The following is a 115,343-nucleotide window of genomic DNA, read 5'->3' as shown; positions in this document are numbered from 1 at the left end:
AGAAGAACAGCACGATGCTGTTCGCGATGATGTGGAACAGCCCGCCGGGATCGTGGGCGAACACCGCAGTCACCCACGTCCACACCTGCCACAGCGCGGTCGACTCGAGCATGAACAGCCGGTTGTGGAGCGCGCCGCCGCCGAGGGCGATAGCGACCCACTGGCCGATCATCGTGAGCCACATCGCCGCGAGGAGGACGTACGTCGCGTTTCCGCGGAAGTAGCCCGCAATGCCACCGGTGCTCGTTGCGCGGTTCACGCGGCGTCTCACGCGGTCCGCGACACCCCCGTCGGCGGCACGGTTTCCGCCCTCGACGATGTCGTCGAAGCCGCTGTCGAAGACCGCCTCCGGATCGTTCCACTCGGAGAGGCCGGGGCAGTCGTGGTTCTCCGGGAGGCGGTGCTCCCCGCAGAAAGTCTTCCCACAGCGTCGGCACTGGTACGGGAGGTTCTCGTACTCCCCACACTCGTCGCACGTCGCCATTACCCCGAGTTACGGCGGCGGTCCTAAAGCGGTTTGGCTCTCGGATCGCGGTCGACTCCCGCGGCGTCGCCGTCGCCGTCGGTGTCTACAGTTAAACACGTCCACCGCGGTCCCTGTCAGGGACGTACACACTCACTCGGGACCGCTACCGTCGCGGAGCCCGTCGACGAGCGTCCGGAGCGTCGCGAGGGGGAACTGTCCGGGCGCGGTCGCGTCCGCGGCGTCGACGGGGGCGTAGCCGATCCGCGAGCCGTACACGGGCGTGACGGCGCGGGTGTGTCGCCCCGGTTCGCCCATACACATCGTCGCGACGCGGTGGCCGGCGGCGGTCGCCTCGTGGGTCGCGCCGATCATCGCGAGCGCGTCGACCGGGGCGGTCGCCGTCGTCGCCAGCTTCGCCACGTCGCCCTCGGCGGCCGCGTCGGCGAGGAGGTCGACGAGCGCCCCCCGCTCCGGTGTCGATTCGAAGTCGTGGACGGACGCGATCACCGCGACACCCTCCTCACGGGCCGTCTCGCGTAGCGCCGTCGCGTGTGACCGCTCCCCGGTTGGCGCGTTGCCGCGGAGCGCGGCGAGTTCGATGTCGACAGCGACGACCGCGTCGTGGACGACCGACGACGATAGCGCGTCGTACCGCCCGATGTCGTCCGCCTCACCCCCCTCCCACGCGGCGCGGTTCGTGACGACGAGGGGGAGCGTCCCGTCGTACGCGTCGAGCTGCGCTAGCGGGTCGGCGGCGAGGTCCATCCGGAACTCCACCGCGTCCGCGTGCTCGCGAGCACGCGGTTCGGCTCTCAGGTCGCCGGTGCTCGCCGCCAGGACGAACTCCTCGAACATGGGCGGCGGTTCGCGGTCGGGGGACTTAGGTGTGGTCTCGGTCGGGCGGGGCGTCGTCGGCGGTGTTCGAGCCGTTCGGACTGTTCGGGCCGTTTGAACCGTCCGAACCACTAGCACCCGTCCCGCGCGTCCACAGCAGGACCCCCAGTCCGACTACCACGATACCTGCTGGAAGGAGAAGCGGTGAGCCCGTCCCCGACCCGAGCGAGCCGTCGACACCGAGTACGATCAACGACCCGCCGATGGCGACCTGTGCGACCGCACGGAGTCTGAGACGCGTGAGCCGTGTCCCACCGAGCTCGCGGCCGATCCCGACTCCCACCGCCGAGCACAGGTAAACGCTCCCGGCGACCAGACCGCCGAGAATGGCGACGCCGACGGCGACACCGTCCGAACCGACCGCATCGCCCGACGCGATCCACCCTGCTCCGCCGAACAGCAGGAGCCCCACGAACAGGTCCCGGAGATACATGTGGGTACGCGCGGGGGCCGTGGTGAAAAACGACGCGGCGAGTGGCGACGCAGCGAGTGTGCGATGTGGCGGGAGAGGTAGTCGAACGGGAAACGGACGACCAGCCGCCACGAGGGGGTGACTGCGCGGAGAACCGACTGCGTGAAGACCGACTACGCGACGAGGCCGTCCTCGGCCTCTAACAGCTCGTGGTACCGGTTCCGGATCGTGACCTCACTGATGTCGGCGACCTCCGAGACCGCGGCCTGAGTGGTCTTCTCGTTGGTGAGCAGGGCGGCGGCGTAGACGGCGGCCGCGGCGAGCCCCACCGGCGACTTCCCGCTGTGGACGCCCTTCTCCTTGGCGTTCTTCAGGAGGCCGCGGGCGCGCATCTCCGACTCCTCGCTGAGTTCGAGGTCGGAGGCGAACCGCGGAACGTACTGCTCGGGGTCGGCGGGCTTGACCTCCAGTTTGAGCTCGCGGACGACGTAGCGGTACGTCCGGGCGATCTCCGCCTTCTCGACGCGGGAGACATCGGCGATCTCGTCGAGGCTGCGCGGGACGCCGGCCATCCGCGCGGCGGCGTACACACAGGAAGTCGAGACGCCCTCGATCGAGCGGCCGGGCAGGAGGTCCTCGTCGAGCGCGCGGCGGTAGATGACCGACGCGGTCTCACGGACGTTGTCCGGGAGGCCGAGCGCGCTCGCCATGCGGTCGATCTCGCCGAGCGCCTGCTTGAGGTTGCGCTCCTTCGAGTCGCGGGTGCGGAAGCGCTCGTTCCACTTGCGGAGCCGCTGCATCTTCTGGCGCTGGCGCGCGCCGAGCGAGCGGCCGTAGGCGTCCTTGTCGCGCCAGTCGATGTTGGTCGAGAGCCCCTTGTCGTGCATCGTGTTGGTGGTGGGCGCACCCACACGGCTCTTCTCGTCCTTCTCGCGGGAGTCGAACGCGCGCCACTCCGGCCCGCGGTCGACCGAGTCCGCCTCGACGACGAGGCCACAGTCCGCACACACCGTCTCACCGTGTTCCTCGTCGGTGACGACTTGGCCGTCACACTCCGGACAGGACAGCCCCTCGTCCGTTCGTTCCGATGCCTCCTCAGTCTCTCCGCGGGTGCGACTCCCCCGGGTATGTAGTCGTTCGGTCATGGCTCTGCTGTCTCCCGGCATACAAAACGCCCGGAAGCAGTCTTACCCGAAAGACGGCGGACCGTGACTTAAAACGCCCGGAACGTGTCGCCGACGCGACGACGGATCGACACGATCTATCACGAGGATCCCGAGAGTCGTCGCCCGGACCGAACCCTTTCTGTCGCTCCGGTCGTACGAGCGTGTGATGACCGGACCACGGGTCGTTTCCCTCGCGCCGAGCGCGACCGCGACCGTCGCGGCGATGGGCGCGGCCGACACGCTCGTCGGCGTCACCCACCACTGTGACCCACCCGACGACGCCGGCGACGCGCACGACTGCGACCCCGCCCCCGTCGGCGGCTGGATCGACCCCGATCTCGATCGGGTGACCACCCTCGACCCCGACGTCGTCCTCACCAGCGACGCGCTACAGGCCGATGTCGTCGCGGCGTGTCGCGACCGGGGGTTCGATGTCCGCCATCGGGAGCCCGCTACCCTCGCGGACGTCCTCGACGGATTCGCTGCACGGGGACGGGCCGTCGACCGAGCGGCGGCAGGAGAGACGCTGGCCGCGGCGTGTCGCGATCGGCTCGACCGCGTCGCCGACGCCGTTCCCGGCGCGGACGAAAGCGGGGGCGTCGCGCCTGCTCGCCCCGTCGTCTACTGTGAGGAGTGGTCGGACCCGCCGATGGCCGCGGGCAACTGGGTCCCCGACGCGGTCCGTGCGGCCGGCGGACGCTACCCGTTCGTCGACCCGGGCGAGCGCTCCCGGGAAGTCGACCCGGCGGCCGTGTCGGCCGCCGACCTCGACCACGTCGTCGTCCACGTCTGCGGGCACGGTAATCGGGTCGACCCCGCCACGGTCGCCGAGCGCGACTGGATAGGGGACACGCCGGTGCACGTCCTCGACGACTCGCTTCTGAATCAGCCGAGCCCCGCGCTGATCGACGGGATCGAGCGGCTCGCGGGGCTGCTCCACCCGGATTCGTACACTCCCTGAACCCGGGACCCGCCCGATTCACCCACCCACCTTACCCAGGCTCGAGCCTGCTTCGAGAGCTATTCGTCCATCCGGCGTCGATGTCGGATATGGATATCGGCGTCGGCAGCGGGAACCCGGTGAAGCGGCAGGCGGTCGAGCGAGCGATCCGAACCGAGGGGTCGGGGGTCGCGGCCGACGCGACCGTCGAGTCGGTCCCCGTCGACTCCGGCGTGAGCGAACAGCCGATCGGTCACCCGGAGACCGTTCGTGGCGCGGAGAACCGCGCGTCCGCGGTCCTCGACGTCGGCACGTACGACCTCGGCGTCGGGATCGAGGGCGGAGTCGCCGGGATCGACGGTGTCGAGGGGCGCTTCCTGATCATGTGGGCCGTCGTCGACGACGGGACGCGCGTGGGCCGGGGGGCCGGCCCCAGCCTCCGGCTCCCGGACCGGATCGCCGCCCGGATCGGCGCGGGAGAGGAGCTCGGTCCGGTGATGGACGACGTCCTCGACACGACGGGCGTTGCGAAAGGGGGTGGTGCCGCCGGCGCGCTGACGGACGGGCGGGTGGACCGAACCGACGCCCTCGCGACCGCAGTCGCAGGCGCGCTCGGTCCGTTCGTCTCCAACCTGTACGAGTGACCGCCGAGCCGCGGGAGCTGACGACGATACCGGGTTCGGGGATCGTACCGGAACGACCACTCCGGGCCACCCGAGGGTCCGTCAGCGACCCACTTCGCGAGAGCTGGAGGTCGAAAACCGCACGACGTGACGGTGTTAACCCGGTCTACCAACCGGCTTTTGAGGGATCCACCGGTACAGGTGTGTATGAGCACAGCACAGACGGAGCTCGCGAGCGCCGAACCGACGGGCCTCTCGACGAAACAGGCGCGGATCCTCGAGTACCTGCGTGCGAACGCCGACGACCGGACCTACTTCAAATCGCGGCTGATCGCCGACGACTTGGATCTCTCGGCGAAGGAGGTCGGCGCGAACATGAGCGCCGTCGTCGACGCGGCCCACGAGCTCGACGTGGAGAAGTGGGGATACTCCTCGGGGACGACGTGGATGGTAACCGGAACGCCCGAGTAAACGAGGCCACAGCGGTCGACGGGGTCGATGCGGAGCGTGGACGGTTACGGGTCGTACCGTACGAGCGACGCCGCGTCGTCCGCGAACGCGACCGTCTCGGCGTCGAAGGAGTCCGCGTACCGGACGACGAGCGTGACGAGTCGCTCGGGCTCCGTCAGCGTGTAGCCGTCCGACCGGTCGAGCAACCCCGCCTCATCGAGGTCCGCGGCCGCGGCGCTCACCGTCGGTCTCGAGACCCCGAGCGACTCGGCGAGTGCTGCACCGGTCGCATTGGGGTCGCGCAACAGTGTCAGGATCATCCCGCGCGGGGTGTCTCGACGGAGGTAGCCGAGCGCCCGCTTGTCGAGGTCGTCGAAGCGACCCGCCGGGACGTAGCGCCGGTAGTCGGCGTCCTTCCACGACTCGATCTCGCCCGAAGCCTCCAGTTTCCGGAGGTGATGTTGCGCCTCGCCGGTACCCAGCCGGAGGTCGTCGCGGAGCTTCGAGAAGTGCGCGCCGGGGGTCGTCGGGACGTAGCCGCGGATCGCCTCGCGAGTCTCGTTCGCCTCCGCGTCGCCGTGCTCCCGGCTCTCGGCGCTGGCGGTCCCGACGAACGGTGCGGCCGCTCCGACGGCGGCGAACCGCCGTAGCGTCCGCCGCTTCCGTTCGTCGACGTGCTCCGTCACTGGACGTAGTAGTCGAGCAGCCAACAAAAACACTTCGTTCGGCCCAGTCGGGGACGATCCGGTCCGACGCGCCGTTTCGTCCCGGTCAGTCCTCGCGTTCCAGTTCGGCTTCGGGGACGTCCTCGTCCATTTCCTGGATGACTTCGTCGGCAGACTTGATGTCCGCGCCGGCACCGCCCGCCTTGACCGCTTCGGCCTCCTTCTCGAGCTCCTCGACGTCCATCTCGGCCGCCTCGTCGATCTGGCCGAGGATCTCGTCGATGTTGTCGAGTCCGAGCATCTTGCGGGTCTCGTCGTCGAACTCCAGCCCGTCCAGCCCCTCCATCTCCTGGACGTCGGAGCCGGAGAGCGCCTTGCCGTACCGGCCCACGAGGCTGGTGAGCTCCTGGGGGAGGACGAACGTGGTGGATTCGCCCTTGCCGATCTCTTCGAGGGTCTCCATGCCGCGTTCGATGATGGCGCGCTCGCCCATCGACTCCGCCGAGCGGGCCCGCAACACGGTGGAGATGGCGTCACCCTGCGCTTCGAGGATCTGCGACTGCTTTTCACCCTGTGCGCGGATGATGTTCGACTGCTTGTCACCCTCGGCCTGCTCGACCGCCGAGCGGCGTTCCCCCTGCGCTTCGAGGATCATCGCCCGACGACGACGCTCCGCCGACGTCTGCTGCTCCATCGCCTGCTGGACGTCCTTCGAGGGGTTGACCTCGCGAACCTCGACGCTCTCGACGCGGATCCCCCACTCGTCGGTCGGCTCGTCCAGCTCGCGGCGGATCTTCGCGTTGATCTCTTGGCGTTTGTTCAGCGTGTCGTCGAGTTCCATGTCGCCGAGGACGGCACGAAGGGTGGTCTGTGCGAGGTTCGAGACGGCCTTCTTGTAGTCGTCGACCTCCAAGAACGCCTTCTTCGCGTCCATCACCTTGATGTACACGACCGCGTCCGCCGTCACCGGCGAGTTGTCCCGCGTGATCGCCTCTTGTCGCGGCACGTCCAGCGTCTGTGTCCGCATATCGAACGCGTACGTCCGCGACACGAACGGCGGGATCAGGTTGATACCGGGTTCGAGCAGCTTCCGGTACTCGCCGAAGACGGTGAGCGTCTTCTTCTCGTAGGCGTCGACGATCACGAACGACTGCCAGAGCGTGATCACCACCAACATGAGGAACAACAGTCCAACGCTTACCAAGCCGAAACCGAACTGGAGGGGAAGTGGGTCCATACCCTCGATTGGGGAATCGGACGCTTAATTGTTCGCCCGGACGCCGGTCACGTCGACTGATCGAGCGCGCGATCGCCCGGGACCGCCAGTCCGGATCGTGGATCGCGAGCGTCGAGCCGTCGACGCCACAGGGACTGTTGACCGACGCTAGGGTCCGCCAACCGATGTCGGAGGGGCCACCGACCGACACTCAGTCACCTTCTAGGGTGAACCGTTCCGCGACGTTCTCCAGGGTCGCGCGCAGCTGACGCTCATTGAACCGACGGACGACGGGCTCACCGAGCGAAGTGAGGGCGTTCTCCGGCAGGTCGTACTCGGCCGCATAAGTGAGCGCGGTGCCGTCGCCGTCGGGTTCGAACTCCAGCGTGATCGTTCCCTCGAGTCGGCCGCGCATCTCGAAAGCCATCCGCTCGTTCGGCTCGTGGACCGTCTGTACGAGCTCGCCGTCGATCCCCATCCCGGCCATTCGGTAGGTAAACGACAGTCGCTTTCCGCCGTTTTCGAGAGGTTCAACGTCCCGGACGTCGGTGAGCCGCGGCGTCACTGCGGCGTGGTTGTGCGGGTCGTCCATGAACTCGAACACCGTTGCGACATCGGCATCGACGTGGATCGTATCGCGTGCGGAGAACATGGCGTCAGTGGGTGATGATGACTGGTGGTAGGTGCTTGCCGGTGGTGTTACGGGTCGACGTACGCCTCGACCAGTTTGCGCTCGGCCGCGCGGAGGTGCTGGTGGAACGTCTGTCGAGTGATTCCCATCCGGTCGGCGATCTCAGAGCCGTCCACCGGGCGGGGCCACTCGAAGTAGCCGTTCAGCTCGGCGGTTTTCAGTGCCGACCGCTGTCGCTCCGTGAGCCGGTCGTCGACCTCGGCCGCGAACTCGGTGAGGCTCCGGTCACGGCTCTCCCGCTCGACGCGCGAGCGGAGCTCGACCCCGTCGTACTCCGCCCGGAGCACGTCGAGCATCGAGCGGACGTCCTGTTCCGGCGGAGCCTCGATGGTCAGGTGGGCGCTCGTCGGCTCCGCGCTCGCGTCGGCGACGACGCCGCCGTGTTCCGCGAGGCGGGTGAACGGCGGCGATTCCGTGGCGGTGACAGAGAACGTCACGTCGTCGTTCGTCTCCGAGACCGCTCGAGAGGATCGGACGAACGGGAGCGTCTCGATCCCCTCGATGGTCTCCTCGTCGGCCCCACATTCGGTCTTGAGGTACAGCTCGCAGGCGTCGTCGTCCAGCCGCGTGGTCCCGAGGAGATCCACCGTTCCGCCGACGGCGTCGGCGATCCGCGAGAGCGTGAACGAGTCGTCGGTGACATCGACACAGAGCTCGACGACCCGATCCGTGGTGAGGATCCGGGTCGTCTCGACCGAGTGGAGCCCGTTGGCGATCATCTTCCCGACCGACTTGCACACCTTCCGCTCCCGGCGGTCGAGGGCGTTCTCCTCGCTGCTGTAGATACCCAACAGACCGTAGCGCCGATGGCCGTAGGTGACGGGGACGACGAGCAGCCGCCGGCCGCCGACCGTCTTCGGCGCGAGCGGACCGCCCGCACAGCTGCCGGCGGAACAGCCCTGCACCTCATCGGTGTCGATGGCACGTCTGACCTCCATCGGCGTCTCCTCCAGCGACAGCGAGAGGCCGTCATCGATCGGGAGCCCGCTCGACGACGTCAGCTCCAAGCGCCCGGTTCCCGACGACACCTCGGCGATCCATCCCCCCATGTAGCCGGGCTCGTCAGCGATCTCCTCACACACTTTCCGGGAGATGGTGTCCGCATCCGTTCCCTCAACCAGGATCCGGCTGATCTCGCTGAGGAGCCCGTTGACCCGTCCGAGGACCCGATCGAGTGCCTGTCGTTCGGCGGCGATCTTCTCCGCGCGCTCGTCGGCGAGCCGTTCGGCTGTTTTACGATCGGTGACGTCGTTCTGGAACCCCACGTAGTGGACCAGCTCGTCGTCGTCGAACACCGGTGCGACCGTGAGCTCGTTCCAGAACGGGGTGCCGTCGCGACGGTAGTTACGGATCTCGACGGTGACCGGTTCCTCGTTTTCGATCGCGCCGGCGAGCCGTCCGACCGTCTCGGGGTCCGTTTCGGGGCCCTGAAGGAACCGAGGGTTCCGACCGAGCACCTCCTCTTTCGGGTAGCCGGTGTGGTCTTCCCACGCATCGTTGACGTACACGAGCGGGCCGTCGTCGAGCTCCGGGTCGCAGATGCTGAGCCCGATCGGGGCCTCGTTGACGGCGCGCTCGATATCGGCCGTGGACGGCTCGTGGCCGTCGATATCCTGTTTGGTCTGGCTGATCACGCCGCCCGAGCTGACGGCGGCAACGTCGTCGACGAGCGACGACACCGACTCGTCCCCGTTCTTCCGGATAACGCGGTCGGCACCGTGCCGATACGCCGCCCGTGAGACCTCCTCCACGTCGGTGACGGCGTCCGTGAACAGGACCGCGGGGAGGTCGATTCCGGACTCCTCTAACGCTTTGAGCAGTGCGACCCCGTCGTCTCCGGGCAGGTCGTACTCGCTCACCAAGCAGTCGTACGTACCGGTGGTGGCTTTCGCCACGGCTGCCGTGGCAGTGTGGACCGGGGTTACATCGAACCCTTCGGTCTCGAGGGCGGACGCGATCCGGTCGATCCCGTCTCGCGGGTGGGCTAAGAGTGCCCGGGATCCCGACATACGTGACCGTTGGTGGCACGATGGATTAAGCGTTGGTGCTATGGCGCGAGCGCGAGTCAACCGACGTGACGCCCATCGACGCAGCGACCACCGACGTGGCAGCCACCGAGCCGGGAACTATTTAAAGAACGAAATAATCCGACTGAGCACACAACCCCGCGGATAACGTAGGTGCGTTCATGTCGACGTCAAGCGCGAGTTTCGCCCGCAGTCGCCTTTTCGACGAACCGGAACGGGCCGCGATCGACGTCTCCCGCGGCGCGTTGCTCGTCCTGACGGTCGGGTTCGCCGCCCTGTACGCGACGGGGACTGAACTGGCCTTACACACGCAGATGCTCGTCTACCTCGTCGGAATGGTCGCGTTGAACCTGCCACACGGCGGGTACGAGCACTTCTCGAACCTTCGGCGGCGTGGTCTCCCGTTCGGTGCGCGCTACGTCGTCCTGTACCTCGGCTTCGTGGCCGGGTTCATCGCGCTGTTCGTCCTCGCACCGCTGCCGGCGCTCGCGATCGCGTTCGGGACCGCGGTCGCGAAAGGCGGGCACGGCGACCTCCGGGTGATGGACGCGATCGTCGGGAGCGACCACCTCGTCTCCCGTCCACAGCGCGCGCTCGCCGCGTTCGTCCGCGGCGGTGCCGTGATGATCGTCCCCGCGGTGTTCTGGACCGAGACGTTCTACGCGTTCACAGGATACATGCTGAACGTCTTCGGCGGAACGCTCGTCGGTCCGGCCGCCTCGAACCCCGAAGGATTCGTCACGGTCCTCGGTGCGGTGTACGGAGTGGCCGTACTGGCACACCTCGGCGGCGGCCTCGCGACCGCCGGCGTCTCGACGTCGTGGCTCTACGACGTGCTCGAAACCTCGCTGCTCGTCGCGTTCTTCGCGTTCGTCCCCGTCGTCGTCGCCATCGGACTGTACTTCCCGCTGTGGTACTCCCTGCGCCAGTCGGGTCGGAGCATCGTCGTCGAGAAGGCCCGACCGAGCCGCACCGAGGGCGTCTCGGTGGTGATGGCGTGGGGCGTCCTCGTCGTCGGCGCGCTCGTGACCGCGCTGGTGGCGGCGTTGCTGTGGACCGTGGCCCCGAACCCGCTGGCCGGCGCGTCGCTGCTGCCGGGCGCGGTCGCCTTCTACACCATCTTCGTGTGTATCATTGCGCTCCCGCACGTCGTGGTCGGCGAGTGGCTCGACTTCGGTCGAGGTATCTGGCACGTCCCCTGATCCCAGACACGGAACGGGTCGACGGGCCGATCGATCGGGGCCAACGGCGTCCGTCGGATAATAAACCCTAAAACCCGGCTCGTCGACCGATCCGGTATGTATCTGCGGTTCGTCGATCGGCTCGGTCTCGCGGACGCGGTCACCGTGGCAAACGCTGCAGTCGGCTTCTTAGCCGTGATCGCCGCCACCGTCGACGTTACGCTCGCGGCTCGGCTGATCCTGTTGGCTGCCATCGCCGATGGCCTCGACGGCGTCGTCGCCAGACACCGCGGTTCGACGCCCGCGGGCCCGTATCTGGACTCGCTCGCTGACGTCGCCTCTTTCGGGGTCGCGCCCGCTGCCCTCGTCGCGGTCGTCGTCCTCGACGCCGCTTCGTTCGCCGCCGACCCACTGCTCGTCGGTGTCGGCCTCACCGCCGCCGCCACGTTCGTCGCGCTCGCGGTCGCTCGGCTGGGCCTGTACATCGCGTACGACAGCGACAGCCGCGAGACCGTCGGGGTGCCGACGACGCTCGCGGCGACGCTCCTGGCCGCCGTCGTCCTTGCCGGCTACACCGACCCGGTCCCGCTCGTCGCCGCGACCGCCGTGTTCGCGCTGCTTATGGGGTCGACGATCACCTACCCGGACCTCCACGCGCAGGACGCGATGGTGATGGGGCTCGTCCAGGCCGCGGTGATCCTCACGCCGCTCGGACGGATGGCGACGCCGATGCTCCCGCCGTGGATCGGCGAGGGGTTCGCGTTCGCGCTGTTGTTCCTCGCGTCCGCGTACCTGATCCTGGGCCCGGCGTTCTACTGGGGCGACGGGATCGGCGGTTCGGACGGCGAGCTCGGCAAGTGAGGAACCGCGGCCTCACCGCCCCCGAGAGAACGTGAACAGGACAGGATCGAACGGCCAAACGGCCGTCAGAGGAATTGGGTCGGTCCGGGACCGCTGGTGACCGCTTACAGCAGGTCGTCGAAGCTCTTGTAGCGGGTGATGTCGACGCCCTCGTCGGTGACGACGGCGACGTTGATCCCGTTGCCGGACGCGAGGTCGCGCTCGACGGCGGACTGGATCGCCTTCGCGGCGACCGTCTTCGCCTCGTCGACGGTGATGTCGTCGTGATACTCCTGTTCGAGCACACCGAGGGCGTACTGCGAGCCGGAGCCGGTGACGGTGTACTCCTCCTCGGTCGTGCCGCCGAGGGCGTCGATGGAGTAGATGTGTGCACCCTCGTCGTCGACGCCGCCGAGGATCGGCTGAACGATGAAGAACGCCCCCGTGCGAAGGAGGTTCCCGGTGAGCGTCGACAACGCTTCCATCGACATGTCCTTGCCGCGACGGGCCTCGTAGAGGTTCGTCTCGGCTTTGAGCGTCGAGATGAGGTTCTGGGCGGCCGAAACGGAGCCGGCGATGGTGAGCGCGCCGCGCGGGTGGACTTCCTCGACCTTCTGGACGTCCTTCGAGGAGACCATCCCGCCGAGGGAGGCGCGCATGTCCGTCGCCATCACAACGCCGTCGCCGGCGCGGATGCCGACCGTGGTGGTGCCGGTTTTCATCTCGCCCTCGCCGTCAGCCTGGGCGGCACGGCGTTCGCTGTGTTCGAACTCGCCGAGCTCCGGCCCGAAGACGGGCTGGTCGCGGCCGAGCTCGACGGACGGACCGTCCGAGAGATCGTCAGTCGGTGTTCGCATTACCGACTTGTTGTCCCCTCGCGCTGATAAAGGCAACCCTTCGGGGGGCCGCCGCCGGTTCCGACGGTCATATCCGCGAGCGGGCGAGGCGGTGCGTCGAGGCGATCGAGGGCGGGAGCGACCGCCGCCAAGAGATCGGCGAGCGGCCGCTGCAACGTCGGAGGAGGCGGTCGCTCCGCGACGGAAACGGGCGACGGAAAACGGACGGTCGAGTTACTCGTCGGCGCGCTCGTACGCCTCGCCGGTGGTCTCGACGAGCCGGTGGATCGGGAGGTTGATGCCGAGCTGCTCGCGGGCGAACACGGCCACGGGCAGCAGCGAGATCCCGATGGCGACGGTCGCCTGGTGGAGTCCGAAGAGGGCCGCCGTGCGGATGCGATCGAACATGGGTCTTCGATACCCTCCAACGGGAGGCCGTATATAACTCTTGTGTCGCGGAGATCCGGTTGACCCCGTCGGAGTCATGCGGTTTTCGGAAACGTTCCCGATCCGTGAAACCACCACGCGTCTCCGCCACGAGAGCCGTATCACAAGCCGGTCGAATCCGGTTCGTATTCATAACTTATGGAAATCCATCGCGGGGCATGCGCCTACCTGCGTCGCGGGATGAAACGGGACGGAACGGAACGCCGGTCGCCGGGCCGGGCGGCGCGTCGCCGTCGACCGAACGGGATATTACCGTTCGGTCGTGTACTCGGTCCCGTGCAGAACGTCACCGACCGGACGAGCAACCCGTTCGGTATGCAGCCCGACTGTCCGTCGTTCGTGCCGGGGTACGGCGACGCGAACGCCGACTTCCACGTGATCGGGGATCACCCGGGCGTCCACGGCGGCGTCGACGAGTCGGTCCCGTTCACCGGGGAGCCGTGGTCGGCCGACTTCCTCGGTGCGCTGGCCGAGGCGGGCCTGCTCGCCGAGGTCGACCCGGTCGCCACGGACCGGACGTTCCTCTCGTACCTCCACATGTGCGTCGCCGACGGGGAGCCAACCGAGGGGTCGTACGACGACATGGAGCGGTTCTTCGACGCGGAGTTGCGCGCGATCGCCGCGCACGTACTCCTCCCGGTCGGGGCCCGTGCGACCGAGCACGTCCTCCGCCAGTACACGGCGCGAGCGTGGAAAACCGAGATCGACATGCAGACACTCCACGCCGAGGAGCTGCTCGGGTCGGGGTGGCTCGTCCTCCCGATCAAGGACCCGGCGGACTGGACCAACGGAGATTCGGAGCAGCTCGTCGGGGCGCTCCGCCAGCTCCGATCGACGGATTTCCGTCGCGAAAGTGACCTCGGGCGGTTCATCGCCGGCAGCGATCCCTATCTCGTCCGGTGAGCCGGCTATCGTGTATGACAGCGTCGACCGCCGGAGGAGCCGGATCGGAACCCCGTCGGATTCCGCGGATCCGACGGGGAGATATCTTTACGATCGGTCCTGATATCGATCGATCATCCGACGTTTGTCCCAATAACAGGGGATCGGTGAGGTTATATTTGTCGCGACTTGGTGGATTTTATACCGTACCCATCGATCGGTAGGTAGACGCCCGGATCGAACGGGCGTCGGCCGCAGGACTGGTACTCCACCGCGGCAGCTTGGTCAGTACCGGCCCCGACGGGCCGGTTTTTCGGCGGCGACACGCACCGTGTCGAGCGCGGGCGACGCCGAGCGCGAGCGAGCTCGACTACTCGGCGAGCAGGGACTCGATATACTGTCCGACGTGGTCGTCCATCCGGCGTTTGAACCCGTTTTGCCGCGCCAGTCGGTCCAGCTCCCGTGAGACGTACGTCCCGTACTGGACCGCTTTCTTGTCCGCGCGCCACACCGACGCCGGGAGCCGGTCGGCCGCCGCTCGGCGGAGTGCGACCTTCCGCTCGTCCGGCGTCGCAAGGAGCTCGTCCGGGAGCTGGAGCGCGGCGGCGACGACCCGGTCGTCCAACAGCGGCGCGACGGGCTCGACGCCCGCGGCACGGAGCGCGAGGACGTCACGTTCGAGCTGGTCGGGAAGCGTGCCGACGGTCTCCCGCCGAGCGCCGCGGACCGTGTCGGCGTCGACCCGGTCGTCGTCCGCGGGCTCGACCACCTTGCTGTACCCGCCGAACAGCTCGTCCGCCCCCTGTCCGACGGCCAGCCGGTCGAACCCGTCGGTCGCGGCCGCCTCGGCGGTCAGGTATAGCGGGATGGCGATCCCGAGATCCATCGGGTTCCGACGCCCCGTCGCGGCCGCGACCTCGGGGATCGCCCGGCGGAGGTCGTCGTGGGTGATCTCGACCACGCGGAGCGGGCGGTCGAGCGCCGCCGCGGCCGCGCGGGCGGCGGCGACGTCGTGACACCCCTCGAAGCCGGCGACGTAGCACGGGGCATCGGGGACGGCCGAGGCGACGAGCGCGGAGTCGACGCCCCCGGAGAAGGCGACGGCGAGGTCGCCCGTTGGGTCCCGGAGGTCCCCGAGCGCCCCCTCGATCGCGTCGGCGACGGCCCCTGCCGCGACGGTCGGATCGGCGGGATCGGGGTCGGGGAGCGACCAGACGGCGTCGGTACCCGCCGCCGAAACGACGGCTCCGGGGGGGACCGAAACGGGGTCAACGAGGGCGTTTCGGTCGGCGTCCCACGCCGACGAGCGTGTCGGGTCGTCGGCGTCGCGGTCGACGAACAGCGGTTGTCGCCCGAGCACGTCGCGGACGAGGACTGGGCCGGGCCGGTCCGGCGGGGCGGCGAGGCGGCCCGCGAACCCGCAGGTGCCGGGGAGCGGATCGCGGTCACGGAGGGCGTTGCCGACGAGCGTCGGAGTCGCCCCGCGGATGTCGTCTCCGTTGTCCGTCCCACCGACGTCGTCCGCGCCGCCTGGGTCGCTCATGTCGTCCGCATCACCGCTGTCAGTCATCCCGATCGGGCCGGTCACGGGTCGGTCCCGCCCGTCGGAGTCGGTCGACGGCGCGGAACGCTCGGCGTTTCGCCCCGCCGGCAAACTGGCGGATCGAGACGCGCCACGGCGTCCGCTTCCCGACGACGCTGGTCCGGCCGTCGGCGATCGCGGAGAGGATCGCCTCGGCGGAGCGCTCGTCCGCGCCGACCTCAGTGACGGCCTGACCGACCATCTCGGAGATGTGCGCGTCGCTGCCGGCGGTCATCGGGAGGTTCCGGCGGATCGCGAACTTCTCCGCTTGCCGGTTCGAGCGCCCGGTGAACAGCCGGGAGTTGTACACCTCGATGGCGTCCGCGCTCGCGAGCTGCTCGTCGGAGATATGCGCGGCGACGCCGTGTCTCGACTTCTGGAACGGGTGGGGGACCACCGCAACCCCGTCCTGATCGTGGATCCGGTCGAGCGTCTCGTCGAAGGGGAGCCCGGGTTCGATCGCCTCGTCGATGCCGAACGCGAGCACGTGGCCGGCCGCACAGGTCACTTCCATGCCAACGATACCGACGAGTCCGTAGTCGGGGGCCAGCTCGGCCGCCTCGATACTGGCGTCGATCTCGTCGTGGTCCGTGACGGCGAGCGCGTCGAGCCCGACCGCGGCCGCCTGCTCCAAGAGGAGCTCGACCGGGTCGCGCCCGTCGTGGGACAGCGCGGAATGGGTATGCAGCTCGACCGATAGCACGACTTATCGTTGGCGGGTAGCGGTGAAAAGCGGCCCGGTACGACCCGCGAGAGCGAGCGCAACGGTACCGCGCGAGGACGGCCGAAGACTGATACGGTTCAACCCGAGACGCGTGAGTATGGTCTCTCGCGACACGAAGGTCCACCTCGGAACCGTCGGGATCACCTTCCTCGTCCTCCTCGGCGTCCAGTCCGCCGGGCTGCTACCGGAGTCCAGGTCCGCGATCAGCGTCGTCGCACTGGTTTCGTACGGCGCGATCTTCGGCGGGGCACACCTCTATCTCGCGATCCGCGACGACGACGGGATGGTGCCGGCGGCGGCGCGGTGGCGGTACGTCGCGACTCTCGCGGTCGTACTCTCGGCAGGGGTCGCCTACATCGTCGCCGGTGGCGTTGCGGTCGGGCCGGTCACCGTCGGGACGATCGCGCTCGGCGTCGCCGGCGTCGCGGCGGCCGTGTACCTCGTCGCCGAATCGATCGACGCGTACCGCGCGAGCAGTATATAAGACGGGATCGGTAGCACGCCGTGGGGGTCGGTCGGTTTCACGCCGCGAGCCACCCGGAGACGAGGACGTAGCCACCGACGAACACCAGAACGGTCGGGACGATCCACCGATCGATCCACGTCGGATGATCGGTGTCGCCGGCGAGGTGTGCTCCGCCAAGCGCGACGAGGAACAGGACGGCGGCGGCGAGCAGATAGACGGCCACGACGACGAGCCGCTCTATCGGTGCCAACCCGGCGAAGAACGGGACGTACACCGCCAGGTTCTCACCGTTCAAGCCGAGAGCCGTGACGGAGACGACGCCGATCCGTCCCCGGCGGCTCGGCTGTCTGCTAGTCCCGGCCGTCGAACTCGGTTCGCCCGGTTCGTCCGGTTCGTCCGGTTCGTCCAGTTCGTCCGGTTCGTCCGGTTCGTCCGGTTCGTCCGGTTCGTCCAGTTCGTCCGGTTCGTCCGGTTCGTCCGGTTCGTCCGGTTCGCCTGGGCCGACCGAGGCACCGAAGTCCCCTGGGGCGCTCGGGGCGCCCGTCTCCGGTCGTCGCCGAACCAGCCCCCAGATCCCGAGTCCGAGCGGGACGACCCCGAGCAGGAACGCCCCGCCCCGTAGCAGCTCGGCCGCGAGGGCTCCCCCGACGACGGCCGCGGCCAAGCCGACGACGACGCCGACGGTGTACCCGATCAGGATCTCGATGGTCGCGTACGCGTCGTCGAGACGGAACGCGATCGTCACGAGCAGGATGTCGAGGTTGGTCAGGACGAACAACCCGATCGCGACGGTGAGAAACGACTCCACGGCTGAACGCCGGGTGGCCGGAAGCAAAACAGTTCGCACCTTGGACGTGGGTCGGACGCGAGTGTTTCACGCGGCGTACGGACAAGAACACGCTTAAGAGGGGCGACGGCGAGGTGTTCGATGGGAACAGCACAGCTGCGGATCCGACGCGCCGGGGTCTGTTCGCCCACGGCTTGGGAACGTAGCAGTGCACCGTCGTCTCCGACGGCGCGACCACGCCGGCCCGCAACGCGCGGGCCGACAGGCCGGGAGCCGCTCGTCCGACGAGCGCCCCGAAGGTCGCGTCGCGCGGCGGCGCGGTCACGTCTCGCGGTTGTGCCGTTCCAATTTCACACAATGGCACGAATGCACACGCGCCGTCGCGGTTCGTCCGGTTCGGACAAGCCGGCGACGGACGAGAACCCGGAGTGGAGCGACGTCGACGCCGAGGACATCGAGTCCCGCGTCGTCGAACTGGCGGAACAGGGTCACGACCCCAGCGTCATCGGACTCAAACTCCGTGACGAGGGCGTCAAAGGCACCCCGATCCCGGACGTCAAGCTGGCGACCGGCAAGAAGGTCACCGAGATCCTCGAGGAGCACGACGCTCGCAAGGATCTCCCGGAGGACCTGCGTAACCTGCTCGCCCGCGCGGTTCGCCTGCGCGAGCACATGGCCGAGAACGGCCAGGACTACCAGAACAAGCGCGCGCTCCAGAACACGGAGTCGAAGATCCGCCGCCTGGTGAACTACTACCGCGGCGACGAGCTCGACGAGGAGTTCACGTACACCTACGAGAACGCCGTCGAGCTGTTAGAATAACGCGACCGAACGGAATCGAGGCCGAACCCCGACCGTGACCGAAACCGAAACCACGACCACCACGCCCACGCCCGACGCGCTCGCCAGCGTCCTCGCCGACGCGCCGTTCGTTCGGCTCGTCGCCGCGGACGACGGGGACAGCGTCGCGGCCGCCGGGACGCTCGCGGGAGCGCTCCGGGAGCGCGGCGTGCCGTTTCAGGTCCGGGTGTCACGCGATCCCGTCCCCGACACGGCGGACGACGAAGTCGCGGTGACGGTCGGGGGACGCGGCGGCGCGCAGGCTACGGAGGGTGCCCCGGCGACGCATGGGATCGATGGCACGAAGCGGCCGGCGAGCGCGACCGCCTTCGCGGTCGCTCGCGAGCTGGGCGGTGATCCGGACCCGGTCACTGTCTTGGCCGGGAGCGTCGCTGCCGGGTCGATCCCCGGGACCGACGGGACGAGTGACGCGCTCGACGCGGCGGAGCTGGCGGGCCGGGTGACGAGGCGACCAGGGGTCGCGATCCCGACCGCGGACCTCGCGGACGGGATCTCGGCGTCGACGTTGCTTCGCGCCCCGTACTCCGGCGACCCGGAGGCGACGCGAGCCGCGGTCGCCGCGCTCGACCTCCCGTCGGAACCCGATAACGAGGCACACCGGCGGCTCGCGTCGCTGGTCGCCGTGGACACCGCAGCCGCGGCGGGAGCGAGCACCCGGGCACCGGCGACGGTCGAGCGCGCGCTCCGACCGTACGCGATCGATGATAGCGGCACCCCCTTCGAGACCGTGGGTGGCTACGCCGACGTTCTCGACGCGCTCGCCCACGAAGCACCCGGGACCGGCGTGGCGCTGTCGCTGGCGACGGCCCCGAGCGACGGGCTCGTCACGGCCGCACGCGACGCGTGGCGGGAACACGGGCTGGCGGCACACCGCGCGCTCGACGACGCGACGACCGGCCGATACGACAGCTGCGTCGTCGCTCGCGTCGACGCGACGCCTGCAACCGTCCCCACGGTCGCCCGGCTCGTCCGGGACTTCCGGTCGCCCGAACCCGTCGCGATCGCCCTCGACGAGTCGTCGGGGCGGATCGCGGCGGCCGCGACGGAATCAGTCGGCCTCGGCGACGCCTGTCGGTCCGTCGCAGCCGAGCTCGGCGGTACCGGCTGGGGGACGCGAGCCCGTGGTGGTCTCGAACCGAACGCCGACCCGACGGAGGCCCTCGCGGCGCTCCGGGAGGCGCTATGAGCGACGGGGCGACGAACGGGCGGACCGGACACGAGGCCGACGGACCGGCCCGGACGGCCACGGTTCGGACGACCCACGCGGACGCCGCGGTCGTCGCGGCCGCGCTCGCCCCGGACGACACCGAGTCGATGTCGGTCGCCGTCGACGGCGACACGATCGAGGCGGCGATCGAGCGCCCGACCACGGGCGGACTCCGGTCGACCGTCGACGACTACGTGGTGAACCTCCGGGTCGCCGATCGAGTTATCGAGTCCGCGGGGCCGGCGGCAACCGGGTCGTCGACGACGGAGCCGGGTGCGGACGCGGACACCGACACCGACGCGGGGGCGAAGACGAGCCCGGACGCCAACGCGGACACCGGCACCAACGCGGACACCGACACCAACGGGGACACCGACACCAACGCGGACACCGACACCAACGCGGACACCGACACCAACGCAGACACCGACACCAACGCAGACATCAACACATGAGCGAACGATCAGTATCCAAGAGCAGAGGACAGAAACGCTGGTACGACGTACTGGCACCCGAACAGTTCGATCGCGCGGTGCTCGGCGAGACGCTCGCCGAGGAGCCCGACCAGGTGGTCGGCCGCACGATCACGACCACGCTGGGCGAGCTCACCGGTGACTCCAGCGCGAACAACACCAAACTCACGTTCAAGATCACCGACGTGGGCAGCGACACGGCGTACACCGAGTTCATCACGTACGAGCTGACGCGTGATTACCTGCGCTCGCTCGTCCGGCGCGGCGCGTCGAAGGTCGAGGCGTCGATCACGGTCGTGACGACCGACGATTACCGGATCCGTGTCCAGCCCGTCGCGTTGACGACCAAGAAGGCGGACCGCTCCCAAGAGAAGGCGATCCGTCGCGTCATGATCGACAAGGTCCACGCCGCCGCCGAGGAACGCACCTTCGAGGCGTTCGTGGACGCGATCATCGACGGTAACCTCTCGTCGGCGATCTACGGCGAGGCGAAGACGATCTACCCGCTGCGCCGCGTCGAGGTCCAGAAGCTGACCCTCGAGGCGCGCCCCGAGGAGATCGCCGCCGAGGAGGAGGCCGCCGTCGACGTCGACGCCGACGAAGTGGCCGTCGACAGCGAGTAGGTCGCCGTCGAGCGCGACACGACCGACCGGCTTTTCCGTTTATCACCCACGTAGCGACAGAAGCGGCGACACCGCCCTCACTCGATGGAGCGAACCAGCTGCTTGCGATACGGCTCGAAGCCGCATTTCTCGTAGAACGCGAGCGCGCGCTCGTTGTCGACATCGACGTCGAGCCGGAGCTGGCCACAGTCCTGTTCGCGGGCGTCGACGAGCGCGCGCTCCAGCAGGCGGTCGGCGAGTCCGGTGCCGCGGTACGGCTCCGCGACGTACAGCTCGCCGATCACGAGCCGGTCCGGGCGGTCGAACACGTCGGGACACGCGTCAACGCTCGTGAACAGGATCCCGACGAGATCGAGCCGGGGGTCGGTCAGCGGCGCGGTCGCGGGGTCGACGCCGGTGTCCTCGCTGCCATCGCGGTCGGCGGGGTCGTTATCGCGGTCGTCGGAGTCGTTATCGCGGTCGTCGGGGTCGCCATCGGCATCGGTCGCGGTGACGACGACCCAGCCGCGGAACCCGTCCTCGGCGAGTCTATCGCGGGTGAACGCGACGTTCCGTTCGATGAACCACTCGTCGGGTTCGTCCGCCAGCGCGTGTGCGTCGGCGGCGTCCGCGAGGTCTCGATGGTAGGGAAGCCATAGATCGGTCGCGAACCGCCGAAGCGCGTCGTCCATCGCGGGGAGTCGCCGGAACTTCATACCACAGCGAGCTCGGACGGCCAACAAGAACGCTTCGAGAACGGGTGGACGGGGGAGGACGCCTAACGGGGAGGACGGTAAACGAGGAGGCTGACGCGAATGCGGGCTATGCGTTCGGCGGCGTCACCAGCGGTTCGATCTCCTCGTGGTCGAAGCGGCCGAGGATCTCCCCGTCGATAGTTTTGAAGTAGCTCGGCAACGCGCCCTCTTCGGCAGCCGCCTCCGACATCCCCTGCCCCGTCGTCATGTCGTACGAACAGGGGACGACGATCGCCCGTTTCGCGTCCGGATCGATCAGTTCGAGAATGACGAACATCACGCCGTTGACGGAGGTCCCATACACGAGGAACTCGTCGAACCCGTCCGGGTCGAATGCCTCCGAGAACCGGTCGGCATAGTTGTTCGGCAACACGTGCATCAGCCCGAACCGATCGTGCTCGCCCATGTCCTTACTGACCGTGTCGGTGTGAGCGGACATGACGTACGTCACCGCCCAGTCGTCCTCCTCCCGTTCATCGACCAGCATTCGTGCCTCTTCGAGGGTCCGCTCCCACGTTTTCGTGTGCGCCTCGCCGAGGCTCTCACGGCGACGGACGAAGGGGTCCTGCTCCTCGTGTGACATCGTATCGAGTGGTCGCGGGGCGGGCGGCATAACTCTTTTCGAGCCGGGTCTTATGCGACCCCGAAGCCGACTTCCATCACGACGGACGCGAACAGGGTGAGAACGCCGCCGAGAAAGGTCTTGCCCGCGACCCGAACACGCTCGGTCGGCGGCGGAGTCCGGATCCAGCGAACCGGTGGCACCGACGCGACCGCCCGCTGGAAGCGAGTCCGTCGAGTGCCCGACAGCGATTCCCCTTCCTCTTCGCCTCGTTTGGGCCACAACCGGACCGTGGCGTAGCCGACGAGGACCCATCCCGAGAGGAACGTGAAGAACTTCCCACGGACGAACCCGCCGCCGGTCGCGATCCCGAGCACGACCGCGGCGGTCGTCACCACGGCGGTGAGGACGAGCGCGTAGCCGATCGCGTCGACCCACACGCGGAACGAGCGACGGACGCGGCTGTGTGACGGGAGTCGCATCCACCTAGTGCCGGTCGTCGAGAACGGGTGCAGGTTCGCGGAACCGGTCATCGTGGCGGTGACAGTAGCTCTCCCGACCGGCATCGCTGACGGTGTAGTACGCCGGTTCGATCGTCTCGTCGCCGCCGTCCGGATCGACGCCGTCACAGATGCTTCCGAACTCCGCGTCGAGGGCGTCGAGCGCGCGCTGTTCGTCGTGGTCCCCGGCGATCTCGGCGACACGCTGGAGAACGTCCTCGGCGTCCGGGGGCACGTCGAGGTGACCGAACAGCTCCTCGTACGTCTCGTCCATCGTCGCGAACCGGGTTTCCATGTCGAACCGTTCACGGAGCCGTTCCCGGATCGACCGGGTGGCACGCATCCGTTCACGGAGGATCTCCCGGAGTGCGTTGATCCCGTCCCAGATCTCGTCGTCTAGGTCCTCGTACTCCTTCGGGCGTATCCGCGCGGGACAGCGCGTACTGAACGGACACCCGTTCGGCGGGTATCGGGGGTTCGGCGGCGTCCCGTGCAACGTGATCCGGTCACGACGCTGTGTCGGGTCGGGTTTGGGGATCGCCGACAGCAACGCGTGCGTGTACGGGTTCGCGGGATCGGTGAACAGCTCCTCCGTCGGCCCGATCTCCATGATGTTCCCGAGGTACATCACCGCGACCCGGTCACAGATGTGCCGGACGACGGAGAGGTCGTGTGCGATGAACAGGTACGTGAGGTCGAGCTCGTCTTGGAGCTCCTCGAGGAGGTTGATGATCTCCGCCTGGACCGAGACGTCGAGCGCGCTCACCGGCTCGTCGAGCACGATGAACTCCGGATTGAGCGCGAGGGTGCGAGCGATCCCGATCCGCTGGCGCTGCCCGCCCGAGAACTGGTGTGGATACCGGAAGTAGTGTTCCGGTGAGAGGCCGACCTGATCGAGCAGCTGTTTCACACGGTTTCGTCGCTCGCGGGGCGTTTTCCAGCCGTGGACATCGAGCGGTTCACGGACGATCTCACCGACCGTCATCCGGTCGTTCAGGCTCGAGTCAGGGTCCTGGAACACCATCTGTGCGTTCCGCCGCCACTCGTAGAGGTCGTCCCCTCTGAGCTCGGTGATGTCGGTGCCGTCGAACAGCACCTCACCACCGGTCGCCTTCTCCAGCTGGATGAGGGTCCGTCCGAGCGTCGTCTTGCCACACCCCGACTCGCCGACGAGACCGAGCGTCTCGCCGCGGTAGATGTCGAAACTGACGCCGTCGACCGCTTTGACCGGGCGGTCGTTGAAGATCCCGCCGCTCTCGTAGTACGTCTGTAGGTCGCGGAGCTGAACCATCGTCTCCCGACCCGTACTGTCCGTGCCGTCGTCCCGTACCCCGTCCGGAGGGGCTTCTATCGTGTCTCCGCTCATTTTTCCTCACCTGCTTGGTTCCGCCGGCTGTGTCTGGCCACCGCCTCCGCTGTCGGCACGTCCGATGGGTACAAGAGACAGGACGCAGTGTGGTCGGATTCGCCCTCCGATTCGACGCGTATCGGTACCGGGTGGACCTCGTGGCACTCGTCGAACGCCTTGGGACATCGCGGGGCGAACCGACAGTACGTGGCCGGTTCGTTCGGCGTTGGGACGCTTCCCTCGATCGTCGAGAGCTTTCCGTCGACGTTTCCACCGGGGATCGACTCGAGCAATCCGCGCGTGTACGGGTGTTTCGGGTCCTCAAACAGCGGTATCACGTCCGCGGATTCGACGATCTCGCCGGCGTACATCACGTTCACACGGTCGGACACCTCGGCTATCACGCCCATGTCGTGTGTGATGAACATGATCGAGACGTCACGTGATTCCTGGATCTCGGCGAGCAGATCGAGGATCTGCGCCTGGATGGTGACGTCGAGCGCCGTCGTCGGCTCGTCGCAGATCAGCATCTCCGGCTCACACGCGAGCGCCATCGCGATCACCGCCCGTTGACGCATCCCCCCGGAGAACTGGTGAGGGTACTCGTCGACTCGGCGGCGAGCGTCCGGAATGCCAACGGCCTCGAGGAGGTCCGCGGCCTCCTGTGTCGCCTCCTTGCCGCGGATCCCCTGGTGTTGTCTGAGCGACTCCTTGATCTGGTTACCGACCGTGTACACGGGGTTCAGGCTCGTCAGCGGGTCCTGAAACACCATCGCGATCCGCCCGCCGCGCATCTTCCGCTGTGGCTCGCCCGACAGCCGACTGATCTCGATGAATCCGCCCCGTATCTCCTCCGGCGTCGACGCGGAGCCGTCCGTGACGAACACGCACTCGGTACCGCTCGTCAACCCGATCTCGTCCGTGTAGCCGGCCGCCGCCACGTCGACGAGTGGCACTGACGCCGGGTCTGCGTAACCGAACTCCTCCGGAGTCGCGGCCGTCGATCCGAACAGTTCGTCCGGATCGTACGCTGCCTCGAGGTCGGCGATATCGACCGTTCGTTTCGAGAACTCGTCCGCGAACGCCCGGACCGCTTCGATACCCCGATATCGGATGCTGCTGCCCCGGAGGACGCGCCCGGGTGACTCGATGAGCCCCATCAGCGACCGGGCGGTCACGCTCTTACCGCTGCCGGACTCGCCGACGATCCCGACCGTCTCGCCGGGGTCGATATCGAAGGAGATCCCGTCGACGGCACGGATCGTCTCCTTCTCGGTGAAGAAGGCGGTCTGGAGGTTCCTCACGTCGATGAGCGGCCCGTCGGCGGACGACCGAGCCGCGGCAGTCGGTCCCGAGGAGCCGACGGCGTCCTCGCGATCGTCGATCGCCATCAGGCACCACCTCCGGCGGTCGCCGCCTCGCTCTCGTCGACGTCGGCCTCGGGGTCGATCGCGTCGCGGATCGCGTCACCGAGCGCGTTGAACGCGACGACGACGAAGACGATAGCGAGCCCCGGGATCGTCGCGACGTGCCACGAGGACGTGGCGACGAACGACTGCCCGCCGTTGATCAGCCGCCCCCACTCGGGGGTCGGGGGGTTGATCCCGAGTCCGAGGAAGGTCAGCGCCGCCGTGGAGATGATGACGCCGCCGATGAGCAGCGACGCGTAGATCAGGATATACCCCGCGATGTACGGAGCCATGTGCTTCCGCATGGTGCGTAACGGGGTCTGACCGTAGCTCTTCGCGGCGTCGACCCACTCCTGTTCGGCGACCTGTAACGACGGCCCACGGATCGCCCGCCACATCCCCGGCCAAAGGGTGAAGGCAAATATCAGTGCTAACAGGAATCCACCGTCAAGTGGCTGTGCCAGTGGATGATTCCCCTGCTGGAAGATGACGGAGAGCAACATGATCAACAGTAGGGCTGGCACCGCCTGTATCGTGTCGCTCGTGAGCACCGTCGCGATATCGGTTATGCCCTTGTAGTAGGCGGCGAGCAGCGAGAGCACGACCGCAGTGAGCGCGCCGAGGATGATGGCCGTCAACGCGATCACGAGCGACGTCCGTGCGCCGTACGATAGGTGTGTCATCATGTCTTGGCCTCTGTTGGTCGTGCCCATCGGTGCCCATCGTCCGTAGTCGTCGTAGCTCATGACCCCGATGGTGTTCTGCCCGTCCGATCGGCTGTCGAGGTTCGCGAACACGTGTGTGATCGCCTCGACCTCGCCGTCCTCTGATAGGTACTCGAACTCGTGGGAGTTCGGCTCGTAGATGTTGTGCTGGGCTTCCACCGGGCTGACCGCGGGTGCCCACAGTGCGAGCACGACGAACAGGAACACGATCGCGAACCCGAACAGCCCCCAGTAGTTGCTTCGGAACCGACGGATCGTGTCGTCGGTCGGCGTCCAGTCGGCCGCGCGGTAGTGCTCCCGGTAGATATCAAACCCGCGCCACGCCCAGATCAGACACAGCGTGGCGTACACGAGGACGAGCGCGGTTCGGATACCCCACGCCCACGCCGGGGAGAGACCCATAAACGTCCCCTCCCAGCCGCCACTCGGGGTTCGGTGTCCCTGGTTCGGGATCGTCTCACGGCTAGTGAGCGCCGGGAGCGACGAGGCCAAGGAGTCGACAGTGCTCGTGAGCACCCCCGCCGCGCTGGAAAAGAGCCCGCCGACCGGTGTTAACGCCAACAGCGCCGCACCAGCCGCGAAGGTGGCGAGCAATCCGACGCGTTTCGCCCGGCGGCGACGACTCCGAGAGAGGTCGGTCCCGAGCGCGTCGACGACGCGATCCGGGACGTATCCCGCGAACGGGATCGTGATCGCGGCCAACATCACGAGCGCCGTGATGCCCGCGGCGACCGAACCGACCACCGATCCCGCCGCTTCGCCGACGTTCCCACCGACGTAGCCGGGGACATCCGCGAGCCCACCGAGCAGGAACGCGAGGATATCCAAGGTCTGGCCGATCCCGTGGAACACGCGCCCGATCTCGAGGAGCGCTAGTATGACCACGCCGCCGACCCAGATCAGGGCGGGTCGCGGGTTCTCCACGAGGAGGTCACGGAACGGTTTGTCGCTGCCCTCCGCCTCATACTCCGGGTTCTGTTGTGTCGAACTCATTTATCGTACCCCACACGCGGGTCGATGACGGTGTACAGGAAGTCCTGTAGGATGTTCAAAAACAGGATTATCAGCGTGAAAATGAACAACAGCGCTCCCGCCATCGGGAGGTCACCCTGCGTGATCGACTGGAAGAATATCCGGCCGAGCCCGTTGATGTTGAAGATCTGTTCGACGATGACGGAGCCACCGATCAGCAGGAACGCCTCGCTGGTGATGACGGGCAACAGCGGGATCAGGGAGTTCCGGAAGATGTGCTTCCAGACGATCACGCGGTTCGTCAACCCCTTCGCTTTCGCCGTCTCGACGAAGTTCGCGTTGATCGTCTCCAACATCGCGGTCCGGCCGATACGGAGCTCCGCCGCCATCGACGCGGACCCGAGGATGACCGCCGCCGGCAGGATGAGCTTGACGTCGATGAACAGTCCCGTCCAGTCGTTGACGTAGGGGACGGGAAGGAACAAGACGTCGGTCGTCGAGACCCAGCCCAAGTCCGGCGTTCCGGTGATACTGATCCCTCGCTCGGTGAAGTCGGGACCGAAGGTGTACCAGTCGAACCCGAACGGGCCGCCGCCGTCCCGTGTCCGCCGGAGCGCAGCCAGCGCTAACACGCACAGCCAGAAGTTCGGCAGCGCCTGCCAGAGGATACCCCCGAACGAGGCGGTGTAATCGCCCCACGAGTTCGGGTTAAGTCCGGCGTAAAAGCCGAGGGGGATCCCGATGAACAGCGGTAGCAGGATCGCCCAGAAGCCTAACCAGAGCGTCGGTGGGGCGGAGTTGATCACGATGTCGAGGATGTCACGCTCCGCCTGAACGACCCACGACTGGCCGAAGTCGAACGTCAGAAAGCTCGTGACGAAATCGACGTACTGTTCCCACAAGGGATCATTGAGCCCCAGGCGTTCGCGCATCAGCTCCGCGTCCGTCCCGTCCGCCTCCGGACCTAATCGGGCCGTAACGGGGTCGATCGGGCCCATCCGGAGCATGATGAACAGGAACGTCAGTACCATAAACAGTACCGGGACCGTGAGCAGGATGCGCTTGATAAAGTACTCCCAACGCGTCATCGCGGCTCACACGGGGTCGTGATCGTGAGTATCATGGCTTACACTAATATCAGAGGGTGTTTGAGGAGCTATCTAAAGGCTTCGGGAGGGCCCGAAGCGCAGTGACGGTTACTGTTCGATCGTGGTCGTGTTGTACTGCTGCCAGTGCGCGCCGAGCGCTCCAGTGGCCGGTACATCGACGTAGTCGTACCAGAACCGCTCGGTAAAGCCGTGGTACAGGGGCACTAACACGGCGTCGTCGCGGACGGCCTCCTCCATCTCGACGTAGGCCTCCTGGCGGAGCCCCTCGTCTTCCGGCAGCGGGTTGTCGACCGCGCGCTCCCACGCTTCCTGGGCCTTGTCGGCGTTGTCGCTCTCACCGAGCTGGGTATGCCAGTCGAGGTAGAACCCGTCGGTCTCACCGGGCATCGTGCTGGTGTTGGTGTTCTCCGGTTCGAGCTGGAAGCTGCCGTACGGCGCGGCCGGCCAGCTCCAGATCCAGCCGAGCGTGTACATCTCGAGGTCGCCGTCCTCACCACGGTTCTGGAGCACGGAGAACTCGGACTGTTCGAGCTCCATGTCGACCCCGCTGCCGGCGAGTAGATCGCGGATGAGCTCGGCCGCGGTCTCGAACACTTCGCTCACGTACGTCGTGAGCGTGATCTCGGCCGGGTCGTCAGCGGTAAAGCCGGCGTCCTCGAGCACCGACTGTGCCCCCTGGAGGTCGCTCTCCCCGAGGCTATACGGATAGTCGTCGACGAAGCTGTTGTAGCCGTCCGCGCCCGTGGGCCAGATCCCCGGCGGGAGGAAGCTGTACGCCGGCGTCCCGCGGCCCGCGAACACGTCCTCAACGACCTGTTCCTTGTCGAGGACGTACGCGACCGCCTGCCGAACCGCACGGTCGGTGTTGGAGGCGTTGAACCCGAAGTAGAACGTACTGAGCTCCGAGATACCGATATAGTTGACCTCCTCGTTCAGCTCGCCGGCGGGGCCGTACGTCCCGACCTCCCGGTTCCGGTCGTCGGTTTCCGCGTCGATCGCGTCCGGTTCGTACGCGAACGTCGGGATCTCGAAGATGTCCGCGTTTTGCTCGAGCGCGTACGTCCACGCGGCCTGATCGTCCTCGATGATCTCCCAGTGGACCGCGGGAACCTCGGCGACGTGTCCGTAGTAGTCGTCGTTCCGGACGACACGGACCTCCTCGTCGACGTCGAAGTAGTCGAGCTCGAACGGGCCGGTCCCATTGGCCACCTCGGTGCTGAACTCCTGGTGGGTGACCTCACCGTCGTACCCCTCGATGTCGCCGACGTACCCCTCGGGAATAATCGAGAAGCTGCTGTACGCGAGCACGTCGAGCGCGTCGGGGTTCGGACCGACGAGTTCGAGTTCGACCGTCTGGTCGTCGACGGCTTCGACGGCGAGTGTGCCCGGTTCGGGGCTGCCATCGTCATCGAGTTCGACATCGATACCGAGCCCGACCGGCTGATTGAGGCTGAAGCTCCGGCGTTCGGTGTTGGGCGATTCGACGGTCCGCCGCCAGGAGTACACCACGTCGTCCGCAGTTACGTCGCTGCCGTCGTGGAACGTCACGTCGTCGCGGACGGTGAACGTCCACGTCGTCCCGTCTTCGGAGACGTCGAACTCCTCGAGGAGTTGGTTCTCGATCTCGGGGACGCCGTTGGGGAAGGCGGTCAGGTTCTCGTAGAGCTGCGTGATGACGGCGGAGGACGCCGTGTCCGTCGACATGATCGGGTCCAGCTCGTCGAACGTGCTGTTGATCAGGTTGAGCTCGGAGGTGTCGGGCTCGCCGTCACCCGGGTCCGTACCGTCGTCATCGGCACCATCGTCGTCGGCACCGTCGTCATCATCACCCGGGTCGTCGGCGCAACCGGCGAGGGCGACCGCCGTCCCTCCACCGAGGAGGCCGAGGACGCGGCGGCGGTTCGTGCTGTCGAGTTCCGATTCTGGGTCTGAGTCCAGCATATCTTGATTGTTCAGACATAACTACATAAATCCTTCCCGGTATGTCAACAACCTTCAGGTACCCAGTACACAAAAGAAAGGGTTTCAAAAGAAGTATTTATAGTATTTTATAACAGAATAAAAGTGGGCCGGCGGAGGCGAAACCTTGAAACGCCGCTCGGGCGCAGAAAACGTATGGAACTGCGGGTCATCGAGAAGACCGACACGGAACTCCGTATCGAGATCGCGGGCGAGGATCACACGTTCATGAACGTACTCAAGGGCGTACTGTTGGAGGCTGACGACGTCGATGCCGCGACGTACGACATGAATCCGGAACAGTCCGGCGGCCAGACCGAGCCGGTCCTCACTGTGAAATCCGAAACCGTCGATCCGCTCGACGCCGTCGAAGACGCGGCCGCGTCGATCACCGACCGGACCGCCGCGCTCCGCGACGCCGTCACCGCGGCCTGAACGAGCGATCGTCCGAACGGGCTGCCGGGATTTGCGTTTCCCTCGAACATCGCGTGTCGACCCCGATCGCTCCGGCGATACACGAGCCGAGGGGCATACCTAAGTACCGACTCGCGTAACCGTGGGGTATGTCACCGAGCGTGCTTATGCTGGGATGGGGGTATCCGCCGAACATCACCGGCGGGTTGGACGTCCACGTCGGGGAGCTGTTCTCCGGGCTTCGGGACGAGTACGATGTCGACGCCAAGCTGGTGTTGCCGGCGGAGCTCGCTCCCGAGGACGAGCAGGGCGTCGAAGGCGTCGAGACCGGCGAGGGCGACGTCGCCACTCGCGTCGGTCGGCTCAGCGATCGTTTCGTCGAGCTCGCACCCGAGTACGACGTGATCCACACTCACGACTGGTTCGGGTACGGCCCCGGCCGGGAGGCGGCACGCGCTTCGGACGCGACGTGGGTCTCATCGTTCCACTCGCTGGCGAGCGACCGGAACATCGATCCGCCGAAACGCGAGGTCGAAACGGAGCGGCGGTTGGCCAACGCCGCCGACACGAACATTTCCGTCAGCGAGATCGTCCGCGAGGACGTCAAGGAGCTGTACGGTGCCGACTCCCGCGTCGTGTACAACGGGTTCTCGAAGCCGAAGTTCTCGGGGAAGGACGTCCGGGCGGACCTCGGGATCGACGGCGAGATGCTCTTCTTCGTCGGTCGTCACACGGATCAGAAGGGGATCTCCCACCTGCTGTACGCGATGAAGAAGCTGCGCGGTCGCGACGTGACGCTCGTCGTCGGCGGCTCCGGTCACCAGACGGAGCAGCTGAAGCGGTTCGCCGAGCTGATCGGTATCGAAGAGAAGGTGGAGTTCGTCGGCTACGTTCCGGAGGCCGAGCTCGGCGACTACTACGCCGCCTCGGACGCGTTCGTCTCGCCGTCCTTCTCCGAGCCGTTCGGGATCACGATCACGGAAGCGCTCGAAGCCGGGACGCAGGTCGTGTCGACCCGCTGTGGGGCCGCGGAGATCCTGCCGGAGGACTGTCTGGTCGAGGTCACGCCCGACTCCGAGTCGATCGTCGACGGGCTCGTGACCGCGCTGAACCGGGAGTCGCCCCCCGAGTACGAGCGACGCGACTGGTCGGAAGTCGCCGGCGACACCCTCGAGATCTACGAGGACGTCGCGTAGTCGACGCCTAGTTCTCCCGGTACACGTCGATCTCGGTGACCGGTTCGGGGTGGCGGATCCGGAACCCATCCGCCGTCTCCATCACGCCGCGGGTGCTTTCGACGGCTCCACGGTACGGCGTCCCGTCGCCGTCTCTCGGTTCTTCGCCACTGTACGGGGACGTGTACGGCGACGCGTACGGGGAGTCGTCGAGCGGCTCGTCGAAGCTCTCCGGCGGGAGGTAGATCCGTTCGCCGTCAGCCGAGCGGACGACCACGGCCATATCTCGCGTCCCGGTCACGTCGATGACCGTTCGGTTCCCGGTTACTCGCGTGTCGATGGCGACCTCGCCCGACTCGATCTCGTCCATATGAGGGCCTGTGTCCGGGAGGGGATTAATGCTACCGACGGTGAACCCTTTTGTGCGGTCGCGTCGAACTCCCGACCGATGGACGTCAACAGCCATGCCGAGGAGCTCGCCTCCGACCTCGGCGTCGACAAAGCGGAGGTCAAAGCGGACCTCGAGAACCTACTGGAGTACAGCGTCCCGATAGACGAGGCCAAACAGAGCGTGCGCCGGAAACACGGCGGCGGTGGCGGCGGGTCGAGCCCGACGCCCGACGCGGCCGACCTCGCGGATATCACGACCGACCACAGTAACGTCACCGTCACTGTTCGCGTGCTCACGCGCGGGACCCGAACCATCCGGTATCAGGGGGACGACCTCACGATCCGCGAGGGGGAGCTGGCGGACGGGACGGGAACGATCTCCTACACCGCCTGGCAGGACTTCGGCTTCGAGCCGGGCGACTCGCTGACGATCGGCAACGCCGGCGTCCGCGAGTGGGACGGGGAGCCGGAGCTCAACCTCAACGAGTCGACGACGGTCGCGATCGCGGACGAACCGGTCGACGTCGACCACGGGATCGGCGGGGACCGAGACCTCGTCGAGATCGCGGCCGGCGACCGCGGCCGCAACGTTGAGGTTCGCGTGCTCGAGGCGGAGTCGAAGACCATCTCGGGTCGCGACGGCGAGACCGACATCCTCGAAGGGGTCGTCGGCGACGAGACCGCAAAGCTCCCGTTCACCGACTGGGACCCGTCCCCCGAGCTGGAGCCCGGTGCGGACCTCCGGATCGAGGACGTGTACGTCCGGGAGTTCCGTGGCGTTCCCTCGATCAACCTCACCGAGTTCACGACCGTCACACCACTGTCCGACCCCGTCGCCGTCGCCGACGACGCGCCGCGACTCCCCGTCGCGGAGGCGGTCGACTCCGGTGGAATGTTCGATGTCGAGCTCGTCGGCAACGTGCTCGAAGTGCGTGACGGCTCCGGGCTGATCGAGCGCTGTCCGGAGTGCGGACGGGTCGTACAGAACGGGCAGTGCCGGAGCCACGGCGAGGTGGACGGGGAGGACGACCTCCGCGTGAAGGCGATCCTCGACGACGGCACCGCCACCGTCACCGTCGTGCTCGACGACGATCTGACGGCGGCGGTGTACGGCGGCGGCCTCGAGGACGCGCTGGCGGCCGCGAAAGAGGCAATGGACAAGGACGTGGTCGCGGAGGCGATCGCCGACGAGCTCGTCGGCGGCGCGTATCGCGTCCGCGGCAGCCTCTCGGTCGACGAGTACGGTGCGACGCTCGACGCGACCGCGTTCGAGGTGGCGGACGACGATCCCGCAGACGTCGCTCGGGCGGCGCTCGCGGAGGTGGGCGAATGAGCGACGACGGCCCGGGAACTCGGGAGGTCGCCTATCGGCTGTTCGCCGCGGAGTTCGACGACGCCTCGCTTTCGTACTCCGAGAGCGACGAGGAGCGCGCGCCCAACTACGTCGTCACGCCGACCGGCGCGCGCGTGAACCGGCTGTTCGTCGCCGGCGTGCTCACCGAGGTCGAGCGCGTCAACGACGAGACGAGCCGCGGGCGCGTCGTCGACCCCTCCGCCGCGTTCGTCACGTACGCCGGGCAGTACCAGCCCGACGAGGCGGCGTTCCTCGAACGCGCCGAGCCGCCGACGTTCGTCGCGCTAACCGGGAAGGCACGGACGTTCGAGCCGGAGGATTCCGATCAGGTGTTCACCTCCGTGCGCCCCGAGAGCCTCAACGAGGTCGACGCGAACGTCCGTGACCGCTGGGTCGTCTCCGCCGCGGAGTCGACGCTCGACCGGCTCGCGGTGTTCGCGGCGGCGCTGGAGTCGGAGCTGCGCGGCGCGGAGCTCCGGACCGCGCTGGAGGCCGGCGGCGCACCCGCGTCGGTGGCGGCCGGGGTCCCGAAAGCGATCGATCACTACGACACCTCGCCCGCCTACGTCGAGGCGGTCCGCCGACTCGCGGTCGACGCGCTGGCGCTGATCGCGGGTGATCGCGAGGAGGTCCGAACGCCAGACATCGACCCAGACGAGGGCGGCGAGGCCACGATCGGCCCGCTTCCCGAAACCGACGTTCGGATCGCCGCGGAGGCCGTCGACGATACACCGATGGCCGATGATACCCCCGAAGTCGACGACGGCACGGTGGCCGACGACGCGTCGACGTCGACCCCGACAATCAACGGGACGGTAAGCGGGGGCACGGAACCAGACACCGGAGAGACAGTCGACACGGGAGAGACGGCCGAATCAGCACCGGAAGCCGGTGCCGAGGCGGCGGGTACACCCGAACCCGAATCTCCGACGACCGAGACCGCCAATACGACGAGCGACGACCCCATCAGCGATCTCGATGATCCCGATGACGACGCCGGAGAACTCGGCGACGAGCTCGGCGACTTCGGCGGTGGAGTCGCCGATCCGGAGGATGCGGTGGGTGGCATCGACGGCTCCTCCGATCCCGACGGAGACGAGGTCGCGAACGCCGATGTCGATGCCGATACCGATACCGACATCGACGTTGCTGTCGACGCCGACACCGACGAGCCGACCGGTTCGGACGCGGCCGATGGGATGTACGAGCTCGACGACGCGGAACGCGAGGAGATCGAGTCCGAGTTCGGCACCGACTTCTCGACCGGTGGCGAGGTCGACGAGCCGGGCGAGGCCGACATCGATGTCCCCGATCCCGAGGAGCTGTCGGAGGGCGACGAGTCGGCCGAAACCACGGTCGGTGGCGACACGCCGGAGATGGACGACGCCGGTGTCGCGGCCGGCGACTCCGGGGGGGGACTCGACGACGGGGCATCCGGCGACCCGGGCGGCTCCGACGCGAGTGACGGGAGCGACGACGACACGGAGGGCACTGACGACGAGGACGTCGACCTCGAGGGTGCTGCCGTCGAGGCGATGAGCGAGCTCGACGACGGCGACGGCGCGGACCGCGCCGCCGTCGTCGACGCGGTCGCGTCGGAACACGGCGTAGACGCGGACGCCGTCGAAGACGCGATCCAGGACGCGCTGATGAGCGGGAAGTGCTACGAGCCCAGCGACGGCGTGCTCAAACCGATCTGATGGCACGGGGCGAGCGGGTCGCGGTCGAACCGGTCGTCGGCGAGCCGGCGGCCATCGCGGCGCTCGGATCCGAGCGCGCGTTGCTCGTCGCCGACGTCCACGCCGGCATCGAGGCCGGACTCCGCTACGAGCGCGGGGTCGAGCTCGACAACCGGGCCGACGAGCGTCGCGAACACCTGTGTCGACTCCTCGATGAAACCGACGCCGACCGACTGGTCGTTCTCGGCGATCTGGCCCATCGGATCGGAGCACCCGACGGTGACGAGCGGGCGGAGTTGGAGACGTTGATCCGTGCGATAACCGATCGCGTCCCGCTGACGCTCGTCGAGGGAAACCACGACGCGGGCGTCACGGAGGCGTTCGGGGACGCGATCGAAACTATCGGTCCGGAAGGGGGACTCATCGGCGAGACGGTGACGGACGGCGGTGGTCGAGAGGGGACGGTCGGCGTCCTCCACGGACACACGTGGCCGACCGCCGACCTGCTCGCCGCCGACGTGGTGTGTATGGGCCACGAACACCCGCAGGTCAGGTTGGAGGACGCGGTCGGAGGGTCGCGAACGGAGCGCGCGTGGCTCCGCGGCGGCCTCAACCCGAGGGCGTTCGTCGGCGACGAGGTGATAACGGATCGGGAGCGATCCGATCCCCCCGAGCTGATCGTCTTTCCGGCGTTCAACGAGCGCTCCGGAGGGACGTGGGCGAACGTGGACGGGCAGTCGTTTCTCGCGCCGTTCCTTCCGGAGGCGCTCCCGGCCGCCGACGCCTATCTCCTCGACGGGACGCGGCTCGGCGACGTGCGTCGGGTGTAACCGGCTCGGAGCGCGCGCCGTCTCACGTATCGACCGGCCGGAACCGGAACCCGTCCCACGCCTGGCTCTCCGGCTCGCGGATCCCCGCACCGGGGTCGCGGAGTTCGGCGGCGTAGACGGGCTCGACACGGTCGCCGATATCGACGTCGAACGTCTCGCCGGAACCGCCGGCCCCCTCCGCTATCTGTCCGAGGGCGCGGACCGGCGGCCCGTCGTACTCGTCGCCCATCTCGAACTCGACGATCGCGAGGGTGTTGGGCTCGCGGACGCCGGGCGGTGTCGCTGTCGAGGTCGTCCAGGTGATCACGCGCGCCTCGTACTCGCGGAGGTCGAGCGTGCCGACCCGCTCGCTGCCGTCCGGGCCGACCGGATGTGGGGGGTACGACACCGCACCCCCCGCGTACTCGGCCGCCTCGAACGCCGTCTCCGCGCCGCCGTCGATGCTCGTGTCCCCGTTGGTGCTCGTGTCCCCGTTCCCCTCGTCCGTCTCGGAGCCGTGTTCGCTCATTGGGTTCCCTCCAGGACCGTCGTGGTCACACAGTTGCCGAACCCACCGACGTTACACGCGAGACCGGTGTCGGCCTCGACCTGTCGCGGACCGGCGTCCCCGGTGACCTGTTCGTATATCTCGTACACCTGCGCCACGCCGCTCGCGCCGAGCGGGTGTCCCTTCGATTTGAGCCCGCCCGACGTGTTGATCGGCAAGTCGCCGTCGCGGTCGGTGACGCCCGCCTCGACCGCCTTCCACCCCTCTCCCTTCTCGAAGAACCCGAGGTCCTCGCTCTGGAGGAACTCGAGGATCGTGAACATGTCGTGTAGCTCCGCCACGTCGACGTCGTCCGGGCCGATACCGGCCATCTCGTAGGCGATATCGGAGGAATCGGCGACGCCTCCCATCGTCGTGGGGTCGGCGCGCTCGTGGACGACGTGGGTGTCGGTCGCGCCGCCGATCCCCGAGACGACCGCGTACTCGTCCTCGGGGACGTACTCCGCGGCGACGGACTCCGGACAGAAGACGAGCGCTGCCGATCCGTCCGTGATCGGGCAGAAGTCGTACAGCCGGAGCGGGTCCGCGACGATCGGCGAGTCGAGCACCGTTTCGAGGTCGACCTCCTTTTGGAACTGTGCGTGGGGGTTGTCCACGCCGTTTTTGTGGTTCTTCACCGCGACCTTCCCGAGGCTCTCGCGCGGGGCGTCGTACGTGTCGAGGTAGAGTCTGGCCGTGAGCCCCGCGAAGGAGGGGAGGGTGACACCGTGTTTGTACTCGACCGGGTGTGTGAGGGAGGCGATCACGTCGGTCGCCTCCGCGGTCGTCCGATGAGTCATCTTCTCGCCGCCGACGAGCATCGTCAGGTCGCTCGCGCCCGAGGCGATCGACTGCCACGCGGCGTACACACCTGCACCGCCCGACGAGGAGGTCTGGTCGATCCGCGCGGTGTAGGCGGGCATCGCATCGAGGTCATGTGCGAGCGCGTTCGGGACGCCCGTCTGTCCCTCGAACTCCCCGCTCGCCATGTTCGAGACGTACAGGTGATCGAGGTCGTCGCCGCCGATCCCGGCGTCGTTGAGCGCGGCCGCGCCCGCCTCCGCCAGCAGCTCGCGCACCCACGCGTCACGTTGCCCGAACCGGGTCATCGACGCGCCGATGATCGCTACGCGTTCCATGGTTCGACCTTCACGCGATACGCCTAAAACGTACCCTTCCGCGGTCACTCCGCACGCCGGCCGGCGTGGCCGGGGTAGTCCCGTTCGAACCGCGATCCGATCTCGTCGTGGTCCATACGGATCACCACCGGCCGACCGTGCGGGCAGGCGTACGGGTTCTCGCAGTCGTCGAGGCGTTCGAGGAGGTCGACGACGCGCCCCTCCGTCAGCGAGGTGTTCCCCGTCACGGAAGGGTAGCAGGCCAGATCCGCGAGCAGCTCGTCGACCACGTCGGTAACCGGCTCGTCGCCCTCGCTGGCGTCGCCGACGAGCGCCGAGAGCACCTCACGCACGAGGGTCGGGTCGAGTGCGGCGTCGAACACCGCCGGCACCGCTTCGACGACGACCTCGCGGTCGCCGGCGCGTTCCGCCCGAAACCCGATCGTCGCGAGGTCGTCGACGAACTCGTCGAACAGCGCCGCCTCCCGCGCGGTCACGTCGATCCGAACCGGCTCCGCGAGCGCCTGTGCGGTCGCGCCATCCGCGAACTCGCGTTGCAGTCGTTCGTAGTGTACCCGCTCGTCGGCAGCGTGCTGGTCGATGAGGACGAGCCCGTCCGGCGTCTCGGCCACCACGTACGTCTCGTGGAGCTGGCCGAGCACGCGAAGCGGCGGCAGCGAGTCGTACGTCCGCTCCGCGGTCGTTTCGCCCCCCGCGAGCGTGCGCTGACTCGTCGGCGCCGACGGACGCGACCCTGCGTTGTCGGCCCGGGACCCGGCATCGGTGTCGGAGGCGAACCGCGGTTCCGACGCGGGATCTCCCTCGAATCCGGCGTCGGGTGCTGGCGTCACCGGGCTGTCTCCAGCGGTCATGCCCGGGCTGTCCCCGGACGCGGAGGATTCCGGGCCGTCTCCGGGTGATGACTGCCAGTCTCGCGGCGACGGACGGTCCGCCGCCTCCGTGTCGTCAGTCGCCGCGTCATCAGTCGCCGCGTCGTCAGTCGCTGCGTCATCGGTCGCCGCGTCGTCAACCGCCGCGTCGTCACCGGTCGGATCGATAGCTATCGAGTCGGTGTCTCCGGCTTCGGCGTCTGTCGGAACGTCCATCGGGGCGTCCGTCGTCCCGTCGGCAGCGCCGTCCCCGCCACCAAGATCGTCGACGGCCCACGCCTCCTCGTCGTCGGGTGCGAGCTCGGTCGCGGTTCCCGGATCCGGTTCGATATCGCGGGAGGTGGTGGCCTCGGCTCCGTCGGCGTCCCCGTTGGAACCGCCGGTGTTCCCGTCGGCTCCGTTGTCTCTTCCCGGATCACCGACCCGCCTGCCGTCGACTCCCCCGCCGCCGACGTCGGCACCCCCGACCACCTCCGTATCCGCGGACCCGGGGTCGACCGCGACCTCGTCGGGCGCGGACTCTCCGCGCGGCGCGGTCGACCGGATCAACCCGTGGTCGAGCAGCGCCGACTCGACCGCGTCGGCGACCGCCGACCTGACGGCGGTCGACTCGTCGAACCTGACCTCCAGCTTGCGTGGGTGGACGTTGACGTCGACGTCGTCGGGCGGCACCTCGACGAAGAGGACGGTAAACGGGTACCGGTCCGGGGCGAGCTGGCCGCCGTAGGCGTCGAGAACGGCCTCACGGAGCACGCTCGCGGTGACGTAGCGGTCGTTGACGTACGTGCCGAGGTAGTCCCGGCTCGCCCGGGTCGTCTCCGGGTGAGAGACGAGTCCGGTGACCCGGATTACGGGCGGGTCCTCGTCGTCGCCGTCGATCGTCGCCTCGCCGTCGACCGCCGCCCCAGCGTCGCCGCCGGCCGACCCCGGAGTCCAGTCGACATCGATCATCGATTCGGCGACCTCCCGACCGTAGACGGCCAACACCGCCGAGCGGAGGTCGCCGTTCCCCTCCGTCGCGAACGTCTCCCGACCGTCGTGTTCGAGGGAGACGGCGACATCGGGGTTCGCGAGCGCATAGCTCGTGACGACCGTGTTGACGTGGTCGAACTCCGTCGCCACCCGTTTGAGGAACTTCTTTCTGGCGGGCGTATTATAAAAGAGGTCCCCGACCTCGACGACGGTTCCCGTCGGGCAGCCGGCGGGCCGTACCTCGCCGATCGATCCGCCCTCGACGGTGATCTCCGCGCCGGCGTCGGCCCCGGGGGGTTTCGACCGAACCGTGAGCCGCGAGACGCCGCCGACCGTGTACAGCGCCTCGCCGCGGAACCCGAGGGTGGCGACGCCCGCGTCGAGGTCCTCGATGTCCCCGATCTTCGAGGTGGCGTGTTCGGCGACCGCCGCCTCCAGCTGGTCGGCCGGGATCCCGACGCCGTCGTCGCGAACGCGGATCCCCTCCGTGCCGTCGGCCTCGACGCTCACCGCGATCCGGGTCGCACCCGCGTCTAGGCTGTTCTCGATCAGCTCCTTGACGACGCTGGCCGGGCGCTCGACGACCTCGCCCGCCGCGATCCGCTGGATCGTCCGCTCGTCCAACCGCTCGATCTCGGGCGGCTCCATCACTGTCCCGTACTCCGACGAGCGCGCACTTCAAACCGTCCCCCTCGGCGACGCCGGAGGAGCGTGGACGGGTTCGGGGACGCGGATCCGAGAGAACCTATCGTGAGCGGCGACGACGATAAACCAACGCGGTGGCGTGGCTCCAAGCGGTCGGGCGCAGCGAGGCCGTGAGTAAGGAGGGGCCGGAGGCCCCTCTGACAGCCGGCGGCTTTGCCCCCGGCGAGAGCCCGCGAGGGAGTCGGCGGCGATCGAGCGAAGCGAGGGCGAGGACGACGAGGGTGGGGACGGGTGAGGAGCTGTACGGACGGGATACAAGAGGGCAGTCACCGGACTACGTCCGCAGCCTGAGGCTTCGACCGCGATCTCCGCCGGCTCACGAGCACCTGTTTATAAGCAAACTGTCGAGACTGAACGCGGCCACCGCCGGACCACGATCGACCACGTATTCGCCAAGCCTCAAGATACGCGGGCGACGAAGCGCCCACTCTGACAACGTCGTCGCGCCACAAGAGCAGATTATATACTCGCGCCAACCGCCGACGCGGTTTCGCTTCAGGGGGCCACCGTTTCCGGTTCGACCTCACGGAGGAACACGTCCTCGCCGGTCTCCGGGTCGAACAGGTGGAGGTCGCGCTCGTCGAAGTCGATCCCGACCACGTCGTCGGGTTCGGGTTTGATGTCCGGCCGCGAGCGCGCGAGGAAGTCGTCAGTGAGCGCGAGGTGCACGTAGTTGTCCGAGCCGATCGGTTCGACGACCTCGACGGTCGTGGTAACGATCTCGTTCCCCTTCGGCTCCTCGATCACGGAGACGTTCTCCGGGCGGATCCCGAGAGTGTACGCCGAGTCGCGGAGGTCGTGGCCCCGCAGATACTGGTCGCTGAGCGGGAGCTCGAAGCCGGCGGCCTCATTGACGAGCGTCGTGGTGTCCCCGGTCGTATCGACATCGACATCGACGAAGTTCATCGCGGGCGATCCGATGAACCCCGCCACGAACCGGTTGACCGGGTTCTCGTACACTTCGGTCGGCTTCCCAACTTGCTGGAGCTGCCCCTCGTCGAGAATGGCGAGGCGGTCGCCCATCGTCATCGCCTCCTCTTGGTCGTGGGTGACGTACATCGCCGTGACGCCGAACTCCTTCTGGAGCTTCTGGATCTCCGCGCGCATCTCCGTCCGTAGCTTGGCGTCGAGGTTCGAGAGCGGCTCGTCGAACAGGAACACTTCGGGCTCACGGGCGATCGCGCGTCCGAGCGCGACGCGCTGTTTCTGGCCGCCGGAGAGCTCGTCGGGCTTGTCGTCGAGGAGCTCCTCGATCCCCATCATCTCGGCCATCTCCCGGACGCGCTCGTGACGCTCGTCTTTCGTCATCTCGGTACTCATCTTGAGACCGAACGCCATGTTCTCGCGAACGGTTTTGTGCGGGTACAGCGCGTAGTTCTGGAACACCATGGCGACGGAGCGGTTCTTCGCGTGGACGTCCGTCACGTCCTCGTCGTCGAAGTGGATCGTCCCGGCGGTCGGCTCTTCGAGGCCAGCGACCATCCGGAGCGTCGTCGTCTTCCCGCAGCCGGACGGACCGACGACGGTGACGAACTCGCCGTCCTCGATCTCGAGGTCCACGTCGTCGACGGCGACGATGGTTCCCCTATCGAACTCCTTTCTGAGGCTGTCGAGTGTGACTTCCGCCATTTCCCTGAACAGATGTCTCCCGGCTTATTAGTCCTTCGGCGTATCGGCAAACTGTGAGGAACGATCTCATCGTATATCGAGAGATCCTAAACCACACGAACGATCCCAAAAACTAAATGTATGAAGATGTAATTCATCGTTTGTTGCAAGCCATGAACGCAAACCGACGGACACTACTCAAAGCGATGGGGGGATCGGCAGCGATCGCGGCCTTAGCGGGCTGTTCCGACGACGACGGGGTTTCCGGTCCGACGATGTGGACCGATCTCGCGGACGCGGAAGACGAGGACATGCAGGCGGCGATCGCTGCGTACGAGGAGGAAACGGGGCTCGAGCTCACACAGGAGGAGCCCGGTGGCGACCTCGACCAGCAGATCGAGACCGCGATCCCGGCCGGCGACGGTCCCCACTCGTGGATCTGGGCGCACGACTGGGTCGGCCGCTTCGCCGTCCGCGAGGAGCCGGAGTTCCTCTACGACGCGAGCGACGACATCGACGTCGACCTCGACGCGTACACCGGCGCGGCCCGCGACGCGGTCCAGTTCGACGGGGCCGTTCACGGACTCCCGTTCGCCTCCGAGACGGTCACCCTCTACTACAACGAGGACATGGTCGACGAGCCGCCCGAGACGCTGGACGAGATGGTCGACATCATGGAGGATTTCCACGACCCGGCAAACGGGGAGTACGGCCTCTCCTACCCCGCAACCGACCCATACTTCGCGAGCGGGTTCCTTCAGGCGTACGGCGGAGACCTCTACGACGAGGACGCGCTCGAGGTCACCGTCGACAGCGACGAGTGTAAACAGGGGCTCGAGGCGCTCGAAACCCTGTTCGACTACATTCCCGAGGACCCGGGTTACGAGTCACAGATCATCGTCTTCGCGGACGAGCTCGCGCCGTTCGCGATCAACGGACCGTGGGAGCTCGGAAACCTCAACGAGGAGGTCGAGAACGTCGGCGTCGCGGAGCTGCCGACCGTCGACGGCAACCACCCCCGGACCTACTCCGGGATCCAGATGTTCTACTTCAGCTCCATGCTCGCGGACGCGGAAGATGACACTCTCGACGCGATCACCGGCTTCGCGGAGTGGTACACGACTAACGAGGAGACCGTCCTCGACAACGCGGATAACCACGGGTTCATTCCCGTTCTGGAAGCGGCCGTCACGGACGCCGATCTCTCCGACGAGGTCGAGGCGTTCGCTCAGCAGGTCGACCACGGCGTCCCGATGCCGACTCACCCGGACATGGACAGCGTCTGGGAGCCGGTCGAAGAGGCGCTGACGCGCGTCTTCAACGAGGACCAGGCGGGCGACGAGGCCCTCGACCAGGCCGCCTCGGAGATCCGCGAGCGCCTGTAAGGCTTCCGGCACAACACCATTATGGCCTCATCAACCGGTAGTGTGGGTCGGCTGTCGCAGCTCCGGGAGGCGTCGCCCTTCTCCAGTCGTGACTGGGGGCTGCTCCTCGTCGTTCCCGGCATGATCCTCTTTTCGAGTTTCATGCTGTACCCGATCTTCTATCTGTTTTATATTTCACTGACCGACGCGACGTTCGCCGGGTCTGTCATCGGCGGCAGCGCGGAGCTGATCGGCTTGGACAACTACGTCCAGCTGCTGAGCGACTCGCAGTTCTGGACGTCGATGTCGACGACGTGGCTGTTCGTGGCAGTCTCGCTCGTGATCAAAGTGTTCGTCGCCGTCGGGATCGCGCTCCTGTTGAACCACGCCAGAGTCGCCGGGAAACGATACATGCGGGCGGCGGTGATCGTCCCGCTCGGCTTCCCGGCCATCTTCACGATCACGGTCTGGCGCGGGATGTTCAGTGACGCTCGGTTCGGCGTGTTCAACGTGGTTTTGGACCGGTACAACACGTTCATGCTGTGGATCGGCGAGGCGGTCGACACGGTCGTCTTCTTCGCGAGCGTCTCCGTGCCACAGGCGCTGTTGGTCGACGTGCCGGTCGGCTTCCTCAGCGGTCGCTGGGAGGCGTTCTTCGCGTACGTCACGACGGAGGTGTGGTTGGCGTACCCGTTCATGGTGATCATCATCGTGAGCGCGCTTCAAGACGTTCCCCGCGAGCTCCACGAGGCGGCGAAAGTCGATGGCGCGGGGTACTTCCACCGGTTCACCACGGTGACGCTGCCTGCAATCAGACGGCCGGTACTGTTCGCGTCGATACTCACGGGCGCGACGTCGTTCCAGCAGTTCCTGATCCCATGGGTGTTCAACCAGGGTGGTCCGGCGAGGCAAAACGAGCTGATAATCGTGTACGGCTATCGGGAGGCGCTCAACTTCAACGAGTTCGGCCTCTCGGCGGCGATCCTGATCGTCGCGATCGCGTTCGTCGGGCTGTTCATGTACTTCGCCGTGAAGTACGGGCGGCTCGCCGAGGGGGTGGCTGACTCATGAGCTGGCTCCGCTCGGCCGCGGACCTGCTCCGCGCGAAGCTCGTCAGTTTCGCGACGGCACCCAAGCGCGCGGTCGTACTGATGCAGCGGGCGGTGTACGACGTCCGGAACGGGAACCGGACCGCCCTTGACGTCGGGGCGAGCGTGGCGATGACCCTACTCGGGTTCGCCATGCTGCTCGTCCTGTTGTTCCCGCTGTACTGGATCACCGCCGCGTCGCTCGCGGAGGGCACTCGGCTGTTCAACACGGATGGTATCTTCCCCGATCCGACGACGTACAACCTGGAGGCGTACCGCTGGGTGATCTTCGAGTCCGACTTCTTCTTCGAGAGCGGCGACTGGGGTTACCCCACGATCACGCTCGGCGGAAGCGGACTGCTCCCGATCGCCTTCGAGTGGGCCGGCACCGACACCGGCCCGGGTGCGCTGTTCAACAGCCTCTACATCGTCACCGTGACGATCGTCGTCGGCTTCTCGATGATCGTCCCCGCCGCATACGCGTTCTCGCGGCGGAGCTTCATCGCCCGCAAGCGGATCCTCTACGGCTACGTGCTGTTCACACAGATCGGGGCCGGGCTCTCGATCGCGACGCTCGTCGCCCTCTACTCGCTGTTTAGCAGCTATGGGCTGACGAACAACTTGTTCATTCTCGGGCTGTTCTACGCTGCCGGCGCGATCCCGTTCAACACGTGGCTACTGAAGACGTACATGGACAACATCCCCGTCTCCTACGAGGAGGCGGCGATGGTCGACGGCGCGAGCTTCCTCGAGACGATCCGGGAGATCATCATCCCCCTGACGAAACCGGGACTCGCCGTCATCCTCATCTTCGTCTGGCTCGCCGGCTGGAACGAGTTCATTATCGCACAGACTCTGCTCAGTCCGGAGAACTACCCGCTCTCGGTCGAGCTGTACAACCTCGCGACTGAGGGGCGATTCCAGACGCCGTGGACGCGGTTCGCTGCGTTCGCGAACCTGTTCGCGCTCCCCGTCGCGATCGTCTACTTCATGGCTCAGCGGTCGGTCGAAAGCGGCCTCTCGTTCGGCGGGATGGAAGGGTAGCACCACACCCTCCCGGCAGCCGTTTTATATTCGATCCGTTGAGATCCACACTGAGTGAGACGTTCGGATCCGGTCCGGGTCGGTACCGACACGAATGTGAGCGATTGCGAGAGTGGGTATCGCAGTACGGATGATCGGTTGTTTATAAGAGAGCGCTGGTGTTGCTGGCGGCTGTTTATAAATGGTTGCTGTCGTGATGAACACGTCCAAAGCCCCAGCCGCTCGGGTATAATTCGTTGCTGGCGCGGTAAAAATCTTCAAAGCCCCACCCGCGACGGCTCGCGCGCCTTGTTGTGCGCCTCGCTCAGTCGCTATCGCTCCCTCGCTGCGGTGCTTACTGCGGCGGGCTTCGCCCTCGCGACTGCCCCTTTGAGTCCCACCCCGCACGGCGGCCACACCTCACACCTCCCCAACCTCGCCGCGGCTGTTTTTAAAAACAGCCGCGGGCTCCCTCGCACCGTCGGTTCGCGCCTTATAAAGGCGCGAACCGGGGCGCGCCACCGCCCTGCTTATTTATAAGCAATCGTCGCATCACTCTCGAGCAGTTATATACTATCTCGTCACAGCCGTTTTACCATACCCACGCCCGGCATCGATCGCGATCTGCCCTTCGCTCATTTCGTTCGTTTGTGCGCGGGGCCGGATTCGAACCGGATGAAACCTCGCTTCGCTCCGTACCCTGCTTCGAATCCTGCGCGCATACATGCCTCTCACATTTGTTCGAGGCAGTATGCGCGGGACCGGATTCGAACCGAGGCGAGAAATGCTCGCTCACTTCGTTCGCTGCGCCTTTCTCGCGGGGCTCAAATCCGCTCCTGCTCCCTCGCTCAGTCGCTACGCTCTTTCGCTCAGTGCGCGGGACCGGATTCGAACCGGCGGACCCCTACGGGATAGCGTCCTAAGCGCTACGCCTTTGGCCTGGCTCGGCAACCCGCGCGCGCCCCGATATAACTCGAACCGACTCAAGAACCTAACGAACTGCACCGCCCCCACGGACCGTTTTTATATGCCGGTCGCCAACGGACCGGTATGTACCGGGCGAGCGACCGAGTCGACAACGAGGAGTGGATCTCGCGGCTCGAAGCCGCGTGTGCGGAGCTCGACCTCGACGACGAGGTGTGTTCGACTGCGGTCGACGTCTTCCTCTCGGGCGTCCCGGACACCGACCGATCGAAGGCCGCGACCGCGGCCGCCAGCCTGTACGCCGCCGCGCTGATCCGCGGGCAAGAGCGGCCACAGTCCGCCGTCGCCGACGCGATGGACGTCTCCCGGCTCTCCGTCCAGAGCCGGTGGAAGCCCCTCCTCAAGGACGCCGGGTTCTCCCCGCCGACTTGGTGATCGGCTCCCGATCGCTCCCGGCCCCCGACGTTCACCGTGCTCCTGACGCTGATAGTACACGCCACGCACACTGGCTTGCTGTCGCCGCTCTCCCGCTTCGACGTCAACCGTTCTCGGATCCCCCTGAAACGCCGAACGCCCCGATAGATTTATGTATGGTTGTAAAGCACACTATACTGTAAAGCGTGCTTTACGGAACGGACGCTTTACATATCATGAACGGACACGAAACTCCCGCAAGAAAACGGCTCTCCAGGCGGAAACGCTACAAACGACTGATGTACGGCCTCCTCTTTGGAGGGATCCTCGCGCTATGGGCCGGGATGTATTTCGATCGATTCCTCGTCGGCGTCCTGCTTTACTGGGGCGGCTTCTTCGGAATGATAGCCATCTGGCAGCTCAGTCCGGTGACGCTGTACGACGAACGCGACACCGCCATCGAGCGGAAGGCAAGCGACTACACGCTCGGCGTCTTCGCGTTCGTCTTCGTCCTCGGTGCTCCCGGCGGGATCGCCTTGGAGGAGGGCGGCGTCCTCGAACTCCCGGCCGCCTTCGACGGCGCGATGTGGACGCTGTTCGCGATATACGTCGTCTTCGGGGCCGTCTACACCGTGCTTCGACGGCGATCATGAGAAACGACATCCGCGAACGGCGGGCCGAAACCGGCGAGAGTCAGGCCGATCTCGCCGCCTCGGTCGGCGTCACCAGACAGAGCATCAACGCCATCGAACGCGGCCGGTACGACCCCTCGCTGGAGCTGGCGTTCGCGCTCGCGGATCACTTCGACTGCCGGATCGAGGACCTGTTCGACCCGGAACCCGACGAGGGGTAGCCCCGCTTTCGGGACCTATCTCGGCGTCGCGACGACACCGAGGTGGTCCTCGTGGAACCGGTCGAGTCGATCGGTTTCGAGCACCTCGTAGGCGTCACGGAGCCGATCGAGTGCCTCCTCGAACACCGCTTCCGGCGACGCGGTGGCGTCCTCGCTACGCGCCTTGATCGCGAGCAGGAGCCGCCCGTCATCGGCCAAAAACCGCGCGTTCCGCACAGCCACGTCCGCCTGCCCACGGCTGGCAACGTCTTGGATGATCGCGTCAACGTCGGACTCGACGACGTGTGCGTACGTTCGCGGCTTCCGCGCGTCCTTCAGAAGGGGAAACAGCCGGTCGCGGTCCGCGGCGGCGTCGAGCAGGTCCCGCGTCGGGCGGGGCGCGAACTCCACCGCGTACGTCGGACCGGCGAAGTCGGCAACGTGGCTCACCGTGGTCCCGCTCGCGGCACCGAGGTACAACACCGTCTCGCCGCCCGCGAGTCCCGTATCGAACCCGAGCTCCAACATCCCGCCGAGCTTGGATCGCCCGGGGTCCCAAGCGCGCCAGTCGCCCGCCGTGGGCTCGCCGTACACCGGCGATCCACGGGTCGCTAACTCCGTTTCACCGTCGAACGGGCGTCGCTCGACGCCGTCGGGGATCGACTGGTCACTCATTCCCGTCACCCCCGACCGCCGAGCGCGCGCGGATCGTCTCCATCCGATCCCGGAGGTCGGCGTGAATCGACTCGCGGCGCTCGCCGGAGTAGTGGTCGACCCGGGCCGCGAGCGTCAGTTTGCCCGCGAGCGCCCGTGCGGCGGACCCGCGGTCAGCTGGCGGGGTCCCCCGGACGAACTCGTGCGTGTAGATGATCCCGTGTTTCGGCGACGGCGCACGGCCGGAGAGATGTGCGAACAGCGCGTCCTCCGCGCCAAGCACCTGGACGGTCCCGGAGGGCTTCTTCGCCAGCGACTCCAACCCGCCGGCCAGCGCGATCAGCCGTGCGGCGAGCTCCGGGCCCGCCATCTCCGTCAGGTTGGGCGCGACTGCGGGGGCGACCCGCTCGATCGTCGCCGTCAGCGCGTCGCGCTCGTCCGCGAGGTCCGCGACCCGCGTGGCCAGCGAGACCGCCCGGCGTTCCGACTCCCCTGACGGCTGGCGCTCCGCGACCGCCCGCGCCCCATCGATACCGACGCCGACGTCGTCGAACAGGCTCCCCGACCACTCGGCGGCCCGCTCGGCCAGCTCGTTGGCGACCCGTTCGCAGTCGTCTCTCGCCCGCACCGCGTGGATCAGCTGTCGGTCGTCGGCCCGCTCGCGCTCCCGGACGCTCGCGCGAGTCGCTCCGACGGTCGCCTCGTGGAGTCGGTCGTAGTACGTCGCCTCGTCGGCCGCGAAGCCGGACTCGACGGCGAGGCGCGGCCACGGCCGTGGGTCGTCGGCGGTCCCGTCGGCGATCCGCGCGTGGACGGCATCGGTACCCGTGTCGTCCGTTCCGGCCGCGCCGTCGGCGTCGGAAGCGGCGGCGTTAGTAGCGACGTCGGCGGCGGCGAGCCCGGCGAACCAGCCGGTGTCGGCCGGGGCGTCCCCGCCGGTGTCGGAGTCGGTCATCGACCGGAGGTACACGGTCCGGTCGTATAGGCGTTCCCGAACGGGCTGCGCGCTTGCGGCGCGTCCGTGGCGCGTCGGCTGGTCCCCCGGCATGGGTAGGTATTCTCGGCGTGGGCTGGCCCCCCGACATGGGCAGGTCCTCCCGGCGTCGGCGAACGCATCGGCCGAAGCTATTCGGACGTCGACGGCGAACACCCACGCGATGCGAGTCGGACTCCTCTCGGACGTCCACGCGAATCTCCCGGCGCTCGAAGCAGTGCTCGACGACATGCCCGCCGTCGACCGGATCGTCTGTGCCGGTGACGTGATCGGGTACAACCCCTGGCCCGCCGACTGCCTGGATCGAGTACGCGAGGTCGCGGCGGTCACGGTTCGGGGCAACCACGACCGGACCGTCGAGACGCCCGAGCGCTACCGGGCGAACCGGATGGCCGAGGCGGGGCTCGAACACGCGAAGCGCGCGCTCGACGAGGACGACCTAGACTGGCTCCGATCGCTCCCCCGAGCCGCGTCGTTCGCTGGCGATCGGTATCACCTCGTCCACTCACACCCCGCACCCGACCGCGAGGACGCGTACGTGTATCCGGAGGAATTCCCCTCGCTTGGCCGCCATCTCGACTCGCTCGACGGCCCTGTCGACGGGCTCGTCCTCGGACACACTCACGTCCAAGGGGCTCGACGGGTCGGCGACCGACTGGTCGTCAACCCCGGAAGCGTCGGCCAGCCGCGCGACGGCGACCCCGACGCCGCCTACGCCGTGCTCGACACCGCAGCCGACGAGGTCGACCTCCGGCGGGTCGCCTACGACATCGACCACGTCGTTGAGGCGGTCGAGGCCGCCGGCCTCCCGAAACGAACCGGCGAGCGACTGTATACGGGAGAGTAGCGGCGCGCGACTCTAGTCCGCCCACGGGCGCGACGGTGGTGGCAACGGCGCGACAACGGTGACGACAGCGCGACAGCGATGACGACGCGTCAGGCCTGCCGGACCGCTTAATAGTCGCCGGGGACTCGGATCGGTGTGGACGAACTCGTCGTACGCACGGAAGTCCGCGCCGAGCCGGAGGTCGTTTACGAGTTCCTCCTCGATTTCCCGCAGTACGCGCGCTACTCTAAGCACCTTCGGGAGGTCCGGACGATACGGGGCGACGGCGGCCCGGACACGCGATACGCTCTAACGTTCGCGTGGTGGAAGCTCACCTACACCGCTCACTCGCGGGTGACGGGTGTCGAACCCCCCGAACGGATCGACTGGGAGATCACGAAGGACATCGACGCCGGCGGCTGCTGGCGTGTCACGCCGCTCGACGACGCCGGGACCTGCGAGGTCGCCCTGGAGGTCGAGTTCGATCCGGGGTCGGCGAGCCCGGACGCCCTCGATCTGCCGCGGCTCGTCTCGTTCGACTGGGTGCTGAAGAAGGCGATCCCCCTTATCAGGTCGGAGGCCGAGCGCGTCGTCGAGCGGGCCGTTCGAGATCTGGAGGGGTCGAACCGCGACGTCGACCTCGACGTGTACGTCGACTCCGACCGGATCTGATCCGTGGGAGGGATCCGGCACCGCCCTCGCCGAGTCGAAGCCCTTAAGATATCCAGCGCGGAAGAAACGGGTGCGAACGCGGGCTCGTAGATCAGTGGTAGATCACTCCCTTGGCATGGGAGAGGCCCCGGGTTCAAATCCCGGCGAGTCCATCGGAGCGAGTTTTGCGAGCGAGGATGGTCGAGACAGGATTTGAATCACGCGAGAGGCGCGTCAGCGATTCTCGCCATCGGGTTCAAATCCCGGCGAGTCCACTCCGATTCCTCCGTCGTGCTGATCGCAGAGACTCACACAGCGGACGCGCTCTCTCGTGTATATAACCGGAACCGTCGATCGCGACCCTATTTCCGGTTCGGGAGCGACCCAGGTTCGAGCGACTCCTCCTCGCCGGTCGCGATCTCCCGCTCGAAGCCGTAGAGGACGAGGCCGGTGTTCGCGGTCACGATAACCCCGGTCATCGGGACCGCGACGAACAGGTACATCGAGAAGCCGACGAGCACCGGGACGGCGGCTATCGCTCCCCACAGCGTCGGCCGGCCGACCTCGACCCGGACCGCATCCCAGCGGATCGCCACGAAGACGCCGACGGTGGCGATAACGCCGGCGAGCGCGATTCCCGGTGACGCCACGAGAGCCATACCGACACTTGGCCGACGCGGGCAAAAGCGTTCCGTGCGCGGCAGTGGTGCGGTCGAATGACCGGGTTGCCGGACAGTGACACGGCCGAGTCGTCGGGCGACCGACCGGCCGACCGGTCGGCGATCAGCCCTAGAAGCCCCGGCGCGGGCTGCCGAAGGCGAAGCGGTTGTATACCCCCCGACGTGATATCGGACGACCGACGAATGGACCGATCGCTTCGTGCCAGTACGCCCCTCGATCCGAGTCGATGAACGGGATAGACGACGTCGACCACGCGGCGGCGGCGAGGGGCGAGCTCGGCTACTCCCGGTGGTGGCAGATCGCCGCTGCCGCGACCATGATGGCGCTCGTGAGTCCGTATCAGTACGTCTGGTCGTCGCTTGAGGGGCCGTTGGCGGCCGATCTCGACGCCTCGCTGTCCGCGCTCGGGTTCGTGTTCACGGCGTACGTCGTCGCGATGGCGCTGATCCAGTTCCCAGCCGGGTGGTGGCGCGATCGCTACGGGCCGCGGGCCGTGACGCTCGTCGCGGGCGTGCTCGCGGGCGGCGGTTACGTCGCGTTGGCGTTCGCGACGGAGCTGTGGCACGTGTACGCGGCGTACACGGTCGGTGCCGTCGGCGTCGGCATGGTGTACACCGTCGCGGTCAACACCGCAGTCAAGTGGTTCCCCGACAGGCGCGGGCTCACGACCGGGATCGGGACGATGGCGTTCGCGGCCGGAAGCGCCGCGTTCGTCCCGTTCATCCGGTACATGGTCGCGGGCGACGCGCTCGCGACCGGGCTCGTCGCCTCGGGCGTGCTTATCGCGGTCGGTATCGTCGTGGGGGCGGTCGTCCTCGCGGACCCGCCCCGAGGCTGGGAGCGACAGGGTGACGAGTCCGGCGACACCGACGCCGAGACGACGACCGATACCGGCGAACCCGGCGACGGCGACGAGTTCGATGGTGGGGACGGAGCCGACGACGAGTTCGACGGTGGGGACGGAACCAACAGCGCCGACGGGACACCCGCATCCGACGTGGGTATCGACGGGAAACGCCAGTACACGTGGCGGGAGGTCGTCCGAACCTGGCAGTTCTGGGTGATGTACTTCATGTTCTTCGCGGTGAGCGCCGCGGGGCTGATGATCACGGCACGGACCGTGTTGTACGCTGAGGAGTCCGGATTGACCGCCGGGACGGCGACGATCGCGGCGACGCTGCTCCCCGTCGGATCGGCCGGCGGCCGCCTGATCGTCGGCGGGCTCTCCGACCGGTTCGACCGCGAGCGGATCACCGCGGTGTCGTTCCTGCTGTGTGGGCTTGCCACCCTCGCTATCGTCGGGTTCGCGGGGATCGGCAGCGGGATCGGTTACGTCCTGACGGTCGCGGTCGCCGTCTTCTTCTGGAGCTCGCAGTTCTCGCTGTTCCCCAGTCTCGTGGGCGACTACTACGGGAGTCGTCACTCCTCGGCCAACTACTCGCTCGTCTACTCGGGGAAGATGTGGGGCGGGGTGTTCGGCGGGGGCGTCGTCGGCTGGTTGGTTGGCGTCATCGGCTGGGACGCCACGTTCGTCTTCGGCGGCGCGCTGGCGCTGGCCGCGGGGATCGCCGGTTTCCTGTTGCGGCCGCCAACGTCGTAGCGGTGGGGAACGGCCGTATTGCTTGCCCCCTCCCCCGCGTTCCCCCTCACGCCCAGCTTCCGACCAGTCTGCCGGACGGGATCAGGTCTCTACCGAAAGTTCGAGCGTGACCTTCGCGTCGGGGTTCGTGAGCGCGCCGACCAGGTCGCGGTCGAGGTCAGCGGCCGCGGCGTCGGCGTCGACGAGGATCGTCCGCTCGTCGTCGGTGTACCCGCTCGTGCGCCCGACCATCGAGCGACCGTCGAGGAGCGTCAAACCGGGATCCCCCCGCCCCGTGATCGTCGCCGACAGGCTCCCGCCGCCGGGCGCGGGGTCGACAGTGATCGTCGCAGTGATCGTCGCGTCCGGGTCCTGACACGCCTCCCGGAACGCGGGATCGAAGTCGCGGGGCGTCCGGTCGGCGTCGACCGCGAGGATACAGTCGCCGGCGGGGGTGAGCCAGTCGTCGGTCGTGAGCTCGAACGTGCTCACGTGCTCTGCGGTGACGTTCTCGTGGCCGCACCCGTGGACGACCTCGGTGCGAACGTTCGCGTCGTCCGTGTGGAGGTCCGGATCGTCCGCGGGTGAGACGGGCGGGTCGATCGGATCGTCGGTCATGTCCACGCCTCGTCAGCGCGAGGGCAAATCGGTACCGTTCCGGAGGCCCACAGAGGGCTCGTCTCAGACGTCGGCGCCCTCGGCAAGCGCGGGGACGAGCCGGGCGGGGTTCTTTGCGAGGACGCGGCGCATGAGGTCCTCGGAGACGTCGAGGGTCAACACCTCCATCACGCCGACGTTCGGATGGACGTCAGGGGCACCGGAGCCGAAGACGATGCGATCGGGATGCTCCAACACGCCGCGTTCGAGGATCTCCCGGTAGCGAACCGCGCTCGTGTCGAGGTACAACCGATCGTATTCGTCGAGCAGGTCGATCGTCCGGTTCATCAGGTCGGCGTCGAGCGGGTACCCGCCGAAGCTGGCGAGGATCACGGGGAAGTCGTACCCGAGGAGGTCGCGCTCGATGGCATCGGGCGGGAACCGCGTTCCGCCGTGGACGATAACGGGGAGGTCCGCGGCCTCGAGACGGGTCAAGACGTCCTCGTTCGGGAGCCCGTCGTACGGCGGAACGAGCTTGAACCCGTGGAACCGGTCGTCGTAGGCGTACTGTTCGACGTCGTCGGGCCGGGCGTGGTGGTCGTCCCGCTCGGCGCGGAGGTTGCGGAGCGCGGCGACGGGGCCACCGCCGGGGTCGCGTGGGCCGTTGAGGCGAGCGAACGCGACGAACGGTCGGTCGACGGAGAGCCGGGCGACCGCGTTGTTCGCACGGAGGTAGCTCCGTCCGGACGCCCGCCGGCCGGGACTCGCCACCGCACGCACGACCCCGGCTTGGTGCATCTCGCGCTCCAGTCGCTCGGGCGTGATGTCCCGGCCGTGGGCCGCAACCGAGGCCTCGTCGGGGTCCAGCGTGGCGTGGGTGTCGACGATCCGGAAGTCGTGTTCCAACCCCAGCATTCGGTCGTTCCTCCCACTCGACCCGCATGTGTCTGTCGGTCGTCTCGGAGTGTATCCACGCCGGTCCGACCCACTAGCCGGACGGTAACGCCTAGACAATGTGGCCACCGCCGGGAGACGAACGGGGGCGCGACGGAGCTCGCGGCGTCGGATCGGCCCGGATCCACGACCCCGCGGTTGACTCGTGCGTACCGTCCCGCGGTCGCCCCGGGCGTACCGTCCCGCGGTCGCCCCGGGCGTACCGTCCCGCGGTCGCCCCGGGCGTACCGTCCCGCGGTCACCCCGGGCTTACGGCCCCGCGGTCGAGACGACCTTTATCACGTCGCCCTCGGTGAGCTCGTGGTCCTCGCCGATCCGGCGGTTCGAGCGGGCGTCGACGGCGTGGAGGTACCCATCCCCGATGTCGGTGTGGACCGCGTACGCGAGATCCGGCGGAGTCGAGCCCCGCGGGAGGAGAAACGCGTCGGGGAGGACGGTGCCGGTGCCGTCGGTCCACTTGCTCGCGTCCTGGACCGGGTACGCGGTGATCCGATCGAGGAGATCGTAGACGGCCGTGTTCAACGCGGCCTGGACGCCCGTCCCACCGAAGCGCTCGGTGACCGCACGGAGGGAGTCCAGACCCGCACGCTGCTCGTCCGACACGTCGCCGACGACCTCGAACGCCGAGTCGCCGGGATCGTACTCGACGACACCCGCCTCCGCGGCGCGGCGCAGGGCTAACTCGCCGTCGGCGGTTGCCGGCACGACGGGCTTGTCGGTCGCCGCACGGAGCCGGTCGATCGCCCCGGACGGCGCGATGTCGGCCTTGTTGGCGACGACGACCATCGGCTTCGTGCGGCGACGGATCGCCCGCGCCAGCGCCTCCCGATCGCCGTCGCCCCAGCGTTTCGGGTCGGGTGGGTACTCCAGTTCCCGGAGGACGGCGGCCACGTCCGCCTCGGTCGCCCCGACACCGGTCAACATCGCGGTGAGCGCCTCGTCGAGGTCGAAGTCGGGCGAGCGGGACTGTCGTTCGACCCCCTCCCAGTTGTCCGCGACGACGCCCGCGAGCCACAGGTCCATCTCCTCCTCGATGAAGTCCACGTCGGCGACCGGGTCTCGGCTCCCGACCGCAACGGGCTCGCCCTCGGCGTTCGTCCCACCGGAGGCGTCGACGACGTTCAGTATCACGTCGGCGTTGGTGAGCTCGTCGAGGAACCGGTTACCGAGCCCCTTCCCCTCGTGTGCGCCCGGGACGAGCCCGGCCACGTCGAGCAGTTCGACGGGCACGTAACGGATGCCGTCGTGACAGCGGTCGTTGCCGCAGCGCTCGTCGCGATCGAGGCACGGGCACTCGGTCCGGACGGCGGTCACACCACGGTTGGCGTCGATGGTCGTGAACGGGTAGTTCGCGACATCGACGTCGGCCATCGTGGCGGCAGTATAAAAGGTGGACTTGCCGGCGTTCGGCTTCCCCGCGAGCGCAACCGTGAGCATGGTGACGGATCACGGCGGGGCGAAAAGCCCCTTTCGGTCGACGCCCCCGCGACCCGGTTCGGCCGGCCACCGGCGACACGGCGATTCATCGAACAGTGTCGCGGAGCCTGCGTCACGGAGCGTCTGTCGCGGAGCGCGCGGCGCGTGCTACGGCGGTCGTGCTGTTCTCCCCCGTCGCGTCACTCGAAGGCGAACCGAACCGGGTCGCCGGCGGCGAGGTCGAACGCCTCGGCACCGCGACCGTCGTTGACGTCGCACTCGAGGAACCCGTGGCTCCCGACGGTGACGAGCCGGTCGCCCGGCGGGACCGCGGCGAACGTCGCCACGAGCGGAACGGGGCCGGCGTCGTTCACCCGAACGCGGTCGTGGCCGGCGTCGCCAACCGCGTTCCCGAGGACGTTCGTGATCACATTCCCGGGGACGTTCGTGATCGCGTTCCCGAACCCGTCGACGACGAGGACCTCGCCGTCGATCGTGTCGATCGTACCGTCGGGGTCACGCTCGACCAAGGGCTCCGGGAACCGGAGGTCGACTCGATCGTCGGTCGCCGTCAGCGAGCCGAGGGCGGTGAGGCGGTCCCCGTCTATGGTGCCGTCCGTCCACGCGTTCTCGCGGACGCGAGCGGCGGCGGGCGCGAACACGTCCCGGCCGTGAAACGTCGTGCTCGCGGGATCGGCCTCGTGGATCTCGAAGACGTCGATATCGTTCGGGCCAGTCCCCGTCGCCGCCGCGAGCGCTCGGGCCGGGGGAAACGCGAGCCCGTTGTCGGGCGCGACTATCGCGTGCTCGCCCGCGCGAACGACGATCGCCGCCCGGTCGGTCCCGACACCCGGGTCGACGACCGCACAGTGGACCGCCGGGGGGAACTCGGGGAGGACGAACCGGAGCCAGAAGGCGGCCGCTCGCGGGTCCCCCCGCGGCAGGTCGTGGCTCACGTCGACCAACTCCGCGTCGGACGTTCGACGAACGACCCCCCGCATCGCAGCGGGATATGGCGAGCCGAAATCGGAGGCGAGCGTGATCACGGTTTCAGGGGCTCTCGTCGGCTATCGCGTCGCTCTCGGCGATCCGGCGGATCCGCTCTACCCCGTCGATCTCGCGGATCACGTCGACGACGGTCTCCGGGACGAGGTCCGTCCAGTTCCGCCCGTGGATCATCCGTTCGCGGAGCTCCGTCCCCTCAAGCACTTCGCGATTGAACATCGGCGAGCCGCGCACCTCGACGCCGGCCTCCTGGAAGAGGCGGACGACGAGCGGGTTGTTCGAGTACGCCACGTCGAACCGTGGCGTCATGCTCTGGACGTGGCTCACCCAGACGGAGTTGCGGTCGAGGTCCTCGATCGGGACGACGTAGGTCGTAATGTCCAGCTCCTCGACCGCCTTCGTCACCATCATCACGCGCTCGCCGGCGGTGAACGGGTTCCGTGTGGTGTGTGAATCGCCGGCCGACCCGATCCCGAGGACCAGCTCGTCGACCTCCGACGCGATCTCCTCCACCATGTGTCGGTGACCGTCGTGAAACGGCTGGTACCGGCCGATGTAGAACCCCCGCATGGACGGGAGTAGAGACGGCGTGGTTTATAAACCCCATGGGACCGTACCGAGCCGCCGTAATCGTCGTACACCGGCGATATCAGGCTCCTCGCGCGCTGCGCCCGGGACATCTGCGGGGAGAAAGTATATCAGTAGCCGACCCTTCCATTCGAGTAACGGATATCGATTCTATGAGCAACGAGAAGGACACGAACGACCCGCCGGCCGCCGACGATACGCCGCCGGAGGATACGCCGCCGGAGGACGCGCCGTCGGAGAGCACGTCCCGAAAGGAGACGTCCCGGGAAGAGACGGGTACCGAGGAGGTAGCCTCGAACGGCCACTCGTCGGAAGACGGTGTCGACGACTCGGATCGGGTCGGTGACGACACCGACGACTCGGATCGGGTCGAAGCCGATACCGACAGTGACGACGAGTGGGACGACCCTGAGTGGGACGACCCCGAGTTGGACGACGACGTCACGATCGAGGACGGCGTCGACGGTGACGGGGGAGCCTCCGAATCGTCCGAGGACGGCGTCGTCGACGGTCCGATCGACGACGGGGATATCGACGAGCTCGGGAGCACCGTCGAGGTCGAGGGCGCGGAGATCGCCGAGGACCCGGACGAGGACGACCTCCTCGGCGGGCTCCTGATCGACGACACCTCGGAGATCGAGATCCCCGACCGCCTCGTCGACCAAGTGATCGGCCAAGAGCACGCCCGCGACGTGATCATCAAGGCGGCGAAACAGCGCCGCCACGTGATGATGATCGGCTCGCCCGGGACGGGGAAGTCGATGCTCGCGAAAGCGATGTCCGAGCTCCTCCCCAAAGAGGAGCTCCAAGACGTCCTCGTGTATCACAACCCGGACGACGGCAACAAGCCGAAGGTCCGGACGGTGCCGGCCGGCAAGGGGGAACAGATCGTCGACGCCCACAAGGAGGAGGCCCGCAAGCGCAACCAGATGCGGTCGCTGCTCATGTGGATCATCATCGCCGTCGTGTTGGGCTACGCGCTCATCATCGTCGGCCAGATCCTCATCGGCATCATCGCCGCGGGTGTCGTCTACCTGGTCTTCCGCTACTTGAACCGCGGCTCGGACGCGATGATCCCCAACCTGCTCGTCAACAACGGCGACACGAAGTCCGCGCCGTTCCGCGACGCGACGGGGGCACACGCCGGCGCACTGCTCGGCGACGTCCGGCACGACCCGTTCCAGTCCGGCGGGATGGAGACGCCGAGCCACGACCGCGTCGAGGCCGGCGCGATCCACAAGGCGAACAAAGGCGTGCTGTTCGTCGACGAGATCAACACGCTCGACATCCGGAGCCAGCAGCACCTGATGACGGCGATCCAGGAGGGCGAGTTCTCCATCACGGGCCAGTCCGAGCGCTCCTCGGGCGCGATGGTCCAAACGGAGCCCGTCCCCACAGACTTCGTCATGATCGCGGCCGGGAACCTCGACGCGATGGAGAACATGCACCCGGCGCTGCGCTCGCGGATCAAGGGGTACGGCTACGAGGTGTACATGGAGGACACCATCGAGGACACCCCGGAGATGCGCCGACAGTACGTCCGCTTCATCGCCCAGGAGGTCGCGAAGGACGGCCGCCTTCCGGAGTTCACGGCCGAGGCGATCGAGGAGGTCATCCTCGAAGCGAAGCGGCGCTCCGGCCGCAAGGGCCACCTCACGCTTCACTTCCGGAACCTCGGCGGGCTCGTGCGCGTCGCCGGCGACATCGCCCGCGGCGAGGACGCCGAGTTCACCACGCGCGACCACGTGCTGTCCGCGAAGGGTCGCTCGCGCTCCATCGAACAACAGCTCGCCGACGACTTCATCGAGCGCCGGAAGGACTACGAGCTACAGGTCTCGGACGGCTACGTCGTCGGGCGCGTCAACGGGCTCGCCGTCATGGGCGAGGACTCCGGGATCATGCTCCCGGTGATGGCCGAGGTCGCTCCCTCACAGGGGCCGGGTGAGGTGATCGCCACCGGGCAGCTGAAGGAGATGGCCCAGGAGTCCGTCTCGAACGTCTCCGCGATCATCAAGAAGTTCTCCGACGAGAACATCTCGGAGATGGACATCCACATCCAGTTCGTGCAGGCCGGCCAACAGGGCGTCGATGGCGACTCCGCGTCCATCACGGTCGCGACCGCCGTCATCAGCGCGCTGGAGAACGTCGGCGTCGACCAGAGCCTCGCGATGACCGGCTCGCTGTCGGTTCGGGGCGACGTGCTCCCCGTCGGCGGCGTGACCCACAAGATCGAGGCGGCCGCGAAGGCCGGCTGCACGCGGGTCATCATCCCGCAGGCGAACGAGCAGGACGTGATGATCGAGGAGGAGTACGAGGAGATGGTTGAGATCATCCCCGTCAGCCACATCAGCGAGGTGCTCGACATCGCCCTCGAAGGCGAGGCCGAGAAGGACTCGCTGGTCGACCGGCTCAAATCTATCACCGGCTCGGCGCTCAAAGAACAGGGCGTCTCGAAACCCACCAGCCCGAGCCCGCAGTAGCGGCTCGACTCCAGCCCCTCCGCCCCGTCGAATGACCGACTGGATGACGTTCGGGGCCGCGACCGCGCTCGGTACGCTGCTGCTTTTGTATTTCACTCGCCGATCACAGCGAACGCTCGAACGGGTCCGTATCGTCGACGATCCGGCCGATATCCGGGAGTACGGGCCCGAAAGATCGGACCCCGAAGCCGTGTCCAAGGACCACGCGGTCGGCGACGACGTCGAGGACGTTCACGGCGACGACGTCCGGGCGTCTCACGGCGACGACGTCGACGCGACCCACGCCGACGACGCCACCCGCACCGACGGCGTCGACCTCCCACCGCCGGGGTCACGGACCGAACCGACACTCACCACCGACCTCCTCTTGGCGAACGTGGCGGCTTCACAGGGGCTCGCGCTCGTCGGACTCGCCGCCGTCATGTGGTGGACCGGGGTACCGGCGGCGGCGGTCGGGCTGGCCGCCGACCCCGCGGGAGCCGTCCTCGGGTGGGGCGTCGCCGCCGGCGTCCTGTTGTACGTCGGCAACGAGATCGCCGCGGGGCTCGGCACGCGAGTGGGTGCGACCGCGCCGGGGCGGCTGCGCGAGGCGATGGCACCGGCCGACGCTCGGGGATGGGTGTTGCTGTTGGGCGTCGTCCTCCCGATCATCGCCGTGTTCGAGGAGCTGCTGTTCCGCGGGGCGCTGATCGGCGCAGTGGCGTTCGGGTTCGGGATCGACCCGTGGCTGCTGGCGGTCGGCTCCTCGGTCGCGTTCGGGCTCGGCCACGGCGCGCAGGGGCGGATCGGGATCGTCGTCACCGGCGTGTTGGGGTTCGCGCTGGCGGCGGTGTTCGTGGTCACCGGAAGCCTCCTCGTCGTCGTCGTCGCCCACTACGTCGTCAACGCGCTGGAGTTCGTCGTTCACGAGGGGCTCGACCGCGACCCGGCGGCGGCGATCGGATGACCGTGACGTCCGGCCGGAACGGGAGTGTTCGCGAAACGAGGCTCACGGGAACGGGCGGCCCGGGGCTAAGCGGGAGCCGTGACCGATCCGACGGGGATCGGGCGTCGTTTCGGCAATCCCTTTTATACACCGACGCGCATACGTAAACCCATGACCGGAAAGCCGACGGTCGGCGAGTACATGACGCGGGACGTCGAGACCGTGAGTCCGGACGACACGGTGGCCACCGTCGCCCGTCGGATGGTCGAGACGGCGGGCCACAAGGGGTTTCCCGTGACCGACGGGCGAACGGTGGAGGGGTTCGTCTCCGCCGGGGACCTGCTGTTGGCCGACGAGGAAGCGCCCGTGTTCACCGTGATGTCCGAGGACCTGATCGTCGCGCACCCGGAAATGAAGGTGACCGACGCGGCCCGGGTGATCTTGCGGTCCGGCATTCAGAAGCTGCCGGTCGTTGACGACGCCGACAACCTCGTCGGGATCATCTCGAACACGGACGTCGTCCGATCCCAGATCGAACGCGCGACGCCCGGTAAGGTGGGGAAACTGATGCGGACGCTCGAACAGATCCACGGCGTCACCCTCGGGGAGGAACGTCGGGAGGTCGCCCTCGACGAGCTCATCCCGACGCAGTCGCGGGTGTACGCCGACGAGCTGGAGGGTCGCCAGTACGAGCTCGAACGCGGGTTGGCCGAACCGCTCGTCGTCATTGACAACGGCGGCGTGCTCCACTTAGCCGACGGCCATCACCGCGTCATGGCGGCCCACGAGATGGGGGTCGAGACGATGGACGCGTACGTGATCATCCCGGAGACGCCGGTCGACCTCGGGATGGCGCGGACCGCGGAGAAGGAGGGGTTACACTCGATCGGCGACATCGAGATCGTCGACTACGCGCGACACCCGCTCGTGGAGACGACGAAGCGCCTACAGTGACGACGGGTTGCTTGTCGTGGCAGCGGAGAACCCTGCCCGATCGCTTATGCCCACCCGAACGCAGGAACTGGTATGGCACCGACGCTCGTCAACGCCGCCTTCGGGGCGTTGCTGGCGGCCGCGCTGCTCGGAGCCGCGTTCGACCGGCGGTCAGTAACGGTCGTCGTCGCCGCCGCAGTCCTCCCCGACCTCGACGCGGTCGCGAGCCTCGTGATCCCGGGAGCAACGAACGCGCTCTTCCACGCAGCCTGGATCCCGCTTGCCACCGGCGGGCTGCTGTACTGGGACACGACTCGCCGAGAAACGTCGTGGCTTCGGACGCGTTACGGCTGGTGGGGCGTCCGCGTCGCGTGGGTCGCGCTCGCGGCGTTCGCCGTCGCCGGCATCGGTCCGGAGCTGTTCGGTCTCGCCGGCGTGAACCTCCTCTACCCAGTCCACGACGCTTACTACCTCGTGGCGGGACGGCTGGTGTTCTCCACACAGGACGGGATCGTCCAGACGTTCGTCTCGCTGTCGGCGTCCGGCCCGGGTGTCCTCCCGCTTGAGAGTCCCGGGACGACCGCGACGTACGCGATCCCGACGTGGATCAATCCCGACGGTCGGCCGGGGCTTGCACTCGGCGCGGAGCGCGAGCTGTACCTCGTCCGGAGCGGCTGGCAGGCCGTCGTGGTCGCCGCGGCAGGGGCGCTACTCGCGATCCGGTTCGTGGAAGCTGGTGGGAGCAGCGATGCCGCGGACACCGCGGTCGAACTCGACGAGGTCGGGCCGGGCGAAACGGAGCGAGGTGATCGGTAGATGCCCTCGTCGGTCGTCCACGCCGGGTTCGCACTGCTGCTCGCGGCGGGACTCCTGAAGGGTGCGTACGACCGGCCGGCGCTGGCAGCTGTCCTCCTGATCGTCGTCCTCCCCGAGGTCGACAGCCTCCTCGGTCCCGTGATGTCCGGCGCTCACCGGACCGTCGGCCACAACTTCGTCCTCCCGGCGGCCGCGGGCGTCCTGTTGTACTACGATACGCGGGTCCGATCGACGTCGGCGCTCCGTGAGCGAGTCACGGACCGCTGGATCCGGGTCGCGTGGGTCTGTCTGTTCGTCCACGTCTTCGCGCACGTCTTCCTCGACTGGGCGCATCTGGAAGGAGTAAACGCGTTGTGGCCGCTCCACGACGAGTTCTTCCGGTTGGAGGGGGAGATCCTGCTCTCGACGGCCGACGGGTTCGTCCAAACCTTCGTGGATATCGAGCTCGACCCCGAGACCGGGGAACGGACCGTCGACGCCGGCGGAACCGGCACGACGGAGTCGGTCCACGTCAACAACCCCGTGGAGCCGGACTCGCCGGAGAACCTCGCCGACGCCGACGTGATCGACCGGCGGTTCCCGATCGCCCAGCGCGGCTGGCGACTCTACCTCATCGCCGTCGGCGTTTTCGCGGTCGTCGCCCGGCGGTTCCAGGGAGATCCGCCAACCGAGAAAATGTGATCGCGACACACACCTGACTGTGTATGGGCGGCGAATGAAGCGGCAGGAGTCCGTACTGACGATCGATGAGCCACGCACGACCCGACAGGGAACGGGGCGCGGGAGACGCCGGCGATACGGGTAAGGCACGCGCCGGCGAGCCGCTCGCCGGCGAGTCGATCGCGGTCGTCGGTGCGGGATTCGGGGGTCTCTCGGCGGCGGCGTACCTCGCCGACGCCGGCGCGGAAGTAACCGTGCTCGAACGGAACGCGCACCCGGGCGGGTACGCCGGCCGCATCGAACGCGACGGGTTCCGGATCGACACCGGTCCCTCCTGGTACCTGATGCCGGAGGTGTTCGACCGGTTCTTCGAGCAGTTCGGGCGCGAAACCGAGGAGTTCTACGAGCTGACTGCACTCGACCCCCTGTACGACGTCTACTGGAAGGACGGCGACCACGCGCGGATGCCCCCCGACCGGGAGGGACAGAAGGCGCTGTTCGAGGGGTACGAGACGGGTGCCGGTGACCGCCTCGACGACTACCTCGCGGACGCGGCGGAGGCGTACGAGCTGGGGATGGATCGGTTCGTCTACCCCAGCCGGTCCAGGCTTCGGGACATGCTCGATATCGACGTGGTCCGGTCGGCGCGCGCGCTCCCGAAGCTGCGGACGATGGACAACTACGTCGGATCGTACTTCGATCACCCGAAGCTGCGACAGATCGCGGAGTACAAACTGGTGTTCCTCGGCGGGTCGCCGTACAACACGCCCGCGATCTACACGCTGATGAGCCACGTCGACATGAACCTCGGCGTCTACCACCCGACGGGCGGGATCGCGAGCGTGATCGACGGCATGGTCGAGCTCGCGACCGATCTGGGCGTGACCCTCCACACCGACACGCCGGTGACCGCGATCGAGCCGGCGGACGGAGCGACCGACGGCTCACCCGCGTTCGACGTCGCCACGGACGGCCACGGAGTCGATCGGTTCGACCGCGTCGTCGCCAACGCCGCGCCGACACACGTCGAGGCCGACCTGCTCCCCGACGGGCTTATCGACCGCGAGGCGTACTGGGACTCCCGGACGTACGCGCCGTCGGCGTTCCTGCTGTACTTCGGCGTCGAAGGGGAGATCCCGGAGTTGGAACACCACTCGCTGGTGTTGCCGACCGATTGGAAACCACACTTCGAAACGATCTTCGACGACCCGGGCTGGCCCGAGGACCCCGCGTACTACGTCCACGTGCCCTCGGAAACCGACGAGACGGTCGCGCCCGATGGACACGAGGCGGTGTTTCTCCTCGTCCCGCTCGCGCCGGGACTGGATGACGACCCGGAGACACGAGAGCGGTTCCGCGAGCTCGTCTTGGACGACCTCGCGGCCACCACCGGCGTCGATTTCCGCGACCGGATCGTCCTCGAGGAGTCGGCCTGCGTCTCGACGTTCGCCGACCGGTTCAACGCTCCACAGGGGACCGCGCTCGCGCTCTCACACACCCTGAAACAGACCGGGCCGCTGCGGCCCGCACACCGTGCCCCCGGCGTCGACGGGCTCTACTACGTCGGGGCGTACACGAACCCGGGGATCGGGATGCCGATGTGTCTGCTCAGCGGGGAACACGCCAGCGAGGCGGTGATCGAGGACGCGACCAGCGACGGTATGCTCCCCCCGGTCGTCCCCACTTCGACCCGCTAATACCGCGGGATCTCCGGGGGATCCTGTCGGGACGCGACGCGCCGAATTCAATGCCGTGTGATATCACACAACAGCCTCTTTACTCCGTACCCCGAACGGATCATATGTCACACGACCCGGACGTGCTCGTCGTTGGTGGGGGAGCGACCGGCATCGGAACGGCTCGCGACCTAGCCCTTCGCGGGGTGGACGTACTGCTCGTCGACCGCGGCGGACTGTGCAGCGGCACCTCCGGCCGCTCACATGGCCTCCTACACAGCGGTGCTCGGTACGCTGAGGCCGACGCGGAGGGGGCGAGAGAGTGTATCGAGGAGAACCGGACCCTCCGACGGATCGCCGGCGCGTGCGTCGCCGAGACGGGAGGCCTGTTCGTGAGTTTGGCCGACGACGACGACGAGTACTTCGAGCGGAAGCGCGCCGCGTGCGAGGAGATCGGTATCCCGGCCGAACCCGTCGATCCGGACACCGCCCGGGAGTCGGTACCGAACCTCGCCGACGGGACGGAGCGAGTCATGCGTGTGCCAGACGGCGTCGTCTACCCGTCCCGGCTGATCGCGGCCAACGCGCTCGACGCCGAGGCTCACGGGGCGACGATACGCCCGCACACCCCGGTAGAGTCGATGACCGTCGATGACGGGCGGGTGACGGAAGTCCGCGTCGGCGGGGAGATGGCGGAGACGCTCGCTCCGGAGTACGTGGTCAACGCGGCGGGTGCGTGGGCTGGCCAGGTCGCCGCGATGGCCGGCCTCGACGTCGACATGCAGCCGACCCGTGGCGTGATGGTCTCCGTCGAGTACGACGGGCTCGGGCCGGTGTTGAACCGCTGCCGGGACCCCGACGACGGCGATATCGTCGTTCCACACGGGTCGGAAGCCGTACTCGGGACGACGAGCGTCCCAGTGAACGACCCGGACGACTACGAGCAGGCACGTTGGGAGGTCGAACGGTCGGTCGAGGAGTGTGCCGCGATGCTTCCACCGGTAGCGGACGCCCCCGTCGTCCGCGAGTGGTGGGGCGTCAGACCGCTGTACGCCCCTGACGAAGCCGAACGCGGCGGACGGGGGATCTCTCGTGGGTTCTTCCAGTTGGACCACGCGGCCGACGGTGTCGAGAACGCAGTCAGCGTCGTCGGCGGGAAGCTGACGACGTATCGGCTGATGGCGGCCTCGACTGCCGACCTCGTCTGTGACCGTCTCGGCGTCGACGCCGACTGTTCCACCGCCGACCGGGAGCTCGTCGCGGCGGACGATCCCGAACGTCTCGACGCGGCCGTCGCCGAGTTCGACGGGCAGGGACCGACCGACGCCGACGTGGTCGGAGAGTCCGACTGAGGGGACGAAAACGAGGGCGGGAGGAAGGTCGACTACGGTCGCCGATCCGCGGAGTGATCGCCTACCGAGGATCCCCGACGGATCGAAACGCCCGGGGGGTTTTAATACTGAGTGTCACTCCCGGATGTATATGTCCGGAATCTCTATTCACATCGCTCGCCGTCGGGCGGATCCCGGCCGACGTTGGACGGCGAAACCGACCGGGAGCACACGAGGGGGGCGGGACCGATGACGCCAAGCGCGCCGTTGGCGCTCGTCCCGCTTCTCATCGTGGGCGTCCTTCTCGTCGGACTCCTGTGGCCGGCCGCACGGGCGATGCCCGTGGCGTGGGCGGCCGCGGCCGTCGTCGCTTTTCTCGCGTGGGACATGCCCGTCGAGTGGATCGCCGCGGCGTCGATCGACGGCGCGATGGCGGCCGTCGAGATCCTCTGGATCGTCTTCGGCGCGCTCGTGTTGTTGTACACGCTGATGAACTCGGGGGCGGTCGACCGTATCAACGCCGGGTTCGCATCGATCAGCGACGACCGTCGTGTCCAGGTCGTCCTCCTGGGCTTCTTCCTCGCGACGTTCATCGAGGGCGTCGCCGGGTTCGGCACGCCCGCGGCCGTCGTCGCGCCGCTCCTCCTCGCGCTCGGGTTTCCCGCACTCGCGGCGGTCGTCGCCGCGCTCATCGGTCACGCCGTCGCGACGGTGTTCGGTGCGGTCGGCACGCCGGTGATCGTCGGATTCGAACAGCCGCTGGAGAACGTCGCCGACGCGATCGCCGGTGGCGGATTCGAGTCGGTGGGAGCGTACGCCGTCGCCGCCGGCGGGTGGGCCGCCGTATTCAACGGGATCCTCGGGACCCTGATGCCGCTTTTCGCCGTCGGGATGGTCGTGTACTTCTTCGGGGCGACGGACTCGGACGGGCGGTCGCTCGCCCCTGTCGCTGAGGTCGCACCGCTGTGTCTGTTCGCCGGGGTCGCGTTCGCGGTCCCGTACGTCGCGTCGGCGTGGCTCGTCGGTCCTGAACTCCCCTCGCTGTTCGGTGCGATGGTCGGGGGCGGGATCGTCGTCGCGGCGCTCAACGCCGGCTACTTTCTTCCGGAGGAGGAGTGGGAGTTCCCCGACCGCGAGGAGTGGCCGGACCACTGGGTCGGTAGTATCGAGCCGGGAAGCGAGGAGGCTGACGCCGACGCGGCGGCCGGGGCGGGCGGCGCGCCGATGTCGATCTTCCGCGCGTGGTCACCGTATCTCGTCCTCGTCGTGCTGCTGGTCGGAACGCGCGTGATCGACCCGATCGCGACGTTCCTCCAGGAGGGAACCGGGATGGCGATCGAGTGGAGCGGGATCCTCGGCACGGACGTCGGCGGCGCGATCGCGTGGGCGTACGTTCCCGGGACGTGGCTCCTCGTCAGCGCGCTCGTCGCGATCCCCCTGTTCGGAATGGATCGGGGCGAGGTATCGGACGCCTGGCGCGAGGCGGCCGGGAAGATCGTCTCACCTGCGGTCGCGCTCGTGTTCGTCATCGCGATGGTCGAGATCATGTTACAGACCGCGGACGCGCCGGCGAGCGTCGCCGACGGGAGCATGATCGTCGTGCTCGCCGACGCCACCGCCGCGACGTTCGGCGGGGCCTACCCGTTCTTCGCCCCCGCGGTGGGCGCGCTCGGCGCGTTTATCGCCGGGTCGATCACCGTGAGCAACATCACGTTCACCGCGTTCCAGTTCGAGATCGCGGTCGGGCTCGACCTCCCGACGCAGCTGCTCATCGCCGCCCAGAGCGTCGGTGCGGCGATCGGGAACGTGATCGCGATCCACAACGTGATCGCCGCGCTCGCGACTGTGGGGCTCGTCGGGAAGACCGGACGGGTCGTCCGTCTGAACCTGATCCCGCTGACGTACTACCTCGTCGCCGGCGGGCTGTTGACCGGGCTGTTCGTCTACGCGCTCGCGCCGGCGACGTTCTGAATCGGCGCGGGAGTCGTCCCGTAGCCACTCACCGCTGGAAAGGCGTTCAAGACGCCGAAACCCGGATATCGTCGACCGCGACCGACACCGGTCCACGCGTGTGGACGCTCGCCCCTTGACGCTGCCCGAGTCGGGCCCAGTGTCGTCAGCGGTTCCATCGTCGCAGACCACGCTCTCGTCGATATCGACCGTCTCTTCCCGGACGCGCAGCCGGCCTTCGTGACCGTCGGGGACGGCTCTGCGACGACTTGGCGACCCACAGCATATCGCGCCGGCGCACGGACTCCACTCGGTCGGTTGGGGGCTATCCGTGTGTCGCCCGCACGCTGAGAACCGTATCCCGTCCCAAATCGACGGGGGCCACGACAGCACGGAACGAGGAGGTGAGAGGCTGAAACGCGGGACGGACGAAAACGAAACGGGCCGCAGAAGATCTAGAACAGGTAGAACAGCGGGAAGAGGAACACCCAGACGATGTCCACGAAGTGCCAGTAGAGGCCGAAGTACTCCACCGGGCGCTCGTCTTCCATGTACGCACCGTGGTACGCACGGTACATCAGGAAGCCGGCGATGAGCAGCCCGCCGATCACGTGGATCGCGTGGAGCCCGGTCGTCACGAAGTACACCGACGCCTGAACCGGCGAGTACGGGTTCCCTTCGGCGACCGTGCTGAGGAAGACGCCGTCGACGTAGATCTTCGTCCACCACTCCCACGCCTTCACGCCGAGGAAGGTGAACCCGAGCAGCGTCGTCGCGCCCAGCGTCGCCAACAGCCCCTTCCGGCTCTTCCGGTGGGCGGCGACCAATGCGAGGATCACCGTGAACGACGAGGTGAGCAGCACGAACGTGTTGATGAGGCCGGGCAGCGAGTCGGGGATCGGCGTCCACGTTCCCCATCCAGCGTTGTACCGGATGAAGACGGCCGCGGAGATGAACGCCCCGAAGACGATCACGTCGGAGGCGAGGAAGAACCACATCCCCAGTTTCACCTTCTCGACGCCGTTGAACGGCCACCGCTCGGCGAACTCACTGGGCGGCGCGTAGAAGTCCTCGAGTCCCCACTTCACGCCGGTCCCGACCAGCGCGAGAAGCCCGATGACGGTGAGCGCGGGATAGATCGGGTTGGAGATCGCGACCGAGAGCTCCGTGATCGCGTTCCCGAATATGAACTCCGTGGACTCGTTGAACCCGGAGAGCCCGAGCAGCATGATGCCGGTTGCCAGCGACAACGCGAACGGCCAGATGCTGGCGTGGCTCGGGTGTTTGTCCCAGTACGGGTACTCACGGATGTGGTCGGAGTGGCTGTCGCCGCCGTCCGTGACGGCATCGCCGTTCTCGTCGGTCTTCACGGCCGGACCGCCGTCCGGCACGTAGTCTTTCACGAACTCCAGTTTCCCGGAGGCGTACGACGGCCGGTTCGGCCAGTTCTCCAGCGGCGGCGGGGAGGAGACCGCCCACTCCGCCGTCCGGGAGTAGTCCCACGGGTTATCACCCGCGTCCGGACCGGAGACGTACGACTTCGCGAAGTTGTAGAACATGATGAAGAAGGAGAACCCGAGGACGAACGCGCCGATCGTCCCTGCCTGGTGCATCCCCTGGAACGCGGGGTTGTACTCGAACACCCGCCGCGGCGTCTCCCACGCGAGGAACATCGAGAAGTACACCAGGTTGAAGCTGATGAAGAAGATCACGAAGTGGACCTTCCCGAGGAACTCGTCGTACATCTTCCCCGTCACTTTCGGGAACCAGTAGTAGGCCCCGCCGAACAGCGCCGTCGCGCCGCCGAACATCACGTAGTGGAAGTGGGCGACGACCCAGTAGGTGCCGCGGAACTCGTAGTCGAGGACGATGGCGCCGAGGAACACCCCGGTGATCCCGCCGAGGATGAACAACAGCAGTGCACCGAACGCGAACAGGAACGGCGTCGTAAACTGGACCCGCCCCTTGATCAGCGTGTAGATCAGCGCGAACACCAACAGGTCGAACGGGAGCGAGATACCGATGGTGGTCGCCATCATCAACGTCTTGATCTCCAGGTTGATCGTCGTCAGGAACATGTGGTGCATCCAGACGAGGAACGACTGGACGGAGATCAGACAGATGGCGATGATCACCCACTTCCGGCCGACGAGACGACGGCCCGAGAACGTCTGGAACAGCTCCAACATCACCCCGAGCGCCGGGAAGAAGACGATGTACACCTCCGGATGACCGAAGAACCAGAACAGGTGTCCCCACAGCAGCGATCCGCCTTCAGTCGCCGAGAAGTAGACGCTCCCCAGGATGCGGTCGGACGCGAGGATGAGACCGACTGCGAGCAGCGCCGCGAACGCGAACAGCATCATCCAAACGGTCGCGAGGATGGACCACGTGAACATCGGCATATCCATGATCCCCATCCCCTCGGCCCGCGAGTGGTGGATCGACGTGAGGAAGTTCACCGTCGACGCGGTGACGCCGACGACGAACATGAACAGCGCGAGTACCGCCCCGGTCGAGCCGATACTGGGCGTGTACATGGGAACGTTCAACGGCGCGTACATCGTCCATCCCGCGTCGAGCGTCCCACCCTGGAAGAAGCTGATCCCGAGGAGGACGCCCGAGAAGAGGTACATCCAATAAGAGAGTGCGTTCAACCGGGGGAACGCGAGGTCGTCCGCCCCGATCTGGAGCGGGACGAAGTAGTTCGCGAACGCGAACGCGAACGGAGAGAGGAACCAGAACACCATCACGAGCCCGTGTGCCGTCACGGCCTCGTTGTACGCCAGTCCCGAGAGGATGTGATTCGCCGGGTCCCACAGCTGGAGGCGGATCAGTAGCGCGAGCACGCCGCCGAACAGCAGGAAGAACAGTGCCGTGATCGCGTACAGGATCCCGATATCCTTGTGGTTCGTCGTGACTAACCACCGCTTGACGGACGTCGTTGGTGGAAGTTCGGACATCGTCAGCTACCCTCCTCGGCGAAGTGGTGTTCCCAGGTCTCCTGGCCTTCCTCGTCCGGCTCGGTGTCCTCGTACCACTCTTCCCACTCGTCTTCAGGGATCACCGTGATCTCCCCTTTCATAATCGAGTGACCCGAACCACAGAGCTCGAAGCACTCGACGAGGAAGTTCGCCTCTCCACCCTGGGCTTCGACCTCCTCGGAACTGACTGAGAACCAGTTCGTCGCAGTCTCACCCGGGATGGCATCGGATTTTATCCGTAACTCCGATGCCCCGAAGTTGTGCCAGACGTCTCGTGATGTCACGGCAATATCGATCCGCTGGTCAGCGGGAACGATAAGCTCGTTCGTTTCCATGTGGCCGTTCTCGTAGTAGTAATCCCACGCGTACTGGTACCCTTCGACGACGATCTCGATATCGCCCTCGCCGTCGGCGTCCGGTCCCTCCTCGACGTAGAGGAGCAGCCCGTACGCGTACACGACCAAGCTGATCACGACGATCGCGCTCAATCCGAACGAGAGGAAGAGCTTCTTCGCTTTCGGTCCGCCCTGTCCCGTCGGGAGCTCTCCGACGACCGGGGCGTCGAAGTCCTCTTTCGGTTCGCTGCCGTCGTCGCGGTACTTGTACACGTTCCACAGCGTGTACGCGACCACGATGATGCCGACGAGCGTGCCCAGCGCGAGGAAGACGAAGAAGATCTCGTCGAAGACCTCCGCCTGCGCGCGCCAGTCAGCCCCCCCTTGCAGGATAAGTGAATCTATCATGTTCGTCTCTCTGCTCTTGTGACTCCCTTAGCGATGGCAAAGTTAACTCTTGTGTACGGGGCCGGAACGCGGCGAGCGATCAGGCCGGTAGGCGGAGGCTGAGACAGCTGCGTGACGGGGGATCCGTAGACGCATACGAAGGCTATTTGTACGCGCGACCGGACCGAGTAGTAACGAGGAGATCATGGTTTCGCTTACCCTCTTGAGTACGGCGTTGATGGGGCTGCTCGTGATCGGCACGTTCGTCGCCATCGCACGGATCGGCGGCCAGCGCACGCCGCCCGGCGCGGACGAGCACACGGACAGATACACCGTGGTGACGGAACGACTGGGCGAGATCGCCCGAACGCCGGCGGTCTGGTCCGTGACGTTCGTCGCGATCACGGTCGGCGTCGGCGCGCTCGCGGTGCTCGCCGTCGGGGACTTCGGGTTCGCCGAAGGGCTCTCCGAGACGCTACTCGGGCTCACCTACGCCGTCGTCGGCCTCCTTTTGACCGCCTTCGTCTTTCTCGGAGCCTACTTCGGCACCCGTGGCCGTGGTCTCGGGAACGCACACGGGATCGCCGCCGGCTCGTTTGCGGCCGGGCTGGTGTTCCTCCTGCTGATCACGATCCAGCTGGTCGTCGGCGTCGTCGGCTGAACCCGGCGACGATCCCGGGGTCCCTCTCCGGGGGATCGGACCCGTTACGATTCGGAGGAGTCGATCCTTCGTGCCCTCTCGCGAGTCCGAGAACGGTCTCGTGATATCGGAACCGCGACGATGTACGGCGGGAGTACGTATCGCACGCCGACTGTGGTACAACGGTATATAAGTGCTCGAGAGCGACGGCGACGATCACCCCAACGCTGCGGTGGCGCGCTCCCGGGCGCTCGTACACGGGCGTGAAGAGGACCGCGTCTCCAACCGGGGATAAACGGCCGCCGGCAACACCACTCGCTGATTTATAAGCAGACGATAGATCACAGTGCGATACGTACGTCTCCGTCTCTCAGAACACGCCGCACCGACCATCCGCGTCAGTTCCGTTCCCGTCCGAAACACAGGTCGTATCAGAGCAAACAGCTCGCGGACGACCACCCCGGGCTGACGACGCTGACGAAGGAACACTTTTAACGAGTCGACCGGCCGAGATAGTACCGATGGGACTGGAAGAGGAGATCGAGGAACTCCGCGAGGAGATCGCCGAAACCCCGTACAACAAGGCTACGGAGGCCCACATCGGGCGGCTGAAGGCGAAGCTCGCGGAGAAAAAGGAGAAACTGGAGAACCAGTCCTCCGCCGGCGGCGGCCACGGCTACGCCGTCGAGAAACACGGCGACGCCACCGTCGCGCTCGTCGGGTTCCCGAGCGTCGGCAAGTCCACACTGATAAACGCCCTCACCAACGCGGACAGCGAGGTCGGCTCGTACGAGTTCACGACGCTCGACGTCAACCCGGGCATGCTGAAGTATCGCGGAGCGAACATCCAGATCCTCGACGTGCCGGGGTTGATCGAGGGGGCCGCAGGCGGACGTGGGGGCGGGAAGGAAGTCCTCTCGGTCGTGCGGACGGCCGACCTGGTCGTGTTCATGCTCTCCGTGTTCGAGATCGAACAGTACGACCGGTTGAGCGAGGAGCTGTACGAGACGAACATCCGGATCGACACCGAACCACCGAACATCAACATCCGGAAGACGCACAAAGACGGGATCGGCGTGACGATGAGCGACGACGTGAGTCTCGACGAGGGGACGATCAAGCAGGTGCTCCGTGAGTACGGCTACGTCAACGCGAAGGTGACGATCCCGCACGACCTCACGATCGACGAGCTCGTCGACGCCGTGATGGACAACCGCGTGTACCTCCCCTCGATGGTCGCTATCAACAAAGCGGATCTGATCGAGAAGTCGTACCTCCCGACCGTCAAGGAGGAGCTCCGTGCGCGAGACCTCGACCCGGAGGAAGTGATCTTCATCTCGGCCGAGGAAGAGCGCGGTCTCGACGGGCTCAAAGAGCGGCTTTGGGAGGAGCTCGGACTCATCCGTATATATATGGACAAACCCGGGAGGGGCGTCGACTACGAGGAGCCGCTGGTGTTGTTCGAGGGCGACACCGTCGGCGACGCCTGCGAGAAGATCGGCGGCGAGTTCGACGAGCGGTTCAAGTTCGCGCGGGTGTCCGGTCCGAGCGCGAAACACGACGACCAGCAGGTCGGGAAGGGACACGAGCTCGCCGACGAGGACGTGTTGCGTATCGTCGCGCGAAAGTGAGGGTATCTGAAGGGGAGATGGCTCCGGTCGCAGGGTAGCTTCCGTTAGAGCTCGACGCCCGAGGGGATGAGGCTCTCGCTGCGGAGGAGGTTCCCTTCGTGGTCGTACACTAGGAAGGTGTCGAGGTCGTACGTCACCAGCCGCTCGCCTTCGATATCGATCTCGATCCGGTAGCGCGCGTCGTCGTCCTCCGTGGCGTCTCGGGCCGCCCGGATGAAGGGGATGACGTCGGCGGCAGTCTCGTTGAGTTCGAGGACGAAGTCCCCGGTGTAGCGGTTCGTCACGCCCACGACGCCGTCGGCATCGCGGTCCTCGGAGAGCGGTTCACGGAGGCGGAAGGCGACATCGACGCCGTCGGCGTCGAGCAGCCCGTCGTCCGTTCCCGAGAGCCGATCGCGTAACAGCCCTTCCGGCCCGTGGAAGTCGATACGGACCAGCGGGGCTGCGGGCCCGTCGGCGTCGTCCCCGACGCCCTCGACGGTCAGATCGAAGTAGTCACGCCGCATCTCTCGTATCGACGTTAGCGGTCCCGCCGTATCAACGTAACGGGCGTTGCGGTCATCGGAGCCCCCCTCGTCGATCTCAACACGGATAATCGACGGAAGCGATTTAACACGGGGCGGTCCGAATATCGGTACGACGATGTCGGGGGACACACAAACGGAGCCGGTCGAGGGATCCGGAGGGGCGACCGACGAGTCGAGCGGTCGATCCGAGGGGTCCACCGACCAGTCTCGAGACTCCCCCGACCGGTCCCGAGACTCCCCCGACCGGCCCCATGGCTCCGCCGGCCGGTCCGACGGCCCAGTCGACGGGGGAGGCCCCCTCGGCGTCGATCTCGAGGGACGGATCGACGCGTTCCGTCGCCGCCTCGAACGGACGTGGGAGATGCTCCACGGGTCGGACCTGGCGGTGCGACCGTTCCGCCCCGGAGAGGACGGCCCGCTCGCGACGTTTTCGGTGCCCGACGGCGAGGAGGAGGTCGCCCGGTACTGGGTGAACGCGCCGTACGCGTACGTGGTGATCACCTACGACGACGAGGCGAGTGAACACCGGTATCACGCGGTCGAGCCCGACCTCGACGGGTTCGAACGTTCGCTCCTCGACCGGGTCGCGGACGACATCCGGGATCCGCTCCTCTATCGGGAGGGGACCGGACGAACCGACGTGGAGACACTCCGGACGGAGCTGAAGTCGCTACTGGAGTCGTACGGGGTCGACGCCGGGATGGGCACCTTCCACTCCTTGGTGTACTACCTCCATCGCGACTTCCGCGGCTACGGAAAGGTCGACCCGCTGTTGAACGACCGCCACATCGAGGACATCTCCTGTGACGGCTACGGCCTGCCGATCTTCGTCTACCACGACGAGTACACCGACATCGAGACGAACGTCTCGTTCGACGAGGACGAGCTCGACAACTACGTCATCCGGCTGGCCCAACAGTCCGGGCGGCACGTCTCCGTCGGCGATCCCATGGTAGAGACGACCCTCGCTGACGGCTCTCGCGCCGAGATCGCGCTCGGGAAGGAGGTGACCCCACGCGGGTCGGCGTTCACGATCCGGCAGTACGCGGAGGACCCGTTCACGCCGATCGACCTCGTGAACTACGGCACGTTCTCGGTCGGGCAGATGGCGTACTTCTGGCTCTGTATCGAGCACAACAAGAGCTTCATCTTCGCGGGCGGCACCGCATCGGGCAAGACGACGTCGATGAACGCAGTCTCGATGTTCGTTCCGCCGCGCGCGAAGGTCCTCTCCATCGAGGACACCCGCGAGCTCTCCCTGTATCACGACAACTGGCTCTCCTCCGTCACTCGCGAGCGTCGCTACGAGGGGACGGACATCGACATGTACGACTTGTTGCGCTCCGCGCTCCGGCACCGTCCCGAGTACATCATCGTCGGAGAGGTCCGCGGTGAGGAGGCGATAACGCTGTTTCAGGCGATGAACACGGGACACACGACGTTCTCGACGATGCACGCGGACTCGATCGAGACGGTGATAAACCGGCTGGAGAACGAGCCGATCAACGTCCCCCGTGCGATGGTCCAGTCGCTCGATATGCTCTCGGTCCAGACGTTGACTCGCTCGAACGACCAACGGGTCCGCCGGGCGAAGACGATCGGCGAGATCGGCGGCATCGACCAGCGCACGGGGGAGCTCGACTACTCCTCGGCGTTCGAGTGGCGTCCGGACACCGACGAGTTCCGGCGGAACGACTCGATGTTACTGGAGGAGATCGCCGAGGAGCGGGGATGGTCCCGCTCCGAGCTGCTCCGTGAGGTCCGGCGCCGCGAGCGCTTCCTCGAGCTGTGTCGCGAGTTGGGCGTGACCGATTACCGGCAGTTCACGGCGCTCGTCAACGAGTACTACGCCGACGCCGGGCGCGTCATGGATCGACTCGAAGCGCGGGCGGACACGAAGGCCGCGGAAACCGACGACACGACCACCACGGAAACCGACGACACGACCACCACGGAAACCGACGACACGACCACCGCGGAAACCGACGACACGACCACCGCGGAAACCGACGACACGACCACCACGGAAACCGGCAACACGAACGCCGACCGCCCGGGCGGCGGAGTATGATCGTCTATCTCCCGCTCGTGGCGGCGGTCGTCGCCTGTCTCGCGTTGGCGGCACCGCAGGTCTCCACGCGGGCGGATCTCGCGGTCACTCGGGTCTCGCTGTCGTTCTTCGGCAAATACGTCGCGGAACACGGCCGTCGGCAACGCGAGCGTGACCTGATGCGGGCCGCTCACGTCGGCGGAACCCACCGCGAGTATGCCTCGCGGACGCTGTTGTACGCGGGCGTGCTCGGCGTCGCCGGAAGCGTGATCGGGGTATACCTCGCCGGAGGCGTGCTGACCGCGCTCGACGTCGGGGAACAGACGTTCGCTGAGGCCCTTCCGGGCACGCTCTCGTTTCTCTCCGCGCTCGCCCGACTGGCGGAAGTGAGCCTCCTCGAACTGTTCGTCCTGCTCCTCGTCGCCTCGGCGACCGTCGGGTCCGCGCTGGCGGTCGGGGCGTACTACGCGCGGTGGGGGTTGTTGAGTCAGCGGGCGACCACCCGCGCGGCAGAGATCGACGCCACCCTGCCAAGAACGGTCGCGTTCGTGTACGCGCTCTCGCGCTCGGGAATGGCGTTCCCCCGTGTGATGGACACGCTCGCGGAGAACGAGGCGGTGTACGGCGAGGCCGCGACGGAGCTGTCCGTCGCCGTTCGGGACATGAACGCGTTCGGAACCGACGTGCTCACCGCGCTCCAGCACACCGCTCGGCGGACGCCGAGCGAGGACCTCTCGGAGTTCGCCGAGAATCTAGCGTCAGTGCTCGGAACCGGGCAGTCGCTGTCGACGTTCCTCGCCGACCAGTACGAGCGCTACCAGGAGGAGGCGAAGGGGAAACAGCGACAGTACCTCGAGCTGCTCTCGACGTTCGCGGAGGCGTACGTCACGACGCTCGTCGCCGGCCCGCTGTTTTTCATCACGATCCTCGTCGTGATCGGGCTCGTCTTGGAGGACACGCTCCCGCTGTTGCGGGTCGTCGTCTACCTCGGGGTGCCGCTGGCGACGTTCGGGTTCGTCGTCTACGTCGACAGCATCACCCAGGGGATCGGCGGGACCGAACGGATCGAGCGTGGGTCGGACGCCGACCGGTCAACCGGTGTTACGCGGACGGACGGTGGGGCGGTCGCGGCCATCGAGCGCGGCGGCGACGTGAGTGATCGGGCCGGTGACCGGTGGGAGGCCAGTCGGGAGCGGTTGGACGCGTACGATCGCTTCGGAGCCCTTCGGGAGTGGGCGGCCTCCCCGCTCGAGCGTGTGTTAGAGACTCCCCAGTCCGTCTTCGCCGTCGCGGTCCCGATCGCGGTCGTCGGGATACTCGTTGCGGTCCACCCCGTGACGTGGGGAGCACCGACCGCGGTCGCCGCACAGATCGACACGGCGATCGTGGCAGGTATCGCGTTCGTTCTCACGGCGTACGCAGTCGTTTACGAGGTTCGGAAACGACAGATCCGTCGGATCGAGGCGGCTATTCCGGACTTCCTCGATCGCCTCGCGAGCGTCAACGAGGCGGGCACCTCCGTCGTCGCGAGCCTCCGTCGGGTGGCCGACTCCGACCTCGAGGCGTTGACGGCGGACGTCCGTCGGCTCCGCCGGGATATGGAGTGGGGCGCGGATGCCACGACCGCGCTCCGTCGTCTCGAAGGACGGGTGTCGTCGCCGATGACTTCTCGTGCGGTCGTGCTCGTCACCAACGCGATGCACGCCAGCGGCGACGTCGCCCCGGTGTTGCGGATCGCCGCCGACGAGGCACGGGCGACGTGGACGCTTCGCCGCGAACGGCGACAGGAGATGTTGACGTATCTCATCGTCATCTATATCTCGTTTCTGGTGTTCCTCGGGGTTATCGCTGCGCTCTCCGTCTCGTTTATCCCCGCCATCGAGGAGGCGACCGCCGCCGGAACGCCGACGGACGTCGGCGGCGGGTTCGGCGGTCTCGCCGGTGGTCTCGGGGGGATAGACACGTTCGCCTACGAGCAGTTGTTCTTCCATGCGGCGGCGATCCAGGCGCTCTGTTCCGGGATCGTCGCCGGGCAGCTCGGCGAGGGCTCGGTAGCCGACGGGGCGAAACACGCCGCGGTCCTCCTCGTCGTGACGCTCGCCGCCTTCACCGTCATAGCGTCGCTGTGACCGAGAGCAGCCGTGGCCGGATTCGGCCACCGGACATATATCCGACGCCCACAACGGGAGCGTATGGACCTCCGATCGACGTACGACCGGATCGCCGGACACTTCGCCGCGACGCGTGAGTACGCGTGGCCGGAGGTCGAGTCGTTCCTCGCCGATCGTCGGGGGAACCATGGTCTCGACATCGGATGCGGGAACGGGCGACACACGGAGCTGTTGGCCGACCGGACGGAGCGAGCCGTCGGCGTCGATCTCAGTCGCGAGCTCCTGAGCGAGGCGGCGACCCGCGCGCGTGACAACGGATTCAGCGCCGAGTTCGTCCACGGCAACGCGTCGGCGCTACCGATCCGGACCGAGTCGGTCGATCTCGCGGTGTACGTCGCGACGATCCACCATCTCTCGCCACGTGAGAACCGGGTTCGAAGCCTGAACGAGCTCGCTCGGGTCCTCCGCCCCGAAGGCGTCGGGCTCGTGAGCGCGTGGAGCACGGCGCACGATCGGTTCGACCGTGAATCAGGGTTCGACACGACCGTCGACTGGACGCTCCCGGGCGGGGAGACGGTCCCCCGGTTCTACCACATCTACTCGCCAGCGGAGTTCGAGACAGATATCGCCGACAGCGACCTCACTGTAGCGAGATCCGAGGTTTCCAGCGGTAACTGTTACGCGGTCGTCCGTGGCCGATAACCAGTGATCAACGCGGGGATCCGGCCACGCTCGATATGGAGCCAGCCACTCGCCACCGTCTAAATATCCCATCTGATAACAGGGAGAAAGGGTTAACCTTCGGTACGTGAGCATCTCGAATCGATGGGCTCAGATCCGCTCGAACGGTTCCTCCGCCGGGTAACACCGGGATTCATCGCTCGCAGCTATCTCGCGAAGTTCGCGCTCGTGACGCTCGTCGTCGTCGCCGGTATCGGTGCCGTCGGCGTCGTCACGTACGCGGAGACGACAGAACACCTCGAATCGGACGCCCGTGAGGACTACACCGCGGTTGCCGAGCTCGGTGGCACGGAGCTCGACGTCTGGATCGGCGAGCGCCGAGCGGAGCTCCGTGACACGGCGACGTCCGACCGCATGGACCGGGAACCGGACGAGCTCGAGCGGTTTCTCGAATCGCGTCACATCACGATCCCCGACGAGGTCATCGCGTTCCATTACTTCGACCGACACAACGGAACCGTCGTCGCGTCGAGCGGCGAGATGGACGGTGGACCCGTGACCGACGCCGAGTGGTTCAGCCGGAGCCTCGCGTTCGGCGACGACGTGTTCACCAGCCCGACCTACGAGGTCGACGGCGAACGACGAGTGGCGCTCGTCACGATGACGAGCGATCGCGATTACCTGATCGTGGAGGTCGCCCTCGCTCCCGCCGTTGCCGACGCTCGGCAGCCGACCGACGGCAGTTTCACCACCCTCGTGGCCGCCGACGGTACGGTCGCCGCAAGCGACTCGGCGTCGCTCTCCGGGGCGCGGTACGGCGACGACGAGTGGTTCGAGATCGCTGACGGGCTCGACGAGCCGGGGTTCCGGTCCGGCGGTACGCTGGCGTTCGACGGGAACGGGGCGACGAACGCCACCGACCGCCTCGCGAACGAGGAGTACCTCGTCGCGTACGCGCCGGTCGACTCCGAGGAGTGGCTCGTCGCCGTTCACGTTCCGGTAAACGAGGCGTACGCCCTGTCGGGTTCGATCGTCCGGAACATCCTGTTGATCGTTGGCGTCGCGGTCGTGGGGCTCGGATTCCTCGGCGTGACGCTGGGCCGGGGGACGGTGCGGGAGCTCGGGCGGCTAGGCCGGAAAGCGAACGCGCTCGAATCGGGGTCGCTCGACGTCAGCTTCGAGACTGAGCGTCGTGACGAGTTCGGGACGTTGTACGGCGCGTTCGGGTCGATGCGCGACTCCTTAGCGGATGAGATCGAGACCGCGGAGACGCAGAAGCGGCGGGCGGAGGAGGCGCGTGCCGACAGCGAGGCGTTCGCGGAAACGCTGACACAGCGTGCGGCCGACTTCGGCGAGACGATGGGCGAATGCGCCGATGGGGACCTCACCGCCCGCGTGGAGACACGCCCCGATGACCCGGCGGCGCTCCGCGAGGTCGCGGACGCGTTCAACGACGCGATGTCCGAGCTCGAGGCGACGGTGGCCGAGGTCGATGCGTTCGCCGACGAGGTCGCGGCCGCCAGCGCGGCCGTCACGGAGGGAACGGACGAAGTCGCCGAGGCGGGGCAGGAAACGAGCGCCGCCGTCGACGAGATCTCCGCCGGAGCGAGCCGACAGAGCGAACAGCTCTCAGCGGTCGCGAGCGAGATGGAAGACATGTCCGCCACCGTTCAGGAGGTCGCCGCCTCGACGGATCAGGTGGCGGCCACCTCTCGTCGCGCGGACGAAGTCGCCGAGGAGGGTCATGCCGCCGCCGCCAACGCGGTCGACGAACTACACGCGATAGACGAGCAGTCCGAGTCTGCGGCCGAGACGGTCTCACAGCTGGACGAGGAGATGGCTGCCGTCGACGAGATCGTCGAGACCATCTCGGAGATCGCCGACCGGACGAACCTGCTGGCGCTCAACGCGTCTATCGAGGCCGCCCGTGCGGGCGAGGCCGGTTCCGGGTTCGCCGTCGTCGCCGAGGAGGTGAAACGGCTCGCCGAGGAGACACAGCGCTCCGCCGCCGAGGTTGAAGCGCGTCTCGAAGCCCTTCGCGACCGGACCGCGGCGAGCGTCGAAGAGATGGAGTCGATCCGGATTCGCGTCGCCGACGGCGTGGAGACGGCCGAAACCGCCGGAACAGCCCTTGCGGACGTGGCCGACCGGGTCGCGGCGGCGGACGACGGCGTTCAAGAGATCGCCGAGGCGATGGACGCACAGGCCACGTCCGTCGACGAGGTGACCGGAGCGATCGACGAACTCGCCGGCATAAGCGAGGAGACGACGGCGGAGGCGACGACCGTTGCGGCGACCGCCGAACAACAGGCCGCCACGCTGGAGTCCGTCTCGACGGAGGCTCACGAGCTCAGCCGACTCGCCCGCGAGCTCCGGTCGATGACCGACGCCTTCGAGGTCGATGCTGACGCCGGAGGCGACCCCAACCGCCGGGCAGTTGAGGTCGGTTCCGGACGCGGAGGCGAGTACGTCGACCGGGGCGAAGACGCTGGTAGACCCGAGAACACCGGCGAAGCCGACCCCGCCGACCCGTTTCGGGACCCCGACCTCGTTGACGGGTCGAACCGTGTGGACGGCCATTCGGTGGGCGATCGATCCGCGCTGAGTGACGGCGGGCACGACGGGCCAAAAGAGTAAGCTCCTTATCCCGGCGGCTATTTCCCGAAAACGCGCGCCGGTGGTCTAGTGGTAGGACCTGAGCCTTCCAAGCTCATGGCCCGGGTTCAAATCCCGGCCGGCGCACTTCCGACTGACTCCGTCAGTCGACGTTTGCTTCGCTTCGCTCAGCAAACTCCCTCCGGTCGCGCGCCGCCCGTACCCTCACTCGTTCGCTTCGCTCACTCGCGAGGATCCCGGCCGGCGCATTTCTCGAACGACGTGAGAGAAATCGCCGAGGGATTCGAACCCTGCAGGTCGCACACAGCGTGTTCCTTTGCTCGCACGGGTCCCGATTGATAGCCCTCCGAGATGGGAGGGACACCGCATCGTTCGGCAGACGGGAGCGGGAGGCCCCGCCCACGTCGTGATAACGACGATCCGAACGGACGTTGTTTCAATCGTATAAACAGTCTTTACTCCAGAAACGAGGGGTGAGTAATCGATGGTTATCTCGACTTACACAGCTCCGAAGTCAACAGTAGTCCGTGTCTCATGTCCTGACACGTCCGTGAGCGTGCCGTCCCCTGAGTCGTGTGGGTAGATTCGAAGCATCGTAGTTATTCTAGTCCCATGTGCGGGCGTATATTTCTCGCAGGTGACAAGGGATCAATACCAGATCACAACCAGTCAATAACTACCATCCTCGCTCTCCCTGTCTCGTGTACCCCAGAAGGGGTGTCCTGCGGATACGACGGACGGTAATCCATACGGACGAATCCGACACGATGATAGAGAATACCTATATGAAGACGTTTGCCGCGCTGTTCGCAGCCATCATGGTCGTATCCATGTTGGCTCCGACTGCGGGGGCCGCCGCCGCCGCCGGCTCGGCTGACGTCACGACTGACTTCGACGACGTCGATGGACTCGACGTCGAGATGGACAGCTCACTGGATACTGACGACGTCTCACCGGACGTGAGCGCACAGGCTGCCGGTAGCGCCGACGTGGACCCGGCGCTCGAAGAAGCGTTCCGGACCGCCGACGGCGACACGGTGGAAGTCGTCGCCCGGCTCCCCGCCGCGAATCTTGACGGTGTGAGCCAAGAGCAGGCGCTCGACGAGCTAGAGCGGCACGCAGATGAGACACAGGTGGGCGTGATGGACTTCGCGGAACGAACCGACGGAGTCGATGCGCTGAACCAGTTCCACATTGCTAACGCAGTTCTTCTCGAAGTCGATCCGCAGGAGACTTCACTTGAAGAGCTGGCGGAGATGCGTAACGTCGAGCGGCTCCACGCCAACTTCGAGATGACGCTCCCGGACGATGCGGGAGCGGCTGACGCCCCCTCTGCCGACGACGTGAGCGTCGACGACGAGGAGTACACGTACGGGCTCGAGATGATCAACGCGCCCGACGTGTGGAATCAGCTCGGCGTGACTGGCGAGGGTGCCGGAGTGGCTATCCTCGACACGGGCCTCGACAACGACCATCCGGACTTCGATATGGACCCGGACAACTTCCAGGAGTTCGACGATGCCGGTAACCCGATCGATTCCGAGCCGAACGACGGCAACGGTCACGGGACTCACGTGAGCGGCACGGCCGTCGGTCCGCAGACCCCCGACGGTGACGTTCCCGCGTACGGTGTCGCTCCCAACGCCGAACTCTACAGCGCGAAAGTGCTCGACGACTTCGGCGGCGGTAGCTTCGCTCAGATCGCGGCCGGGATGGAATGGGCCGCCGAACAGGAGGACGTCGATGTCGTGGGCATGAGCCTCGGTGCTGACGGCTACCTTTCGGACATGATCGAGCCCGCGGAGAACATCCGGAACGCCGGTAAACTCCTCTCGGTCTCGATCGGTAACACCGCCGGTTCGAGCGGTTCGCCCGGTAACTACTACTCCACGTTCGCTAGCGGCGCGGTCGACGAGAGCGAAACCGTCGCCAGCTTCTCCGGTGGCGAAGTGATCGACACCGACAGCGCGTTCGGGGACGACGCCCCCGACTACTGGCCCGATGAATACGTTCAGCCCGACGCGGCCGCACCCGGTGTCGACGTGCTGAGCGCGGTGCCCGGCGGCGGCTACGACGGCACCTACTCCGGCACGTCGATGTCCCAGCCGCACAAGGCCGGGACGTTCGCGCTGATGGCCTCCGCCATGGGCGAGACGAACGTCGAACTGTTCGAAGACACGATGCGAGACACGGCCGAACAGCCCGACGACGCGCCTGACGATGATCCGAACACAGACTACGGTCACGGCATTATCGACGCCCTGAGTGCGACGCAGTTCGTCGCGCTCGATAGCGGTATTGAGGGCACGGTGACCGACAGTGACGGCGAACCCATCGAGGGAGCCACCGTCACGCTCGACACCGGCGCAGCGGTCGAAACCGATTCGGACGGTATGTACGAACTCATCGCCGGGCCGGGCGAGTACACGGTGACAGCGACCGGCTTCGGTTACGGGGAAGTCAGCGAGACCGTCGAGATCCCCGACGACGAGACGGTCGTCGAGCAGGACTTCGGGCTCGATGACGCGCTCGGCGTCGAACTCGTCGAGGGCCAGCCAGAGGGCCTTGAGGGCGGTGACGCCTTCGACGTCGTCGTCGATGTCGCCAACCTCGAGACGTACACCGTCGAGCGCGACGGCGGCTACGACGGCGACCTCACCTTCGAACTCAACGGTGACGAGATCGAGGAGGGTGAGCCCGTCGACGTCGGTGGCCTCACCGGCGAGGCAACCCTCACGGTTACGACCGAATCCGACACCGAGGGCGACCTGTATCTCGATCACACCTTCGAGGGCCTCGGTGACTCCCTCGACGTGACCACCGGTCCGACCCAGGTGTTCGAGGACTTCGCTCCGGTTGCCGTCGTCGACGACGGCACCTACGGTGATGACGTCTTCGAGCGGCTCGAAGACGAGCTTTCCGAAATGTACGACCTTTCGCTGATCAGCGGGAGCGAAGCGGTCGACGCTGCCGAGAACGGTGAGTACGACGCGTACGTCGTCCAGAACATGGACGCTGACATCGAGACGTTCCTCGACTACACCGACGACGAGTCGGTCGGCGTCGTCTGGCTAGACAACTGGGGCTCCGGTTCGAACGCGATCGAACAGAAGTCCGACGCGGTCGGCAACCCGGCCTCGACGGACCAAGCGTTCACATCGCCGAACCCCGACTTCGAGATCCTCGAGGATCACCCGGTCTTCGACGACCTCGGTGAGGTCGGTGACACGCTCCCGATCCACTCGGCGACTTTCGCAGACCACACGTGGTTCGACGACTACGAAGGCGACGTGATCGGCCACATCCAAGCCGGTGGCGTCGACGACGGCGACGGTATCGCCGTTGACGAAGACAAGAACACGATGCTGCTCTCCTCGTTCGGCAGCAGCCTCTTCGTCGATTCCGGCGACTTCTCCGCCGAAGCCGACACACTCTTGGGTAACTCCGTCGAGTACGTCGCTGACGGCGAGTCTCCGGAACAGCCCGGCGATGAGTGGGAGATCGTCGATGTCGACCCGTCCGGTGACTTCACGGTCACGCCCGGCGCTGAACTCGCGGTCGACGCGACGGTGGAGAACACCGGCGACGAGGGTGGCACCGCCACCGTCGAGTTCGTCTTCGCTGGCGACACCCTCGCCACCGAAGAGATCGAACTCGATGCGGGCGAGCAGGGCACGGTCACCTTCGATATCACCGCGCCTGAAGAGGAAGGCGAGTACGACTGGTACATCGCCCTCGAGGACGACCAGAGCGACGTCTGGACGCTCACCGTCGAAGACGACGACGAGGAGCCCGCCGACACCACCGTCTCCTTCGGTGACGGCGAGTTCCTCTTCGCACCGGGTCAGACCGACACGGTGACGATGAACACCTCGGCTGACGACGTGGCCGGCTACGAGGTCTTCGTCGACTTCGACCCCGACTACGCCCAGATCGAAGGCGTCGAGAAAGCCGATATCGAGGGCTCGATCGCGACGAACATCGACAACGAGAACGGGACGTTCGCCGTCGCTCAGGCACAGGCCAGCGGCGTCGACGCCCCCGACATGCTCGATGTCGAGGTGACGTTCCTCGGTGACCACGGCGACACCGCTCACCTCGAGTTCGACGCGGACAGCGCGGTGTTCGCCTCCGACGGCGAGATCGACGCCGACTTCGAGGACGCCACGCTCACCGCCGGCCAGCTCGGCGACGTGAACAACGACGGCGAGATCAACGCGTTCGACGCGATCCTGATCCAGCAGTACATCGCGGGCGAGGAGCCGGCAGACGACTTCTACCCCGCGCTGGCTGACGTCACTCAGGACGGCGAGATCCACACCGGCGACGTGATCGCCCTCCTCGACATGATCGTCGACGGCGACACGGACGCCGACGAACTGCTCGAAGAACAGCAGGACGCGACATCGATCGACACCGACGGCGCTGTCGCCGCCGCCGTCTAAGATCGACCCCGGTAGGCTGGAGCGCTGCGCGCTACCGCGCGCGGGCTCTCACTCTGCCGTTTCGACGCGCAAACCTCCGCTCACGCGGCTTATTTTTGTTCGGTCGCGGCGTTCACGAATCGATAGTCGTAGCGTTCGCGAAGCGACAGGAGTGTGAACGGGGGGATCGGTACGCGAGAAACAGTCGGGATGTGTTCAGTCGTCGGTCGCAGGGACTTCGGGTTCGGTCGCCGGCTCCCCCTCCTCGCGCGGCCCGCCCGCGTGCCCCTCGTGAGCGACGGCAGTGGCGAGCAACCGTGGCGGAATCGCGGGGACCTCCGACGCATCGACGGGGCCGTCCGCCTCGATATCCTCGGCGGAACGCGGGAACTCCCGGAGCTCCTTGTGGATCGCGAGGCCGGCCTTCGCGCCCTGGCCCATCGCGACCGGCACCTGATTGTGCCCGGGAGTGATGTCGCCGACTGCGAACACCCCGTCCTCGCTCGTGCGCCCGTGGTCGTCGACGTCGATCTCGCCGCCCTCGGTCAGCTCGCAGCCCAGCCCCTCCGCGAGTGCCGTGTTGTAATCGGAGCCGTACATCGCGAACCCGCCACGGTACTCCCGGCGGCTCCCGTCTTCGAACTCCAACGCCTCCAGCCAGCCGGAGTCGGGATCGTTCTCGACGCCGCTGACGTCCTCGTGGATCACGTCGACCGGGTGGGCGTCGAGCCGTTCCGCCGTCTCCTCGCTCCAGGTCGGCTCCGCCCCGCGGGTCAGCAGGTCCACGTCGCCGGTGACGTTCAACATGATCATCGCGACGTGGGCGGCCGCCTCGCCGTGGCCCATCACGTACACGGGCTCGTCGACGAACATGTACGCGTCACAGTGGAGACAGTAGTGGAGCCCCTTGCCGGTCCGGGGAAGCGGCGGGTCCGGGCGCTCGTCGGAGAAGCCGGTCGCGAGAACGACGCGTTCCGTGAGGACCTCGGCGTCGTTGGTCGTCAGGCGGAACCGGCCGTCGCCGGTGCGTTCGACGTCGGTGACGAAGCCGCGCTCGAACGTCCCGCCGTACGACTCGACCTGCTCGCGGCCGGTGGCGAGGAACTCGTTGCCGGAGACGTCCTCGGTGACGCCGATCACGTTGTGGGTGTCGGCCATCATCGCCGCTCGACCGCCGCCACGGTCGATGAGCACCGTCTCGTGGCCGAGTCGCGCGCCGTACAACGCGGTCGTCAGTCCCGCGGGGCCACCCCCGACGACCGCGACCTCGTACTCCGTTCCGTCGGAATCGGTCATTACCGGATCGGAGGGGTCGGATCGGCTTAAAAGCCGTCGTGGTGTGCGCGGTGAACGACCGACCGCGGCACGTCGGCCGTCGAGTCACCGACCGGGACTCGCGCCGGTCACAGGGAGGGGATCGCACCACGGTTCCGGAGACTTATGTCGGGGTACCCCGTTCGGTACGGTGATGTCACCCCCGCTCGTCGCCGCGGTCGTCCTCCTCGTCGTCGGCACCGTCGCCGACGTGTGGTCGACGCACCTCGCGATCACGAGCGGCGAGTTCGTCGAGGGGTCGCCGATCGGCAGCGCGCTCATCACGCGACTCGGGCCGACGCGCGGGATGCTAGTGACGAAGGCGATCGGGATGGTCGTCATCGGGATCCCCGTCGCGATCGCCGGGGGATCCCGTCGGCTCGTCGCCACGGTGATGTGCGGGTGTGTGGGGCTCCTCTCGCTCGCCGCGGCCGCTCGGAACCTGTTGCTCGTGGCGGGCTACTGGCCGTGGTGACCGGGTCTAACCGGCCCTAACCGACTCTGGCCGACCCGAGAGCCTCGCGGAACACCGGCGATCCGCCCCGATACCCCAGCCGTTTTGCGCCGGGCGTGAGACGAGCTTCCATGCCACGACGGGACGAGACGGCGGCGTCGCCCGACCCGCCCGACACCGACCGCAACGTCGTTACGGAGACGCTTCACGGCGTGGAGATCGACGACCCCTACCGGTGGTTGGAGGACGATACCGAGGCCGTCGAGGAGTGGGTAGAGCGGCAGAACGCGTACGCCGACGCCTACCTCGACACGCCGACGAGCGAGCGGCTCCGACCACGATTCGAATCGGTCGCCGAGGTCGCGGACTACGGCTCAGTGGTCGTGCGGGAGGACCGGTACTTCACGACGGTTCAGGAGCCGACCGACGACCACCCGCGACTCGAAGTCCGCGCCGAACCCGGGGGCGAGGGAGTCGTCCTCGCGGACCCGAACGCGTGGCCCGGAAACGACCCCGAGAGCGACGGTCCGCCGCGGTCGATGGGGTGGTACTCCGCCGCCCACGACGGCGACCACGTCGCCGTCGGCGTCACGGAGGGCGGCGACGAGAACTACGATGTCCGTGTTCTTCCGGTCCCGGACGCCGACGCGATCGGCGAACACGGAGTGGAGTCCGACGGCCACACGCCCGGGCCGGGCCCGGATCCGGAGGTCGTCCTCGAACGACGGGGACGGGTGAACGCATCGAGCTTCGCGTGGGAGGCCGACGGTGAGGGGTTCTACTACGTCGCGACCGGCGCGGCCGACGAGGGCGCACAGATGGATAAAGCGCTCCGTCGATATCGCCTGGACGGCAGGAGTGATGCGGGTGGAACCGGAGAGGGAGAGGACGAACCGCCGGAGCCGCCGGAGTCACCGGAGACATCGGAGACGACCCTGTTGGAACACGACGACCAGCACGTCTGGCCGGGCGTGACCGTCGACCCGGACAGCGGGCTGCTCGCGGTCGGGTTCTCCGAGATGATGGGCGGGACCGAGTGGTACGTCCACGTCGACGGCGAGCTCCGGCCCGTCCTCACGGACACCGACGCGGAGACGTCCGTCCGGTTCCACGACGGGACCGCGTTCCTCCATACGGACCACGAGGCACCGCGAAATCGGCTGCTCGCCTGTTCGGTCGAGCGCTTCCGGGAGGGAGACCTCGAGTTCGCGGAGTGCCGCGAGGTGATCGGGGAACGCGAGTCGATCCTCCAGTCGGCGGTGCCAACGGGCGACCGGCTGGTCGTCCACACCCAGCGCGACGCCCACTCGCGGCTCTCGGTCCACGACCGCGACGGAACGCATCGGCGGGATCTCCCGCTTCCCGACTACGCCACGGTCACCTGGACCACCGCGGCCCGCGGGGAGCCGGAGGCGTTCTACGGCGTCACCGGGTTCGATCGTCCGCCGGCGGTGACCCGTGTCGACATCGACAGTGAGCGGGAGGCGGGGACGGGAGGAGAGACGATCGCGTCCGTCGACGTGGACGTCCCCGACGACCTCGTCGTCGAGCAGGCGTTCGTGGAGTCGACCGACGACGCCGAGGTCCCGGTGTTCGTCTGCTATCGCGAGGACGTAGCCGACGACGGCGGTCCGAGTGGCGCGCCGCGGCCGGCCGTCCTGTACGGGTACGGCGGCTTCCGCAACAGCGTCACGCCGTCGTTCTCGCGGTTCCGGCTCCCGTTTCTCGCCGACGACGGGGTGTTCGCGCTCGTCTGTGCCCGCGGGGGGTACGAGTACGGCGAGGCGTGGCACGAGGCGGGGATGCTGGCGGCGAAACAACACACGTTCGACGATTTCATCGCGGCCGGCGAGTGGCTCGTCGGATCGGGGTACACCGAGCCCGATCGGTTGGCGGTCGCCGGCGGATCGAACGGCGGGCTCTCCGTCGGCGCAGTGCTCACCCAGCGTCCGGACCTGTTCGGCGCGGTCCAGTGTGAGGTGCCGCTTCTGGACATGTTACGGTTCCACCGGTTCCTGCTCGGCGAGTCATGGACGACGGAGTACGGCCACCCCGAGAACGACCCCGAGGCGTTCGAGTATATCCGCGAGTACTCGCCGTACCACAACGTCGAGTCGGGGGTAGAGTACCCAGCGACCCTGTTCCGGACCGCCGCGAGCGACACCCGCGTCCACCCCTCACACGCCCGGAAGATGGCCGCGCGGATGCAGGCGGAGGCGGATGGCGGGCCGTTCCTCCTCCGCACGAAGTCCGACACCGGCCACGGCGTCGGCCGACCGAAGTCGATGATCGTCGACGAGCAGGTCGACGCGTGGACGTTCCTCTACGAGGCGCTCGACGTGGGCGACGGGAGCGCCGGGGCCTGAGCCGGGACGAGGGGGGAATAACACGCGAGCGGGGGATCGGAACACGAGCCGGAACAGGAACCGGAGTCGGAACGGGAACTGGAATAGGAGCCGGAGTCGGAACGCGAGCCGGACTTAGAACACAGGGCGGAGTCGCGACCGGACGGACGACCCGCCGACCGCGACCCGGAACGTCCGGCCGGAGCCAACGGATACATCCACCCCCGTCCCGTCGGATCGGCGCATGGCCGCGGACGACCGGAACGCGTTCGAGGTGTATCGGGACCGGGTGGACCGGCCGCTCGTCCGGCTGTTCCGCGAATACGGCGCTGCCGAGGCTCACTGGCTCGTTATCGGGATGATCGCCAACGTGATCGCCCGGATCGCGGGACTGCTCCCGCCAGTGGTCCTCGGCGTCGCCATCGACGCCGTCTTCACCGGTGACGGCCCGTACTCCCTCCCGATCGTCCCGGACGCGTGGCTCCCGACGACCGACCCCGCACAGTTCCAGCTGTCGGTCGTCCTCATCCTCGGCGCGTTCGTCGTCACCGGCGTGTTTACGTTTATATACGGCATCGCCGCCAACAACTTCGCCCATCGAGTGATGCACGCGGTCCGAACGGACTCGTTCGATCTGATGCAGCGGCTCGACATGACGTTTTTCGACGACAAACAGACGGGCGAGGTGATGTCCGTATTGAACAACGACGCCTCGAACCTGGAGGTGTTCCTCGATAACGCCTTGCAGAACACCGCCCGACTCGGCGTGATGGTGCTCGGCATCGCGGGCGTCCTCTTCTACTATAACCACGAGCTCGCCGTCGTCACGCTCTCCGCGATCCCGCTCATGTTCCTGTTCACGCTCTGGTTCATGCGCGCGGTCGAGCCGCGGTACGTCGAACAGCGGGCGATCGTCGGCGATCTGAACACGGTGTTAGAGAACGCCCTCTCCGGCGTCGAGCTCGTCAAGACGTCGAACACGGAGTCACACGAGAGCGAGCGCGTCGAGACCGCCTCCCGGAACTACTTCGAGCGGACGATGGACATCCTGCGGCTCAACTACGTGTATCGCCCCGGGATGGAGCTGCTGGCCGGGCTCGCCTTCGCGGCGACGTTCCTCGTCGGCGGCTACTGGCTCGCACAGGGGCCACCGGGGCCGTTCACCACGGAGTTGACGGTCGGCACGTTCGTGACGTTCATCCTCCTGACCCAGCAGTTCGTCGCCCCGCTTGCAGAGGTGTCGAACATCGTCGACCAGTACGAGAACGCGAAAGCCTCCTCCGAGCGCGTGTTCGGGCTGCGAGACATCCCGGTGCGGATCACGGATCGCGAGGACGCGGTCGTCCTCGGCGGCGGAGACGGCCACCGCGGCGGCAGGAACGGCGACCGGAGCAGCGGGAACGGCGACCGGGGTGTCGACGGCGAGGTCGTCTACGACGATGTCTCGTTCGCATACGCCGAGAACGCGCTCGTCGACCCGGCCGACGCCGACGAGGTGGTGGTCAGAAACGTCTCCTTCGCCGCCGACCCCGGCGACACCGTCGCGCTCGTCGGGCCGACCGGCGCGGGGAAGTCGACCCTGCTCAAACTGCTCGCGCGCCTGTACGATGTCACGGACGGCGAGATCCGCGTCGACGGCCACGACGTCCGGGACGTGACGGTTGCGAGCCTCCGCTCGTCGATCGGCTACGTCTCACAGGACACGACGCTGTTCGACGGCACGATCGCCGAGAACATCCGCTACGGGCGGTTCACGGGAGCCCGGGTAGACGCCGATGAGCGTCCCGCGGACGACGCGGTCCGCGACCGCGTGGTCGAGGCGGCGAAGGCGGCCGAAGCCCACGAGTTCATCGACTCGCTGCCGAACGGGTACGACACGCGGATCGGCGAGCGCGGCGTGAAGCTCTCCGGCGGCCAGCGCCAGCGCGTCGCGATCGCGCGCGTGGTGTTACAGGACCCCGCGATCCTCGTGCTCGACGAGGCGACGAGCGCGGTCGACACGGAGACGGAGATGCTGATCCAGCGCTCGCTCGACCGGCTGGCGGCCGACCGTACCACGTTCGTCATCGCTCACCGGCTCTCGACGGTCACCGACGCGGACACGACGCTCGTGTTGGAGGACGGCGAGGTGGTCGAACGGGGGACCCACGACGAGCTCATCGAGGCCGACGGGCTGTACGCGAAGCTGTGGGGCGTACAGGCGGGCGAGATAGAGGACCTCCCGGAGGAGTTCGTCGAACGAGCCCGGGCACGACACGTCCAGCGCGGCGTCGAAGGGGTCGTCGAGGGGACCGTCGAACGCGAAACGCTGGACGAGTAATCGACCGGGAAGGACGGGGGTGAAGCGACCTCGTTGCCGGAGACGGCGCTTCGGTCGTCCCCAAGGACCCAGCCGTTCAGTCGTCGCCGGAGACCTGGCTGGCCGCGTCGCCGACGCGTTCCGGGACCGCGTCCGCGGGCGCGGGCGGCTCCTCGCGCACGTCCGCGCCTTTCCCCTCCGCGATGACATCGGCGTAGGCGTCGGGGAACACGCGGACGAACTCGTCGAGCGCGGCCGCCCAGTCGTCGAGCAGCTCGGCGGCGCGCTCGCTGTCGGTGTACGCGTGGTGGTTCTCGACGAGCCGGCGGAGCATCCGTTCGTCACTCGTGTCGAGCTCGGTCGACAGCGACACCATCCCGCGGTTGACGCGCTCCGCGAAGCGGTCATCGGGGTCGTACACGTACGCCACGCCGCCGGACATCCCGGCCGCGAAGTTGCGGCCGGTGTCGCCGAGCACGGCGACGACGCCGCCGGTCATGTACTCACAGCCGTGGTCGCCGACGCCCTCGACGACCGCCCGAACCCCGGAGTTGCGGACGCCGAACCGCTCGCCGGCGACGCCGTTGACGTACGCCTCGCCCGCGGTCGCGCCGTACAGACAGACGTTGCCGGCGACGACGTTCTCGGCCGGGTCGTACCCAGCGTCCGCGGGCGTGTTCACGACGATCCGGCCGCCGGAGAGTCCCTTACCGACGTAGTCGTTTGCCGCGCCGGAAAGCTCCAGGGTGATCCCCCGTGCGAGGAACGCGCCGAAGCTCTGCCCGGCGTGGCCGTCGAACCGGCAGGTGACGGTGTCGTCGGGGAGCCCGTCGCCGCCGTGTTCGCTGACGATCCGGTTCGAGAGCGTCGCGCCCACCGCGCGGTCGATGTTGTCGATCTCGCGGGTGAGCGCGACCGGCGCGCCGTCCTCGATGGCGGGGCGGGCCTCCTCGATGAGGTCCCAGTCGAGCAGCGTCTCGATGCCGGGGTGGGTCTGTTCGCGCGTCTTCGTGCGCGCGTCGCCGGCGGGGTCGGCGATCACTGCCGATAAGTCGAGGTGTTTCGCCTTCTCGTGGTCGGTGTCACGCTGCGTGAGGAGGTCGGGGCGGCCGACGAACGCTTCGACCTCGCGGAACCCGAGCTCCGCCATGATCTCGCGCAGCTCCTGTGCGATGAACGTCATGTAGTTGATGACGTGGTCCGGCTGGCCGGGGAAGCGGTTCCGGAGGTCCTCGCGCTGGGTCGCCACGCCGACCGGACAGGTGTTTTCGTGGCACTGCCGGGCCATCACGCAGCCGGAGGTGACGAGCGACGCCGTGCCGAACACGTACTCCTCCGCGCCGAGCGCGGCCGCCACGGCGACGTCGCGACCGGTCTTGAGCCCGCCGTCGGCGGTAACGCGGATCCGGTCGCGCAGCCCGGTCGCACGGAGCATCTGGTTCGCCTCGGCCAGCCCGAGCTCCCACGGGAGCCCCGCGTTCTTGATCGACGTCTTCGGGGACGCTCCCGTCCCGCCGGAGTGGCCCGAGACGTGGACGACGTCCGCGTTCGCCTTCGCGACGCCGGCGGCGATGGTGCCGATCCCGGCCTCCGAGACGAGTTTTACGTTCACGTCGGCGTCGGGGTTCGCCGCCTTCAGGTCGAAGATCAGCTGTTTGAGGTCCTCGATCGAGTAGATGTCGTGTTGGGGCGGCGGGGAGATGAGCCCGACACCCGGTGTGGAACACCGGACGTGGGCGATCATCTCGTTGACCTTCTCGCCGGGGAGGTGGCCGCCCTCGCCGGGCTTCGACCCTTGCGCCATCTTGATCTGTACCTCCTCGGCGTTCGCGAGGTAGTCGGCGGTGACGCCGAAGCGCCCGGAGGCGACCTGCTTGACCGAACACTCCTTCTCCGTGTCGAACCGCTCGGGCGGCTCGCCGCCCTCGCCCGTGTTCGATTTCGCGCCGAGCCGGTTCATCGCGATCGCGTTGTTCTCGTGGGCCTCCGGCGAGAGGCTCCCGAGACTCATCGCAGCCGTCGAGAACCGCTCGACGATCGATTCGACCGGCTCGACTTCCTCGATGGGAACCGGGTCGCGGTCGGATTCGAACTCGAGGAGTCCGCGCAGCGTCACCAGCTCCTCGGACTGGTCGTTGACGAGCTCGGCGAACTCGGTGTACGTCTCGTAGTCGCCGCCGCGGACCGCCTGCTGGAGTGTCCCGACCGTCTGTGGGTTCCAGCCGTGTTTGACGCCGGACGAGCGGTTCTCGTACTCGCCGATCGTCTCCAGCTGGGGGTCGGTGCCGAACGCCATCGCGTGACGGGTGCGGAGGTCGTCCTCGATCTGCTCGATCCCGATCCCCTCGGTGCGGATCTCGGTGCCGGCGAAGAACTCGCCGACGAACCCGGAGTCGAGCCCGACCGCCTCGAAGATCTGCGCGCCCTGATACGACTCCATCGTCGAGATCCCCATCTTCGCCATCGTCTTCAGCAGGCCGTCCTCTAGCGCGCCCCGGTACGCCGCGAGCGCCTCGGCCTCGTCCGCGCCGTCCGGCCCGGCGACCACGTCGGCGATGGAGGCGTACGCGAGGTACGGGTCGACCGCGTCCGCGCCGTAGCCGACGAGCGTCGCGAGGTGGTGGACCTCGTGTGGCTCGCCGGACTCCACGACGATCCCCGCGCGGTTGCGGAGGCCGTCGCGGACCAGCTGGTGGTGGACCGCACCGGTCGCGAGCAGGCTCGGGACCGCGAGCCGACCCGATCCGACCGCGCGGTCCGAGAGGACCACGACGTCCGCACCGGCTTCGATCGCCGTGGCGGCGTCGTCGCGGACGCGGTTCACGGCGTCGGTGAGCGAGGTTCCGGTGTCGTACGTGATGTCGACCGTTACGGCGGAGAACTCGTGTCCGGCGCCGGTCCCGTCGACACCGTCGTCCCCGCCAAGGGATTTCAGCGCGGCGGTCTCCGCGTCGGTGAGCACCGGTGAGTCGGTAACGATCTGGCGGGCGTGCTCGGGCGTCTCCGCGAGCAGATTGCGCTGGTTACCGATCCGCGACTCCAGGGAGGTGACGAGCTCCTCGCGGATGTAATCGATCGGCGGGTTCGACACCTGCGCGAACAGCTGTTTGAAGTAGGTGAACAGCGGGCGGTCGACGTCGGCGAGCACCGACAACGGCGTGTCGTCGCCCATCGAGCCGACCGGGTCCTTGCCGGACTCGGCCATCGGCTCGACGAGGTGGTTCAGCGAGTCGGTCGTGTAGCCGAACGCCGCCTGGTAGGCACGAACCGTCCGATTTTCGCCGGTGTCGACGCCAGCAGCGGTCTCGCCGCCGTCGTCGCCGGTCGCGTCCGGCCCACTGTCGTCGCCGGTCGCATCCGGCTCGCCGCCGCTCCCGCTCGGTCCGGCGTCGGCAACGACCTGTTCGAGCGCGGCCTGCTCCTCGTCGACCCACTCGCCGTACCGCTCGTCGGTGAGCTCCGCGAACACCTCGTCGTCGGGGACGATCCGTCCCGCCTCGGGATCGGCGACGAAGATCTCGCCCGGCTGGAGCCGACCGCGACGTGTCACGTCGGCGGCGTCCGTGGGGAGCGCGCCGACCTCGCTGCCGACGACGAGGCGGTTCTCGGTGGTCACCTCGTAGCGGCACGGGCGAAGCCCGTTGCGGTCGAGCACGCCCGCGACGCGCTCGCCGTCGAACCCGATCACGAGCGCGGGGCCGTCCCACGGCTCGACGAGCGAGGCGTGGTAGTCGTAGAAGTCGGCGCGAGCCTCGTCCATCAGCTCGTCGTCGCGGAACGCCTCCGGGACGAGCATTCGGAGGACGTGCGGGAGGTCACGGCCCGTCTGAAGGAGGAGTTCCGTCGCGTTGTCGACGCTGGCGGTGTCGGACTGGTTCGGGTCGTCGATCACCGGCTTGATCGTCTCCAGTTCCGCGCCGAACGCCGGGTGTTCGAGGTCGTTCTCGCGGGCGCGCATCCAGTTGACGTTCCCGCGGATCGTGTTGAACTCCCCGTTGTGGACGATGTTCCGGTACGGGTGTGCGAGGTGCCACGCGCCGAGCGTGTTCGTCGAGAACCGGGCGTGGACCAACGCGACGTGACTCGCGAAGCGGTCGTCGGCGAGGTCGGGGTAGTACCCCGCGAGCTGGGAACCCTTCAGGAGCCCCTTGTAGACGACGCGCTGGCGGTCGAGCGAGCAGACGTAAAACCGCCCCGCGCCGTCGACGTCGGTGACCGCGTTTTCGATCTCGCGGCGGGCGGCGTACAGCGCGCGGTCGAACCCGAGCAGCGCGGGGTCGGCATCGGGGTCGTCATCGGGCGCGGTGAACCGTTCGGCGAGCCCCGCCCCCTCGACGGGCGCGACGAACAGCTGTGAGACGTGGGGTTCGGAGTCGAGCGCGGTCGTGCCGAGATCCGCGTTGTCCGTCGGGACGTCCCGCCACGCGAGCACCTCCAGCCCGTACACCGAGAGCACCTCCGCGATGACGTCGTGGATCCGCGCCTGAACGCTCGGCTCCGTCGGCATGAACACGGAGCCGACGGCGTACTCCGCGGGGAGGTCGGCGTCGACGACGTCACGGAAGAACGCGTCCGGACGGGCGACCATGATCCCCGCCCCGTCGCCCGTGTCCTCCTCCGCCCCGGTCGTCCCGCGGTGTTCGAGGTTCTCTAACAGCTCGACCGCGTCGGCGACGGTGTCGTGGGTCGGCTCGCCGTCGAGGTCGACGACGCCGCCGATCCCACAGTTCGATCGGTCGTCGGTTACGGACGCGAGTCCCTCTTCGTGGCCCGCCGAGTCGGGGCGGTCCGGCTCGGGGGTGGTACTACGTGGCTTGGTCATACTTCTCGTCACGGGTTATCACTTAAAGGTATGACCCTGATACGGGTAGGATCCATCGTACACACATTAGGGAATATAAGGTAATTATTCATCAGGGGTGGATATCCGTTACCACAGTTGAGAACAGCGATCTTCTCTCGGATATCCCTCGTGATTATCTGATGTTTTCCAAAACACGCGTCGGATACTGACGATAACTCGGCAAGGAGTAAACGTTCGTCCAAAGTAAAGTCGCCGACATCGCCGCTCGGTCTCGGAAGGGTGAGTCGTGCGGGGCGGTCGACCCGCGAGCGGTCACTCCTGAAACGGTGCGTACGTTCCGTTGATGTCCCAGTCGTGAATACAGTAGACATCGCCGGGTTCCTCGTCGATGCGCCAGCCCTCGACGTCCTCGTCCCACCGCTCCACGCGGCCGCACAGCTCACAGGTCCGCTCGGTCGGAGGAGTGATCGTGACGCTCATATCCCGAGACAGGTCACGGACGACGAAAAACGTACCGCCGGTGCTGCCGAACCTATCGGTCCGGACCGTCGGGGTCGCCTCCCACTGTACGCGGCGTCCCGCTCGTTTCACCTTCGGGAACGCCGGAGTCCGACCCCGACGGCGAACACGAGTGCGAGGAGCGCGGCGGCGACCCAGAAGCCCGGCACGTCGTCGGCGGTCGATCGGAGCGGAGCCTCCTCGATCCCGGGCGGGCGTCCGGGATGGCCGTCGACGTCTCGCACGGCGGTCGGAGCGGGGGACTCCTCGACCGTCGCGTCGTGCAGTCGGGCCTCGGACGTATCCGTTCCGATCGGTCCGGCAGCAGCCTCCGTCGCGGCCGTCTCCGTCGGATCCGGCCCATCGCTCGCGACCCGTCCGGGTGTCCCGCGTGTCGGCCCCGATATCGCTTGGGCGTCCGCGAGATCGGCGACGGCACGAGGACCGAACCCGCCGGGGTCCGGACGATGGTCGGGAGTCGGGGCCCCGTCGAGGTCGTCCGCGGCGGACGACGCGTCAGCGCTGTCGGTCGGATCTCCGCTCTCTGTCGAGCCGACACTATCGGCCGGGCCGACACTATCAGTAGGGTCACTGTCGACCGTCGGTTCGACTCCGTCCGGCGGAGTACCTCCGCCCCCGGGTGTGTCACCGTCGCCCGAGTTGGTCTCGTCGCTCACGGGGGTGTTGGAGGACGGTTCACCCCCCGACGATATCTCGTCCGAAACCGGTTCCGCTGGATCGTCACCGGTGTCGTCGATCGAAGCGGTGGACCCGAGAGACGTAGCGGTCTCGTCGCTATCGGTCGGTGTTTCGCTCTCGGGCAGTGCCTCCCCGTCCGCGGTCGTCCCCGCCGAATCCGTTCCCGTACCGGTAGACGTGGTGTCGTCCGTCGTGCTATCGCCCGTCATCTCCCCGTCGGTCATCTGTTCATCCGTTCTCTCCCCGTCCGTCATCCGTTCATCCGTTCTCTCCCCGTCCGTCATCTGTTCATCCGTCATCTCCCCGTCCGTCATTTCCCCATCCGTCCCGTCCATTCCATCCGTCCCGTCCGTCGTATCCCCGTCGTCGATGTCGTCGAGCGCGCGTTCATCGTCGGTGCTGTCGGGCGTGGTCCCGTCGGCGGCGGCGTCATCCGACTCGCCACCATCGAGGTCGTCCGGTGTGTCCCCATCGTCGGCGTCGATCGGTTCCGTGTCGTCGCTACCGTCGGTCTCAGCCGATCCGTCTTCGGTTTCCCAGTCCGTTTCGTCGGTCGGTTCCTCGTCCGTACCCGGGTCGACCGTGTCGTCCGCCTCGTCGGTTTCCTCGGTCGTATCCGGGTCCGCCCCGTCGCCGTCGGGTTCGTCCGGACCGTCGGCCTCAGTGTCAGTACCGCCTTCCGCATCGGACTCAGACCCGTCGTCCGATCCTGTATCGGCCGCCTCCTCGGCCTCCTCACTCCCGCTGTCATCCGTGCTATCCCCCTCCTTCATATCGTGTTCGTCGGTCTCGTTCTCCTCCGTCGACGCCTCTTCCGTCTGCTCCGTCTCTTCCGTCTGCTCCGTCTCCTCCGTGGAAGACGATATCGGGGACCGGTACGTCATCGACGCGGCGGCAGTGTGCGGGTCGTCGCCCGTGGGCGCGTCGGCGGCGGCCGCGCGCAGGCGGTCGTCGAGCACCTCGGCGGTCGCGAGGAGCGCTTCCTCTTCGGGGGTGTCGTCGGCGTCGTCGTCCGTGGACGCGAGGGTGTCGTTCGCGGTCCCGACGAGGAAGAGCCCGTCGTCGTGCGTGAGGAGGTCGGTGCCCGACGCGGTGGTCCGGGTGACCGGTTCTCCGTCCGCGGGGTCCGTCGTCACCGCGAACGCGAGCCCCGGAAGGGCGTCGAGCTCCGTGCCGGTCGTCGGGCGTGGATCGCGCGTCGCGAGGTACCCGCCGAGGCCGCTCGCATCGAGCCCGTAGACGAGGGTGTCGGTCGAGTTGACCGTCGTCGCGGGCGTCAGGGTTCCGGCGGCGAGCGCGTCGGCGACCGCCTGCGAGGTGCGGAGGTCGGCAGGGTCAAGCTCCGCGGTCGCGTTCGTGTAGACGGTCAGGTCGTCCGTCGAGCGCGGTTCGAGCGTCGTAGTGACCGCGTGGGCCGGGCCGTTAGGGGCCGCGCGGGCCGTGAGCGTGTACTCGCCGGCGGGGAGCGGGCCGTCGCGCTCGGTGGTCGACAGCGCGTCGATCGTGGCCCCCTCGACCGTGAGGAAGTCGGCGTCGTACTCGGGGTCCCCCGCGACGTACGTGTTCAGTTCGACATCAACCGGGTCGCCGTCCGGCGCGGTCAGATCCGCGGTTGCGACGTGCTTGCCGTCCGGATCCGTGATAGTGAGGACGGTGGTGTTGCTATCCGGACTAGGAACCAACGTTAGCCGAAGAATGTCCCCGAGAAAATGTGCCTTCTGGCCGATACTCAGTTCTGGTTCCTCAGGTTCAATGATTCGGATCGAATCAGATACGGAAACCCCAGTAACTGAGTCAGTAGCAGTAAGATAGAATTTCCCAGGATCTTGCGGATCAAAGTCAAACTTTGCAGAGCCGGAACGGTCAGTGATGATTTGCTTTTGATCTACAGGTAAACTATCTATGTCAGTCAATTCGATATTGAGTTCCCGGTGAGGGGTGTTGGAAGCGACTGTTGCCTCAATATCATCGTTAACCCAGATTTCTGTATTTTCAGTCACGACGTTCAAATCTGGATCAATAACCTTCAGCTGCGTTTGCTCCGAGAATGAGTCGCTCTCCACAGAGTAATTACCAGAGTCAATCTGGAGCGAGTCATACGGAACAATGTTACTGTCTAACTCAGAGACAATCGTGATAGTTTCTGTATCGTTTGCTAATTCGATTTTAGAAGGACCTTGTCCACTAACCTCAAGTCCTACCGTTTCACCGCGAACAATTTGAGCCTCATCGCCGTCCGAGACGATTTTACTTAAATACTGTATATCGTGAGTTTCAGACTCTATTCTGTATCCCTCTTTTATTGGCTTTATATCCTCAAGAGTCACACCTCTTATATTCGGGAAGGTTTTCGTCCCAGATGAGTTTTCGAATTCAGAAGGATACAGTCGAATGGTACTGCCGTGCGTGGAATATAACTCAGAATCAGTACCAAGATTAACCGTCTGAGTGAGTGAATCGGACAGCTCAACACTCAAATTGCCATCTCCTTCGATTTTCGTATTAAATACTATTTCAATGACGCTCTCGTTTCTAGGGTCGGTTTCTTCATCAGTTGTAACGTAATGGATCGGAGACCGTTCCAACTGGAGCTCTATTGGAACTGTGAGGGTTGACTCATCCACGGCATAGATAGGACTTGACTCGTCTGGGCTAGGTTGGACTGTTGCAGCAATTGTCGTCGAATTATCGACTCTCCTAATTGGAATCGTAAAGTTACCCTCCTGTCCCTGGTCTTTCCCAAGGAATTCAGACAGTTCTCCCTCGTTGTTAACTTTCCAAACAACGGTGTAGTCAGTGTGAGTGGACTCAAGAGATACGTTATTTAAACTGACTTCACCTGTTTGGTCGTCATACGACTGGATATCGATATTAGCTTCAGAAGTGATAGTAAAATCACTTCGTGTAACGCTTGAGTCCTGATCCGGTTGACGCATCTGATACTCGATGATTTCGTTTATAGACTGCTCAGACCCGCGATCTAGTCCAACGCCAGTAGTATCAACATTAGTTAAAACGACATCGACATCGATGAACCCAAATGCAGATGGTTCGACAACGAGGGTTGCATCAGCCGAGTTGGGGTCAACGATTCGAACCTCATCAGCTGGGGCTGACTCCCTTCCCGAAGCATAGTAGGACGAAGGATCAGCACTAAGCTCAGCCCCGGCTTCAACTAATTCGCCAATATGGATCAGGACTGGTTCATCCTGTTCACTCATTGTGATCCCAGAGATAGTCTGTGTCTCGTCGGGACTAATGCCGATATTCTCCGTATCTCCGGCGTTGTAGACCTGTCCAGCAACCACCACCGATCCACTCGCGATTAAGACGATCGCGAGCGTCAGGACGAGTGCGAACCGGGCGGATCGATGTGAGTGCTCGCGTTGCATGGGGTGAACACCGCGAGCGACGGAGCCGTCGCTGGGCGCAGTACTCGCACGTCGACGACGGCGAGGAACCGCGCGACCGAACAGCCGTCGCGCGCCGCGGGATACTCGTATCTGCTTGACACGCTTATAAATCAGTTACGTCACGTGACGTTTCCGCGCGCCGAAACCAGCGCGTCGGGGGGACCCGATCCGTACTCGCGAGCGCGTGCCCCTCCCGCGTCGATCACGCCGGCCGGGCGTCCGCCGATGCTCGGATGCTCGACGCTCGGCGGGGGTGAGAGCGCTGTCGCTCGGCGGTCGAGCGCGCAATAAAGAAAGCCGCAATGGGTCGGCCCGCGAGGGCCGATGGTTATGGAACGACGTGAGTCGTTGCCGACTTAGTCGCGACGACGGGTCGCGAGGAGCGCGGCGGCGATGAGGGCGACGAGGGCGACGACAGCGCCGAAGCCGGGCGTGTCGTCTTCCGCGTCGTCGTCATCGTCGTCGTCGTCCACTGCGTCGTCGTCATCGTCCGCTGCGTCGTCGTCGTCCGCTGCGTCATCGTCGTCCGCTGCGTCATCGTCGTCAGCAGCGTCGTCGTCGTCCGCAGCGTCGTCGTCATCGTCAGCGTCGTCGTCGTCATCGACGGTGACAGTCAGCGTTGCCGTCTGGCTGTCGTCGTCGGTGAAGACGCCGTGCTCGTAGTCGCCTTCGAGGCCGTCAGTCGGGATGTCGGTGAACTCGACGGTGGTGTCGTCACCAGCATCGAGACCAACGTCCTCCTCAGCGACTGCGTCACCGTCGACGCGGAACTCGACCGTCTGGTCGCCGTCCTCGTCGCCGGTGTTCGTGATGGTTGCCGTGACGTCGATCAGGTCGCCCTGCTCAACCGTCACGTCCATCGGGTCAAGGTCCGAGACCTCGAAGAACGCAGGTTCGGGCTCCTCGGCGTCAACGACGATGCCGTCCGCGGTCGGGCGCTCATCAGCGATCGTGTTGCGGAGCTGGAGCGTGAACTCGTCGTCGACACTCGTCTCAGTCAGGTCGAACTCATCGGACTCCCAGGTCTGGTCAGTAGCGACCGAACCGTCCTGGTTCAGGTTGAACCGTGGTGTGACACCAGATGCGGACTGGACACGCACGTTGAATTCTGAACCGGGTGCAGCGTTCGTGTCGCCCGAGAAGACCACGTCGTCAGACGCAGTCACTTCGAACGGATCCGCGTCGAAGTCGAAGGCGGCTTCTTCAACGTCGAAGGTTGCCTCAAGCTGCTCGCGGACATCCGCGATATCAGTTTCTTCGTCCTCGATTTCGAGGAGGCGCTGATCCTCATTGCGGAAGCGCACCTCGAACTCGAAGTCATCGTCAGTCGCGTCAGAGAGCTCGTCGATGCGCGGTTCGAAGTCGTCATCATCGAACACGATGTCCTCAGTCGGTGTCACGATGAACACGGAGTCATCGTCAACGAGCACATCGGGCTGGCTATCCCCAACATCGACACGCAGACGCTCGGTGTTCGGACCAGCGCTTGCGCGCGTCTCACGGATGCGGAGGTCGAACGCCGCGTCGCCTTCGTTGTGAGTGAAGTCGTCCGTCAGCAGGTTGAGGAGTGCCTGAACATCGTCCTCGTCGTCAGCGGACTGGAAGATACCCTCCAGACCGGTTGCGTCGATCTGGTGGACGAGAACATCGTCGTGTGCGACGACATCGTTCTGCGTCAGGCTCTCGTCATCGAGTGCGTCTGCAACGTCGTCGAGGTCTTCGATCTCAGCATCGCTTGGGGTGATCCAAGTGTTCCATGCGTTGGTGCTGCGCGGTTCGATGAAGAGCGAACCGAGCTCATCGGGGTTGTCGATGATCTCGTCAGCGTCCTCACCGGAGCCAGCAGCAACGGAGAGCTGGTAGTCACCCTCGTCGAGGAGGTTTTCGGTCGGGAAGTCGGTGAAGTCAACATCACCGTCGCCGTCGACGGTCAGGACTTCTCCGAATTCGCTAACGTCGTCGGAGCCCGCTGCATACGTGTTGAACAGCAGCGTGATCTCGTCTTCGTCCTCGTCGAACGTGACGTTGGCGAGTCCTTCGTAGCCGATCTCGTCCTCGTCACCGATGACGAGCTGAGCTTCCTCAGCGCCACCGATCGCGTTAAGCTGAATCTCCGCAATGCCACCCTGCTCAACGTCGATGGTCGCATCTTCGAACTCAACCTCACCGTCAACACCTTCGACGACGGTGATCGAGTCGCTGTCCGAGGCCGTCGTGTCAACGACGTCGAACTCGAATTCGTAGTCGCCTTCGTCAATGCCGTCGAAGTCAGCGTCGAACGTACCGTCAGAGATACGCTCGGTCGTGATCACGTCATCGTCGGCACTTGCGATCGGGATGTCAGCGAAGATGTCCTCCAGTTCACTCTCGTCGAGGTCACCGTCAGCACTGATGTCGAGCGCATAGCTGCCACGGACGGAGTCAAACTCGACTTCCGTTACCGAGTCAGCTTGATTGTCGACCTCATCTGCGTCGAAGTCGGCATCAAGGTCCTGGACAGCGATTTCGAACAACTGGCCATCGCCAGAGGCACCGGGACCACGGAGGAAGTAATCTCCCTCGTTGCGATCGTCGGTGTCAAAGTTAACAACACCGTCATCGTTGGCGGTTAGCTCGTCGCGAAGGCGTGTCGTATCGTCATCAATGCGTTCGCGAAGCTGGATGTCGGCGTTTGCATCGACACCGGTTACGTCAACATTCTGGCCTTGCCAGACGAGCTGCTCGTCAAGATCATCCTCTGCGAATAGCCGATCCGCACCGGAGACGTACGCCTCATCATCATCTACGATGCTTCCTGTGTTCTTAACTGCTTCACCGATCTCCTGAGCGTCAGCATCATCTGAGCTGAGGTGAGCGGTGTGGTTACCGGGGAAGGCGCTAGGGTCTTCCACAGTAACGGTCTGTTGTCCTTCATCGCTAACGTTTTCCACGCCAGCGACGATGTCTTGACCGTCATCCTCGAACGTGATGATGACTGACCCATCAATTTCGCCACTACTCTCGTCGATCTCGACGGTTACGTTACCGTCTGCATCGAGGATCTGATCCTCGAAGGTGATTTCATCGGCATTCCCGACTGCTGCTGCGGGTGCTGCAGCAAAACCGATAGCAGCCATGGAAATAACCATGATCACGCTGAAGAAGACCGCGTTAGCCTTCTTCCGTGTTGTATTGTCGTTTGTCATTGTTTGTTGTGTTGGGTCTGCATCGCATCGACCACAGCAGCTTTCCCATAGCCTTCGAGTCGCGCCCGATCATCGTCGCCGCCTACGGAGTCATCGTGGTGCGACCGGACTCGGCCACCGGTACTCAGTACTGCAGTCATTTGGGTAGGGGTACACCCGAAACGTATGGCGGGCGTTATAAATACTTTGTGTGGCGTTTCGGGCCGTGATAACGTCTCACAACCCCGTGTTCGGGCCTCAAACGCCCGATCTCGATCTCACGCGTCTGACGCATGTCAGCGTATCACGAATACGACACCCCCGGATCGCGGCCCCAGCGGACCGGTGTATGTCACGCGCGCGCTCGAACTCCCGCACGAGCGCGCGAGCAAAGAGGATAGGACAGAACCCGATCTGGCCCGTGAGCCGCCGAGGAAGCCTCCGTGTCGCCCCGGATCGGGGGCCGGATCGCTACACTCCCGCAGGCGAACGTCCGCCGCCACCCAGGTATCACCCGACCGAACTGTCAGGGATACCGTTATATATCGATCCGTGGATCGTGACGTATGACGACACGCGACGGGACCGACCCCGATTCCGAAGCCGATCTGACCGCCGCCGACCCGGATACCGCCGACCGCAACGCCGCCGACCCGGATACCGCCGACCGCGACGCTACCGGACCCACCGTCGACCCCCTCTCGCGCCGCCGACTCCTCGGTGGCTCCGCGTCGCTCGCCTCCCTCGCCGTCCTGGCCGGCTGCGTCGGCGACGGCGACGTCGAGGATCCGGGCGCGGACGACGGGAGCGAGGACCGCCGGGACGACGACGAGGACGAGGATCCGGGCGCGGACGACGCCGACCCCGAACCGGACGACCCGCCGGAGACGGTCGCGGACGGCTTCGACCTCGACGCGGCGCTGGCGACCACCCTCGACGCGCTGGAGACGGAGCCGTTCACCTACAGCGGCTTCTACGCGGCCCACGCGGACGGCGACACCACCGACGACGCCGTCGAGAACAGCGCCGCGCTCACCGCGATCGGCGACCCGACCGACCGCGAGGGCCGGTTCGGCTTCGGCGAATCCGACGAGCAGACGGTCCGCCCCGACACGCGCCGCGACGCGACGTACGGGACCGACGTGTACGCCAGCGACGGCTCGTTCACGGTCCGCGAGCGAACCCCCAGGAGCGACGGCGAGCCGGAGTACAGCCGGGAGTCGGGCGACTACGACGAGTTCGTCTCGGAGATCGGGTTCCCGATCGAGGCGTACGCCGACGCCGGGGAGACGTTCACCTTCGACGAGCCCCGCTGGGACGGGGAGCGGGGCGTCTACGTCGTCGAGGGGACCGACACGACGGCCGACGAGTTCGCCGCGTTCAACGCCTGTACGATCGAGATCGACGCCGACGGCGTCGTCGTCGACATCCACGTCGACGTCGAGCTCGACGACGGCGACCGCCTCCGCACCCACGCGAACGGGACCTTCGGCGAGCCCGTCACCGTGAGCGAGCCGAGCTGGCTCGACGAGGCCGAGGAAGCGATCGCGGCGGAAGACGAGCCCGACAGTGGCGACGGTAACGGCGACGGCGACGACACCCGCGAACAGGTCGACGAGACCGGCCGGAGCCCGGTCGAGGTCCTCGTCGGCGCGGGCGATAACGGGCTCTCCGTCGAGCCCGCGAACGTGCGCGTGAGCGTCGGCGCGACCGTCGTCTGGCAGTGGACCGGCGAGGGCGGGTCGCACAACGTCGTCGCGCGCGACGGGACCTTCGAATCGCCGCTCCAGAGCCACGGGATCTTCGAACACACGTTCAGCGAGCCCGGCGTCTACGAGTACATCTGCGAGCCACACCAAGCGATCGGGATGGGCGGCCGGATCGAGGTCGTCGAGGAGTAGCCCGTCCGGGGACGTCGACACGACAAAAACCGATCCGCTCGAACGACCTCGACCCAGTCGACCGGTCACAGCTCGTCCGGTGGCGCTCGTTCCGTTAAGGGTCGCTCGTTCCGCCAAGGGCCGCTCGTTCCGCCAAGGGCCGCTCACCCCCGCCGCCTTCAGTGTTCGACGGCTTCCATCAGCGACAGCAGCGTCCCCCGCTCCTCGACCGCTTGCGGATGGACACCCACCAACGCGATCACGTCCTCGCGGTGTTCGACGGTCGCCACGTGGACGAGCGCCGGCACCTCGCCGTCGTCGAGCCCCTCGGCCTCCTCGACACCCTCCGCGTCCGCCAGCGCCTCCTCGTCCACGTCCAGGTCCACCTGCGCCTCGAACGTCGTCACCTCGACGGACTGGCCGAGCACCTCCCGCGTCTCCGACCCCCGCTCCTCGATCTCGTCCACGTCGTCGCCGTCCGGCCCGCCATCGCTCTGGTCGATCAGCCGGCGAAGCAGCTCGACGGGGTCCGCGCGCACGAGCGGGTTCACCGACTGGCCGGCGACGGTCGCGTTCGGCGTGCTCGCGACGAACAGCGCCGCCCCCCGCTCGGCGTTCTCGTAGCCCGCGACCCACGTCGTCACGGACACCCGCGCGTCGACCCCCGGCAGGTCGAACGACTGCTCGACGTGGAACGGCTCCGGCTCCTCGCCCTCGTAGCCCGCGTCGGCGAGCGTCGCGGCCGGCACGCTCGCCGGCTCCGCGTCGAACTCGTAGTTCCCGTCCTCGCCGCCGAGACACCCCGCGACGGCGACCGCTCCGGTCGCCGCGAGCGCGCCGAGCAGTCGTCTTCGATGCATACGCGGAGGTACGCCGGCACGCGCTGTTAAGCGTATCGCCGGGCGTATCAGCCCTGAGACCGCCGGACGGGAGCCCCGATCGCCCCCGATCAGCGGCCATTGGCCATCCAGGCGGGAGCACCGGGGCGGGACTACCGGGGCGGGACCGTAACCGTGTGGACGCGGACGGAAGGCACAAAGTTCACGTCACCCCGCCTGCGATCCGTACCAAATGGAACGTCGAGGACAAACCGGACTGGCGGAGGCGCTCCTGCTCGACGTCGTCCGCCTCCACGAGACCTGGATGGAGGTCGTGTTCCCGCGCCAGCTCGACCCCAGCACCGTGTTGGGCAAGTGGAAACCGGAAACCGCCCCACAGACGATCGGCTACTACTGCTGGGCCGTCCTGGGCGCGCCGCTCGTCGCCGTCACCTATCCCCTGCTGCTCGTCGGCTTCGCCACCCGGTTTTACGCCGCGAAGCTCGACTCCGCGGTCACCCGCTTCGGCATCGCGGGCGCGGTGATCGTCGCCACCGTCGTCTGGGGGTCGCTCACGGCCGTCACCTACCTCCAGCTCGCGACCGAGGACGTGATCGCCGTCGGTGCCGCCAGCGTCGTCGCCATCGTCGCCGCCGCCCTCGCCGCCGGCTTCTCGAAGGCCGGCGGCCGGTTCGTCAGCGTGCTACTGGCCTATCCGTTCGCGATGACCGCCATCTTCCTCCCCCCGGTCGTCGCCGCGCTCGTCACGCCCACCTTAGAGGAGATCATCCTCCCGCCGAGCTACGACTTAGCCCGCTGGATCCTCGACACGTTCCTCTTCGTGGGCGGAGTCAACGACGTGCTCCGTGGCGCGTTCGACCTGGAGACGTTCGGCGAGCAGTGGGGCCTGCCCGGTCTCGGCTACGTGCTGATGTGGGTCGGGATCTCCGTCCCGCTCGGCTGGTTCCTCGGCGGTCTCGTCGCCCTCGCGAACCTGATCCGGCCGAAGCCGGACGCCTGAGGTCGACCGCGACGCCGATTCGCCGACCGGGACGCCGACCCGCCGACCGCGACGCTGACCCGCCGACCGCGACGCCGACCCGCCGACCGCGACGCTGACCCGCCGACCGCGACGCTGACCCGCCGACCGGGACGCCGACCCGCCGACCGCGACGCCGACCCGCCCACCGTTCTCTTCCCTACTCCTCCCGGTCCTCGTACCGCTCTGTCGCCGTCTCGAACCCCGCCTCCTCGATCTCGCGCGTCCGCCGCCCCTCCCGCGCCGCGATCGCCTCGGGGTCCGGGCTGGCGTCGTCGTCGATCCGGGCGAACGACTCGTGGACCTTCGCGTGACACCAGCGACACAGCGCCACGGTGATCTCGTGTGGGCCCGCGTCCGGGAGGTCGTCCGGGTCGTCCGGGTCGTCCGGGTCGTCCGTTGCCGCCACGGGGTCCGCCCGGTCGGCCGCCCCTCCTTCGTCGGTTGGGCGTGCCGCCCCGCCGTCTCCCGCGCCCCCGTAGGACAGGTGGTGTTCCTCGACGAGCGGTCGAACGTCCTCGCCGGCCAGTCGGACCTCCTCCAGTCCGCAACGCGCGCACTCGCGGCCGTCGGTCGTTGATCGGTACTGTGGACACGCGCGCCAGCGACCCACTTCGCCGACGTGACAGGCGTAGTCGTCCGCGCGTCTCGCGGCCGCGAACTCGGGGTCGTCGCCGGCGCGGGTCAGCGCGAACCGACACCGACCGTCGTCGGTGAGGTGGTCACAGATCCCGGCGACCGCGTACGGGTCGTCGACCCCGACGGGCGTGCCCTCGGGCGTCCGTTCCATACCCGTCGGTACGGGCGGTCGGACTTGAACCCGCGGGCGACGGCTCGCCCGGGTCTCAGACGAGGCTCGCGCCGTCGCAGTCGGTCCGTGCGAACTCGATGTCGAGCAGCGTCAGCAGGGTCGGCACGACGTCGAGCAGGTCGGCGTCCTCGACGGCCGCGGCAGGGTGGTCGACGAACAGGCCCGCGTTCTCGAACGTATGCATGCCTGACCGGGGGCCGTCCGGGTCGAAGACGCGCTCGCGCGGGCGGAACCCGCCTTTCAGGTCGAACCCCGCGTTCGGGATCGCGACGAGATCCGGCGCGATCTCGTCGTGGTCGCCCCGGAAGGCCGTCTCGCGCTCGACGACGCGGTCGACGACCGGCCGACCGTTCGGTCCTTCCCACGCCTCCAACGCCTCGGTCAACTCGGCGCGGACCGCGTCGTACTCGGCGTCGGGGACCGCCCCGTCCGGCTCGCGGCCCTCCAAGTTGAGGTAGAAGCGGCCCGAGTCCAGCGAGTAGGCTCTGGCGTCGGCACCGATATCGCTAAGCGAGTCGTGGTCGTCGGTCGCGTACGAGAGCCACCCCTCGCGTTCGAGCCACTCGTTGCAGTACACGTCGTGTTGGAGCCGAGTGAACCCGTGCGTGGAGGCGACGACGAGCCGTACGTCGTCGGGGAGCGCCTCCCGGATCCGTCCGATATGGGAGTCCAGCGTCGCGTAGAACTCGACGAACTCGTCGGCGTACGGGCCGCCGTCGAGGTGGTCGTCCCACAGGAAGTGGTTCACCCGGTCCGGGCTGGTGAACGCGCCGACGAACAGGTCCCAGTCGTCGCGCTCGACGTAGCGGTCGAACAGCGCCGCCCGGCCGTCGAGCACCGACCGTGCGTGCTCGATGAACGGGGTCTTGTCCGCCTTGTGGCCGAGCTTGGCGTTGACGCTCAGCGTGTAGTCACTCTCCGCGAGGTACGAGCGGAGCTCCTCGGGGTGTGCCGCGCTGTCGACGTCCGGCGAGAGATACCCCGACACGGTTCGCTGGAGGGTCCGCTGTGGCGGGAAGGTGACGGGAACGTTGAGGACGGTCGCGTCCTTTCCCGCGGCGGTAACGCGGTCCCACACCCGCGTCGACTGGACGTCGCGACCCATCGGGACGTACGTGTCGTAACTCCCGATCTCGCGGTCTTGGAAACCGTACACGCCGGTCTCGCCGGGGTTGACGCCGCTGGTGAGGACCGGCCAGCAAGCGCTCGAGTCCGGCGGGACGATGCTGTCGATCGCGCCGGCGTCGCCGGCCTTGGAGATCGCCGAGAGGGTCGGAAACGTCTCCGGGTTGTCGGCGACGAGATCGAACGGCAGGCCGTCGATCCCGAGGAACGCCACGCGCGGGGTGTCGGCCCCGCGCAACCGGTCGAAGAGGCCCATAGGGGTACATCGGCACTGGGGTGGAAAAGCGTTGACATCGACCCACCGCACATCCGACCCGTGTCCGTCCCTCGCCATACACAAGTATCACCACCGAGTACAGCGGGTATGACCCAGGAATCGGCGTGTGTGTTACACGCCGACCCCGACGACGCGTTCGCCGCGGCCCTCGCCGACGCGCTCCGACGCGCCCCCGGCCGGATCGCGGTCGACCGCGTCGCGACTGCTGAGGCGGCGATCGAGACGTTCGACCCCGACCGACACGACTGCGTCGTCGTCGAGCGCCACCTCGGCGACGAAAGCGGACCCGACAGCGAGGGCGGACTCGCCCTGCTCGCCCGGGTCCACGCGATCGACGCCACGGTCCCCGTGCTCGTCGTCACCGGCGAGGGTGACGAGGCGTTCGCGGCCGCCGCGCTTGACGCGGGTGCGGCAGGGTACCGGCGGAAGGCCGATCCGTCGACGCCGGCGGCGCTCCCGGAGCGGATCCGACGAGCCGTCGCCGCGAGCCGCGCCGAGCGGCTGGTGGACGGCCGAACCCGAGAACTGGCGACGCTACACGCCGTCTGCGGGGCGTTGACCCGGGACGCGCCGCTCGCCGACCGCCTGGGCGAGGTCGCGACCGCGCTCGCGCGCGGATCGGACGCCACTTCGCTCGCCGAGCCGCTTCCCGTTCGCGTCGTGGTCGACGGCGTCGTCTTCGGGAACCTCTCGGCTGAAGCGCTCGACGACGACGCGTTCGAGACGGTCGGCGAAGCGACCGCCGGCGACGTGGCGGTTCGGATCGAGGTGGGTCCGGACGGGTCGATAGCGCCAGGAGAGACGGGAGGAGCGAGACGAGTGGACGCGTCCCGGGGCGACGCCGACCCGGAGGGTGACACCGACACCGCCGACAGCGACGCCGACGGGTTCTGGTCGTCCGTCGCCCGCCTCGTGGCCGTCCACGTCGAGCGCGCGGAGACGGCGGAGCGGCTCCGGGCGTTCGCCGAGCGGCTGGACACGATCCTCGATCACACGACGAACGTCGTGTTCATGAAGGACCTCGAGGACCGCTATCTCCTCGTCAACGAGGCGTTCACGTCGATGGTCGGCCGGGACCGCGACGCGATCCTCGGCCGGACGACAGCGGCGGTCCACGGTGAGGCGGTCGCCGACCGGTTCCGCGACCACGACACGGCCGTCATCGAGGCCGGCGAGCCGGATCAGTTCGACGAGCGCTACCCGACCGCCGACGGCGACCGACGGTTCGTCACCGTCCGCGTCCCCCTGTTCGATGACGACGGCGAGCCGTACGCCGTGTACGGGATCGCTACCGACGTCACGGCCGAGCTCCGATTGGCCGACCAGCGCGCCGACCTCCTCGACCGGATGGCCGACGGCTTCATCGCCATCGACGAGGACGACAATATCACCTTCCTCAACGCCAGAACGGTCGCGTTCGCGGGCGAGGGGCGCGACCGTGAGGAGCTCGTCGGCCAGGGGTTCTGGGAGGCGTTCCCCGAAGCGGATGCCGCGCTCGCGGAGGCGATCCAAGAGGCCCGCAAGCGGGGGGAAGCGACGACCGCCACCGCTTACTACGAGCCGGTCGACGGCCACTTCGAGGCGCGGGTGTATCCAGAGGGGGAGTCCGTCTCGATGTACGTTCGGGACGTGACGGAGCGGGTCCGCGAGCGCGAGGAGCTGGAGCGGCGCGAACGCGTCATGAAACGGCTCTACGAGGTGATCGCCGAGAAGGACACGACCTTGGAGTCGAAGGTGAGCGGCCTGCTCGCGCTCGGCAAGGAGGTGCTCGGCGTCGAGTCCGGGCTGCTCTCACACGTCGAGGGCGAGCGGTACCGTGCGGAGGTGGTGGCCGACGACACGGGTCTGTTCGCCGCGGGTGATGTCGTCCCGCTGTCGACGACGATCTGTGAGCGCGTCGTCTCGCAGGCCGGGTCGATACAGGTGTGTGACGCCCCCGGGGACCCGGAGCTCGCTGACCGGGACGGCGTGACCGAGGGCGGGATCGCCTGTTACGTCGGCGCGCCGGTCGTCGTCGACGACGAGATGTACGGGACGTTCTGTTTTTACGACCGTGGCGACCGCCCCAACCCGTTCCCGGAGTGGGAGGTAACGCTCGTGGACATGATGGCCCGCTGGGTGAGCTACGAGCTTGAGCGGCGGGAGGCGCAGTCGGAAGTCACTCGCGAGCGGGACCGGCTGGATCGGTTCGCGAGCATGGTGTCACACGACCTCCGGAACCCGCTCAACGTCGCGAGCGGGAACCTCGAACTGGCGCGCGAGACGGGCGACACCGACCGGCTCGACACGGCCGCGAACGCTCTCGACCGCATGAACGAGCTGATCGAGGACGCGCTCTCGTTCGCGCGGGTCGGCGAGCGCGTCGTCGACACGGAACGGGTCGACCTGGCCGCGGTCGCCAGCGAGGCGTGGAACACCGTCGAAACCGGCGGCGCGACGCTCGTCGTCGAGGATCCCGGTCTCGTCCTCGGCGACGCCTCACGCGTCCGGACGCTGTTCGAGAACCTGTTTCGGAACAGCGTGGAACACGGTTCCACGAGCAGTCGGGCGGAGCCCGACGACAGCGTCGAGCACGGCGGCGACGCCGTGACCGTGACGGTCGGCCGCGAGGAGACGACCCTGTTCGTCGCTGACGACGGCCCGGGGATCCCCGAAGCCGACCGCGAGCAAGCCTTCGAGACCGGGTTCACGACGGACCCGGAGGGGACCGGGTTCGGGCTCGGGATCGTCGAGGGGATCGCCACCGCCCACGGCTGGAGCGTCGCGGCGACCGAGTCGGCCGACGGCGGCGCACGGATCGAAGTCCGCGGCGTCACGCCGCTCCGCGACGACGAGTGAGCCGCGAGTCGGGACCCGACGACAGGAGCCGAACGAGCCGCTGGCCGGGAGCCGGACGCGAGTATATAAGGGGCGGACGAGAGTCCGCGGTGGCGCGCCCGCGAGGTCGTCGGGCTTCGCCCGACTGCTAGAGGGGCCTCCGGCCCCTCGATGGACGCAGCGGTCGCTTATAAGCGACCGCTGCGAGGCTGGGGAGGCGTGAGGTGCGGTGCGGAGTCGGGGCGACTCCACGTGTCAAGCCACCGCGTCGGCAACGACTGATAAATGGGCAGCCGACGGCAGCCACCACGCCGGCAACGACTGATAAAGGGTCGCGCGATCCGCGGGCGTTCGCGAGGCCGACAGCACCCACGATCCTGACCCCGAGCGGGAGCCTTTTGCGGCCGGCCGCCGACCCCTCGACATGGAAACCCGACGCACGCTGCTCGTCGACGCGTTCACCGACGAGCCGCTCGCCGGCAACGTCGCCGGCGTCGTGCCCGACGCGACGGGGCTGAGTGACGACCGGATGGGACGGATCGCCGCGGAGCTCGGCGCGTCCGAAACGGCGTTCGTGACGCCCGTGGCCGGCGACGGCGACGACGCGGACCACCGGGTCCGGTATTTCACGCCGACGACGGAGGTCGACCTCTGCGGCCACGCGACGGTGGCGGCGTACGCGACCCTGTTCGCCGACGGGACGATCGACGCCGACGAGTACACGCTCCGGACGAACGTCGGCGATCTCACGATACGAGTGGAGGACGACGGGGGCGTCCGGATGCGCCAAGAGCCGCCCGAGGTGACGGTCATCGACCCCGACACGCTCGACGCCGACCGCCTCGGCGACGCTCTCGGGATCGACCCGGCCGCGCTGCGCGACGTGGGCGCGGACCTCCCCGTCGCGGTCGCTTCGACCGGACTCCCGTTCCTCGTCGTCCCCGTCAACTTCCTCGAACACCTCGGGGGCGCATCCCCCGACCCGGACGCGATCGAGGCGATATCAGACGAGTTCGACGTCGCCGGCGTGTACGCGTTCACGTTCGACACGCTGGACGGGGAATCGACCCTCCACGGGCGGGCGTTCGCGCCCGCGGTCGGGATCGACGAGGACCCGGTGACGGGCACCGCGAGCGGCGCGGTCGGCGGCTATCTCCGGGCCGTCGAGGCGTTCGACGGCGACACCCCCGACGAGCTCCGCTTCGAGCAGGGCCACTTCGTCGACCGACCGGGGTACGTCCGGGTGTGGGTCGGCGACGCGGGCGACCCGGTCACGATCGGCGGCGACGCCGTGGTGTCGCTGGACGGTGACCTCCGGCTGCCGGACGAAGCGGGCGACGACGACGACATCCTGGTCGTCTGATCGACGACCCGTCCCCGCAACCCTTACTGTCGCGTGAG

At 67.2% G+C, this 115,343-nt stretch carries 92 protein-coding genes and 3 tRNA genes (1 of these 95 only partly in view); 49 read left to right on the top strand and 46 right to left on the bottom strand.

Annotation, left to right across the window (positions count from 1 at the left end; all coding sequences use genetic code 11):
• The 4 genes from ACZ5TV_RS10850 to ACZ5TV_RS10835 all read right to left on the bottom strand — a co-directional run.
• Positions 1-484, bottom strand: partial view of a rhomboid family intramembrane serine protease gene (locus ACZ5TV_RS10850; RefSeq protein WP_464383829.1) — the 5' portion only. 482 nt of this gene lie to the left of the window's left edge; only the first 484 of its 966 coding nucleotides appear in the window; its start codon is at positions 482-484; its stop codon lies off the left edge, out of view.
• 132 nt (positions 485-616) lie between these two features.
• Entirely contained in the window at positions 617-1,321 is a 705-nt protein-coding gene (locus ACZ5TV_RS10845) for a type I 3-dehydroquinate dehydratase (RefSeq protein WP_464383828.1), read from the bottom strand.
• Positions 1,322-1,346: 25 nt separating this feature from the next.
• The gene (locus ACZ5TV_RS10840; RefSeq protein WP_379783254.1) at positions 1,347-1,793 is read right to left on the bottom strand and encodes a hypothetical protein; all 447 of its coding nucleotides are present in this window, start codon (positions 1,791-1,793) and stop codon (positions 1,347-1,349) included.
• Positions 1,794-1,945: 152 nt separating this feature from the next.
• The gene (locus ACZ5TV_RS10835; RefSeq protein WP_379783252.1) at positions 1,946-2,917 is read right to left on the bottom strand and encodes a transcription initiation factor IIB; all 972 of its coding nucleotides are present in this window, start codon (positions 2,915-2,917) and stop codon (positions 1,946-1,948) included.
• 187 nt (positions 2,918-3,104) lie between these two features.
• Between ACZ5TV_RS10835 and ACZ5TV_RS10830 the strand changes: the two genes are divergently transcribed.
• The 3 genes from ACZ5TV_RS10830 to ACZ5TV_RS10820 all read left to right on the top strand — a co-directional run bounded on the left by ACZ5TV_RS10830 (position 3,105) and on the right by ACZ5TV_RS10820 (position 4,972).
• Positions 3,105-3,899: a helical backbone metal receptor gene (locus ACZ5TV_RS10830; protein WP_464383827.1), complete on the top strand. Its 795-nt coding sequence runs from the start codon at positions 3,105-3,107 to the stop codon at positions 3,897-3,899.
• Between the two features lie 80 nt (positions 3,900-3,979).
• Positions 3,980-4,522 carry a DUF84 family protein gene (locus ACZ5TV_RS10825; RefSeq protein WP_379783294.1) on the top strand — a complete coding sequence of 181 codons (543 nt, stop codon included), beginning with the start codon at positions 3,980-3,982 and terminating at the stop codon, positions 4,520-4,522.
• A 186-nt stretch (positions 4,523-4,708) separates the two neighbouring features.
• Positions 4,709-4,972, top strand: a complete 264-nt coding sequence (locus tag ACZ5TV_RS10820; protein ID WP_379783292.1) for a DUF7123 family protein — start codon at positions 4,709-4,711, stop codon at positions 4,970-4,972.
• A gap of 44 nt (positions 4,973-5,016) precedes the next feature.
• Here ACZ5TV_RS10820 and ACZ5TV_RS10815 read toward each other — a convergent pair whose 3' ends face one another.
• The 4 genes from ACZ5TV_RS10815 to ACZ5TV_RS10800 all read right to left on the bottom strand — a co-directional run bounded on the left by ACZ5TV_RS10815 (position 5,017) and on the right by ACZ5TV_RS10800 (position 9,532).
• The gene (locus tag ACZ5TV_RS10815) at positions 5,017-5,637 is read right to left on the bottom strand and encodes a winged helix-turn-helix transcriptional regulator (RefSeq protein ID WP_379783290.1); all 621 of its coding nucleotides are present in this window, start codon (positions 5,635-5,637) and stop codon (positions 5,017-5,019) included.
• Between the two features lie 85 nt (positions 5,638-5,722).
• On the bottom strand, positions 5,723-6,853 hold the full coding sequence (locus ACZ5TV_RS10810; RefSeq protein ID WP_464383826.1) for an SPFH domain-containing protein: 1,131 nt from the start codon (positions 6,851-6,853) through the stop codon (positions 5,723-5,725).
• A gap of 190 nt (positions 6,854-7,043) precedes the next feature.
• Positions 7,044-7,484 (bottom strand): SRPBCC family protein, encoded by a 441-nt coding sequence (locus ACZ5TV_RS10805; protein ID WP_379782385.1) that lies wholly within the window; start codon positions 7,482-7,484, stop codon positions 7,044-7,046.
• 47 nt (positions 7,485-7,531) lie between these two features.
• Positions 7,532-9,532, bottom strand: a complete 2,001-nt coding sequence (locus ACZ5TV_RS10800) for a bacterio-opsin activator domain-containing protein (protein ID WP_379782383.1) — start codon at positions 9,530-9,532, stop codon at positions 7,532-7,534.
• A gap of 179 nt (positions 9,533-9,711) precedes the next feature.
• Between ACZ5TV_RS10800 and ACZ5TV_RS10795 the strand changes: the two genes are divergently transcribed.
• Together ACZ5TV_RS10795 and ACZ5TV_RS10790 are read left to right on the top strand one after the other, a co-directional pair.
• Entirely contained in the window at positions 9,712-10,752 is a 1,041-nt protein-coding gene (locus tag ACZ5TV_RS10795) for a Brp/Blh family beta-carotene 15,15'-dioxygenase (RefSeq protein WP_379782381.1), read from the top strand.
• Positions 10,753-10,848: 96 nt separating this feature from the next.
• Positions 10,849-11,592, top strand: a complete 744-nt coding sequence (locus ACZ5TV_RS10790; protein WP_464383825.1) for a protein sorting system archaetidylserine synthase — start codon at positions 10,849-10,851, stop codon at positions 11,590-11,592.
• A gap of 104 nt (positions 11,593-11,696) precedes the next feature.
• Here ACZ5TV_RS10790 and psmB read toward each other — a convergent pair whose 3' ends face one another.
• Entirely contained in the window at positions 11,697-12,428 is a 732-nt protein-coding gene (psmB, locus tag ACZ5TV_RS10785; RefSeq protein WP_379783076.1) for an archaeal proteasome endopeptidase complex subunit beta, read from the bottom strand.
• A 213-nt stretch (positions 12,429-12,641) separates the two neighbouring features.
• Positions 12,642-12,815 carry a hypothetical protein gene (locus tag ACZ5TV_RS10780; protein WP_379783074.1) on the bottom strand — a complete coding sequence of 58 codons (174 nt, stop codon included), beginning with the start codon at positions 12,813-12,815 and terminating at the stop codon, positions 12,642-12,644.
• A 315-nt stretch (positions 12,816-13,130) separates the two neighbouring features.
• On the opposite strand from ACZ5TV_RS10780, the gene ACZ5TV_RS10775 reads away from it, so the two are divergent.
• Positions 13,131-13,757 carry a uracil-DNA glycosylase family protein gene (locus ACZ5TV_RS10775; protein ID WP_379783072.1) on the top strand — a complete coding sequence of 209 codons (627 nt, stop codon included), beginning with the start codon at positions 13,131-13,133 and terminating at the stop codon, positions 13,755-13,757.
• Positions 13,758-14,106: 349 nt separating this feature from the next.
• Here the strand turns inward: ACZ5TV_RS10775 and ACZ5TV_RS10770 are convergent, their stop codons facing one another.
• Positions 14,107-15,279: an asparagine synthase C-terminal domain-containing protein gene (locus ACZ5TV_RS10770; protein ID WP_464383824.1), complete on the bottom strand. Its 1,173-nt coding sequence runs from the start codon at positions 15,277-15,279 to the stop codon at positions 14,107-14,109.
• 19 nt (positions 15,280-15,298) lie between these two features.
• Positions 15,299-16,021: a PHP domain-containing protein gene (locus tag ACZ5TV_RS10765; protein WP_379783061.1), complete on the bottom strand. Its 723-nt coding sequence runs from the start codon at positions 16,019-16,021 to the stop codon at positions 15,299-15,301.
• A gap of 118 nt (positions 16,022-16,139) precedes the next feature.
• Here ACZ5TV_RS10765 and ACZ5TV_RS10760 point away from each other — a divergent pair, with 118 nt between their 5' ends.
• Complete coding sequence (locus tag ACZ5TV_RS10760; RefSeq protein WP_379783059.1) at positions 16,140-16,526, top strand: hypothetical protein; 387 nt, start codon at positions 16,140-16,142, stop codon at positions 16,524-16,526.
• Between the two features lie 37 nt (positions 16,527-16,563).
• Here the strand turns inward: ACZ5TV_RS10760 and ACZ5TV_RS10755 are convergent, their stop codons facing one another.
• Positions 16,564-17,316, bottom strand: coding sequence for a cadmium resistance transporter (locus tag ACZ5TV_RS10755; RefSeq protein ID WP_379783057.1), 753 nt, complete (start codon positions 17,314-17,316; stop codon positions 16,564-16,566).
• A 336-nt stretch (positions 17,317-17,652) separates the two neighbouring features.
• Between ACZ5TV_RS10755 and ACZ5TV_RS10750 the strand changes: the two genes are divergently transcribed.
• From ACZ5TV_RS10750 to ACZ5TV_RS10735, 4 genes are read left to right on the top strand one after another with little or no spacing between them, the layout of a single operon-like run.
• On the top strand, positions 17,653-18,117 hold the full coding sequence (locus tag ACZ5TV_RS10750; RefSeq protein WP_379783055.1) for a 30S ribosomal protein S15: 465 nt from the start codon (positions 17,653-17,655) through the stop codon (positions 18,115-18,117).
• 34 nt (positions 18,118-18,151) lie between these two features.
• Entirely contained in the window at positions 18,152-19,342 is a 1,191-nt protein-coding gene (locus ACZ5TV_RS10745) for an exonuclease RecJ (RefSeq protein WP_464383823.1), read from the top strand.
• The gene (locus ACZ5TV_RS10740; protein WP_464383822.1) at positions 19,339-19,818 is read left to right on the top strand and encodes a KEOPS complex subunit Pcc1; all 480 of its coding nucleotides are present in this window, start codon (positions 19,339-19,341) and stop codon (positions 19,816-19,818) included. Before ACZ5TV_RS10745 ends, ACZ5TV_RS10740 begins: the two co-directional genes overlap by 4 nt.
• Positions 19,815-20,459 carry a 30S ribosomal protein S3ae gene (locus ACZ5TV_RS10735; RefSeq protein WP_379780006.1) on the top strand — a complete coding sequence of 215 codons (645 nt, stop codon included), beginning with the start codon at positions 19,815-19,817 and terminating at the stop codon, positions 20,457-20,459. Before ACZ5TV_RS10740 ends, ACZ5TV_RS10735 begins: the two co-directional genes overlap by 4 nt.
• Positions 20,460-20,536: 77 nt before the next feature.
• Here ACZ5TV_RS10735 and ACZ5TV_RS10730 read toward each other — a convergent pair whose 3' ends face one another.
• From ACZ5TV_RS10730 to ACZ5TV_RS10695, 8 genes are all read right to left on the bottom strand, one after another.
• Entirely contained in the window at positions 20,537-21,154 is a 618-nt protein-coding gene (locus ACZ5TV_RS10730) for a GNAT family N-acetyltransferase (RefSeq protein ID WP_379780004.1), read from the bottom strand.
• Between the two features lie 106 nt (positions 21,155-21,260).
• Entirely contained in the window at positions 21,261-21,776 is a 516-nt protein-coding gene (locus tag ACZ5TV_RS10725) for a DUF7529 family protein (protein WP_379780002.1), read from the bottom strand.
• 50 nt (positions 21,777-21,826) lie between these two features.
• Positions 21,827-22,237, bottom strand: a complete 411-nt coding sequence (locus ACZ5TV_RS10720; protein WP_379780000.1) for a DUF7555 family protein — start codon at positions 22,235-22,237, stop codon at positions 21,827-21,829.
• A gap of 4 nt (positions 22,238-22,241) precedes the next feature.
• On the bottom strand, positions 22,242-23,621 hold the full coding sequence (locus tag ACZ5TV_RS10715; protein ID WP_379779998.1) for an ABC transporter ATP-binding protein: 1,380 nt from the start codon (positions 23,619-23,621) through the stop codon (positions 22,242-22,244).
• Positions 23,618-24,994, bottom strand: a complete 1,377-nt coding sequence (locus tag ACZ5TV_RS10710) for an ABC transporter ATP-binding protein (RefSeq protein WP_379779996.1) — start codon at positions 24,992-24,994, stop codon at positions 23,618-23,620. The genes ACZ5TV_RS10715 and ACZ5TV_RS10710 overlap by 4 nt, the downstream gene beginning before the upstream one ends.
• Positions 24,994-26,730: an ABC transporter permease gene (locus ACZ5TV_RS10705; protein ID WP_379779994.1), complete on the bottom strand. Its 1,737-nt coding sequence runs from the start codon at positions 26,728-26,730 to the stop codon at positions 24,994-24,996. Before ACZ5TV_RS10705 ends, ACZ5TV_RS10710 begins: the two co-directional genes overlap by 1 nt.
• Positions 26,727-27,797, bottom strand: a complete 1,071-nt coding sequence (locus tag ACZ5TV_RS10700) for an ABC transporter permease (RefSeq protein ID WP_379779992.1) — start codon at positions 27,795-27,797, stop codon at positions 26,727-26,729. The genes ACZ5TV_RS10705 and ACZ5TV_RS10700 overlap by 4 nt, the downstream gene beginning before the upstream one ends.
• Before the next feature lie 108 nt (positions 27,798-27,905).
• Complete coding sequence (locus ACZ5TV_RS10695) at positions 27,906-29,759, bottom strand: ABC transporter substrate-binding protein (RefSeq protein WP_379779990.1); 1,854 nt, start codon at positions 29,757-29,759, stop codon at positions 27,906-27,908.
• A 174-nt stretch (positions 29,760-29,933) separates the two neighbouring features.
• Between ACZ5TV_RS10695 and ACZ5TV_RS10690 the strand changes: the two genes are divergently transcribed.
• Together ACZ5TV_RS10690 and ACZ5TV_RS10685 are read left to right on the top strand one after the other, a co-directional pair.
• Complete coding sequence (locus ACZ5TV_RS10690) at positions 29,934-30,212, top strand: DNA-directed RNA polymerase subunit L (RefSeq protein WP_379779988.1); 279 nt, start codon at positions 29,934-29,936, stop codon at positions 30,210-30,212.
• 146 nt (positions 30,213-30,358) lie between these two features.
• Positions 30,359-31,387, top strand: a complete 1,029-nt coding sequence (locus ACZ5TV_RS10685; RefSeq protein WP_379780010.1) for a glycosyltransferase family 4 protein — start codon at positions 30,359-30,361, stop codon at positions 31,385-31,387.
• A 7-nt stretch (positions 31,388-31,394) separates the two neighbouring features.
• On the opposite strand, the gene ACZ5TV_RS10680 is transcribed toward ACZ5TV_RS10685, so the two are convergent.
• Entirely contained in the window at positions 31,395-31,736 is a 342-nt protein-coding gene (locus ACZ5TV_RS10680) for a DUF7510 family protein (protein WP_379779986.1), read from the bottom strand.
• Between the two features lie 78 nt (positions 31,737-31,814).
• On the opposite strand from ACZ5TV_RS10680, the gene ACZ5TV_RS10675 reads away from it, so the two are divergent.
• The 3 genes from ACZ5TV_RS10675 to ACZ5TV_RS10665 are packed head-to-tail and all read left to right on the top strand — an operon-like array spanning position 31,815 to position 35,619.
• Positions 31,815-33,089, top strand: a complete 1,275-nt coding sequence (locus ACZ5TV_RS10675) for a Single-stranded DNA binding protein (protein ID WP_379779984.1) — start codon at positions 31,815-31,817, stop codon at positions 33,087-33,089.
• Positions 33,086-34,810 carry a hypothetical protein gene (locus ACZ5TV_RS10670; RefSeq protein ID WP_464383821.1) on the top strand — a complete coding sequence of 575 codons (1,725 nt, stop codon included), beginning with the start codon at positions 33,086-33,088 and terminating at the stop codon, positions 34,808-34,810. Before ACZ5TV_RS10675 ends, ACZ5TV_RS10670 begins: the two co-directional genes overlap by 4 nt.
• A complete protein-coding gene (locus ACZ5TV_RS10665; protein WP_379782111.1) occupies positions 34,810-35,619 on the top strand; it encodes a metallophosphoesterase in 810 nt (269 codons plus the stop codon). Before ACZ5TV_RS10670 ends, ACZ5TV_RS10665 begins: the two co-directional genes overlap by 1 nt.
• A gap of 22 nt (positions 35,620-35,641) precedes the next feature.
• Here the strand turns inward: ACZ5TV_RS10665 and ACZ5TV_RS10660 are convergent, their stop codons facing one another.
• The 4 genes from ACZ5TV_RS10660 to ACZ5TV_RS10645 form a co-directional block, all read right to left on the bottom strand.
• The gene (locus ACZ5TV_RS10660) at positions 35,642-36,127 is read right to left on the bottom strand and encodes a PhlB family protein (RefSeq protein WP_379782109.1); all 486 of its coding nucleotides are present in this window, start codon (positions 36,125-36,127) and stop codon (positions 35,642-35,644) included.
• The gene (locus tag ACZ5TV_RS10655) at positions 36,124-37,284 is read right to left on the bottom strand and encodes a thiolase family protein (protein ID WP_379782106.1); all 1,161 of its coding nucleotides are present in this window, start codon (positions 37,282-37,284) and stop codon (positions 36,124-36,126) included. Before ACZ5TV_RS10655 ends, ACZ5TV_RS10660 begins: the two co-directional genes overlap by 4 nt.
• A 44-nt stretch (positions 37,285-37,328) precedes the next feature.
• Positions 37,329-39,773, bottom strand: a complete 2,445-nt coding sequence (mutL, locus tag ACZ5TV_RS10650; protein ID WP_464383820.1) for a DNA mismatch repair endonuclease MutL — start codon at positions 39,771-39,773, stop codon at positions 37,329-37,331.
• Positions 39,774-40,325: 552 nt separating this feature from the next.
• Positions 40,326-41,459, bottom strand: a complete 1,134-nt coding sequence (locus tag ACZ5TV_RS10645; RefSeq protein ID WP_379780658.1) for an ABC transporter ATP-binding protein — start codon at positions 41,457-41,459, stop codon at positions 40,326-40,328.
• Positions 41,460-41,611: 152 nt separating this feature from the next.
• On the opposite strand from ACZ5TV_RS10645, the gene ACZ5TV_RS10640 reads away from it, so the two are divergent.
• From ACZ5TV_RS10640 to ACZ5TV_RS10630, 3 genes are read left to right on the top strand one after another with little or no spacing between them, the layout of a single operon-like run.
• A complete protein-coding gene (locus ACZ5TV_RS10640) occupies positions 41,612-42,823 on the top strand; it encodes a substrate-binding domain-containing protein (RefSeq protein ID WP_379780660.1) in 1,212 nt (403 codons plus the stop codon).
• 21 nt (positions 42,824-42,844) lie between these two features.
• Complete coding sequence (locus ACZ5TV_RS10635) at positions 42,845-43,873, top strand: carbohydrate ABC transporter permease (RefSeq protein WP_379780662.1); 1,029 nt, start codon at positions 42,845-42,847, stop codon at positions 43,871-43,873.
• Complete coding sequence (locus ACZ5TV_RS10630; protein ID WP_379780664.1) at positions 43,870-44,934, top strand: sugar ABC transporter permease; 1,065 nt, start codon at positions 43,870-43,872, stop codon at positions 44,932-44,934. Before ACZ5TV_RS10635 ends, ACZ5TV_RS10630 begins: the two co-directional genes overlap by 4 nt.
• Before the next feature lie 852 nt (positions 44,935-45,786).
• On the opposite strand, the gene ACZ5TV_RS10625 is transcribed toward ACZ5TV_RS10630, so the two are convergent.
• Positions 45,787-45,871, bottom strand: a tRNA-Leu gene (locus ACZ5TV_RS10625).
• Between the two features lie 92 nt (positions 45,872-45,963).
• Between ACZ5TV_RS10625 and ACZ5TV_RS10620 the strand changes: the two genes are divergently transcribed.
• From ACZ5TV_RS10620 to ACZ5TV_RS10610, 3 genes are all read left to right on the top strand, one after another.
• Entirely contained in the window at positions 45,964-46,272 is a 309-nt protein-coding gene (locus ACZ5TV_RS10620; RefSeq protein WP_379780666.1) for a transcription initiation factor IIB family protein, read from the top strand.
• 215 nt (positions 46,273-46,487) lie between these two features.
• Complete coding sequence (locus ACZ5TV_RS10615; RefSeq protein ID WP_379780668.1) at positions 46,488-46,904, top strand: DUF2178 domain-containing protein; 417 nt, start codon at positions 46,488-46,490, stop codon at positions 46,902-46,904.
• A complete protein-coding gene (locus ACZ5TV_RS10610; protein ID WP_379780670.1) occupies positions 46,901-47,104 on the top strand; it encodes a helix-turn-helix transcriptional regulator in 204 nt (67 codons plus the stop codon). Before ACZ5TV_RS10615 ends, ACZ5TV_RS10610 begins: the two co-directional genes overlap by 4 nt.
• Before the next feature lie 15 nt (positions 47,105-47,119).
• Here the strand turns inward: ACZ5TV_RS10610 and ACZ5TV_RS10605 are convergent, their stop codons facing one another.
• Both ACZ5TV_RS10605 and ACZ5TV_RS10600 read right to left on the bottom strand, forming a co-directional pair.
• Positions 47,120-47,758 (bottom strand): fibrillarin-like rRNA/tRNA 2'-O-methyltransferase, encoded by a 639-nt coding sequence (locus tag ACZ5TV_RS10605; protein WP_379780672.1) that lies wholly within the window; start codon positions 47,756-47,758, stop codon positions 47,120-47,122.
• Entirely contained in the window at positions 47,751-48,692 is a 942-nt protein-coding gene (locus tag ACZ5TV_RS10600; RefSeq protein WP_464383819.1) for an NOP5/NOP56 family protein, read from the bottom strand. Before ACZ5TV_RS10600 ends, ACZ5TV_RS10605 begins: the two co-directional genes overlap by 8 nt.
• Positions 48,693-48,894: 202 nt before the next feature.
• Here ACZ5TV_RS10600 and ACZ5TV_RS10595 point away from each other — a divergent pair, with 202 nt between their 5' ends.
• The 3 genes from ACZ5TV_RS10595 (at position 48,895) to ACZ5TV_RS10585 (ending at position 50,381) form a co-directional block, all read left to right on the top strand.
• A complete protein-coding gene (locus ACZ5TV_RS10595; protein WP_379782093.1) occupies positions 48,895-49,578 on the top strand; it encodes a metallophosphoesterase family protein in 684 nt (227 codons plus the stop codon).
• 135 nt (positions 49,579-49,713) lie between these two features.
• Positions 49,714-50,229, top strand: coding sequence for a type II toxin-antitoxin system RatA family toxin (locus ACZ5TV_RS10590; protein ID WP_379782096.1), 516 nt, complete (start codon positions 49,714-49,716; stop codon positions 50,227-50,229).
• 80 nt (positions 50,230-50,309) lie between these two features.
• A tRNA-Ala gene (locus tag ACZ5TV_RS10585) sits at positions 50,310-50,381 on the top strand.
• A 189-nt stretch (positions 50,382-50,570) separates the two neighbouring features.
• Here the strand turns inward: ACZ5TV_RS10585 and ACZ5TV_RS10580 are convergent.
• The gene (locus ACZ5TV_RS10580) at positions 50,571-50,867 is read right to left on the bottom strand and encodes a hypothetical protein (protein WP_379782098.1); all 297 of its coding nucleotides are present in this window, start codon (positions 50,865-50,867) and stop codon (positions 50,571-50,573) included.
• A 248-nt stretch (positions 50,868-51,115) separates the two neighbouring features.
• Here ACZ5TV_RS10580 and ACZ5TV_RS10575 point away from each other — a divergent pair, with 248 nt between their 5' ends.
• Complete coding sequence (locus ACZ5TV_RS10575) at positions 51,116-52,489, top strand: OFA family MFS transporter (RefSeq protein ID WP_379782100.1); 1,374 nt, start codon at positions 51,116-51,118, stop codon at positions 52,487-52,489.
• Between the two features lie 81 nt (positions 52,490-52,570).
• On the opposite strand, the gene ACZ5TV_RS10570 is transcribed toward ACZ5TV_RS10575, so the two are convergent.
• The 5 genes from ACZ5TV_RS10570 to ACZ5TV_RS10550 form a co-directional block, all read right to left on the bottom strand.
• The gene (locus tag ACZ5TV_RS10570) at positions 52,571-53,086 is read right to left on the bottom strand and encodes a DUF371 domain-containing protein (RefSeq protein ID WP_379782102.1); all 516 of its coding nucleotides are present in this window, start codon (positions 53,084-53,086) and stop codon (positions 52,571-52,573) included.
• Between the two features lie 63 nt (positions 53,087-53,149).
• A complete protein-coding gene (locus tag ACZ5TV_RS10565) occupies positions 53,150-53,980 on the bottom strand; it encodes an amidohydrolase family protein (RefSeq protein ID WP_464383818.1) in 831 nt (276 codons plus the stop codon).
• 288 nt (positions 53,981-54,268) lie between these two features.
• Positions 54,269-55,456 (bottom strand): redox-regulated ATPase YchF, encoded by a 1,188-nt coding sequence (locus ACZ5TV_RS10560; RefSeq protein WP_464383817.1) that lies wholly within the window; start codon positions 55,454-55,456, stop codon positions 54,269-54,271.
• 179 nt (positions 55,457-55,635) lie between these two features.
• Positions 55,636-56,481 (bottom strand): SAM hydrolase/SAM-dependent halogenase family protein, encoded by an 846-nt coding sequence (locus ACZ5TV_RS10555; RefSeq protein ID WP_464383816.1) that lies wholly within the window; start codon positions 56,479-56,481, stop codon positions 55,636-55,638.
• Between the two features lie 4 nt (positions 56,482-56,485).
• The gene (locus ACZ5TV_RS10550) at positions 56,486-57,010 is read right to left on the bottom strand and encodes a nicotinamide-nucleotide adenylyltransferase (RefSeq protein WP_379782071.1); all 525 of its coding nucleotides are present in this window, start codon (positions 57,008-57,010) and stop codon (positions 56,486-56,488) included.
• Positions 57,011-57,180: 170 nt separating this feature from the next.
• Between ACZ5TV_RS10550 and lonB the strand changes: the two genes are divergently transcribed.
• The 8 genes from lonB (at position 57,181) to ACZ5TV_RS10510 (ending at position 67,820) form a co-directional block, all read left to right on the top strand.
• A complete protein-coding gene (gene lonB, locus ACZ5TV_RS10545) occupies positions 57,181-59,508 on the top strand; it encodes an ATP-dependent protease LonB (protein WP_379782069.1) in 2,328 nt (775 codons plus the stop codon).
• Between the two features lie 31 nt (positions 59,509-59,539).
• The gene (locus ACZ5TV_RS10540; protein ID WP_464383815.1) at positions 59,540-60,454 is read left to right on the top strand and encodes a lysostaphin resistance A-like protein; all 915 of its coding nucleotides are present in this window, start codon (positions 59,540-59,542) and stop codon (positions 60,452-60,454) included.
• A 150-nt stretch (positions 60,455-60,604) separates the two neighbouring features.
• Positions 60,605-61,387 (top strand): CBS domain-containing protein, encoded by a 783-nt coding sequence (locus ACZ5TV_RS10535; protein WP_379778565.1) that lies wholly within the window; start codon positions 60,605-60,607, stop codon positions 61,385-61,387.
• Positions 61,388-61,459: 72 nt separating this feature from the next.
• The gene (locus tag ACZ5TV_RS10530; RefSeq protein WP_379778567.1) at positions 61,460-62,182 is read left to right on the top strand and encodes a hypothetical protein; all 723 of its coding nucleotides are present in this window, start codon (positions 61,460-61,462) and stop codon (positions 62,180-62,182) included.
• On the top strand, positions 62,183-62,863 hold the full coding sequence (locus ACZ5TV_RS10525; protein WP_379778569.1) for a metal-dependent hydrolase: 681 nt from the start codon (positions 62,183-62,185) through the stop codon (positions 62,861-62,863).
• 65 nt (positions 62,864-62,928) lie between these two features.
• Complete coding sequence (locus ACZ5TV_RS10520) at positions 62,929-64,539, top strand: phytoene desaturase family protein (RefSeq protein WP_379778571.1); 1,611 nt, start codon at positions 62,929-62,931, stop codon at positions 64,537-64,539.
• Positions 64,540-64,643: 104 nt separating this feature from the next.
• The gene (locus tag ACZ5TV_RS10515) at positions 64,644-65,870 is read left to right on the top strand and encodes an FAD-dependent oxidoreductase (protein WP_379778573.1); all 1,227 of its coding nucleotides are present in this window, start codon (positions 64,644-64,646) and stop codon (positions 65,868-65,870) included.
• A 228-nt stretch (positions 65,871-66,098) separates the two neighbouring features.
• Positions 66,099-67,820 carry an L-lactate permease gene (locus ACZ5TV_RS10510; RefSeq protein ID WP_464383814.1) on the top strand — a complete coding sequence of 574 codons (1,722 nt, stop codon included), beginning with the start codon at positions 66,099-66,101 and terminating at the stop codon, positions 67,818-67,820.
• A gap of 434 nt (positions 67,821-68,254) precedes the next feature.
• Here ACZ5TV_RS10510 and ACZ5TV_RS10505 read toward each other — a convergent pair whose 3' ends face one another.
• Positions 68,255-70,762: a cbb3-type cytochrome c oxidase subunit I gene (locus ACZ5TV_RS10505; protein ID WP_379778577.1), complete on the bottom strand. Its 2,508-nt coding sequence runs from the start codon at positions 70,760-70,762 to the stop codon at positions 68,255-68,257.
• 2 nt (positions 70,763-70,764) lie between these two features.
• Entirely contained in the window at positions 70,765-71,526 is a 762-nt protein-coding gene (coxB, locus tag ACZ5TV_RS10500) for a cytochrome c oxidase subunit II (protein ID WP_379778579.1), read from the bottom strand.
• Between the two features lie 184 nt (positions 71,527-71,710).
• On the opposite strand from coxB, the gene ACZ5TV_RS10495 reads away from it, so the two are divergent.
• Both ACZ5TV_RS10495 and ACZ5TV_RS10490 read left to right on the top strand, forming a co-directional pair.
• Positions 71,711-72,166 (top strand): hypothetical protein, encoded by a 456-nt coding sequence (locus tag ACZ5TV_RS10495; RefSeq protein ID WP_379778581.1) that lies wholly within the window; start codon positions 71,711-71,713, stop codon positions 72,164-72,166.
• Between the two features lie 500 nt (positions 72,167-72,666).
• A complete protein-coding gene (locus ACZ5TV_RS10490; protein ID WP_379778583.1) occupies positions 72,667-73,776 on the top strand; it encodes an OBG GTPase family GTP-binding protein in 1,110 nt (369 codons plus the stop codon).
• Between the two features lie 44 nt (positions 73,777-73,820).
• On the opposite strand, the gene ACZ5TV_RS10485 is transcribed toward ACZ5TV_RS10490, so the two are convergent.
• Positions 73,821-74,282: a DUF5793 family protein gene (locus ACZ5TV_RS10485; protein ID WP_379778585.1), complete on the bottom strand. Its 462-nt coding sequence runs from the start codon at positions 74,280-74,282 to the stop codon at positions 73,821-73,823.
• Positions 74,283-74,418: 136 nt separating this feature from the next.
• On the opposite strand from ACZ5TV_RS10485, the gene ACZ5TV_RS10480 reads away from it, so the two are divergent.
• The 6 genes from ACZ5TV_RS10480 to ACZ5TV_RS10455 all read left to right on the top strand — a co-directional run bounded on the left by ACZ5TV_RS10480 (position 74,419) and on the right by ACZ5TV_RS10455 (position 86,206).
• Positions 74,419-76,374: a type II/IV secretion system ATPase subunit gene (locus ACZ5TV_RS10480; RefSeq protein ID WP_379778587.1), complete on the top strand. Its 1,956-nt coding sequence runs from the start codon at positions 74,419-74,421 to the stop codon at positions 76,372-76,374.
• Entirely contained in the window at positions 76,371-78,482 is a 2,112-nt protein-coding gene (locus tag ACZ5TV_RS10475; RefSeq protein WP_379778589.1) for a type II secretion system F family protein, read from the top strand. The genes ACZ5TV_RS10480 and ACZ5TV_RS10475 overlap by 4 nt, the downstream gene beginning before the upstream one ends.
• A gap of 63 nt (positions 78,483-78,545) precedes the next feature.
• Positions 78,546-79,166, top strand: coding sequence for a class I SAM-dependent methyltransferase (locus ACZ5TV_RS10470; protein WP_379778591.1), 621 nt, complete (start codon positions 78,546-78,548; stop codon positions 79,164-79,166).
• Positions 79,167-79,289: 123 nt separating this feature from the next.
• Complete coding sequence (locus tag ACZ5TV_RS10465) at positions 79,290-81,782, top strand: methyl-accepting chemotaxis protein (RefSeq protein ID WP_379778593.1); 2,493 nt, start codon at positions 79,290-79,292, stop codon at positions 81,780-81,782.
• Positions 81,783-81,816: 34 nt separating this feature from the next.
• Positions 81,817-81,887: transfer RNA gene (locus tag ACZ5TV_RS10460), tRNA-Gly, on the top strand.
• 641 nt (positions 81,888-82,528) lie between these two features.
• A complete protein-coding gene (locus ACZ5TV_RS10455) occupies positions 82,529-86,206 on the top strand; it encodes a S8 family serine peptidase (RefSeq protein WP_464383813.1) in 3,678 nt (1,225 codons plus the stop codon).
• 195 nt (positions 86,207-86,401) lie between these two features.
• Here ACZ5TV_RS10455 and ACZ5TV_RS10450 read toward each other — a convergent pair whose 3' ends face one another.
• Positions 86,402-87,481 (bottom strand): NAD(P)/FAD-dependent oxidoreductase, encoded by a 1,080-nt coding sequence (locus tag ACZ5TV_RS10450; protein ID WP_379781552.1) that lies wholly within the window; start codon positions 87,479-87,481, stop codon positions 86,402-86,404.
• A 172-nt stretch (positions 87,482-87,653) separates the two neighbouring features.
• Here ACZ5TV_RS10450 and ACZ5TV_RS10445 point away from each other — a divergent pair, with 172 nt between their 5' ends.
• The 3 genes from ACZ5TV_RS10445 to ACZ5TV_RS10435 all read left to right on the top strand — a co-directional run bounded on the left by ACZ5TV_RS10445 (position 87,654) and on the right by ACZ5TV_RS10435 (position 92,618).
• Positions 87,654-87,974 carry a hypothetical protein gene (locus tag ACZ5TV_RS10445; protein ID WP_379781550.1) on the top strand — a complete coding sequence of 107 codons (321 nt, stop codon included), beginning with the start codon at positions 87,654-87,656 and terminating at the stop codon, positions 87,972-87,974.
• A gap of 110 nt (positions 87,975-88,084) precedes the next feature.
• Positions 88,085-90,319: a prolyl oligopeptidase family serine peptidase gene (locus ACZ5TV_RS10440; RefSeq protein WP_379781548.1), complete on the top strand. Its 2,235-nt coding sequence runs from the start codon at positions 88,085-88,087 to the stop codon at positions 90,317-90,319.
• A 223-nt stretch (positions 90,320-90,542) separates the two neighbouring features.
• On the top strand, positions 90,543-92,618 hold the full coding sequence (locus ACZ5TV_RS10435; RefSeq protein WP_379781546.1) for an ABC transporter ATP-binding protein: 2,076 nt from the start codon (positions 90,543-90,545) through the stop codon (positions 92,616-92,618).
• A 76-nt stretch (positions 92,619-92,694) separates the two neighbouring features.
• On the opposite strand, the gene gltB is transcribed toward ACZ5TV_RS10435, so the two are convergent.
• The 4 genes from gltB to ACZ5TV_RS10415 all read right to left on the bottom strand — a co-directional run bounded on the left by gltB (position 92,695) and on the right by ACZ5TV_RS10415 (position 105,127).
• On the bottom strand, positions 92,695-97,419 hold the full coding sequence (gltB, locus tag ACZ5TV_RS10430; RefSeq protein ID WP_464383812.1) for a glutamate synthase large subunit: 4,725 nt from the start codon (positions 97,417-97,419) through the stop codon (positions 92,695-92,697).
• A gap of 294 nt (positions 97,420-97,713) precedes the next feature.
• Positions 97,714-97,881, bottom strand: a complete 168-nt coding sequence (locus ACZ5TV_RS10425) for an HEWD family protein (RefSeq protein WP_379782895.1) — start codon at positions 97,879-97,881, stop codon at positions 97,714-97,716.
• A 107-nt stretch (positions 97,882-97,988) separates the two neighbouring features.
• Positions 97,989-100,280 carry a midas domain-containing protein gene (locus ACZ5TV_RS10420; RefSeq protein ID WP_464383811.1) on the bottom strand — a complete coding sequence of 764 codons (2,292 nt, stop codon included), beginning with the start codon at positions 100,278-100,280 and terminating at the stop codon, positions 97,989-97,991.
• Between the two features lie 2,087 nt (positions 100,281-102,367).
• Positions 102,368-105,127: a DUF7827 domain-containing protein gene (locus ACZ5TV_RS10415; protein ID WP_379781777.1), complete on the bottom strand. Its 2,760-nt coding sequence runs from the start codon at positions 105,125-105,127 to the stop codon at positions 102,368-102,370.
• A gap of 614 nt (positions 105,128-105,741) precedes the next feature.
• On the opposite strand from ACZ5TV_RS10415, the gene ACZ5TV_RS10410 reads away from it, so the two are divergent.
• Positions 105,742-107,076: a plastocyanin/azurin family copper-binding protein gene (locus tag ACZ5TV_RS10410; protein WP_464383810.1), complete on the top strand. Its 1,335-nt coding sequence runs from the start codon at positions 105,742-105,744 to the stop codon at positions 107,074-107,076.
• A 158-nt stretch (positions 107,077-107,234) separates the two neighbouring features.
• Here ACZ5TV_RS10410 and ACZ5TV_RS10405 read toward each other — a convergent pair whose 3' ends face one another.
• Entirely contained in the window at positions 107,235-107,915 is a 681-nt protein-coding gene (locus ACZ5TV_RS10405; protein WP_464383809.1) for a DUF6517 family protein, read from the bottom strand.
• Between the two features lie 211 nt (positions 107,916-108,126).
• On the opposite strand from ACZ5TV_RS10405, the gene ACZ5TV_RS10400 reads away from it, so the two are divergent.
• The gene (locus ACZ5TV_RS10400) at positions 108,127-108,894 is read left to right on the top strand and encodes a hypothetical protein (RefSeq protein ID WP_379783881.1); all 768 of its coding nucleotides are present in this window, start codon (positions 108,127-108,129) and stop codon (positions 108,892-108,894) included.
• Between the two features lie 178 nt (positions 108,895-109,072).
• Here the strand turns inward: ACZ5TV_RS10400 and ACZ5TV_RS10395 are convergent, their stop codons facing one another.
• Positions 109,073-109,702, bottom strand: coding sequence for a DUF7097 family protein (locus tag ACZ5TV_RS10395; RefSeq protein ID WP_464383808.1), 630 nt, complete (start codon positions 109,700-109,702; stop codon positions 109,073-109,075).
• A gap of 55 nt (positions 109,703-109,757) precedes the next feature.
• Positions 109,758-111,104, bottom strand: coding sequence for an alkaline phosphatase family protein (locus ACZ5TV_RS10390; protein WP_379783499.1), 1,347 nt, complete (start codon positions 111,102-111,104; stop codon positions 109,758-109,760).
• 108 nt (positions 111,105-111,212) lie between these two features.
• On the opposite strand from ACZ5TV_RS10390, the gene ACZ5TV_RS10385 reads away from it, so the two are divergent.
• Together ACZ5TV_RS10385 and ACZ5TV_RS10380 are read left to right on the top strand one after the other, a co-directional pair.
• A complete protein-coding gene (locus ACZ5TV_RS10385) occupies positions 111,213-113,963 on the top strand; it encodes a PAS domain-containing protein (protein ID WP_464383807.1) in 2,751 nt (916 codons plus the stop codon).
• Between the two features lie 403 nt (positions 113,964-114,366).
• Positions 114,367-115,305 (top strand): PhzF family phenazine biosynthesis protein, encoded by a 939-nt coding sequence (locus ACZ5TV_RS10380; RefSeq protein ID WP_379783468.1) that lies wholly within the window; start codon positions 114,367-114,369, stop codon positions 115,303-115,305.
• Positions 115,306-115,343: the final 38 nt, after the last annotated feature.

Source organism: Halorubrum tibetense (assembly GCF_055396225.1).
This window is presented reverse-complemented; position numbering and strand designations above follow the sequence as displayed.

Coding starts and splice junctions, on each gene's coding strand:
- ACZ5TV_RS10845 (WP_464383828.1), bottom strand. CDS start 1,321: ATGTTCGAGGAGTTCGTCCTGGCGGCGAGCACCGGCGACCTGAGAGCC.
- ACZ5TV_RS10840 (WP_379783254.1), bottom strand. CDS start 1,793: ATGTATCTCCGGGACCTGTTCGTGGGGCTCCTGCTGTTCGGCGGAGCA.
- ACZ5TV_RS10835 (WP_379783252.1), bottom strand. CDS start 2,917: ATGACCGAACGACTACATACCCGGGGGAGTCGCACCCGCGGAGAGACT.
- ACZ5TV_RS10830 (WP_464383827.1), top strand. CDS start 3,105: ATGACCGGACCACGGGTCGTTTCCCTCGCGCCGAGCGCGACCGCGACC.
- ACZ5TV_RS10825 (WP_379783294.1), top strand. CDS start 3,980: ATGTCGGATATGGATATCGGCGTCGGCAGCGGGAACCCGGTGAAGCGG.
- ACZ5TV_RS10820 (WP_379783292.1), top strand. CDS start 4,709: ATGAGCACAGCACAGACGGAGCTCGCGAGCGCCGAACCGACGGGCCTC.
- ACZ5TV_RS10810 (WP_464383826.1), bottom strand. CDS start 6,853: ATGGACCCACTTCCCCTCCAGTTCGGTTTCGGCTTGGTAAGCGTTGGA.
- ACZ5TV_RS10805 (WP_379782385.1), bottom strand. CDS start 7,484: ATGTTCTCCGCACGCGATACGATCCACGTCGATGCCGATGTCGCAACG.
- ACZ5TV_RS10800 (WP_379782383.1), bottom strand. CDS start 9,532: ATGTCGGGATCCCGGGCACTCTTAGCCCACCCGCGAGACGGGATCGAC.
- ACZ5TV_RS10795 (WP_379782381.1), top strand. CDS start 9,712: ATGTCGACGTCAAGCGCGAGTTTCGCCCGCAGTCGCCTTTTCGACGAA.
- ACZ5TV_RS10790 (WP_464383825.1), top strand. CDS start 10,849: ATGTATCTGCGGTTCGTCGATCGGCTCGGTCTCGCGGACGCGGTCACC.
- psmB (WP_379783076.1), bottom strand. CDS start 12,428: ATGCGAACACCGACTGACGATCTCTCGGACGGTCCGTCCGTCGAGCTC.
- ACZ5TV_RS10780 (WP_379783074.1), bottom strand. CDS start 12,815: ATGTTCGATCGCATCCGCACGGCGGCCCTCTTCGGACTCCACCAGGCG.
- ACZ5TV_RS10770 (WP_464383824.1), bottom strand. CDS start 15,279: ATGAGCGACCCAGGCGGCGCGGACGACGTCGGTGGGACGGACAACGGA.
- ACZ5TV_RS10760 (WP_379783059.1), top strand. CDS start 16,140: ATGGTCTCTCGCGACACGAAGGTCCACCTCGGAACCGTCGGGATCACC.
- ACZ5TV_RS10750 (WP_379783055.1), top strand. CDS start 17,653: ATGGCACGAATGCACACGCGCCGTCGCGGTTCGTCCGGTTCGGACAAG.
- ACZ5TV_RS10740 (WP_464383822.1), top strand. CDS start 19,339: ATGAGCGACGGGGCGACGAACGGGCGGACCGGACACGAGGCCGACGGA.
- ACZ5TV_RS10735 (WP_379780006.1), top strand. CDS start 19,815: ATGAGCGAACGATCAGTATCCAAGAGCAGAGGACAGAAACGCTGGTAC.
- ACZ5TV_RS10730 (WP_379780004.1), bottom strand. CDS start 21,154: ATGAAGTTCCGGCGACTCCCCGCGATGGACGACGCGCTTCGGCGGTTC.
- ACZ5TV_RS10725 (WP_379780002.1), bottom strand. CDS start 21,776: ATGTCACACGAGGAGCAGGACCCCTTCGTCCGTCGCCGTGAGAGCCTC.
- ACZ5TV_RS10720 (WP_379780000.1), bottom strand. CDS start 22,237: ATGCGACTCCCGTCACACAGCCGCGTCCGTCGCTCGTTCCGCGTGTGG.
- ACZ5TV_RS10715 (WP_379779998.1), bottom strand. CDS start 23,621: ATGAGCGGAGACACGATAGAAGCCCCTCCGGACGGGGTACGGGACGAC.
- ACZ5TV_RS10710 (WP_379779996.1), bottom strand. CDS start 24,994: ATGGCGATCGACGATCGCGAGGACGCCGTCGGCTCCTCGGGACCGACT.
- ACZ5TV_RS10705 (WP_379779994.1), bottom strand. CDS start 26,730: ATGAGTTCGACACAACAGAACCCGGAGTATGAGGCGGAGGGCAGCGAC.
- ACZ5TV_RS10700 (WP_379779992.1), bottom strand. CDS start 27,797: ATGACGCGTTGGGAGTACTTTATCAAGCGCATCCTGCTCACGGTCCCG.
- ACZ5TV_RS10695 (WP_379779990.1), bottom strand. CDS start 29,759: ATGCTGGACTCAGACCCAGAATCGGAACTCGACAGCACGAACCGCCGC.
- ACZ5TV_RS10690 (WP_379779988.1), top strand. CDS start 29,934: ATGGAACTGCGGGTCATCGAGAAGACCGACACGGAACTCCGTATCGAG.
- ACZ5TV_RS10685 (WP_379780010.1), top strand. CDS start 30,359: ATGCTGGGATGGGGGTATCCGCCGAACATCACCGGCGGGTTGGACGTC.
- ACZ5TV_RS10680 (WP_379779986.1), bottom strand. CDS start 31,736: ATGGACGAGATCGAGTCGGGCGAGGTCGCCATCGACACGCGAGTAACC.
- ACZ5TV_RS10675 (WP_379779984.1), top strand. CDS start 31,815: ATGGACGTCAACAGCCATGCCGAGGAGCTCGCCTCCGACCTCGGCGTC.
- ACZ5TV_RS10670 (WP_464383821.1), top strand. CDS start 33,086: ATGAGCGACGACGGCCCGGGAACTCGGGAGGTCGCCTATCGGCTGTTC.
- ACZ5TV_RS10665 (WP_379782111.1), top strand. CDS start 34,810: ATGGCACGGGGCGAGCGGGTCGCGGTCGAACCGGTCGTCGGCGAGCCG.
- ACZ5TV_RS10660 (WP_379782109.1), bottom strand. CDS start 36,127: ATGAGCGAACACGGCTCCGAGACGGACGAGGGGAACGGGGACACGAGC.
- ACZ5TV_RS10655 (WP_379782106.1), bottom strand. CDS start 37,284: ATGGAACGCGTAGCGATCATCGGCGCGTCGATGACCCGGTTCGGGCAA.
- mutL (WP_464383820.1), bottom strand. CDS start 39,773: ATGGAGCCGCCCGAGATCGAGCGGTTGGACGAGCGGACGATCCAGCGG.
- ACZ5TV_RS10645 (WP_379780658.1), bottom strand. CDS start 41,459: ATGGCGGAAGTCACACTCGACAGCCTCAGAAAGGAGTTCGATAGGGGA.
- ACZ5TV_RS10640 (WP_379780660.1), top strand. CDS start 41,612: ATGAACGCAAACCGACGGACACTACTCAAAGCGATGGGGGGATCGGCA.
- ACZ5TV_RS10635 (WP_379780662.1), top strand. CDS start 42,845: ATGGCCTCATCAACCGGTAGTGTGGGTCGGCTGTCGCAGCTCCGGGAG.
- ACZ5TV_RS10630 (WP_379780664.1), top strand. CDS start 43,870: ATGAGCTGGCTCCGCTCGGCCGCGGACCTGCTCCGCGCGAAGCTCGTC.
- ACZ5TV_RS10620 (WP_379780666.1), top strand. CDS start 45,964: ATGTACCGGGCGAGCGACCGAGTCGACAACGAGGAGTGGATCTCGCGG.
- ACZ5TV_RS10615 (WP_379780668.1), top strand. CDS start 46,488: ATGAACGGACACGAAACTCCCGCAAGAAAACGGCTCTCCAGGCGGAAA.
- ACZ5TV_RS10610 (WP_379780670.1), top strand. CDS start 46,901: ATGAGAAACGACATCCGCGAACGGCGGGCCGAAACCGGCGAGAGTCAG.
- ACZ5TV_RS10605 (WP_379780672.1), bottom strand. CDS start 47,758: ATGAGTGACCAGTCGATCCCCGACGGCGTCGAGCGACGCCCGTTCGAC.
- ACZ5TV_RS10600 (WP_464383819.1), bottom strand. CDS start 48,692: ATGACCGACTCCGACACCGGCGGGGACGCCCCGGCCGACACCGGCTGG.
- ACZ5TV_RS10595 (WP_379782093.1), top strand. CDS start 48,895: ATGCGAGTCGGACTCCTCTCGGACGTCCACGCGAATCTCCCGGCGCTC.
- ACZ5TV_RS10580 (WP_379782098.1), bottom strand. CDS start 50,867: ATGGCTCTCGTGGCGTCACCGGGAATCGCGCTCGCCGGCGTTATCGCC.
- ACZ5TV_RS10575 (WP_379782100.1), top strand. CDS start 51,116: ATGAACGGGATAGACGACGTCGACCACGCGGCGGCGGCGAGGGGCGAG.
- ACZ5TV_RS10570 (WP_379782102.1), bottom strand. CDS start 53,086: ATGACCGACGATCCGATCGACCCGCCCGTCTCACCCGCGGACGATCCG.
- ACZ5TV_RS10565 (WP_464383818.1), bottom strand. CDS start 53,980: ATGCTGGGGTTGGAACACGACTTCCGGATCGTCGACACCCACGCCACG.
- ACZ5TV_RS10560 (WP_464383817.1), bottom strand. CDS start 55,456: ATGCTCACGGTTGCGCTCGCGGGGAAGCCGAACGCCGGCAAGTCCACC.
- ACZ5TV_RS10550 (WP_379782071.1), bottom strand. CDS start 57,010: ATGCGGGGGTTCTACATCGGCCGGTACCAGCCGTTTCACGACGGTCAC.
- lonB (WP_379782069.1), top strand. CDS start 57,181: ATGAGCAACGAGAAGGACACGAACGACCCGCCGGCCGCCGACGATACG.
- ACZ5TV_RS10540 (WP_464383815.1), top strand. CDS start 59,540: ATGACCGACTGGATGACGTTCGGGGCCGCGACCGCGCTCGGTACGCTG.
- ACZ5TV_RS10535 (WP_379778565.1), top strand. CDS start 60,605: ATGACCGGAAAGCCGACGGTCGGCGAGTACATGACGCGGGACGTCGAG.
- ACZ5TV_RS10530 (WP_379778567.1), top strand. CDS start 61,460: ATGGCACCGACGCTCGTCAACGCCGCCTTCGGGGCGTTGCTGGCGGCC.
- ACZ5TV_RS10525 (WP_379778569.1), top strand. CDS start 62,183: ATGCCCTCGTCGGTCGTCCACGCCGGGTTCGCACTGCTGCTCGCGGCG.
- ACZ5TV_RS10520 (WP_379778571.1), top strand. CDS start 62,929: ATGAGCCACGCACGACCCGACAGGGAACGGGGCGCGGGAGACGCCGGC.
- ACZ5TV_RS10515 (WP_379778573.1), top strand. CDS start 64,644: ATGTCACACGACCCGGACGTGCTCGTCGTTGGTGGGGGAGCGACCGGC.
- ACZ5TV_RS10510 (WP_464383814.1), top strand. CDS start 66,099: ATGACGCCAAGCGCGCCGTTGGCGCTCGTCCCGCTTCTCATCGTGGGC.
- ACZ5TV_RS10505 (WP_379778577.1), bottom strand. CDS start 70,762: ATGTCCGAACTTCCACCAACGACGTCCGTCAAGCGGTGGTTAGTCACG.
- coxB (WP_379778579.1), bottom strand. CDS start 71,526: ATGATAGATTCACTTATCCTGCAAGGGGGGGCTGACTGGCGCGCGCAG.
- ACZ5TV_RS10495 (WP_379778581.1), top strand. CDS start 71,711: ATGGTTTCGCTTACCCTCTTGAGTACGGCGTTGATGGGGCTGCTCGTG.
- ACZ5TV_RS10490 (WP_379778583.1), top strand. CDS start 72,667: ATGGGACTGGAAGAGGAGATCGAGGAACTCCGCGAGGAGATCGCCGAA.
- ACZ5TV_RS10485 (WP_379778585.1), bottom strand. CDS start 74,282: ATGCGGCGTGACTACTTCGATCTGACCGTCGAGGGCGTCGGGGACGAC.
- ACZ5TV_RS10480 (WP_379778587.1), top strand. CDS start 74,419: ATGTCGGGGGACACACAAACGGAGCCGGTCGAGGGATCCGGAGGGGCG.
- ACZ5TV_RS10475 (WP_379778589.1), top strand. CDS start 76,371: ATGATCGTCTATCTCCCGCTCGTGGCGGCGGTCGTCGCCTGTCTCGCG.
- ACZ5TV_RS10470 (WP_379778591.1), top strand. CDS start 78,546: ATGGACCTCCGATCGACGTACGACCGGATCGCCGGACACTTCGCCGCG.
- ACZ5TV_RS10465 (WP_379778593.1), top strand. CDS start 79,290: ATGGGCTCAGATCCGCTCGAACGGTTCCTCCGCCGGGTAACACCGGGA.
- ACZ5TV_RS10455 (WP_464383813.1), top strand. CDS start 82,529: ATGATAGAGAATACCTATATGAAGACGTTTGCCGCGCTGTTCGCAGCC.
- ACZ5TV_RS10450 (WP_379781552.1), bottom strand. CDS start 87,481: ATGACCGATTCCGACGGAACGGAGTACGAGGTCGCGGTCGTCGGGGGT.
- ACZ5TV_RS10445 (WP_379781550.1), top strand. CDS start 87,654: ATGTCACCCCCGCTCGTCGCCGCGGTCGTCCTCCTCGTCGTCGGCACC.
- ACZ5TV_RS10440 (WP_379781548.1), top strand. CDS start 88,085: ATGCCACGACGGGACGAGACGGCGGCGTCGCCCGACCCGCCCGACACC.
- ACZ5TV_RS10435 (WP_379781546.1), top strand. CDS start 90,543: ATGGCCGCGGACGACCGGAACGCGTTCGAGGTGTATCGGGACCGGGTG.
- gltB (WP_464383812.1), bottom strand. CDS start 97,419: ATGACCAAGCCACGTAGTACCACCCCCGAGCCGGACCGCCCCGACTCG.
- ACZ5TV_RS10425 (WP_379782895.1), bottom strand. CDS start 97,881: ATGAGCGTCACGATCACTCCTCCGACCGAGCGGACCTGTGAGCTGTGC.
- ACZ5TV_RS10415 (WP_379781777.1), bottom strand. CDS start 105,127: ATGGCTGCTATCGGTTTTGCTGCAGCACCCGCAGCAGCAGTCGGGAAT.
- ACZ5TV_RS10410 (WP_464383810.1), top strand. CDS start 105,742: ATGACGACACGCGACGGGACCGACCCCGATTCCGAAGCCGATCTGACC.
- ACZ5TV_RS10405 (WP_464383809.1), bottom strand. CDS start 107,915: ATGCATCGAAGACGACTGCTCGGCGCGCTCGCGGCGACCGGAGCGGTC.
- ACZ5TV_RS10400 (WP_379783881.1), top strand. CDS start 108,127: ATGGAACGTCGAGGACAAACCGGACTGGCGGAGGCGCTCCTGCTCGAC.
- ACZ5TV_RS10395 (WP_464383808.1), bottom strand. CDS start 109,702: ATGGAACGGACGCCCGAGGGCACGCCCGTCGGGGTCGACGACCCGTAC.
- ACZ5TV_RS10390 (WP_379783499.1), bottom strand. CDS start 111,104: ATGGGCCTCTTCGACCGGTTGCGCGGGGCCGACACCCCGCGCGTGGCG.
- ACZ5TV_RS10385 (WP_464383807.1), top strand. CDS start 111,213: ATGACCCAGGAATCGGCGTGTGTGTTACACGCCGACCCCGACGACGCG.
- ACZ5TV_RS10380 (WP_379783468.1), top strand. CDS start 114,367: ATGGAAACCCGACGCACGCTGCTCGTCGACGCGTTCACCGACGAGCCG.